Source organism: Hyphomonas sp. NPDC076881, assembly GCF_050269995.1.
In the GTDB taxonomy this organism is placed as follows: Bacteria; Pseudomonadota; Alphaproteobacteria; order Caulobacterales; family Hyphomonadaceae; genus Hyphomonas.
This window is the reverse complement of sequence record NZ_JBNNJJ010000001.1, coordinates 112822-225547: the sequence shown is the minus strand read 5'-3', so window position 1 is coordinate 225547 and position 112726 is coordinate 112822. Positions and strand designations below refer to the sequence as shown.

Below are 112726 nucleotides of genomic sequence, written 5' to 3'. Positions count from 1 at the left end.
GATGGAAAAGAGCGCCGGGCTCCATTCGGGAAATTTCAGAGCGGTATCGCCCATGAAAATCGTCAGTGCGGCGAGCAGTTCGGTCATGCGGCGTCTTTTCCCTGTCTGGCCGGCACCTTATCTGATAGGCCACCAGCACACCCGGCGCGAAGGAGTAGCCGCATGGCCAGCACAAATCCACTGCTTGATGACATCGCAGGCCTGATGACCGGCGCCCTCGGCGCGGCGCGTGCTGCGGGCGAGGAAGCCAAGACGGCGGCGCAGGCGCGTGTGCGGGCCCTGATCGCGGATATGGACCTTGCCGGGCGCGATGAAGTGGAAGCGCTGAAGGCTATCGCCACGGCGGCGCTGGAGCGTGTGGAAGCCCTGGAAGCGCGGATTGCGGCGCTTGAGGCGGGAAAATCCACTGAAAGCTGACCGTTAACTGCTTATGAACTTTGACATCGCCGGTGTGCCCGGCGTTGAGTGCTGTTGGATTTCGGGAGCGAATCCGGCAGCGTGTATAAATCTCAACGCGGAGGCCCCAAGATGAGCCTGGAACTTAGCCGCAGCGATCTTGTAGCGATCGACCCCCTGGATGTTGTTGAAGATGTGCTTGAAGCCGCCGGCTGGCCTGCCGAGCGCGACGATGAGGGCACCTTGCAGGTCGTCGCCGAGACACGTTGGGGCGATATGGGCGCGCTGTTCGCCTACCGGCCTGAGCCGGCTGCCGTTCACTACTCCATGACGCTCGACGTGAAGCCCCAGGAGAGCAAGCGCGCCGCCATCAACGAGCTGGTGATGCTGGCCAATGAGCGCCTGTGGCTCGGCCATTTTGATTTCTGGGCGGATGATGGCGTGATCGTCTTCCGCTACACTTTCCCGATGGAGGGGCGCGAGGAGCTTTCCGATGGCGAAGTGCGCGCTGTGATGGCCGCTTCGGTCAGCGCCGCAGACCGGTTCATCCCGGCTTTCAATTTCCTTGTCTGGGCTGGCAAGTCTCCGCGTGACGCCATTGATGCGGTGATGTTTGAAACCCACGGCGAAGCCTGAGCCGAGGCGGTGGGCAAGGCAGCGTCTCTGACTCTTGTGGGCGCGGGCCGTATGGGCTCCGCCTTGCTGCATGGCTGGCTGAAAGGCCCGGCGCGGGAGATTTCCGTGGTCGAGCCTTCCCCCAGAGACGAGATCAGGGCGCTGGCCGGTCAGGGGCGCATCCAGCTCAATCCCGCACCCTCTGAAAGCAGCATCATCGTGCTGGCGGTAAAGCCGCAGCAGTTTGCGGCCGTATCCGAACAGGCGAAGGCATTTGTGGGCCCTGGTTCGGTGGCGATCTCCATCATGGCGGGCGTGCGTCTGGCGCAGCTGTCCCGCCGGCTGGGTACGGAGCGGGTGATCCGCTCGATGCCCAACACGCCGGGCGCCATCGGGCGCGGCGTGACGGTGTTCACTGCCCCGGAAGCGGCCGGGCCGTCAGACCTTGCGGCCGCACGTGAGCTGCTCGCCCCGCTCGGCGAAGTTCACGGGCCGGTGGCGGAAGACATGATGTCTGCGGTCACGGCGCTCTCGGGCTCCGGGCCAGCCTACATCTTCCTTCTGGCCGAGGTGATGGCGCAGGCGGGGGTGGCGCAGGGGTTGCCGGAAGACCTTGCCGCGAGCCTTGCGCGGCGCACGGTGGAAGGCGCAGCCGCCCTGATGGCGGAAAGCGGTGACAGCCCGGCAGCGCTTCGCAAAGCCGTCACCTCACCCGGCGGAACCACCCAGGCGGCTCTTGACATCCTTATGGACACAGGTGGGATGCCCGCCTTGTTCAAGGACGCCCTGAACGCCGCTGCCAACCGCGACCGGCAGCTGTCACAAGAGGCGGACTGACCTCAACAGGAGGAGTTCCGGTGCCCGCCGCCCATTCAGTCATCGAGACCGGACTGCTGGCCGCTCTGGAGCTGGCTGCAGAGAAACCGTGGTCACAGATCACGCTGGCAGAGATCGCCGCGAAGGCTGGTCTCACGCTGCAGGATTTCCACGGCGCTGGCGGGCGCGAGGAAATCGTCGAGGCGCTGGACGGCTATTTTGACCGGGCCATGTCTGCCGATGGGGTGCCGGAGGATGTATCCGGCCGGGAGCGTCTTTTTGACGTGATCATGAAACGCTTCGAGGCGATGGAGCCCTACCGGCCCGGCCTCCGTGAGCTGATGAAATTCCGCGAGGCATCGCTCAGCCATGTCGTGCGCCTGCCGGGGCATCGCCATGCCAGCGCGGCCTGGGCGCTGGCGTCAGCAGGCCTTGACGATGACAGTGGCGCGCCGGCCAGCCTGAAGCGTATCGTGATCGCCTTCGTGATCGCCAGCACCGAACGCGCCTGGCGGCGGGAGAAAAGTGCAGACTTTGCCCTCACCATGGCCGCGCTGGACAAGGGCCTGCGCCATGCTGAAGGCCGTCTCGGCCAGCTGCGCCGGTTCACCGGAAAATCAGAGACTACAGAAACAACAGAAAAACCTGACAAGGGGGAAGAATGAGCCGTCCCGGACTGGACACGAATCCGCTGGAGCTTGGGCCCGAATGGTTCAACACGCTGTTTGCGGAGATCGGCATTGATGCCGAAGTGAAGTCGCTGACTTCCAAATCGATCGGTACAGGCCAGATCGGCGAGAATGTGCGCTTCGTCTTCGAATACGCCAAAGCCGGGCCCGGCGCGCCCAAGACGCTCGTAGGTAAGTTTCCCTCGGCCAGCGAAGCGAGCCTCGCCACGGCAAAGGTTCTCAATCACTACAAACGCGAAGTGTTCTTCTACCGCACCTTCCCGAAGGTTGCCGGGCGCATCACGCCAAACGCGCTGTATACGGATTATGACGAGGCAACCAACCGCTTTGCCCTGATCATGGAAGACATGTCTCCCTCCGTGCAGGGCGATCAGCTGAAGGGCTGTCATCCGGTGGAGGCGAAGCTTGCCCTGTCTGCGGCTGCCGTGCTGCATGCGGCCCATTGGGAAGATCCCACGCTGGACGATTATGACTGGCTTCAGGGCTCCGCCAAGGCGCCGCCGCCGGGCCTTGGGCCGGAACAGGTTGCCGCGCTCTGGGGCGGTTTCAAGCAGCGTTACGCCGCCCATATCAACGAAGACATCATCGAGATCGGCGACGCCTATGCCGGCAGCCTCACCAAATGGGGCGATGTCTATACCGGCCCCTTCGCGCTGACGCATTCCGACTTCCGGCTGGACAACATGCTGTTCGGTCCGCCCGGCGCCACCAAGCCGCTGGCCGTGGTCGATTGGCAGACAGCCGGCAAGGGCGCGCCCGCCAACGATGTGGCCTATTTCATCGGCGCGGGCCTGACGCGCGAAGATCGCCCGAAACATGAGATGGAGCTGCTGCGCTATTATCATGACTGCCTCAAGGCCGAGGGCGTCACCAATTACAGCTTTGAAGATCTGCATCAGCATTATCGCTGGTTTGCCTTCTACGGCATTTCGGTTGCCTTCGCGGCGGCGATGCTGGTGAAGCAGACCGAGCGGGGCGATGAGATGTTCCTCACCATGCTGCGCCGCCACTGCGCCCAGGTGCGCGATAACAACTCGCTGGAGCTGCTGCGAACGCTGGTTTGAGCCGAAGCGTTCATTTCCTGATCTCCGCCGTTAACACCGCCCCTTCACGGGGCGGTTTTTCTTTCCGGGATGTCATCTTCAGGGCAGCAAAAAGGCAGGAATCCCGCCTTCGTCCCGCGCTGAAACAGCTTTCCAAACACTGTCCTAACAGAGCCTGCCAAACTGACTTTCGAGGTTAGGGCAGGGCTTAAGGCCGTGTGTGTATGGTGCATCCTACGGACCCCCGGAGAAGCCGGGAGTCGTGCCATCGCCAGGAATAGGTAATGCACATGGACATGCAGAACGCTCGCCCCATCAGCGTTAAGGGGCCGGACGGCCAGAAGATGACTCTGGCCGATCTGCCTTCGCCGAACATTTCCCGCTGGGTGACCCGCCGCAAGGCTGAGGTCGTCGCTGCCGTCACCGGTGGCCTGCTCACGCGGGAAGCTGCCTGCGAACGCTACAACCTCACCGATGAGGAATATGAAGCGTGGGAACGCCTTTACGCCCGTCACGGGTCCAAGGGGCTGCGCACCACTCGTCTTCAGCAATACCGGCGTTAATCCGGTATTAGCCACGTTAACCCGGCCTTAGGGCCAGGATTCTAGCCTCTCCGGATGTGCCATGCGTCTATGGCCGTTTGGAGGGGCTGATGGCGTTCAGGCAGGCAGGCAGCGGGTTGGAAGCAGGGCGTTTCGTCCGGCTTGCCGCGCTTGCGGCCCTGTTTCTGGCGCTCTGCCTGTGTGTCTGGCGGGCCTCCAACCTGCTGACAGGCGCCCCTGCAGAAGCGCGCAGCCCGGCCGAAGCCTCTCTCACCGCCCTGGTTGACCCCCTTGTGGGCCCGGGCAATTCCCGGATTTCCATAGCTTTCAACGCCGAGGGTGGCCGGACCGTCTTCGTGCTGCTGGACGCGCCTGCCGCCCCCCTTGCCGGCGATCTGCAGCGCATCCTGCCCGAAGCAGCAGGGCTGGACTTCAAGCGCGGCGACAAGCTGATCCTCGAACAGGCCGCGTTCGCGCCCGGCCTGCCCGGACGGCCGGACACTGCTGCCTGGCTGGAGCTTGGCGCGCTCGGTCTCATTTCCCTGATCTCTGCGGGTATCGCGCTGGCGACCCTCTACCGGGCGGCCGCGCCCCTCGCCGCCGCGCAGGCCCGCGAACCTGAGCGCGGCGCAGCCGATCTGCGCGCAGAGCCGCTTCGCCCCCTCAAACCGCTGACGGCTGTTCCGGTTCCGGAGGCGAGCGACCTCGCCCGCCGTGATCCCGCGCGGGCGGCGGCGGTGCTGCGTGGCTGGATGAACGACCGGGAGGAAGCCTCCTGATGCTGCCGGCCGCGCTCTCCCGCGATATCGACACCGGAACCCTCCGCGCCGCGCGCCTGATGCGTGCCCTTGGGCCGGAAGCCGCCGGCATCTGGGGCGAGCTATCCCCCGCCGAGACACGCGCGCTGACCGCCGCCATGGACAGCCTTGCCGATGACCCGGCCGCCGAGGCCGATGCGGCCCGCCTGTTCGCAGACGCCACCCGCCGCTTCGGCCAGGCGGAACAGTTTCCCGCAAGCAGCCTGCGCCGGCACAAGGATGTCTGGTCGGCACTCTCCGCGCTCCCTCTCGATACGCTGGTGGCTCTGGTGCGGCCAGAGCGGGCGGCAAATGTTGCCCTGATCCTGTCGCGCCTTTCCAGCGAGACATCGGCGCGCATCCTGCGGGCTCTGCCGCCTTCGCTGGCGGTGGAGACCATGCAGCGCCTGCTGCATCTCGGCGCGCCCAGCCCCGCCGCCGTAAAAAGCCTGGAAGACTATCTCACCCGCCGCCTGCCAACGCTCGCCTGTGAAGGCACGCGCGGCGGGCATGAGCGCGTCGCCCGCATCTTCGATCAGATGGATACGCGGGCTGAGTCCGTTTTCCTCGCTGCGCTGGAAAGCGCTGAGCCGGGCGCGGGGAAGAAAGTCCGTGCCCTGATGTTTACCTTTGATGATCTTGCCGCGCTCGATGCCGGCGGCATGCAGACGCTGCTGTCGGCCGCAGACCGGGGCGCGCTGATCGTGGCACTGAAAGGCGCGCGCGAGGCCACAGCCGCTGCTTTCTTCGCCAACATGACCCAGCGCGCGGGCGAATTGCTGCGTGAAGAGATTGCCAGCCTCGGCCCCCTCCGCCGCAGCGAGATCGACGCGGCGCGGCATGAGATTGTCACGCTTGCCCGCCAGCTGATCCAGCGCGGCGATATTCGTGGCAGCGGCGCCAAAGCCGTGATCGAGGACGAGCTTGTCGACTGATGCCAGACGCCGCACGCCTCCTGTCCCCTTTCGATTTCCGCAGTGATTTCACCGCGCCGCCCGCGGATGCCGGCGAAGTGCGCCTGTCAGCAGAGGATGTCGTGGCGCTGATTGCCAGGGTGCGCGCCGATACGCTGGCCGAAATCTCCCGCCAGGAGGCGCAGGAAACGCTCGACCGGCTGGACCGGGTTACCGCCACAATGCGCGAGGTCCTGTCAGACCTGCTGAAGGTGATGCAGCTACTGGATTCTGCCGCCTTTGATGAGGTCACCAGCGCGCATCTGCGCGGCACGGTCACCAATCTTGCCCAAAGACTCCTCGACGGGCAGGGCGACCTGTTCGGCCTCACAAGAGACCTCAGCGAAACGCTGGACAATGCCCCCAAAGCCGGGCGAAGGATGGGGCAATGACCGATCCGAAGAATCCCGCGCTTGAGAAGATGCTTCTGGATGTGCCCGTCCGCGTGGATGTCGTGCTCGGAGAGGCGCGCATTCCGATGGAGGAGCTGCTGGCCCTCTCGCCTGGTGAAATCGTCGCTCTGGAGCGCCACACCAACGAACCTGTGGATATCTACGTCTCCGGCCGCCTCGTGGCGCGGGGCAAACTGGTCGTGTCTGACGGGCAATTGGGCGTCACGCTCTCGGAAATCATCGATTCCCGCCCTGAAGCAGCCTGAAATTAGTTACATCTGGAACTAATTTTCGTTCAGGCGTATACTCGCGTCCATGGACACTGCTTTTGCAAAGAATCGCTATCACGGCGCTCCGCGCGCGGCTGACTTCACGATCGATCAGGCGTGGGAGACCTATTCGCCCGCCGAGCATGACCGGTGGGACCGTCTCTTCCGCCGCCAGAAAGAGATCACCAAGGGCCGCGCCTCTCAGGCGGCGCTGGATGCGATGCACCAGCTGGAACTTTCCCCCTCGGGCATTCCGCATATGGGCCGGCTGTCAGACAAGCTGGAAGTACTGACCGGCTGGCGCGTCGTGCCGGTAGCCGAACTAGTGCCGGACGAGATTTTCTTCGACCATCTCGCCAACCGCCGCTTTCCGGCAGGCGCCTTCATCCGCCCCGAGGAAGAGTTCGACTATCTTCAGGAGCCGGACATTTTCCACGATATCTTCGGTCATGTGCCGATGCTGGCAAATCCGGTGTTCGCAGATTTCATGGAAGCCTATGGCAAAGGCGGCCAGCGGGCCATGCGCCTCGGCCAGCTGCACAACCTCGCCCGGCTTTACTGGTATACGGTCGAGTTCGGTCTGATCCAGGAAGAAGATGGCCTGCGCATCTATGGCGCGGGCATCCTCTCCAGCCCGCAGGAAACCGTTTTTGCCCTGGAAGACGCCAGCCCCAACCGCATAGGGTTTGACCTGAAACGCCTTATGCGGACGAAATACATCATCGATGATTTCCAGCAGACCTATTTCGTCATCCCCAGTTTCGAAGCCTTGCTCGAAACCTGCTACAAAGATTTCGGCGGCGTCTATGCCGAAGTGAAGGGCCTGCCGGACTATGAGGCGCATGAACTCGCGCCGGATGATGAGGTGATCACACGCGGCACGCTGGATTATTTCCGCAAGGGCGGCCGCAAGGGTCGCTAGCTCCACACGCTCCTGCTTCTTTCGTCACACTCGATGCGCGTAGCGCATCTGAGTGCCCATCTCCTGACTTTTCCTTGAGTACGTGCGGAGAAGACAGGAGATAGGCTCTCAGATGGCCTGCGGCCATCGAGAGTGACGAGAATTGAAAGAGCAGGGAAAACTAACCCTCGCCCTTCTTCGCGATCTGCTTGGGATCATGCTTGGGGGCAGGCGCCAGGCGCATCACTTCAGTCTGGAAACGCTCATCATCGCCCGCCAGCAGGAAGGGCAGGGCCTTGCAGATGGCGTCCGTCATCGGATTGAACCATTCCAGGTCCACCTTGTGGAAATCCGACAGCACATGCGGCATCACCATCGCCTTGTCGCCCGGATGGCCCACGCCAATCCGTATACGGCGAAAGTTCTCGCCGATATGCGCCATCATCGAGCGCGCGCCGTTATTGCCCGAATGCCCCCCGCCGCGCTTCACGCGCAGGCGGCCCGGCGCCAGATCGATCTCGTCATGGAACACGGTCACGTCTTCAGGCTGCAGCTTGTAGAAGGTCAGCGCTTTCGACGCTGCGCGCCCGGTTTCATTGTAGAAGGTCTGTGGCTTCATCAGCAGCACCTTCTTGCCATCGATGGTGCCCTCGGAAATCTCTGAGTCGAACTTCGTGCGCCACGGGCCAAAGCCATAGGCGTCGTGGATACGGTCGATCACCATGAAACCGGCATTGTGCCGGTTCTTGGCGTATTTGGCGCCGGGATTTCCCTGGCCTGAGAGGATCAGCATGGCGGGTCGCTCCTGACAGGTCGCCTCAGAATCAAAGAGGCCGCCAGCTTGTGACTGGCGGCCCCTGAATTGTCCAGAAAGAGATCAGTCTTTCTTCGGAGCAGCGGCCTTTGCGGCGGGCACAGCATCTGCTGCCGGCGCAGCTTCTTCAGTGTCCTGCTTGCCGCCGCGCCCAGCGATGGTCGCGATGGTGAAGTCGCGGTCGGTGATCGTCGGCTCAGCGCCTTCCGGCAGGGTGATGGAGGAGATTTTCACGTTGTCGCCGATTTCCAGGGCCGACACGTCGGCTTCCAGGGCTTCGGGGATCTTGCCAGCCGGAACGTTGAGTTCGACCGAGTGGCGCACGACGTTGAGCGTGCCGCCCTTCTTGAGGCCCGGCGAAACTTCGAGGCCCTTGAAGTGAACCGGAACCTCGACCTTGATGATCTGGTCAAGTTTCACGCGGCGCAGGTCGACGTGCATCGGCTGGTCGGAAACCGGGTGCATCTGGATGCCCTGCGGGATCACCAGTTGGCGCTCGCCCTTGTGGATCAGGGTTGCGGTGGAGTTCAGGAATTGTCCCGTCTCGATCGCCTTGATCACTTCGTTTTTCTTGAGGCTGATAGCCACCGGGTCGATGTCGCCGCCATAGAGGACGCCGGGAACGAGGCCGTTGTTGCGGGCTTCACGGGCGCCGCCGGTGCCAACGCGCTCGCGCACTTCGACATTGAATACGATCTGAGTTTTGGACATGTTTTTTCCTTTCGCCCTGGACCGTGCCTTCCCTTAGGTAAGGTCGGAACCTGACAGGCACGGCCTGGCGCCGCCCTTTCTGAACGGGGGCGTATAGGGGATGGGCGCCGGATTGGCAAGCGGAGGCGGCAGGGGGGTAAAGCCCCTCTCCCCGGAGGGAGAGGGGAGTCAAGGCCGGAAGCACCCCGCCACCGCTCCCAGCCAGTCCATCACCTCTTCCTTCTGCTCAATCGGCGTTTTCCCATTGCGCACGAGGATCAGGTCCAGATCCGGCACCAGAACAGTGTATTGCCCCTCATAGCCATTGGCCGAAAAGCTGCCCGGCCCCGCCATGCCCAGCCACCAATGCGCGCCATAGCCCAGCCGCTCTGTCTCCGGCACAGGCGTCGGCGTGCGCGCATAGTCCACCCAGCCTTTAGGCAGGATGCGCCGCCCGTCCCAGACGCCATCGCGCAGGTAAAGCAGCCCAAAGCGGGCAAAGTCCCGCGCCGTGCAGTAGCAGAAGGACGAGCCGATGAAGGTACCGGCCTTGTCGAATTTCGGGCTGGCAGAGGTCATGCCGGTTGGCCCGAAGAGTTCGCGGAACATGAAGTCCCGAAACGCCTCTCCGGAAGCCCCATAAGCCAGCGCGGCGGCGCGGGCCACTAGATTGCTCGTGCCGCTGGAATAACTCCACGCCGTTCCCGGCGGGTGGATCAGCGGAGACCTGGCAGCATACCCCGCCACATCCTCCTTGCCCGCGCCAAACAGCATCTCGATGACATCGGAAACACCCGCATCCACATAGTCCTCGGCAAACTTCACCCCACTAGACATGCGCAGGAGCTGGTCCAGCGTGATCGCGCGGCGCGGGTCATCCGCCTGCTGCCATTCGGGTACGTTAGTGGGGGCGTGGATGTCGATCTTCCCGTCGCGCACCAGAATACCCACCAGCGCTTGCGTGATACTCTTGGCCTGCGACCAGGAATGATGCGTGCTCTCCCGGTTAAAGCCAGTCCAGTAGCGCTCAGCCAGGATCTGCCCACCCTGCACGGCGAGGAAGGCATGGGTTTCGCCCATCGCCGCAGGCGCGGGATCGCTGAAGGCCATGTCGAGAAGGGGCTGGAGTTTTTCGGCAACGCCTGGGTCCAGCGGGGCTTGGGGCCAGTCTTCCGTCGGCCAGGGTGTGCCGGGCGGCTGGGCGGGCAGGGGCGGAAGCTGCGTGGTCTTGTGGGTCAAATCGAAGTCCTCCCCGGTTGGCGGGGCCGTCTTTGCCCTCTTTTCCGATTTCACGCCGAACCCGCGGCGATGGCAACAGCCTTCAGGCTTTCCCCTACGGCGTTAGACCAAGGTCCACCTGTACGCGCCGCTCCGCCTGGCGCAGCGTGTAACCAGCGGAATACCGCATGAGGCACATGGCCAGGGAGGAATGCGACATGTCAGAAAACCAGTCTGAAACTACGCCCGAAATCGACGGGAAAGCCTATTGGAAGGAGGTCATCCGGCTGACGCTGACGCTCCTGGCGGTATGGTTCCTGGTCTCTTTCGGCGCAGGCATCCTGTTCCGCGAGGTTCTGGACGCGGTGAAGCTCGGCGGCGCGCCGCTCGGCTTCTGGTTTGCCCAGAACGGCTCGATCTACGTCTTCGTGGCGCTGATCTTCTACTACTGCTTCGCCATGAACCGCATCGAGCGGAAATTCCGGATCGAAGGCTGAGGGGGCTGATATGGACTGGACACTCTTCTGGGTCGGCGCAACCTTTGCGACCTATATCGGCATCGCCGTCTGGGCGCGGGCGGGCTCGACCAACGACTTTTACGTAGCCGGCCACGGGGTTCACCCCGTCATCAACGGCATGGCCACCGCCGCAGACTGGATGAGCGCCGCCTCGTTCCTCTCCATGGCGGGGCTGATCGCCGTCCTCGGCTATGGCGGTTCGGTTTACTTGATGGGCTGGACCGGCGGCTATGTGCTGCTGGCGTTGCTCCTCGCCCCTTTCCTGCGCGAGTTCGGAAAGTTCACCGTGCCCGATTTTGTCGGCGACCGGTATTACAGCGACACCGCGCGCCTCGTGGCCGTCATCTGCGCGCTGTTTGTCTCCTTCACCTATATTGCCGGGCAAATGTCGGGCGTCGGTATCGCCTTCTCGCGTTTCCTGGGCGTTGATTTCAACACCGGCATTTTCATCGGTATGGGGATCGTTTTCATCTATGCCGTGCTCGGCGGCATGAAGGGCGTCACCTACACGCAGGTCGCTCAATATGTCGTGCTGATCTTCGCCTACACGGTTCCGGCGATCTTCATCTCGCTGATGCTCACCGGTAATCCGATCCCCCAGCTTGGATTCATCTCCAATGTGAAGGGTGAGGATGTCTCGATGATCCAGAAGCTGAGTGACACCCTCACCAGCCTCGGTTTCTCTGAATACACCACCACCAACAAGACTGTGTTTGATGTGTTCTGCATCACCGCCGCGCTGATGTTTGGCACAGCCGGCCTGCCGCACGTCATCATCCGCTTCTTCACCGTCCCGCGGCCCAGCGATGCACGCCTGTCGGCCGGCTGGGCGCTGGTCTTCATCGCGCTGCTGTATACGGTGGCCCCGGCGGTCGGCGCCTTCTCGCGCCTCAATGTCATCAATACGGTGAACGAAACCACCTATGTTGCGCCCGGTGAGGATTATGCGGCTCAGGCGGCCGCTCTTGAAGCCCAGGGCGTCACGCCGTCCCCCGCCTGGTTCACCCGCTGGGAGGTCACCAAGCTTGTCGGATTTGAAGACAAGAATGGCGACGGTATCATGCAGATCCGCGGGCCCAACGCGCCGGATGGTCTGGCCAATGAAGTCACCATCAACAACGACATCGCCGTCCTCGCGAGCCCTGAGATCGCGCAGCTGCCCGATTGGGTGGTGGGCCTGATGGTGGCGGGCGGACTTGCGGCGGCCCTGTCAACAGCGGCCGGTCTCCTGATGGTGATCTCATCCGCCGTCAGCCACGATCTTTGCCGGCGCACCTTTTTCAAGGGCATGTCGGATAAGAGCGAACTCCGGGTGGCGCGGCTGGCTGCGGCAGGCGCCGTGATGGCGGCCGGCTTCATGGGCATCTATTCGTCCCAGCTAGCCTTCGTGGCCCAGGTCGTGGCGTTTGCCTTCGGTCTGGCGGCGGCATCGCTGTTCCCGGTGATCCTGCTCGGCATCTTCTGGAAACGGATGAACCGGGAAGGGGCCATCGCTTCAATGCTCACCGGCCTTGTCCCGACCTTCATCTACATCTGGCACTTCAAGCTGGGCGCAGGCAAGGATGCTGGTCCCGATGAATGGTTCCTGGGTGTGTCGCCGGAAGGTATCGGCTTCGTGGTCATGATCCTGTCGATCATTGTGGGGGTTGTCGTGTCGCTCGCGACCAAAGCTCCGCCGCAGGATATTCAGGATCTTGTCGAAGATATCCGTGTGCCGGGTCAGCGCAGGCCCCATGGCATCGCCGATGCAGGGATGTCTCCGGCCGAATAGGCGTATCCCTCCTGCGTCTGTCCGGTGAAGGGCGGCCTCCGTTACGAGGCCGCCCGTTCCCGTTGTCAGCCAGGCGCCTTGCGCAGAGGTCTCTGTCCGAGCAAAGCTCCCGAAGGGAGGTTCCTGATCTGAAATGCCCGCCTGGCTGATCCTGCTTGCAACGGTCCTCTATATGGCCGGTCTGTTTGCCATCGCGGCGCGTGGCGACCGGGATGAAGAGCGCCCAGGCTTCCGGCCAAACCGTTTCATCTTTCCCCTGGCGCTGGCGGTCTACTGTACATCCTGGACCTATTTCGGCGCGGTCGGCACGGCAGCGGAAAGCGGGTGGGACTATCTGCCGATCTATCTTGGCCCGGCCCTCGTCTTTCTGCTGATGCCCGGCCTCCTGCGGCGCGTTGGCGAGGTCGTCAAACGCGAGAGCGTGTCATCCCTGTCGGATTTTCTTTCAGCCCGCTATGGCAAGAGCCGGGCGGTGGGCGCCTTCGCGACCCTGGCGGCGGTCATGGGCGGGCTGCCCTATATTGCGCTTCAATTGAAATCTATCGGCATGAGTTTCGAAGCCTTTGCCGGGGCGGCCGGGCCGGGCTTTGCGCCGGGGGATGAGACGGTGCTCGTCACCGCGCTTGCGCTTGCGGCCTTTTCGGTTCTCTACGGTACGCGCTTTCCCGATGCCACCCGGTCCAATACGGGGTTGATGCGTGTCCTTGCCATCGAGGCGCTGGTGAAGCTGGGCGCGCTAGCCGGAGTGGCTGTGCTGTCGCTGTTCCTGCTCAGTTCGGGCGGCATACCGGACGCACCGCCCCTGGCCAGCGTTTTCCCGCTGGAGGCGCCTTCTGGCCGCTTTATCGCGATCATCTTTCTGTCCATAGCGGCAATTGTCTGTCTGCCGCATGAATTCCACGTTGCCATGGTCGAGCGGCGCAATGAGGGAGAGATGACGCTCGCCCGCTGGCTCTTCCCGCTCTATCTCTTCATCACCTCTATCGTCGTTGTGCCGATCACGCTGGCAGGGCTTGGCCTGTTTGCCGGCGCCTATCCGGCAGACTTGTTCGTGCTGCAGTTGCCGCTCGCGCGGGGCAATGGCCTGCTCGCCACCCTGGTGTTCCTCGGTGGTTTTTCGGCGGCCACAGGCATGGTGATTGTGTCCACCATTGCACTCTCGAACATGGTGACGAATGATCTCATCGTGCCTGCTCTGATGCGCTCGGGCAGCCTGTCGAGCTTCAGCGCCAATGCCGGCGCGCGCCTTGTCGCCACACGCCGCATCGTCATCGTGATGCTGCTCCTGCTGGCGTACTGCTATTATCTCGTGGCCGGGCCGGGGGACGCGCTCGCGCAGATTGGCCTGCTGGCCTTTGTGGCGGCGGCGCAGTTTGCCCCGGCAATCGTTGCGGCGGTTTACTGGCGCGGGGCGCGGCGTGCGGGCGTCCTGGCCGGGATGATCGCTGGCATGGTGATCTGGCTTTACACGTTGTTCCTGCCCTCGATTCTCGGCTGGGATGCCGTCAGTTCACAGATGCCCGGCTGGCTCAACCCGCACGCGCTCTTCGGGCTCAGCTTTGGCGATCCGCTCACTCATGGTGCGGTCTGGAGCATTGGTCTCAACCTTGCCCTGATGATCCTCGTCTCGCTTCAGACGCGGGAGCGCCTGCGGGACCGGGTACAGGCAGCCGCCTTTGTCGGCGCCAGTGAGGGCGGCCAGAATGAGGAAGGGTATGCCACGGCCCTGCGCGGCGCCTCCCCCAATGGCCTCAAGACGCTGGCCGCACGGTTTCTGTCCGCCGAAGCCGTCGATCATGCATTTGAAGAGTTTGCCCGCGCGACAGGGATTGTGGCAACGGGGGACGAGCCGGCCGACTGGCGGCTTGTTCAGCGAACGGAGCGTCTTCTGGCCAGCGCGCTTGGCGCTTCATCGGCGCGCATCGTGCTGGCATCAGCCCTCGGCGGGAAGAATATTGCCTTGCCGGACGTGCTGTCCATGCTCGATTCCCGCACGCAGGCAGAGCGCTTCGAACGGCATATGTTGCAGTCGATGCTCGAAAATATCGCGCAGGGCATCAGCGTGGTAGACGCGGACCAGAAACTCGTCGCGTGGAACTCAGCCTATGTGGATCTGTTCCAATATCCGCCTGAACTTTGCCGGGTCGGCACGCCGGTTGAAAAACTGATTGCGCACAACATTGCCGGGGGATGGATCGGCGGCAATGCCGAGCAGGAGATCGGCCGCCGCATCCATCACATGAAAGCGGGCGGGCCGCACACGCGCGAGCGCCAGATCCCGGACGGCCGCTGGCTGCGCATTACCGGTGCGCCGATGCCCGGCGGGGGCTATGTCACCACCTTCACCGACATAACGGCAGACAAGCTGCGCGAGCGCGCCCTGATCGAGGCGAACGAAACCCTCGAAGAGCGGGTGCGTGAGCGGACACACGATCTCGAACGTCTCACGGCAGACCTGCTCGCTGCGCGGCAGGCGGCAGAAGGTGCTAATGCGTCCAAGACACGGTTTCTGGCGGCGGCGAGTCATGATCTGCTCCAGCCCCTGAATGCGGCGCGGCTGTTGCTCGGCGCGGCGAATGCGGGGCGCAGCATGCCGGAGGTGATCGATAAGGCGGACCGCGCCATCCAGTCGGCTGATGAGCTGTTGCGGGGGCTTCTCGATGTCTCCCGTCTTGACCATGCGATGGTGGAGCCTGTCCCGGTCGTCCTGCCCGTTGGGCCGCTGCTGGAAGATCTTGTCGATGAAAACCTTCCGATGGCAGAGGAAGTCGGCATCAAGATACGTCTCGTTCCCACGCGCCTCGCGGTGGAGGCAGATCCGGACTTTCTGAAAAGCATCCTGCGGAACTTTATTTCCAATGCTCGTCGCTACACCCGTTCGGGGGCTGTGCTGGTTGGCGCCCGCCGCCGGGGCGACAGGGTGCAGATCGAGGTCTGGGATACTGGCCCGGGCATCGCAGAAGACCTGCTGCCACATGTGTTTGAAGAGTTCCGCCGGTTTTCGGATGTGGACAATACCGGCAAGCGCGGCGCCGGGCTCGGCCTGGCGATCGCCCGCCGGCTGGCAGCCATCATGAAGTGCGGTATCGGGGTGCGCAGTTGGGTGGGAAAAGGCAGCGTGTTCTGGGTTTCGGTTCCGGCTGCGCAGCTTGCGCCGGTCAAACGGGCCCGCCTTGCCGACGCCGCCCCCGAGCCGGAGAAGAAGATAGCCGGGCTCAATGTCCTGTTCGTCGATGACGAGACCTCGATCACCGAAGCCATGCGCCTGTTGCTGGAGGGCTGGGGCTGCCACATTCGTGTCTGCCGGACGCCTGGGGAGGCCTTGTCGCTTTTCGCCAGCGCCCCGCCAGATGTGATGATTGCCGATTATGATCTGCGCGCCGATCTCACCGGCTTTGATGTGATTTCAGCCGCGCAGGCGTCCCTTTCGGAGCCGCGCAACACGCTCCTCATCACGGCCGCAGCGGAGGACGCTCTGGCCGACCTGGCCACGGCGGCTGGCATCACGCTGATGCGCAAGCCTGCAAGCCCGGCCAACCTCAGGCGCTTCCTGGGAGAGTGCGCCCGGCGTCTGCAGTTTCAGGGGGCCAAGTGATCACCTGCCGAGACGGCTTCCTGATAGATCAGCAGGGCCTGCGTGCGGTTGAGAACACCCAGCTTGCGGAAGATTGCCGTCATGTGGGCTTTCACAGTGGCCACCGAGATGCCCATTTCATGGGCGATCTGTTTGTTGAGCAGGCCCTCGGCAAGGCCTGAGAGCACCCGGCGCTGCGCGGGCGTCAGGCTCGCCATGCGGTTGGCGGCTGAAGCGTCGGCGAGCGCGGCGCCCGGCATTTCGGGAAACCATTCGCCGCCATCCAGCGTTGTCGCCAGCGCTGCAGACAGATCTTCCAGCGACAGGCTTTTGGGCAGATATCCGGCCGCGCCGAGCGTGCGCGCTGTCTGGAAGGCCTGCGGCGCTTCGGTTGCGGAGACAACCACGACCGGCAGGGAGGGATGCTTCGTCTTGATGCGCGTCAGCCCTTCAAAATCATGTGTGTCGCCAAGGTTGAGGTCCAGCAGCACAAGATCGCAGGCGCCGGCATCGAGCTGGCTCATGGCGTCTGCGAGGGAGCCGGCAAACATCGCCGCCGCGTCCGACGGGTAGGCCCCGCGCAGGGCAACCGCCAGTGCGTCCCTGAACAGGGGATGATCGTCCACGATGAGGACCCTTGGTCCCTCGCTCATCCTGTCCTCCCTGTGCGCGTGATCGGCTTTGCAATTTTCTACCTGCGCGGCACGAGGCCAAACCTGACGCAATGCAGGGCGCAAGTCGAGTCCCGGCTTCTACCTTGGTCGTAGAACTTTGGTCTTAGCACCTATTGCTAATAGCGCGCCTGCCTCCGGCTGACGATAGTTGCCTCAAACACAAAAGAAATTCCCGGAGGAAACGCCATGAATTGCTTGAAGAAACTGCTCTTCCTGTCAGCGGCGGGTTTGGCGTTGTCGGGAGCGGCGCACGCCCAATCCCCGCTGGAAGACCGTCTGGCCGCGCTGGAAGAAATGGTCGCCGAACTTAAGGCTGAACTGGCTTCGGAACGCGCGAAGGGTGACGCCGATATCGTCCGTATAGAAACCCAGATAGCGGCAACGTCTGCGCCGGCCGCGCCGCCGCCCCAGGCTGATGGCTTCCGGGTGGGCGACGCGACCGTGAAGATCGGCGGCATTATCGATCTGGATGCGCATGTGACCCATCTCGACGGCGGCGCGATTGCCTCCAACAGCATCGCCCGGGATTTCTATATTCCCGGCTCAACCCCCATTGGCGGCGAGAGCACGACCTTCACCGACTTCACCGCCGAATCCACGCGCTTTTTCATCAGCGCCTCCCAGCCTGCGGGGGAGGGCAGTGTCACCGGCTATCTGGAATTGGATTTCCTGGGCTCCGCGCAGGGCAATGAGCTGGTGACAAACTCCTATTCGCCGCGCCTGCGCCGGGCCTTCGTCACCTATGGCAACTGGCTGGCCGGGCAGGAATGGTCCACCTTCCAGAACACCTCCGCCATTCCCGAAAGCGCGAGCTTTCTCATCCTCTCGGATGGCATGATATTCGTGCGCCAGCCGCAGATCCGCTACACTCATGGCAACTGGCAGGTCGCCATCGAAAACCCCAACACGCCGACAATCACGTCAGGCAACCAGGACGCCAATACGCTGCCGGATGCCGTGGTGCGCTACAATTGGAAAGGGGATTACGGCAACGTGTCTCTGGCCGGCCTGGCGCGGCAACTGCGCGTGGATGAGGCTGGCATTACGGAAGAAGCCTTCGGCTATGGCCTCTCCGTTTCGGGTCTCCTGAAGGTGGGCGCGCGGGATGACATCCGCTTCAACCTGGTCGGCGGCGAAGGCGTCGGGCGCTATGTGGGCCTTGCTGCCGGGCGGGAGGCTGTTCTCAGCCCCGCTGGCGAGCTGGAAGCCATCCCGGCCTTTGGCGGCCTGATCGCCTGGCGCCACCCGTTTGGCGAGACCGCCCGCCTCAATATCGGCTATTCCGGCCTGTTCCTTGACAGCCCGTCCTATGTGCCCGCAGCAACAACCGCCTCAGTCCAGTCGGCGTACGCGGCGGTCCTCTGGGATGTGGCGCCAAAAGTCACTCTCGGGGTTGAAGCCATGCACGGTATCCGCGAGGAAGAGAGCGGCGCAGATGGGTCGATTAGCCGTTTCACCTTCTCGACAAAGTATGCATTCTGATAGAAAGGCTCATAAAAATGGCGGAGGGAATGTCGGCAATGAGCGACCATTCAAAGACCTATCCAGTTCCCGAGGCGTTTGCGAAACAGGCAAACCTCACTCCGGAAAAGTACCGGGAGATGTACGCTGCCTCGATCGCAGACCCGGTCGCCTTCTGGGGCGAGCACGGCAAGCGCCTGGACTGGATCAAGCCCTATTCGGTCGTGAAGGATGTTTCCTGGGAAACGGGAGACCTGCATGTCCGCTGGTATTCTGATGGCGTGCTCAACGTTACCGCCAACTGTATCGACCGCCATCTTGAAACGCGCGGCGACAAGGCCGCCTTCATCTGGGAAGGCGATGCCCCCGGCGAGAGCCACACCGTAACCTATCGCGAGCTGCACACCGCCGTCAGCAAGTTTGCCAATGTCCTGAAGGAACTCGGCGTCAAGAAGGGCGACCGCGTTACCATCTACATGCCGATGATCCTTGAGGCGGCCTATGCCATGCTCGCCTGCGCGCGCATCGGCGCGGTCCACTCGGTCGTGTTTGGCGGCTTCTCTCCTGAGGCGCTCGCCGGGCGTATCGCCGATTGCGGCTCCGAAGTGGTCATCACCGCCGATGAGGGCCTGCGCGGTGGCAAGAGGGTTCCGCTGAAAGTGAATGCCGACAAGGCTGCTACCATCGCTGGCGGCGTCGTGAAGAAAATCCTGGTCGTCCGCCGCACCGGCGCCAATGTCGCCATGACCGAAGGCCGCGATGTCTGGCTGCACGAGATCGGCGCCGCCGTCTCTGCCGATTGCCCGCCCGAGCCGATGAGTGCCGAAGACCCGCTGTTCATTCTGTATACGTCCGGTTCCACCGGCAAACCCAAGGGCGTGCTGCACACCACTGGCGGCTATCTCCTCTGGGCCTCGATGACACATGAATATGTGTTTGACCTCAAGGAAAACGACATCTTCTGGTGCTCGGCCGATGTCGGCTGGGTCACCGGCCACACCTACATCATCTACGGCCCCCTCGCGAATGGCGCCACCAGCGTGATGTTCGAAGGCGTGCCCACCTATCCAGACGCCAGCCGCTTCTGGCAGGTCTGCGACAAGCATCAGGTGACGATCTTCTATACTGCGCCCACCGCCATCCGCGCCCTGATGCGCGAAGGCGAAGGCCCGGTGAACAAGACCTCGCGCAAATCCATCCGCCTTCTGGGCACCGTGGGCGAGCCGATCAATCCGGAAGCCTGGGAATGGTATTTCCATGTCGTTGGCGAGGCGCGCTGCCCCATCGTTGATACCTGGTGGCAGACCGAAACCGGCGGCACGCTGATCGTCCCGCTGCCGGGCACGACAGACATGAAGCCCGGCGCAGGATCCCACCCTTTCTTCGGCGTTCAGCCCATCCTGGTAGACGCTGACGGCAAGGAACTGCACGGCGCCGCCGATGGAAACCTGCTGATCACCGCCAGTTGGCCCGGCCAGATGCGCACCGTGTACGGAGATCATCAGCGCTTCGTGGAAACCTATTTCACCGCCTATCCCGGCAAGTATTTCACCGGCGATGGCTGCCGCCGTGATGAAGACGGATTCTACTGGATCACCGGCCGCGTCGATGACGTGATCAACGTTTCCGGCCACCGGATGGGGACGGCCGAAGTCGAAAGCGCGCTCGTCAGCCATGATGCCGTCGCCGAGGCCGCCGTGGTTGGCTATCCGCACGACATCAAGGGGCAGGGCATCTATGCCTATGTCACCCTGCGGGCCGGCTGCGAGGCGGATGACGCTCTGCGGAAAAACCTCGTCCAGCATGTGCGCGGCGAGATCGGCCCGATCGCCTCGCCCGATCTCATCCAGTTCGCGCCCGGCCTGCCGAAAACGCGCTCTGGCAAGATCATGCGCCGCATCCTGCGCAAGATCGCCGAGAACGAGTTCTCCAATCTGGGCGACACATCCACGCTGGCAGAGCCTGAAGTGGTGAACGACCTGATCGAGAACCGCCAGAACCGCTAGAATTCGCGCGCGGCCATAAAAGCTTTATTATCCCTGTTATGGGCATAAGCTCAGCGTTTCCGTCCGCTGAGGGGGCTTATGGCCGCGCCGAAAGTTTCCGTTGTGATGCCCGCCTACAAGGCCGCCGCCTTCATCGGCCTGGCCATCGCCAGCGTGCGCGCGCAAACCCTGCAGGACTGGGAACTGATCATCGTCGATGATTGCTCGCCCGATGACACCGCCGCTGTGGCCATGGCCGCCGCCGGAGGAGACCCGCGCATCAAACTCGTCCGGGCAGAGCAGAATGGCGGCGTTGCCCGTGCCCGCAATCTCGGTAACAGCCAGGCGGCGGGAGACTGGATCGCCGTCCTCGATTCAGACGATGCGTTTGAACCCACGCGCCTGGAAACGCTCGTCGCGGCTGCGGAGAAGACAGGGCTGGATATGATCGCGGACGATATGCTGCTGGTGCAGTTTGAAGCGCTGATGGGCGAGGGCAAACCATATCTTGGCCAGCCTGGGGCTGATCTCAAACCCGTTGACCTGCCGGTCTGGCTGGAAGGCAATCGCGCCGGCACCAAGACACCGATGCTCGGCTATCTCAAGCCGATGGTGCGCCGCGAATTTCTTCTGCGCCACAACATCTCCTATATTCCCGAACTGCGCGTGGCCGAAGACTGCTGGTTCGTGGCGGACCTTCTGGCCTCCGGCGCGCGCTTCGCCCTCCATCCCGCGCCGCTCTATCGCTATGCCGTGCGCCCCGCTTCCCTCTCGCGTACGCGGGGGGGCAATGTCTACACGCTTCAGCGATCCGTATACGCGCCATTCCTGAAGCGTCATGCCGGGAGGCTCTCGGCAACCAGCGTGCGCGCCGTGCGCCGGCATGAAGCCGCGCTGAAGACTGCTGAAGCCTTCGAAGGCTTTGCCATGGCCATGAGAGCAAGGAACCTGCCAAAGGCGGCTGGCTGGCTCGCCTCGCGGCCTCAGGCAGCGGTCTATCTCACGCGGCCTGTAGCTGCGCGGTTTGAGCGTCTTGCCGGGCGTTTTGGTTATCGCCCGCGCTTGCGCGTCGGCTGAGGCTCAGATCGCCGGAAGGTCCACGGTAAACCGGGCGCCGCCGCTGGGCTTGTTGCTGGCCCAGACCTCGCCGCGATGGGTCTCCACGATCTGTTTCACAATGGAGAGGCCAAGCCCCGAATTGTTGCCGAAGGCTGTGCCTTTCGGGCGGTCTGTGTAGAAACGGTTGAAGATCGTTTCCAGCTTGTCCTCGGGAATGCCAGGCCCGGAATCTTCCACCAGAATGCGCGCCACCGTGCGCGGCCCGTAATTGGTCTGCTCCAGCGTCACTTCCACTTTTGAGCCCGGCGGAGAGAAAGAGCGGGCGTTGTCGATCAGGTTGCGCAGCACCTGTCCCAGCGGCCCCTCGCGCCCGCGCACCAGCAGGCGCGCGCCCAGCGTTGCGTCCGTAAAGGCTACATGCACCGCCTCTGCGCTGTCGGAAAGCCCCTCATAGGTATGCACCACATCGCGCACGAAACGGGCAATATCGATGGTTTCGCTCGGCAGGCGGGTCATCTCCGCTTCCAGGCGGGACGCATTGGAAATATCCGTAATCAGACGGTCCAGCCGCTTCACATCCGAGGCAATCACAGCCCGCAGGCGCGCCGCTGCATCCGGGTCCTGCACCCGCTCCAGCGTCTCCACCGCTGAGCGGATGGAAGTCAGCGGGTTTTTCAGCTCATGCGCCACATCGGCGGCAAACTGCTCGTTCGCCTCGATCCGCTCGATCAGCGCTTCGGTCATCGCCTGCAGGGAGGCCGCCAGATCGCCGATCTCGTCGGTCCGCCGGGTCAGCTGCGGAATGTCCATCCGCGCCGAGGAGCCTGCGCGGATACGGTCGGCCGCAATCGCCAGCCGCCGCATGGGCCGGGCGATTCCGATCGTCAGCAGGATAGAGGTCACAAACGCCATCAGAACGGCCACGCCCACAAACGGTACCAGCGCCACGCGCTCGGCCCGGATGATCTCGTCAATGTCGCTGCCTTCCACCACCAGCACGCCGACCACCGCAGACACCCGCTGGATCGGCATGGAGACGGAAATCACCCGCTGCCCCCTGTCGGAGAAACGCTGGCTGGCCGCCTGCTCGCCGAGAGCCGCAGTGCGGAATTCTTCCTCGAAGGTTTGCGTGCGGAGCGCTTCAGAGCTGCGGCGCGGCGAGAACACGCCGAAGACCTCGCCCGCCCATTCGGACAGATCCCGCCCCGTCCGCGCAATCCATCCCGGCTCCCGCAGCGGCGGCAGCGCCGCCACATCCACCATATCGGAGAGGAAATAACTATCGGCGACCATCTCGCCGGTCGGCGTATAGATGCGCGCGCGGATGCGTTCGGGCAGGTTGAGGCGCGCAATGGCCAGGCGCGCGGCCTCCGGGTTCAGCGCCGGTTCCGGCGTGGTCGCGTCATCAGACAGAAGCCCGGAGAAAACCTGCGCCTGCGCGATCAGGTCCTGTTTCTTCGAAACGACGAAGCCCGCCCGCATCTCGTTCAGCACCATGGCGCCGACGATGAGGATGGCGAGCCCCGCCAGGTTCGATGCAAAGATCAGCCGCGCAATGCGCGAGCCGAGGAGGGTGGGGCCACGCCTCTGGTTCTTGCGGCTGGGGGCGTTCTTGTCCCCCGCCTTCCTCCCTTGGCGTCCCCCGTCCGGCATCAGGCGTCGGCAGCCACCCGCATCTTCACGATACGGTCCGGATTGCGCGGCGGCTCGCCCTTGGCCAGCTGGTCGATGATGTCCATGCCTTCGGTCACCTTGCCCCACACCGTATATTGGCGGTCCAGGAAGCGGGCGTCGTCAAAGCAGATAAAGAACTGGCTGTTGGCCGAATGGGGCGCCGAGGTGCGCGCCATCGAGCAGGTGCCGCGCACATGCGGCTCGGCGTTGAACTCGGCTTTCAGGTCCGGCTTCTTGGAGCCGCCCGTGCCATTGCCTTTCGGGCAGCCAACCTGCGCCATGAAACCGGCGATCACGCGATGGAAGACGATACCGTCATAAAACCCTTCACGGGCGAGTTCCTTGATCCGCGCCACATGGCCCGGCGCCAGATCAGGGCGAAGTTCAATGGTAACATTGCCCTTGGAAGTTTCGAGAAGGAGAGTGTTTTCGGGGTCGGACATCTTTTTCTTTCCTGGCTGGGCCGTAGCAGGCAATCTGGCTATTCAATCGCAGCACTGGCGGCAAGCGCTACCTGCATGTATTATTAAGCCATTCTGCCTGCGCTGACGAGGAGAACCGTGGCCGCTTTGCTAGGCACCCTGCTGGCACTTGTGCTCGGCTGTCTTGGCGCGCTCCATTTGATATGGGCGGCAGGCGCGTCATTTCCATTCCCCAATCAGCAGTCGCTGGCCCGCTCAGTGGTTGGCCGCAGGGGTATAACCCGCCTGCCATCACGCGCCTCAGTTGCGCTGCTGGGTGTGCTGCTGCTCTGCGGCGCGGCGGCGGCCCTCATCATGGGGCATTATGCGGCCACCTTCACGGCTCTGAAACTCCTGCTTGTGCCCGTTGGCTTGCTCCTGTCGGCCATCTTCCTGCTGCGCGGGGTTGTCGGCATCCTGCCCGCCTTCGAGCGCGCCGCGCCGGAGCAGCCTTATCTGACGCTCAACCGCCGCCTTTATTCGCCCCTCTGCGCACTGATCGGCTTCGGCTTCCTCGCGCTCACCTTTTCGCTGCCCAACTGGGCCTGGCATTTCTCCCGCCTTCTGGGCAGCTAAGCGGCTATCAGGCTCGCCAGCCAGTCTTCGGCAGAGCGTCCATCAGCGCCCTTCGCCGCCATCATTCCGGCAAAGTTCCAATGGTTCAGCCGTGTGGGAATGGTGTGGTCGGCCTCCCGCCAGGCCCGGTGGACTCCGCCTCCAGCAAGATGCCCCATCGCCTTCACATGGTCCGACCGGTCGCGCGCCTCGGCCACAGCATTGACATGCACCAGGATCCGCGCCGCTGCCGGCCGCCCCTGCCACAGCGCCAGGGGTAGGGCAGGCTTGGCCACCGGGTCAGCCCCGATCAGCAGCACGCCGGTCTCCAGCCGCCGGGCCAGCCGCAACGCGCTATCGGCGCCCCAGCTATGCCCGATCAGCCCCAGCGGCCGGCCTTCGCCCGCCATGGCGCGCGCAAAGGCCAGCGCCGCCCGGATGCGGTAATGCGGAAAATACCGGACCTGCCAGCCCTTCGGCTCCAGCACCCGGCGGCGCGCCTCAGAATAGCCCAGCACAAGGCGCGAGGCTTCGTCCGCTGCGCCGCCGATATAAAGCTCCGCAGGCGGCCTATTCGGTATAGCGGTAGCCGACACCATACAGCGTCTCGATCGCATCGAACTCGTCCGTCACTTCGCGGAACTTCTTGCGAAGGCGCTTGATGTGGCTGTCGATGGTGCGGTCGTCGACATAAATCTGATCGTCATAGGCAGCGTCCATCAGCTGGTCGCGGCTTTTGACATAGCCGGGGCGCGCAGCCAGCGCCTGCAGGATCAGGAATTCGGTTACCGTCAGGCGCACCGGCTTGCCATCCCAGGTGCAGGCATGGCGGTTGGGGTCCAGCACCAGCTTGCCGCGCACAATGGCTTTCACATCGCCTTCTTCGGGCACCGCCGAGGCGCCGCGCGCCCGGCGCAGAACGGCTTTCACGCGCTCGGCCAAGAGGCGGTTGGAGCAGGGTTTGCGCACGAAATCATCTGCGCCGATATTGAAGCCGATCACCTCATCGATCTCCTCATCCTTGGAGGTGAGGAAGATCACCGGCAGCTCGGAAGTTTGGCGCAGGCGGCGCAGCAGCTCCATCCCGTCCATCTTCGGCATCTTGATGTCGAGGATGGCGATGTCGGGCGGCGAGTCGGTCAGCGCGGGCAGGGCGGCCTCGCCATCATGATAGGCGCGCACCTGATAGCCTTCTGCCTCGAAGAACATCTTGAGCGAAGCCACGATGTTCTCGTCGTCATCTACCAGCGCCAGTGTCGTCATCGCCTTATCCTTTTCCATGAGCCGGGAAGCATGTTGGGGCTCGGCCCGTCCAGTTACAGGTTCAAACACAGCTCGCGTCATAGAAAAAGCCCTCCTTGTTGCTGAGGCCAAGGAAAACAAAGGACTGGGGCGCCCGATTGCCAACATTACGGCAGTTTCACGATTCATTGCGGCCACGGGTGCCGCATTTGTGAAGGATGCGCCGTCTCGGGCCACCCCCCTTACCCCTCTCCCTCTGGGAGAGGAGGGGCCCATCGCAAAGCGATGGGAGGTGAGGGCCTTCCGCCCTATCCAACAATTCTCACACCCATCCCGCCCAAAAACCGCAATCCTATCAAGCCTCTAAAAATAATCCCCGCAATCCTTGTCCACCCCCTCCCGTTCCGGGCGTATCCTTGGGGGATGTTCAGTCTTGCCCGCCTCAGAAAGGAACCTGCGCTCGCGCGATATTTCGCGTTCGTGCATCCCTTCTTCTGGCCGGTGCTGATCTGGCAACTCGCGCGCGCCGTGGACGAAGTGCGCGCCGCCGGGCGCTGCGGCGCCATGCTCCGCGTGATGTGGTGGGGCGGGGTACGCATCGAATATCTCGGCGACCCCCAGCCCAACCCCTCCGCCTACAGACCAGTCGAGCCCACACGAAAGCCGTGGAGCGATCCCTGCTGGTCGTCAGACCTCCCGGCAATCTTCACCGCCGAGGCCGCGCACCCCTTTTTCTTCCCCCGCACTCGCGGGGGAAGTGGCAGGCCGCGCAGCGGACTGACGAAGGGGGCATCTGCCCTCGCCGCGCATCCCGACACGTCCTAGCTTTCCCGCAACCGCCGAACCCAGCCCAAATCCCCCGGCCAGCCCCCGCTGCGTCCGGCCCTTCGTGCTGCGTGAAACCAAAGCGCCCGCCCGGCCGCCGCTTTCAGCAGTTATCAGGGATCGAGCCTCACAGCCCCCTGAGCCGCATTCCCCACATGCGCCGCATAGACCTTCAGCGCGCGGCTGACCTTGCGGGGGCGCTCTTCCACCGGCTTCCAGGCCTGGGCGCCTTTGGCCTCCATCGCCGCGCGGCGCCGCGCAAACTCTTCGGCGGAGACCTTCGCATGGATCGTCCGGTTGGGGATGTCGATCTCGATGAGGTCGCCTTCCTCGATCAGGCCGATGGCGCCGCCTTCGGCTGCTTCCGGGCTGACATGGCCGATGGAGAGGCCGGAGGTGCCGCCCGAGAAACGCCCGTCCGTGATCAGAGCGCAGGCTTTGCCCAGCCGCATCGATTTCAGATACGAGGTCGGATAGAGCATTTCCTGCATGCCGGGGCCGCCGCGCGGGCCTTCATAGCGCACGATGACAACATCGCCGGCCTTCACCTGCTTGCCGAGGATGCGCTTACAGGCTTCTTCCTGGCTTTCGCAGACGATGGCCGGGCCGGAGAATTTCAGGATACTGTCATCCACGCCCGCCGTTTTCACCACGCAGCCCTGTTCGGCAATATTGCCGAACAGAACGGCCAGCCCGCCATCTTTCGAGAAGGCATGTTCCGCCGAGCGGATGACGCCCTTTTCACGGTCCGTATCCAGAGCTTTGTAGCGCCGCGACTGGCTGAACGCCTGCGTTGTGCGCACGCCGCCCGGCGCGGCCAGGAACATCTCCTGCACTTCAGGATCATTGGTGACGGCAATGTCCCATTTGTTCAGCGCTTCGGCCATCGTGGCCGCGTGGATGGTGCGCACGGACGTGTCGAGCTTTCCGGCGCGGGCGAGTTCGCCCAGGATGCCGAAGATGCCGCCGGCGCGGTGAACGTCTTCCATATGCACATTATGCACCGCCGGGGCGACCTTGCAGAGGCAGGGGGTCACGCGGCTGAGGCGGTCGATATCGTCGAGGGTGAAGTCCACCTCGCCCTCGCGGGCCATGGCCAGCAGGTGGAGGATGGTGTTGGTCGACCCCCCCATGGCAATGTCGAGCGTGATGGCATTCTCGAACGCCGCCTTCGTGGCGATGCCGCGCGCGGAGACGCCCGTGTCGCCCTGCTCGTAATACATCTTCGTCAGCTCAACGATGCGGCGCCCGGCGCAGCGGAAGAGCGCTTCGCGGTCGGCATGCGTCGCCAGCGTCGAGCCATTGCCCGGCAAAGCAAGGCCGAGCGCTTCGGCGAGGCAGTTCATCGAGTTCGCCGTGAACATGCCCGAGCACGAGCCGCAGGTCGGGCAGGCATTCTTCTCGAACTCGTCAACTTCGGCGTCGGAGCGTTCCGGGTTTGCCGCCTCGATCATCGCGTCGATCAGGTCCACCGCGCGCAGCTCGCCATCGATGTTCACCTTGCCCGCTTCCATCGGCCCGCCGGAAACGAACACGACCGGAATGTCGAGGCGCAGCGCGGCCATCATCATGCCCGGCGTGATCTTGTCGCAATTGGAGATGCAGACCATCGCATCGGCGCAATGGGCGTTGACCATGTATTCCACGCTGTCGGCGATCACTTCGCGCGAGGGCAGGGAATAGAGCATCCCGTCATGGCCCATGGCGATGCCGTCATCGACCGCAATCGTGTTGAATTCCTTGGCCACGCCGCCCGCCGCGACGATCTCCCCGGCCACCAACTGGCCCAGATCCTTCAGGTGCACATGCCCCGGCACGAACTGGGTGAACGAGTTTACCACCGCAATGATCGGCTTTCCGAAATCGCTGTCCGTCATGCCCGTTGCGCGCCAGAGGCCGCGGGCACCGGCCATGTTGCGGCCGTGGGTGGAGGTGCGGGAACGGTAGGGGATCATTGGCTCAGGTCTCGATACTTACGCAAAATTTTGCCTTCCGGGGCGGAAATGAAGCCGGAAAGCGGTGAATTCACCCGCTCTTTAGCATTCATGGGGGAGAATGGAATGGGCCAGATGGCGGATTGCCTGTAGTTGCCTAATGCGCCGCCGCCCAGTTGCTCGCCGCCTTGGCTTCCACCACCAGCGGAACGGAAAGCTTGAGCGCCGGGCCGTCGGCCGCTGCCATCGTCTTCTGCACCAGGGCGATCAGCTTCCCGGCCTCTTTCTCCGGGCACTCGAACACCAGTTCGTCATGCACCTGCAGCAGCATCTTCGCTTTAAGGCCAGCCTCGCCCAGCGCCTCCGGCATCCGGATCATCGCGCGCTTGATGATGTCGGCGGCTGAGCCCTGGATCGGCGCGTTGATCGCCTGGCGCTCGGCGAAGGACCGGGCCGGGCCCTTGGCTTTCATATCCGGCAGGTTGATCTTGCGGCCAAAGGCGGTGCGCACAAAGCCGGTCTCGCGGGCGAACTCCTTGGTTTCGTCCATATACTGACGGATGCCGGGGAAGCGCTCGAAATACGTCTTGATATACTGGTTCGCCTCGCCCGCAGGAATGCCGAGCTGGCGGCCAAGGCCGAAGCCGGAGATGCCATAGATGATGCCGAAATTGATCGCCTTGGCCTGGCGGCGCACCATCGGGTCCATGCCCTCGATGGGTACGCCGAACATCTCGCTCGCCGTCATCGCGTGAATGTCTAGCCCCTGCCGGAACGCATCCTTCAGCGCCGGAATGTCGGCCATATGCGCCAGGATGCGCAGCTCGATCTGCGAATAGTCGGCGGAGACAATCACATTGCCATCTTCGGCGATGAAGGCTTCGCGGATCTTGCGGCCTTCTTCGGTCCGCACAGGGATGTTCTGTAGGTTGGGGTCGGTTGAGGAAAGCCGCCCTGTCTGCGCGCCGGCCATCATGAAGCTGGTATGCACGCGGCCGGTCTTCTTGTTGATCGCCGCCTGCAGGGCTTCGGTATAGGTCGAGCGCAGCTTCGACAGCATCCGCCAGTCCACAATCGTGCGGGGCAGGGCGTGGCCTTCGGCGGCGAGCCCTTCGAGCACATCGCCATCGGTCACCCAGGCACCGGTCTTGGTCTTCTTCCCGCCGGGCAAATTCATCTCGTCGAACAGGATTTCGCCAAGCTGCTTGGGAGAGCCGATGTTGAAGCTGCGGCCGGCCTGCTCATGCGCCTGCGCTTCCAGCCCCGCCATGCGCTGGTTGAAGTCTGCCGACAGGCGCGACAGTATCTGCCGGTCCACCTTGATGCCCGCCCGCTCCATCTCCGCCAGCACCGGCACCAGAGGCCGCTCCAGCGTTTCGTAAACCGCCGTCATATGCTCCGTACGCAGACGCGGCTTCAGCGCCAGCCAGAGGCGCAGGGTCACATCGGCGTCTTCGGCGGCATATTCCGTGGCCTTGCCGAGGGCGACCTGCGCAAAGGTTTTCTGGCTTTTGCCGCTGCCGGCCACATCCTTGAAGGTGATCGGTGTGTGGCCCAGATAGCGCTCGGACAGCTCATCCATCCCATGCCCGTGAATGCCGGCATTCAGCGCGAAGGAGATCAGCATCGTGTCGTCGATCGGCGCGACATGGATATTGTGCTGCGCAAATACGCTGAGATCATATTTGATGTTCTGGCCGATCTTCAGCGTGGCCGGGTCTTCCAGCATCGGCTTCAGCGCTTTCAGCGCCTCGCTCATCCGGATCTGCCGCGGTGGATCGGCGCCAAACATGTCGCCATCGTCTTTCGCCTCAGGGTCCACATGCGCCAGCGGAATATAGCAGGCTTCGCCGGGGCTGAGCGCCAGCGACACGCCCACCAGCCCGCCGGAAACCGAGTCCAGACTGTCCGTCTCCGTATCAACGGCGACATGGCCCTGCGTCATCGCGCGGGCCACCCAGTCTTCCAGGGTCTTCAGATCACGGATGCAGGTATAGGCGGAGACATCAAATGGCTGGCCTTCGGGCGTGGGTGCTTCGAGGGCGCCTTCCATCTCCATCTGCTCGCGCACGCGGCGGGTGATGGTGCGGAACTCCATCTCCTCCAGGAAGCCGATCAGCTCCTTCGGGTCCGGATCCTGCACGGCCAGGTCTTCCAGCGGCACCTTCACCGGCACATTCTCTTCCAGCTGCACCAGCCGTTTGGAAATGCGGATCTGGTCGGCAAAGCCGATCAGCGTTTCCCGGCGCTTGGGCTGCTTGATTTCCTCGGCCCGTGCCAGAAGCGTTTCCAGATCGCCAAATTCAGTGATCAGCTGCGCGGCAGTCTTCACGCCGATGCCAGGCGCGCCGGGCACATTGTCCACGCTGTCGCCGGCGAGGGACTGCACATCCACCACGCCTTCGGGGCCGACGCCGAATTTCTCGATCACATCCTCGCGGCCGAGCAGCTTGTTCTTCATCGGGTCCATCATCAGCACCTTGTCGGAGATAAGCTGCATCAGGTCCTTGTCCGACGAGACGATGGTAACGCGCGCGCCCTTGGCTTCGGCCTGTCTGGCATAGGTGGCGATCAGGTCGTCGGCCTCGAACCCGCCCTGTTCGATGGCATGGGCGGCAAAGGCCACGGCCGCGCGGCGCACGAGGGGAAATTGCGGCACCAGCTCCTCTGGCGGGTCGGAACGGTTTGCCTTGTAGAGCGGATAGATCTCGTTCCGGAACGTCACTTCGGAGGCATCAAAGATGCAGGCAAAGTGCGTCGGCCGCTGCCCACCCTTCAACTCCTCCAGCAGCTTGAACAGCATGTTGCAGAAGCCGGCAACGGCGCCCACCGGCAGGCCATCGGATGAGCGTGTCAGCGGGGGCAGGGCATGAAAGGCGCGGAACACATAGGCGCTCGCATCGATGAGGTAGAGGTGGCTGTCCTGGGTGATGGGCGCCGTGGCCATGAGCGATTCCTTTGATGTGTTCCCGGTTTAGCCCGCAAGGACGGCGGCGTCACCCGCTGGCACGGAAATGAGGCAGATCGCCCGCGCCTTCGGCACCTTTCGTCTAAGTAATGCGCCGGGGCCGATTTTGTCTTTTCCGTGGCAGGCGGGGTGTGCTAATTATGCAACATGGACCGTGATCTGGACTTCGAAGAAGCGACGGCCCTTATCCCGGCTGTGCAGAAGCATGTGCCGAAGGCGCCGTGGCATCTCCCCGTAATCGGGGCCATCGCCGTGTTGTGGAGCCTTCTGGGCGTCTTCGACCTTCTGGCGATGATCACCCGCTTTGCGCCCTATATGAACCAGATGCCGGAGCTGACGCGGGAGTTCATCTACGAGCTTCCACCGGCAGTGATCATCCTGCGCGCGGTGGCTGTGTTCGCCACGCTTGCCGGCGCGGTCTACCTCATCCGCAAGCGGCTGATCGCGGTCCGGATCCTCGCCCTCGGCGCCACGGCGACCATTCTGGGCATCGGCTTCACCTTCGCCAATGGCGCGCCCGATGACGGCACGATTCACGCCGTCTCCATGTTCACCATCGTGGTCTCCGTCCTGCTGCTCTATTACGCGCAGACTTGGGCGAAGTTCGGCGTCCTGAAATAGGCCTCCGGCCCCCCAGATTGTGCTCCCCTGAAATCGGCGTACACTTCCCTTACGTCAGGGAGGGCGCGCATATGACCGAAGATACATCCGTAATCGCACCGAAAGCCGGCTGGCATATCTGGCTCGTTGGCATTCTCGCGCTCATCTGGAACGCTTTTGGCTGTTTCGATTTCGTCATGACGGCCACGCGCAACGAAGCCTATCTGAAGCCCTACCCGCAGGAGATGCTGGACTACTGGTTTGCCATGCCCTGGTGGGTCTGGGCGGTCTGGGCGCTTGGCGTGTTTGGCGGATTCTTCGGAGCTGTTGCGCTTCTGCTGCGGAGCACATGGGCAGAACATCTGTTTGCGGTCTCGCTGCTGGGCGCAATCATCAGCGCAATCGAAGGCATGATGGACACGGATGCGCCTAGAATGGAAGGGGCGGAGGTCTTTCCCTATGTCATCATCGCCATCGCGCTGGCACAGCTCGTCTATGCCCGGTGGCAGATGAAGCGCGGCGTCTTGCGCTGAGCGCGTTTCACTCTAGCCTCCCGGCGAGAAGTTCAGGGAGGAACACATGGTCAATGAAAAGAACCAGACTTGGGTGCTGCGCAATCGTCCGGTGGGCGATCTGAAAGAGGGGGATCTGGAGCTGGTCGAGACGCCGCTCGCCCCGCTCGAAGACGGCCAGGTGTGCGCCAAGACGATCTATCTCTCGCTTGATCCGACCAACCGTATCTGGATGAGCGATATGGACGCCTATCTGCCGCCCGTGCAGATCGGTGACCCGATGCGCGGCGGCGGGCTCAGCGTGATCACCGAAAGCCGGTTTGAAGGCCTCGCGCCCGGCGACATCGTCAACACGGGCCTCGCCGGCTGGGCGATCTACAACACCCTGCCCGGCGCGGCGCTCACCAAGCTGCCAAAGCTGCCGGGTGTGCCGCTGACGGCTTTCATGGGGCCACTCGGCGCCACGGGCATGACGGCCTATTTCGGCCTGATGGACATCGGCAAGCCCAAGGCGGGCGAGACGGTGGTTGTGTCCGCGGCCGCTGGCGCTGTCGGCTCCATGGTCGGCCAGATCGCCAAGATCCAGGGCTGCCGCGTGGTCGGCATCGCGGGCGGGGCCGGCAAATGCCGCTGGCTCACAGAAGTCGCCGGTTTTGACGCCGCCATCGACTACAAGAATGAAGATGTCGGCAAGGCGCTGGACAAGCACTGCCCGAAGGGCATCGACATCAATTTCGAGAATGTCGGCGGCAAGATCATGGACGAGGTGATCGCGCGCCTGAACGATTTCTCGCGGATGCCGCTCTGCGGCCTCATCTCCACCTACAACGCCACCACGCCCGTGCCCGGCCCCTACAATTTCGCCAACCTGCTGATGCGGCGCACCCTGGTGAAAGGCTTCATCGTTATCGACTATTTCCCCCGCTTCCCGGAGGGTATGCAGCAGATGGCGCAGTGGCTGATGGAGGGGAAACTCAAATTCGAGACCGATATTGTCGAGGGCTTCGAAAAGGCCCCAGCAAGCCTCTCACGCCTGTTTGAAGGCAAAAATCTCGGAAAACTCGTGGTTCAGGTCAGTCCGGAGCCGGTTTGAGGCTCAGGTTCAGCTTGCGTTCATGCACTCCATTACCAGAATGTCATTCATGAAGTCTGGGAGTGGGAAATGGGACGGCATGCGGGACTGGGGACACGGGGATGGATGGCAGCCGCAGCGCTGATCGGCGTTGCCGGCTGCAGCCACTCTGACTGGGAGGCGGTTGCCATGGGCCTTAACATGGCGGCTGACGAAATGGCCGTAACGCTGACCCAGACCCCTCGCTATGGATGCGATTACAATGCTCAGGGCTATGCCGTGTGCGACGACACCGGCGACGGCTTCGCAGACCGCTACGCAGACCCGGCCTGGGATTACGTGCCCGGCTACTATGTAACCCCCGCCACCCGCATCAACGATTATGGCGAAGCCTTCCAGTATAATGCCAGCTGCGACTGCTGGCACCGCGAGCCATCGCTCGACACCTATCCCAAATAGCCGCCGCAATTCCGGGCACATAAGAGGGAAGGAAAAGGCATTCGGTCTCCGCGCTTGCGCTCTGCCCTCTGCGCTGATCATATGGCTGGAGAACACACTCACCGTGGGGAGAACGCGGTTGCAGTTGCGCCGTCTGTTTGCTGTGGCTCTGTTCCTGGCTGCCTGCTGGGCGGGGCCTGCTTTTGCCAAACCCGGCGTCGAAGATGCTCCGCTCAAGGACTGGGCCGTCGGTATCCTGGCGGCTGACTGGCGCGACAGTGAAGGCGCCCCCATCGACGCCTTCGAGAATGCGCGGCGCGATCTTGCCCGGGGCTTTGCCGATGTGGGGTTCAACCCGGATAACATCACCCACATGTCGCTGCGCCCAAGAGAGCTGGGCGGCTTTTCGCTGCGTTCGGAGGAGGTGTTCTCTGCCTTCGGAGAGCTGGCGGCCAAGGCGCCGGCGGGGTGCCTCTTCTATTTCACCTCGCATGGTGTTCCCGAAGGCATGGTGCTGGGCACCGAAGGGCTGATCAGTCCCAAGAAACTCAACGGCCTGATCAGCCAGTGGTGCGGGCAGCGCCCAACCGTTGTGGTCGTTTCGGCCTGCTTCTCCGGCGTCTTCGTGCCGGAACTGGCCGCTCCGAACCGGTTGGTGATGACGGCGGCCCGGCCGGACCGCTCGTCCTTCGGCTGCGGGGCAGGGATGATCTATCCGGTGTTCGATCAGTGCGTTCTGGATTCCCTGCCGGGCGCGGATGATTTCGTCCACCTCTCGAACATGACGCGCCGCTGTGTTGCGATGGAGGAGCGCCAGCAGCGCCTCTGGCCCCCGTCCGAGCCGCAGTCTGATCTGGGCGCCGATGTGGAAGATTTGCTCGTCTTCCTGGATTTCGAACGGCCCGCACCCTAGGCGGCGGTCAGCGCCGCAAAGCCAGCCTCAAGATCTGCCTTAAGATCGCTTACCGCTTCCAGCCCCACATGCACCCGCATCAGCTGGCCGGGTTTCTCCTTCGTCCAGCAACCTGCGCTGCGGGTGAGCTGATCATCACACGGAATGATCAGGCTTTCGAATCCGCCCCAGGAAAAGCCCATGCCGAACAGCTGCAGCGCCTCGAAGAAACGTTCCAGCGCGGCAGGCGGATAATCCTTGAGCACGAAGGAGAAGAGGCCGTTGGCGCCCGTGAAATCCCGTTTCCACAGCGCGTGATCGGGGTGAGAGGGCAGGGCCGGATGGATGACGCTGGCCACCTCCGGCCGCGCTTCCAGCCATCCGGCCAGCTCCAGTCCGGCGGCCTCATGCGCCTTCAGTCTTGTCTTCAGGCTGCGAATGCCGCGAATGGCCAGATAGGCATCATCCGGGGCAAGGCCGATGCCCCAGTCTTCCGAACAATTGGCCACCTTGTTGGCAAGGCTGAGCTCATTCGTCATCACGGCGCCGCCGAATGCATCCGAATGCCCCACCACATATTTGGTCAGCGCCTGCACGGAAATATCGGCGCCCAGTGCCAGCGGCTGATAGTGCAGGCCCGCGCCCCAGGTATTGTCACAGACGATCCGTATGCCGCGTTTCTTCGCCACCTCGGCAATGGCCGGCAGATCGGAAATTTCGAAGGTCAGGGAGCCGGGGGATTCCAGCAGGATCGCCTGCGTATTCTCTCGGAAGAGGCGCTCAATGCCCGCGCCGATGCGCGGATTGAAGCGCTCTGCCTCAACGCCCATCGTTTTCAGGCGCTTTTCGCAGAAGCGCGCCGTCGGCCCATAGGCGCTGTCGGTAAACAGAAGATGCCCGCCGGCCTCTACCACGCTGGCAATGCCCAGCGCGCAGGCCTGCAGACCATTGGAGGCCAGCCGCGTGTGCCGGGCGCCCTCCAGAATGCACATGGCCGCTTCCAGTTCGCGGTGAACCGTCAGCCCCATCCGGCCATAGGTCGGCTTGGGCCCATAGAGCGCTGCCTCGGTGCGGAACAGAACGGTGGACGCCCGTTCCACCGGCGGGTTCACCGTCACGCGGCCAAGACGCTCGGCGCGGGTATGGATCAGGCGTGTTTCGGGGGCTGCATCGTCGCTCGCGCTCATGCCGCGCCCCGCACGATCGGCCGGGAGGGATCAGATGCCCATTCCGTCCACGAACCATCATAGACGGCCACATCCCAGTTTCCGAGGCGGGCGAGTGCCAGCGCCGTGATCGCCGCCGTTACGCCGGAGCCACAGGTGGCCACGGTCGGCGCGCCCGGATCGGGCATCAGGCGGTGCAACTCTTCGGCCGGTTTCATGCGGCCATCTTCGGTGACGAGCAGGCTGCCGGGCAGATTTATGCTGCCGGGAATATGGCCGGAGGGCAGCCCGGCGCGCGGCTCAGGGTCTCGCCCGAAAAAGCGTCCATCCGGGCGGGCATCGATGATCTTGACGCGGGCAGAGCCGACGAGCTGCTCCATATCCCGCGCGTCCATGATCAGGTCGCTGCGCACGCGGGGGGTGAAGTGGCGCTCGCCCGGCGGGGTGGGCAGGTCGTCCAGCGCGCCGCCTTCGGACACCCAGGCGTGCAACCCGCCATCAAGCACATGCACATCCTTGTGCCCCATCACGCGCAGCATCCACCAGGCGCGGGCGGAGGCAAAGAACCGGTTCTGATCGTAAACCACGATGCGGCTGCCATCGCCGAGGCCCAGCTTGCGCACCCGCGAGGAAAATTTAACCGCATCGGGCATCATATGAGGGTAGGGGGAGGCGGTATCTGCGATCTCGTCAATGTCGAAATAGACCGCCTTCGGAATATGTCCCCGCTTCCAGGCTTCGCGCCCGGTTTCCACCGGACTGGTCCAGGAGGCAAACCAGGTTGCGTCCACGATGCGCACATCCGGCGCCGTGATGTTGGCCATCAGCCAGTCTGCGCTGACCAGCGGGTCGCCTTGCTCGCTCATCATTTCGTCTCCATCCATGGCGGAACTGGCAGGCCCTTGGAGCGCAGGAATTCCGGATTGTAGAGCTTGGTCTGGTAACGGTTGCCATAGTCACAGAGGATGGTGACGATGGTGTGCCCCGGCCCCAGCTCCCTTGCCAGGCGGGCTGCGCCGGCTACGTTGACCCCGCTTGAGCCGCCAAGGCACAGCCCTTCATATTCTACCAGATCGAACAGATAGCGCAGCGCTTCATCGTCATGGATGCGCCAGGCTTTGTCGACAGGGATGCCCTCAAGGTTTGCGGTGATGCGCCCCTGGCCGATGCCCTCGGTGATGGAGGTGCCCTCGGCTTTGAGTTCGCCGGTGGTGTAATAGGCATAGAGCGCTGCGCCGCCGGGATCGGCTAGGCCGATGGTGATCTTCGGATTGCGCTCCTTCAGGCCAAGGGCAATGCCGCCCAGGGTTCCGCCCGAGCCGACCGCGCAGATGAAGCCGTTCACCTGGCCCTGCGTCTGATCCCAGATTTCCCGCGCGGTGGTGTTGTAATGGGCGCGGCGGTTGGCCTGGTTGTCGAACTGGTTGGCCCAGATGGCGCCGTTCGGCTCGCTGGCGGCGAGTTCCTCGGCAAGGCGCCCGGAATAGCGCACATAATTGTTCGGATTGGCATAGGGCACCGCGTCCACCTCGATCAGCTCGGCGCCGAGCAGGCGGATGGCGTCCTTCTTCTCCTGGCTCTGCGTGCGCGGCATCACGATCACCACCCGGTAGCCGAGCGCTTTGCCCACCAGGGCGAGCCCGATGCCGGTATTGCCGGCGGTGCCTTCCACGATCGTCCCGCCGGGCTTCAGCGCGCCGGAAGCTTCCGCTTCCCGGATGATCCCCAGCGCCGGGCGATCTTTCACGGATTGGCCGGGATTGAGGAATTCGCACTTGCCGAGAATTTCGCAGCCCGTCTCATCCGATACACGGTTGAGCCGGAGCAGCGGTGTGTTGCCTATGAGGTCGATGACAGACCGGTGGATGGTCATGGGGGCGTTACTCGATTCTGACACTGGGTTGCTTGAACGCAGGCTACGCGCCGCCGCCAGCGCGTTCAATCCGCAAGGGCTGCGAAACTGCCGCGGCGTGTGCCCGGTTTGCGGGTGAAAAAGGGTTGGTGGCACCCGCCGTCAACTCACATGACCCTTAAGCGGGCGTGGAACCATCTCGCCGCAGCGGGGTTAACTCCGTGAAGGCGGCTGAAAGTTGGCCGCCCCTGCATTCCGGTCAGACAGCTCAGATTGATCTATTTTGCCTGGCTGGCCGTACAGAGGTCATACAAGCGAAAGGATAATTCACATGCTCGTCAGGCGACTGGTTTTGTCCGCATCTGTCCTGATTTTTCCGTTCAGCGGCGCGGCGATGGCCGATAACGCCCCCGTTCCGCAGCCTGCAGGTATCCCGCAGGCCTGGCAGCCCGCGCCGGGTGACGTGATCCGCTTTGATGTTCTGCGCAAGGGTAGCCCGTTTGGCTCTCACCTCGTCACCTTCGATGAGGGCCCTGATGGCGCCCTTGTGGCTAGGACGAAGATCAATCTGAAAGCCGGCCTCGGCCCGATCACGGTGTTCCGCTACGACCACACCGCCAGCGAGGTCTGGCGCGAAGGCCAACTCGTCGAGGTGGCCGGTGAAGTCAATGATGACGGCAAGAAGGCCTCCATGGAAGCTGTCCGCAACGGCAACGCATTGGCCGTGCAAGGCACGCTGTTTTCCGGCGAGGTGCCTGTCGATGTGATCCCGGCCAGCCACTGGAATTATGCCCAGACGCAGACCCGGAACCTGCTCTCGACCGAAGACGGCGAAATCTATGACATCAAGGTAACGCCGAAAGGCCGGGAGAAGATCACCGCTGCGGGCCGCGAGATCGAAGCCAACCGCTACCTTCTGGAATCCGATCTGGACGTTGATCTCTGGTATGATGATCAGGGCCGGTGGGTGAAGCTCGCCTTCGAAGCCCGCGGCCAGCAGATCGAGTATGTTCTCAATCAGATGTACTGATACGCTGGGAGTTTGGGGGTGGGGACATTGAGGCTCGTACTCGGCGACCAGCTGTCGCCAGACCTTTCGTCCCTGAGGGACGCCGACAAATCATGTGACGTTATCCTCATCGCGGAAGTGATGGAGGAGGCGACGTATGTACGCCATCACAAGAAAAAGATCGCCTTCCTCTTCGCGGCAATGCGCCATTTTGCAGAGGAATTGACGGTCTCCGGCTACAGGGTGCGGTATATCCGCCTTGATGATCCCGCCAATCAGGGCTCGCTCAGGGCTGAAGCCGCCCGCGCGCTGGAAGAGGTGCCTGGCCTCGACAGACTGGTGGTCACCAAGCCCGGCGAATGGCGCCTGCTGCAGGATATGGAGCAATGGCGCGCGCTGTTGCCCGTGCCTGTGGAGCTGCGGGACGATACCCGCTTCATCGTGTCCCTGAAGGAGTTCAATGCCTGGGCAAAGGGGCGCAAACAGCTGCGGATGGAGTATTTCTACCGCGAGGTTCGCCGCAAGACCGGCCTGCTGATGGATGGAGACCAGCCCCAAGACGGCCAGTGGAATTACGATAGCGAAAACCGCAAGCGCCTTCCCAGATCCATGGCGACGCCCCCGCGTTTCTTGCCTGAGGCCGATGCGCTGACGCGCGACGTGATGGCGCTGGTCGCTGAGCGCTTTCCGGACCATTTCGGGGATCTTGAGCCCTGGGTGTTCGCGACGACGCGCGCCGGAGCCGAGGCGGCGCGGGATCATTTCATCGCCGAAATCCTGCCAGGCTTTGGCGACTGGCAGGACGCCATGGCGCGCGGCGAGCCCTGGATGTGGCACTCTCTGCTTTCGGTCTACATCAATTGCGGCCTGCTGGACCCGCTGGACGTGTGCCGCCGCGTGGAAGCCGAGTGGCAAGCGGGCAGGGCGCCGCTCAACGCAGTGGAGGGTTTCATCCGGCAGATTATCGGCTGGCGGGAATATGTGCGCGGTATCTACTGGCTGAAGATGCCGGGCTATGCAGAGATGAACGCTCTGGACGCTCATCATCCGCTGCCGGAATTCTACTGGACTGGGCAGACCCCTATGCGCTGCATGGCCGAAGCGATTGGTCAGACCAAGCGCTATGCCTATGCCCATCATATCCAGCGGCTGATGATTACCGGCAATTTCGCCCTGCTTGCCGGGCTGTCGCCGGCGCAGGTCAATGAATGGTATCTGCTGGTCTATGCGGATGCCTATGAATGGGTGGAACTGCCCAACACGCATGGCATGGCGCTGCATGCCGATGGCGGCCTGATGGCGTCCAAGCCCTATGCGGCCAGCGGCAACTATATCTCGAAGATGTCGGACTATTGCGAAGGGTGCTCCTACGATGTGAAGCGCCGGACGGGTGGAAAAGCGTGCCCTTTTAATTTTCTCTACTGGGATTTTATCGGCCGCCATGAAGCGCGCTTCAAAAGCAACCCACGGATGGCCGTGATCTGTAAATCCTTAAACAGGATGAGCGTTTCGGAACGCGCCGAGATACGCGCCGAAGCGGATACTTTCCTTCGTGAGATCGGCCTGAATTCCCCGTAACAATCGCATTTCCACAGGGAGATAGATCAAATTTCATCGATCCCGGTCGGTAGTGGCTAACCCGCTTGCGGTAACAATGTTCAGTAGAAGGCGGGACACTTAGAGCGTGCGGGAGATGGGGTAATGCCACATGGCCAGGACGGCTCGGCGACGCTTTGGTCGCTGAGGAAACTCTTGCAGGGCGTGGAGGTGCCGGAAAAGCACGTACCCGCGCTGCGTGCCCAGCAGATGAATTCGATGAGCCGGATCACCAATGTGATCATCCTGTCGAATGTGCTGAACATCATCGCCATCCTCGGCATCTTTCTCAGCTATGGCCAGATCCACTTCCTGGTGGCATGGTCCGTCTGCGGACTGATTATAAATATCGGCTCCTGGTTCAAGTATCGCCAGTTCCTCCGGATCGATCCGAAAAGGCGCAGCAATCGCCGCGCCGTGATGGACTTCAGGCGTGTGTCCATCTGCAATGGCGTGCTGTGGGGGCTTGCGCCGATCGTGGTGCTCGGCACAGCTGATGTTCAGGGCCAGATGGTGATGGGCATCATCACCGCTGGCATGATGTTCGCCGGCGGTTTCCTGCTGTCTCGCATTCCTGTGGCAGCTGTCTACTACATTGTTCCTACTGGCCTCGGCCTGGCAACGGCGCTGATGCTGCAGACCGGGCCGAAATATGCCATCCTTTCCATTTTGATGGTGTACTATCTGATTGTTCTGCTGGTCGCCGTGGCATGGACCCACCGGCAGTTCGTGGAACAGTTTCTCGGCCGCGCAGCCATTCAGGATCAGTCACAGCTGATTGGCCTTCTCCTGCGCGATTTTGAGGAAAGCACGTCCGATACGCTCTGGCAGACGGATGCGAATGGTGTGCTGCAGGAAATCCCGATTGTCAGCGAGGCGGGCGATGCAGCCTGGAGCAAGAGCGACATGTTGCGCCGTGGCGCGGTGTTCACGGAAGTCTTTCATCCGGGTGACGCCCGCAGGGCGCTGGAGAAGGCAGTCAATGCCTGCCAGCCGTTCCGCGATATGGTTGTTCCGATCAAAGGTGCGGACGGAGACCTGCGCTGGTGGTCTGTGACCGGAAAGCCTGTCATCGAGCACGGACAATTTCTTGGCTATCGCGGCGTTGCGGCAGACGTGACCCAATCCAAGAAGATCGAAGACCGCATTGCGCATATGGCGCATTTCGATAGCCTTACCGGGCTGCCCAATCGCATCACGATGCAGGATCAGCTGGAAAACCTGCTGCGCCGCCCACCTGTTGCGCCGGCCTGCCGGGCACTGATGATGATGGACCTCGACAGCTTCAAATGGGTAAACGACACGCTCGGCCACCCGGCCGGGGACGAGTTGCTGCGTCAGGTCGCTTCGCGTATCCGTTCGCTGTCGGAGCCAGGAGATCTGGTTGCGCGGCTGGGCGGCGATGAATTTGCGATGATCGTGGAGCGGCCCGGCATTGACGAACTCCGCAGCTTCCTTGACCAGTTCGCTTCCGAAATGAGCGCGCTTTACGATGTCTGGGGATCAACCGCGAATTCCTCTGCCTCTATTGGCGTTCGGTTGTTTGATCCGTCGATCCGCGACAGCCGGGCCATGTTTCGCCAGGCAGACCTTGCGCTCTATCAGGCCAAGCATATGGGTAAGGCCAAATGGTGCATGTTCGAGGAAGAGCTCGAGCAGCGGGCTCAGGCCAGGCTGGATATTCAGGAAGAGTTGCAGCGCGCCATGGAGCGCAACGAGCTGCGGATTCACTTCCAGCCCATCGTTGACGCGCAGACGCACGAAACAGTTGCCTGCGAAACGCTTCTCCGTTGGGAGCATCCTGAACGCGGGCTCGTTTATCCCGGCGAGTTCATCGAGCATGCAGAAGAAAACGGCCTGATTACCCGTATGGGCGAATGGGTGATCCGGGCTGCGCTGACCGAGGCCGCGCGCCTGCCGGAGCATGTCCGCATCTGCGTGAATATCTCACCCCTGCAGGTTCACTCCGCTTCGCTCACCGCCACAATTGTCAGCGCAATCGCCGCCAGCAAGCTGGACCCAAACCGGCTGGAACTCGAGATCACCGAGACGGCCCTGATGAGCAATACCGAGTTCACGCTGCGCCGTCTGCACCAGCTTCGCTCGCTGGGCGTGCGCATTGCCCTGGACGATTTCGGGACCGGGTTCTCTTCCTTGAGCTATCTGCGGTCGTTCCCTTTTGACCGGATCAAGATTGACCGGACATTCGTCAGCGACATCGAAACCCGTTCCGACAGCCAGGCAATTACCCAGTCTATGGTAAGCCTTGCCAGGTCGCTGGGTATGCAGTGTACGGCAGAAGGGGTGGAGACCACGCTTCAGGCGGAATATCTGCGCGAACTCGGTTGTGAGGAATTGCAGGGTTTCTTCTTCAGCCGTGCCCACCCGCTGGAACAGCTCGCTCATATCGTGCCGCTGCGACAGGGGGCCGAAGTCACTTCGCCGCCGCAGGCGCTGCAAGCGGCCTTGCAGAGCCGGGCCAGCTGAGCGTCCAACCGGGCGGCAGGCTCAGCCAACACGAACCCTATTCTTCGCCTTCATCCTGCTTGGGTTCTTCAGCGGGTTTGGGCGCGGTGCGGCGGCCGAAGAGGTTGCCGATCGCGTCACGCGCCGCTTTCTCCGCTGCGTCTTCCAGCTGTTGCTCAACGGTAGGGGCAGGGGCCTGGGCCGCAGGCGTTTCGTCCTCTGCCCGGCCGGCAGGAGGTGTTGTCTGCGGCGTTGCGGCCGGCTGTTTTCCGCCAATGATGTTGCCGATGATCGATCCGGCAACATCGCCGGCCCGGTCGTTCACTTCCTGTTGCAAGCGCCCGGTCAATTCCGCTTGTAGCGCCGATTGAACGCCTGAGAAGTCCGGTGTTACCTTCAGCGCGTCCCAGCTGCCAGACAGGCGCACCGGCACCGGAATGCCGTTCAGCTGCACCACGGATCCCTGACCCTGACCGCTCTTGTCAATGGCGGTTGCCAGGCGCACGTCAAGGGACTGCCCGCCAATGTCGATCTTGCCGCTGCCGTCGATGCCGAGCACCGGGCTCAGCAATTTGAGGACGTCCACGGTTGCCACACCATTCTGCACACTGAGCACTGTGTTGAATGTGGTGAACTCGGTTTCGGCGGCGGGCGAAAGAACGCCGCGGAAGTCCAGATTGTTCAGGCTGCCGGTGGTGAAGGCCTGCTGCAGCGATTGCGCGCTGCGCACGATCTGGGTGACGTTCAGGCCCTTGAGCGCGCCTTCATTCAGATTTGTCGACAGCTCTCCGTTCAGCCCGCGCATGATCTCGTCGATCGAGGTGCCGCGTGCAGAAGCATTGACCTTGAACGCGCCCGTGCCGGTCAAATTGTCAAACCCTGCCAGCGTTCCGAGCAGGCTGGAAATGGCGACGCTGTTGCCTTCCATTGCAAGGTCCACCGCCGGGATCTGGCCAGCCGCGTCTACCACCATCTGACCTTTCCAGTTTCCGCCAAAGGCTTTGAACTGGGAGAGATCGGTCGTCAGCTTGCCGGCGTTCAGATTGGCGGCCAGCGCCGCATCAGTCAGCACGACACTGCCCAGGGTCAGCTTGCTCGTCTTGATGTTCAGATCCGCATCGGCCGCTTGCAATCCGGCAAGGTCGAGCTTGTCCTTGCTCCAGGCTTCCAGCGGCTGTTGTTGCTGTGGTTTCTGGTCAGCCGGCGCCAGGAAGGGTGACAGGTCAAGCGGGCCCATGTCGAGATTGCCGGTCAGGCGCGGGCGTTCGCCTGTGAGGTCGATGCCGGCGGTGCCCTTGGCGGTCAGGTCATCGAGTTTGAGGTCGAGGCCGGTCAGCGCAATTTTCGTGAAGGTTCCGCTCGCCTGTCCCTTGGCGCTGAAGCTGCGAAGGGTAGAGCCCGGCGCCATCTCCACCTCGGCGGCTGCCAGCAGATCTCGCAAGCGCTCGCTTTCCGCCGAAAGCTGGCCTTTCAGGTTGCCCTCGCCGCCCAGGCCCACATCCCCCTTATAGGAGGCGGTCAGGATTTCGCTCTGCTGGGTGAGTTCCAGCCCGGTCAGAACAAGCCCGTCCACGGGACCGCTGATCGCCGAGGAAAGCTCCACTTTGCCAAGCGCGGTGGAGGCCGGCAGATCAAACTCAAGCTGGCGCGCCAGTTCGCCCGCATTGGGAGCGCGCAGTTCCAGCCGGCCATTCAGCGACGGCACTTCGCCTAGCTGGATAGTGCCGGCATAGTTGGCGTTGATGAGGGCGCCCTTGATGCCCAGCTTCTCGAAGCTGAGATCAGGTTGCAGCAGGGACCCGCTGACCTTGCCCTTGATATCGGCTCCGCCCAGCGGGGCGAGGTTGAGGGGCATCTCGACAGCAGCAAATCGGGCAAGCTCCGCCAGGCTCGGCGCGTCGAGGCTCAACTCGCCGGAGATGGTCGGCGCTTCAGATAGATTGAGCTGTCCGGAGAAGCTCGTCTTGGCGAGGTTTGATGTCTGGGTGAGTTTGTCGATGTCGATCACCAGGGCGTCGGCCGGGCCTTTCAGGCGGCCTTCCAGATTGATCTTGCCCAGCTTGGAAAGGTCGAACGGAACTTCTGCCCCGGTAAGAGCGGCGAGGGCCGGAAGCGCGTCCGACGACGCCCGGAATTGTCCCTCGATGTCCGGAATTGTCCCGAGTTTGACCGATCCGGTATAGTGAACCTTCCCGAATGGGGTATCCAGGTCGGCCTTGATATCTGCCGGTTTCTCCTTGGTCAGGGCGTCGATGGTATCAATCGTCGAATTGATCTCGAACGGGTGCGCCTGAAAGAAACCCTTCGCTTTCAGCCGGAAAGGCTCGTCTGTCGATGCCATCGAGGCCAGCAGGTCAAGGTCGCGCAACTCGTAATATTCGCCCGTGCCCGCGTCCCGGTAAGTCAGCGATGCATTCTGCAGCCGGGCCTGCTCCACCCCGCCATTGAATCCCTTTTGCTCTGCCGGCGGCCGCGTGGGCGCAGGTTGGGGCTGCTCAGCCGGCGTGAAGACCCAGTTGGTCTGCCCATCTGCGAGTTTCTGCAGGGAAACCTTTGCATCGACGAAGGCCAGCTCCTTCACCTCAACCCGGCGGGAGAGAAGCGGCATCAAGCGCACGGAGCCGCGAAGTTCACCGGCTTCGACCATATAGGGGCCGTCAAACCCAGGCGGATTAGCCACCGTAACTCCGCCCACGCTGGCGGCAATCGCCGGTAATATCGAGATTTTTACATCACCGGTCAGTGTGATCTGCCGTTGCAGCGCCTGCGTGGCTGCGCGCTCGATCTGGGCCCGGTAAACCTCCTTGGGAACAAGGAAAGGCACCGTCACGAGAGCGATCAGGAGCAGGGCGATAACGCCGCCAACAATCAGGCCGATGCGTTTGATATTCATGGGGCGAATCCCGACGTTTATGTAATTCAGTATCACATGGGTTCGGAATGTGTCGTGTGAATGGCAAAGCAGGCATAAAAGGGGGGAAAGACGCCTGCGCAGGGGCACAACACATGCTTGTGAATTGCGTGAAGAAGTGTGCTTGACCCGTCCGCCATGCTTGATTAGAGAGGCGCTTCGCTTCCGAAAGGGGGCGCCAGAAAAATGCGCGGGTGTAGCTCAGTCGGTTAGAGTGCCGGCCTGTCACGCCGGAGGTCGCGGGTTCGAGCCCCGTCACTCGCGCCATTTCTTACGAAATGAACTCCAATAAAATCAAAGACTTAGGTCAGTTTTTAGGGTTTGATTTCCATTGTCCCCCAGAACTGGGATACAAATTGGGTACAAACTGGGATACAAAGGCGCTGTCTGACGTCTCGTGAATCACAATCCAAGTGTGTGCCAAGAACTTCCCGATCAGTAAGAATTCATAGGATTCACATGCGAAATCGGCGTGATCTTCCCGATCGGGAAGATTTAGTGTTGTCTTAAAGCGTCGCGCTTTCATGTGGACGCATAGCACGCAGCTTTGAAGAAGTTCCAGCACTCATTTGGAGTAAAGAGCTTGCAGATGTCGCCGATGGCGTCATTGAGGTCCTCGTAGGTTTGGGCGGCGACGGCGCGCAGGTGGGCTTTCAGCTTTGAGAAGGCCATCTCGATCGGGTTCAGGTCGGGTGAGTATTTCGGCAGGTAGAGGAACCAGGCGCCGCGTTCAGCGAGGGCGTCTTCGGCGCGCTGGCTGTAGTGGACGCTGAGATTGTCGAGGAGTGAGCCGGACAAGCAATCGCACTGCGATTGCCCGGCGAACACATCTCCGGGTGAGAGTGTCGGGGCAAGTTGGGTCTCGATGTACACTTCGAACGCAGTCCGGTTCATGGCGCCGTCGACGATCCAGGGCGCCGTGAGTTCACCGCAGCGCAAGCCCGCTATAAACGTCTGTGTACCCCATTTCCCGAACGTCGCAGTTGCCTTCAGACGCTTCCCGCACAGCGACCGGCCGCGAAGACGGCACATGTTGGTCTTCACTGAGGTTTCATCGATGAACACCAGACGGCCGGACTCAGCCTGCATGGCGGGCTGACGGTAATGCTTCCAGTCCGCCCGGGCAGCCTTCACGTCAGCGCGTTCTTGCTCCGACGCCAGCAGCGCTTTTTTATATGTGAACCCGGCCTGGCAGAGCACCCGCGAGAGCGATGCCGGTGCCGCCGTCACGCCATGCTCCGACGCCAGCCGGCGCGCCAGTTCCGGCATCGTCACGTCGGGCTGAGCCTCGACCTCCCGGATCAGGTAATCGAGATACGGCGCCAGCTTGGCGTGCCGCCGCCCACCAACTGGGCGAGGCGGGACATTTCCCGTCTCCTGCCACAGCTTCAGCAGTTTCACCGCAAAGCTTGGACTGACGCCAAAATGGCGGGCCGCAGCCTGCCGCGAGTTACCCCGCTCAACAAACGCCACCACCCGCCGCCGCAGATCCTTCGAATATGCCTCAGCCATGAGCCACCTCCTGAAAGAAGTGAATCACAACCCACGCAAACTGGGAATCTTTGATTCTGCGTGACCGCGCGGCGCTCTAGGACACCGACTCATAAGAGCGAAGCCAGATTCTGATGGCGGCGAGTTTGACGAGGGCGAGATAGTTTTCTGCGTGTTTTTCATATCGTGTGGCGATGGCTCGGAAGTGTTTGATCTTGCTGAAGAAACATTCGACCTTGTGTCTGTACCGGTAGAGGAAGGTGCTGAAGGCGGGGATATTTTTCCGGTTGGGCATCGGCTTGACGCAGGCCCAGGCTCCGCGTTCGGCAAGCTGAGTGCGCATGGCATCGGAATCATAAGCCCGGTCAGCGAGCAGGATTTGTCCGTTACTCAGCCCGTCCAGCATGTCTGCCGCGCTGCGTCCGTCATGTGCCTGCCCGGGCGTGATCTTCAGGACAACGGGCAGGCCATTGGCATCGACAAGGGCATGGATTTTGGTGGTCAGGCCGCCTCTTGAGCGCCCCACGCAACGGGCGTCAGCGGAACATCGCGCGGTGGCTTCGCTGCCCCCTTTTTCGCGTTTGCACCATGCTGGTGAACGCGGATCGAGGAGGAGTCTATCATCTGCAGGTCGCCGTCATAGGCCGCTGTTACCGCATCGAAAATCCGGTCCCACACGCCGAGCCTCCGCCAGCGGACGAACCGATTGTAGCAGGTCGTCGGTGGGCCATAGCGCTCAGGGATCTCCGACCATGGCGTGCCAGCGCGAAGCCGCCAGAAAATGCCGTTGAGCACTTTACGGTCATCTGCCCGCGCCACCCCGCGCGGCTTGTTCGGCAAAAGCGGCTCAATGATCGTCCATTCGAAATCAGTGAGCTCGTATCGGCGACGGGTCATGGAACATCCTCCTTTGTGCAAAGGAATCTGCGTTCGCCCGATTTGGAAATCCCGTTTATGAATTTATGACCTAACCCGATGAACTACCGCGCACTTCCAATCTCCCTAAGGGACCGTTCCGGCGTCTTCCGGTCATGCGTCATCCCTCCCATAACGGAGTTCGCGCACAGCATTGGAAGGCAGACCAATTGCGCGTTCCTTATAACAGTTGCGCTGAACCAGAATCTCGCGCGCAAGGCCGTGGCCGACAAGTGCGGTTCCCGTCATACCGATTGGCTAGAACTTGACCACTGCGCGGCCGACAATCTTGTCATCGCGCATCAGATCGAGGTATTCGTTGATCTGTTCGAAGCTGATGGTCTTGATCGTATGCTGAATCTTGCCGGCCGTCGCGAGAGCCATGACTTCGCTGAGATCCGTGTTGTTGCCCCAGAACGATCCGTAGAAGGTTTGTTCGCCCGATACGCGGGGAAACAGGGGAATGTCGATTCTATCGCCAATAAAGCCAACATCGGCGTAGTGCCCGCTTGTGGCCAGCAACTCGAAACCCATCTGCATCATCTGAGGCGCGCCTACGCAGTCGATGATAGCATCCAGCTTGCTTTCGCCAGTCGCGGCTTTTAGGTCTTTCCCAACGTCCGCCGCCGATTTGTTCCGGACCGCAATCACATGGTCTGCGCCATACTTTTTCGCGACTTCGAGTTTGTCCTCGCTACGCGCGAAAGCGACCACCGTTGCGCCGGCGCCAAGAATCTTCGCATATTGCACAGCATACGAACCAAGTCCGCCAACTCCAAAGACACCAATAATGCGGTCCGGACCAAGGCCGCCTGCATCGCGAATCTTCTTGATGGCACGATAGGGTGTCAGTCCGGCATCGGTCAGGGGAGCAATCTCTTCGAACAGCAAATGCTTTGCCACTTTGATCACATAGCGCGCCGGGACGGGGATAAACTCTGCAAATCCGCCATAGGTACCGAATCCCGGCCAGCGAACATTCGGACAGATGTGGGTATTGCCAACAAGACAGTGCCGGCACGTTCCGTCCCCCCAACCTGGCGCGACAACGACATGATCTCCGTCTCCAAGGCCAGACGCCTTGGGGACGAGGCTTCCAGTCCGGACGATCGTCCCCGTAATCTCGTGGCCCGGTATGACCGGCGGAGGAATATCCGCATAGCCCTGGAAGAAACCGTCGACCAGTAGGACATCGGACCTGCACATCCCGCACGCGCGGACCTGGATCAGAACCTCATCAGCCTGAATGTCGGGTACCGGAACATCATCTAGCACCAGAGGCTTATTGTATTCCAGAATTCGTGCGGCTTTCATGATCTTGTCCTATTCATTCTGCTAAAGCTCTCGAAGAGCGCGGCTGCGGTGCTTCGCTTTCTGACTTTGCAAGCGCGGCCGTTCCCGCACATCGCTAGGCGTGCAATCGGTTTGGCCTGATCATACAATCCAGCCTTGTCTTCCTTGGATGTCCAGGGGGCGGAGTTGCCTGCCCTGATGAGGCTACGTCAGCCGGACCCAGATTTCAGGTCGGCTTTTTCAGGGCAGCGACCAGTTCTTTCGCCAGGGGTCCGGCAGAAGCAGGGTTTTGTCCTGTGATCAGCCGGCCATCAACAACGACATGGGGCCGCCAATTTTCGACCGACGCATAGTTGGCGCCCTCGGCCGTCAGCGCGTCCTCAAGTTCGTAGGGCACGTCTTCACGCGCATAATCGTATTCTTCTTTCTTCGAGAAGGAGGTGAGTTTTTTGCCGCGTACGAACGGTATGCCGTCCCCGATATCCACGCCGAGCAAGGCGCATGGGCCGTGACAAACTGCGGTAACGAGCTTGCCCGTAATCCATGCTCTCACAACGGCGGCTTGAACATCCGCATTGCGCTGGATATCGACCATCGGGCCGAGACCGCCCGGCACCAGGATCGCGTCATAATCTGCCGCGTCCACTTCGGAAAGTTTGCGGCTGCGGTTGAGGCGGCGGAAGGCCTTGCTTTCGAAAAATGCCTTCTGTTCCGGGTCTTTCTCATCGTAGGCGTCATATGGCGTCCACCCGCCTGCGGGCGAGGCGAACTCCACGGCAATGCCCGCTTTGTCGAGGACCTCGAACGGGTGTGCGACCTCGGCAAAGAAGAAGCCGGTCTTGCGGTTGAGGGGGCCGATCACGGCGGCGTTGGTTACAATAAACAAAACGTGCTGGGTCATGATCTTCACCTCGATGGAATGTTGCTGGGTCCAGGGACTTGCGCTTTGGAAGGATCAACGGTCCGGGTAGCCATGTCCTCTGCATAAAAAGATTAAACCTGAACGCTGCGCCGTACCTGTTAAGCGTGGTAAAAACCGGTAAAGACGCAACCTTGACCCATGCCAAAAGAGCCCGTGAAATGGCTCACTGCGGGGGGGCAGCATCTGTGCGCGAGAGGGCGCTCAGCGACCAAAGCCAGACGCGGGACTTCCGGGTTCAGTCTCTGGGAAGCGGAGAACCAAAATCGGCCAAGCGCGGGATCCTGGCTGATCCGGCTTGGCTGGCTGGCACCAGGCATGACGGCGATGACAGCAGGATTTATCCGTGCAAACTGGAGGCCGGCGGATTTCAGGCGGACGCCGTGCCGGGCCGCGATCGATCAGAGCGTCCCATCGGCGGAATAGTCATTCACGATCTTGTTTGGCAGGCCGTAGCGGAACACATCGCCTTTTTCGCCAAGATCCCGGGCATCGACATTCTCCCTTTCGACCAGGATGAGGCGGCCGATCTTCGTGCGTGCCACATATTGGTCTCGTGGCTTTCCGGAGAAGGCTTCCCCCTAGGAGATTGCCCGGAACATGTTGCCAAAGGGGCGCTGCCGAAGCAGAGCTTTCCTGGCAGGATACCCCGCAATGACATGCCTAGACCCTTTTCTGTTCCCGCACACCTCAAGCGACATCGACCGGATTGAGCACAACAGCGGTGCGCTCCGCCAGTTCTCCAATACGTGATACGTAATTTTTGAAGTGCAGGGTATCACGGTGGGCGGCCACAGCCGGTTCGTCCTTGTAGAGTTCATCCAGTACGAAGCTGTCCGGAGCGGCCTGATCTTGCCAGAGATCGTAGCGAAGGTTGCCCGTCTCCGCACGAGACGGCGCTGTCATCCCTTCCAGAAGTCTGCGAAGCGCCTCGGTCTTGCCGGGTTTCGCAGTCAGCACAGCCACGACTTTCACATTAATAGGCATCACTCAATATCCTTTCAATTGGGGCAATTGTTTTTGGGAAAACTCGTATGCCTACGGATCGTCCAATCGCTGATGCCGCCCCTATGGATACGATTCATGGAGCGGGCGGAAGGGATGTTCCCGGTAAAGTTTTCAACCCTGTTATAGATGGTACGCATACGGTGCCCGGACGTTGGCGATCAGAAAACTCGCTATTGAACCAGGCTCCGTGCGGCCTGGTCGATCGCATCTGCGACCGCTTCCGGCTGCGACAGATAAATGGCGTGACTGCCCTCGATCTCTGTAATCGCGGCGTTCGCGCGGGCGGCCATACGTCGCTGCATGTCCGGCGGGATGATCCGGTCTTCTGTTGAGATGACGAACCAACTTGGCTTGTTCCGCCACGCGACACTGGAAACCGGCGATGCAAAGGCGGCCTGCGCCGTCGGAACCTGGGAGGCGGCCAGAAACACGCTAACGCCTGTGTCGATATCCTGCGCAAACGCTTGCGGAAATGCGGCGGGATCGAAAAACAGAAAGCCGTCGCTGGAAGTCTGGAAAGGCGGTGGCGGGTCGTCGCCCCGCAGGCTGGAAATCGACTCGCCCTGATCCGGTGCGTATGCTGCGACATACATCAGCCCTGCCACGACCGGCGAGCTGCCGATCTCTGTAATAACGACGCCGCCATAGGAATGTCCGACCAGCAGTGCGGGACCGTCCTGGCGGGCGAGGACACGGTCGACTGCCGCCACATCGTCCGCAAGCGATGTCAGGGGATTCTGGACTATGTTCACAGTATAACCGCGCGCCGTCAGGGAGCGATACACCCCTTGCCAGCCTGAGCCATCAACAAAGGCGCCGTGGACGAGCACGATGTTCCTTACCTCAGGCGGACGGGAATGTTCCGCGGAAACGCATCCGCCGACGCCAAGAGCGAAGGCGAACACGAGCATCCGGAGGGATTTGATGAGGGGCATTCTCGTCTCTCTTTTCTATTTTGTTGGTGAGTGGCAGATCAGGCGTTGGGGCGTTGACAGATATCATCGGACATGTGCGCTACGGGGCGCAGCGCTGCCGCGCGTCGTCGAACGAGCGCTTGACCGGGCCAAACGCCTGAACGAATGCAGTTTTCTCGACTTGCGGTCATTTGCAGCAGGTCAACGTCCACACATTGGAGCGGTGCACCCCCAGTCTGTTCTTCAGCCGTCAGGCTACTCGATCGGGGGCGCCCAGGCTTGTAAATCGTGGTAAAATCCTGACGTGAAGTCGGCCGGGGATCTTGCTGCGACGGCCGACTGCGGTCGGACGCAGATCAAACTTCCGCTCCCGCGTCGATGTGTAAGGCTTGGGACGTATCCGAAGCTGGCGCGGTTGAGTTACCCATTCGGGTAAATTTAAAGCGCCGACCGGGTGAGGCGGAACTGCGCAGAGACTGATACTGGTTCAGGCGCCCGGGGAAGTCCCGTCGCGGTGACGCCCGGCACGCTGATCGAGGAGGTCAGGAGATGCCAGCCCCTTCTACTGCGCCATATGCCTCGCAGCCGATCAGTCTTGCAAAGACCGCAGACACTCCCGACGAGGCCCATGCAACAGGCACGCGAACATTCCTGTTCGGCCCGTTCCTCTTCCAACCCGAACGTCAATTGCTTTTGAAAGTGCACAGGCCCGTCCGGATCGGCGGGCGTGCGCTGGACTTGCTCACACGACTTGTCGAAAGGCCAGGTGAAGTGGTCAGCAAGAAGGAACTGTTCGCCTGTGCCTGGCCTGAAACGTGTGTCGATGAAGCGAACCTGAAGGTCAACATCGCTGGCCTGCGCCGTGTGCTGGGCGAATCCGCAGATGCGCCCCGGTTCATCGCCACGGTCAACGGCAGGGGGTATCGGTTTGTAGCGCCAGTTGAGGCGCGGGTCCTGGATATGGTTCGGACCGAGCAGCAATCGGCATTTACGGTGACTCCCTGTGCGGAAGACGACTGGGCGCACCTGCGTCCGCTCGATGGGCCATGGTAAGGGCGAAGTTGCCGCCGGGAGACTGATTGTCAGATAAAGCCGCGCCGTGTAGCCACGGTGACGGCATGTGTCCGGTCGTTGACGCCGAGTTTGGCGAAAGCGGATTTCAAGTGCGCTTTTACGGTGTCCACGGACAGACTGAGGGTCCCGCCGATTTGCTTGTTTGACCGGCCATTGGCGACGAGGCGCAAAATCTCCAGTTCTCGGCCCGTAAGGGGGGTGTCCAGTGCATGGATGGCGAGTTCGTGAGCACTGTCGGCGCTCATGACGCGCCGGCCCATATGAACAGAGCGTATCGCCTCCACCAGTTCCTTGCGAAAGCAGTTCTTGAGCAGGTATCCCGCCGCCCCAGCCCGCATCGCCCGGATGATCTGCGCGTCCCCGGGGAAAGTGGTGAGGACGAGAACCTTGGCTTGCGGCGCGTGCTGGCGGATGAGCTTCATGGCTTCGATCCCGTCCATCCCCTCCATCTGGACGTCCATCAAGGTGACGTCCGGTGCCAACTCGCGAAATCTCGCAACTGCTTCAACGCCGTCTGAGGCTTCTCCGACCGCTTCCATGTCATCCTGGCGTTGCAGCAGTCCGGCGATGCCGTCGCGGACTACCGGATGATCATCGACAATCAGCACTCGGATCGGTTGTTTGGGGAGGGCGAGCTCGGTCAATTGAGGCTTCCTATCCTAGGGAAAATGCCGCGCTTTGCGGTCCGGTATGCGGCCCTCCCTGGCACAGTCAGGAAAACTTCGGTGCCGCGTTCCGGCAACCCACGTACTATCAGGTCTCCGCCCAGCCTCTTGGCCCTTTCGCCCATCCCTTTAAGCCCGAAATGACCGATTTTCTCACCATTTTTTGCGACAGACGCATCAATTCCGATGCCGTCATCAGCGATGCGCAGGCTTAGATTTGCACCATGGCAGATTTCAATCTTCACGCGCCGCGCCTGAGCATGTTTCCAGATATTGCATATTGCTTCGCTGGCGATGCGTGTGACTTCGTCCAGAATATGTGGATCGACTCCGCGCAATATGCCTGACGTTGAAATGGAAATTTTTACTGACGGCGCGAAGCTCTGGCGTTTCACGATGCCCGAGATGACTTGCTCCAGATTGCTGGATTGCGCCGAACGCAGGTCGAGTACCCTGTCGCGGCCTTCGGCGATAACTTCGTCGGCGCGGTCCAGCGCTTCCTCTAGCGCAGGCCGCGCGCCCGCCAACTGCGGAAGTTCATCCACGGCATATTGAAATCGCAGTGTCAGCGTCTGCACCGACTGAAGCAGCGTATCATGGATTTCCCGCGCGATCCGCTCGCGTTCCTGCAGCCGCTCGGCCATCCGCATACTGACCCCGTTCGCAACAGCGCGCACCCGGATAGAGTATAGCAACCATAGCAGCGCCACGAACGCGACGCCACAAAGCAGTCTGAAAATCCAGCTCTGAACGAAGGTCGGCGGGATATCGACCTCTATCGCCGCCCCCTCCGTACTCCAGACGCCGTCTTCATTCGCGGCCATGACCTCGAATCGATAACGCCCGGGCGCAAGATTGCTGTAGGCAGCCTGCCTTCCGCTGCCGGCGTCGATCCAGCCCGTGTCCAGACCCTTAAGCCGATACCTGAACTGCAGGCGCTCCGGCATGGTCAGGCTCGCCGCCGTATATGCAATCGAGAGGGTGGACGCACCCTTGGGCAAGGTCAGCCGCCCGCGCGCGGAATAGGTTGTTCCGTCGGCGATGACAGACAGGATCGTGACCGGCGGCGGCAAGCTATTACGGACCTCACCTGCCGGGTTGAAGGTCGCGACACCGGTATTGGCGATGAACCAGGTTTGCCCGTCGGCGGCGCTGACAATGGAGGGTGTATGCCATCCCTGCTGAGCCACTCCTGGAAGTCCGTTAGCCCTGTCGTAAAGGGTAAACGCCGGCGAATAACTGGGATCCTCAACCGCTTTGCGAGCCTCACTCGCTTTCATACGGACAACCCCCATCAAACCGTTGAACAGCATGTCTCCATTTTTTGCACGGCCTATGCCGGAAACGCCAGCCAAGGGCGCAACGCGGTCTTCGCTTACGGACACAAAATGGTCGTCGCGCAGCAGCGCGATCCCAAACTCGCCGCCGACCCACATGCCGGCCTCGCTGATATGGAAAGCTTCGACATTGCCGACAGCGAGTCCATCGCGTCCAGAGAATACCCGTATGCCGGTTTCGTCGACGCGCGCGACGCGACCCTCCGGATAGGCAAACCAAACCGGCCCGGACGGATCGGAATGCGCGGCCAAGGGAACTGGCGTTCCGCCAAGGTCGGCCCTTTCGGTCCAAATGCCATCGTTAAGGCAGTAAACACCGCCTTGCTCGAAGGCGACCCAGAGCGTCCCATCACCATCTTCGGCAAGTGCCCGGATCCCGGCGTCGGAAACACCAGGTGGCGATGAAACGAGCTCAAAGTGGCTATCTTCGAACCGGTAGAGACCCTGCAGGCTGCCATACCAGAGCGTCCCGTCTCCCGCCCGGAAGGGAATCATCCGTCCGGGCGAGGGGACCGGTACATGCCGCCGGACAGCTTCTCCGGGCAGCGCACGGTACAGCCATGTGCCATCGCTAATGAATGTCGCCTCGTCAGCGGCTGTGACGCTGTAGCCGAACGCTGTCGCCGACGGAACCGCAGCAACCGGAACCAGCGCCGCATCGCGGAAGCGATCAAGACCGGCGTTGGTGCCAACCCAGATATTTCCTTCGCGGTCCCGTAACATGGGTAGGCTCCGGTCAGAGGTAAGGCCGTTGGCCCGCCGGAAGACATCCGTGATATCAGAGGGCAGGATGCTATGCCGGGCGCCTTCCGACGTGCGCGGATCAAATCGGAAAACGCCGCCGTTCAGGCGGTCGGTGCCCCAGATCGTCCCTTGCCCGTCGATGGCATACCCACCGACGGCCAGCATATCGCCGGGCGTAGCGCCTTTCAGAGACCAGGGGCTTGCTTCTTGTCCCGCCGGGTAATCAGGCATGGGCCGGAGGCCGTGCAGCCCATCCGTCATCCACAGGCGTCCGTCCGGGGTCTGCGTAAAGTTTGCATGAGAAGTTTTCGCGCCGGTCGCCTCGAATTTTGTGGCGCCCGGTCTGAGGAAGAAGATGCTGTCCGCCGTACTCAGCCATATTGTTCCGTCCCGCGCCTGAAACAGGTCAACGGTGAACAGGTCTCCAAGGCCCCATTCAGGCCCCAGCTTCTTCCACTGGCCATTCTCGAATCGGGCGAGGCCGCGCATGCCGGCCCAGATTACACCGTTGGCATCCTTGAGGAGGCGGACAACCATTCCCGGCCATAGTCCGTCCTGCTCGGTATAGGTCGTCACGTTCCCATCCAGCAGCTGAGATATCCCGCCATCGGAGTATCCGATCCATATCTCGTTGGCGCTCACGACTCTGACGCTGGTGATGTCGATCGACGCAAGCTGCTGACCTGGCGCCGGTTTGAAACGCTCGAAGGTCAATCCGTCGAAACGGAAAAGGCCGACACCGGTGCCTAGCCAAAGAAAGCCGTCCGGGCCCTGATCCAGTGCCCAGATTTCAGCCGGTGCGCCATCGGCCTCAGTCCAGGCCGTATGGTGGTACTGCCGAAGCGTCCTTTCGAGGCTCTGGGAATGGCTTGGGAAATGCGCCAGGACAGACGCGAACCAAGCAAATAAGAACCACCCTATACCCTTGAGCAACATGTGTGCAGTCAACCGGCGCTGGACCATTTTCTTGGAGAGACTACAGGAAAACTAGCAGCAAGGCGCGCCTCAATTCGCCTGCCAACCCGATCAGGGCGTCACGCAGTTTCCCCGCCCCGGCGCCAGGCACGCCCCAGGCACGCCGTTGTGACGAAATCGCCGCGTGGCTGCATCGATCAAACCGGGGACCGGGGCTTGAAAGTCGCCGGCCTTACCAGAGGAATTCTGCAACAGCCGCAGCTGGCGCTCAGACAACAAACCGGCCGATGACCCGCAGTATCGTCCGGACCCGGGATCCTGTTTTACCTCATTTGACTTCGCTTAACGCGGGCCCCGCCGCGCTGGATGCTACCAAGGTTCGAGCTCAAAGTTTGAAGGCGGAACCCTCGTTTCGCGAGCAGGCTCAAATGGAGGACGATGTGAAGCGACTTCTCGCACTCGCTATGATTGGCGCGATGATGACGGGCCCCGCCCTGGCGGAACCCTGCGGCATCAACAGGAAGACTGAGTTGGCTGCGATGTCGGCGCCGGTCGTTCTGTACAAGACCGTGACGATCGACGGCGTGAAGGTCTTCTACCGGGAAGCCGGGCCTGCGGACGGGCCTGTCGTGCTGCTGCTTCATGGTTTTCCGACGTCGTCGCACATGTTCCGCAACCTCATTCCGCTGCTTGCAGACCGGTACCGTGTGATAGCACCTGACTATCCGGGATTTGGTCAAAGTGATGCACCTGATCACAAGACGTTCGCATACACATTCGCCAACTATGCTGATATCATTGATAAGTTCACGGTTGCGCTCGGCGCGGAACGCTACACCATGTATCTCATGGATTATGGCGCACCGGTCGGCTACCGCCTTGCGCTGAAGCATCCCGAGCGCGTGCAGGCGATGATCGTCCAGAACGGGAACGCCTATACCGAGGGGCTCGGCGCCTTTTGGGAACCGATCAAGGCTTACTGGGCCGAGCCCAAGTCGGACGCAAAACGCAACGCGCTGGCCTTCCTGGTCCAGCCGGAGACAACAATCTTCCAGTATACGGATGGTGTCACCGATGTTGCCCGCATCAGCCCAGACAACTGGGTATCTGACCAGGCCGGCCTCGACCGGCCGGGCAACCAGGACATCCAGCTTGACCTGTTCCGGGATTATGGCTCGAATGTCCCGCTCTATCCTGAATTCCAGGCGTTCTTTCGTGAACACCAGCCACCTACGCTGATCGTCTGGGGCAAGAACGACGTGATCTTCCCCGAGCCCGCCGCGCATCCCTATTTGCGAGACCTGCCAGACGCCGAGATGCATATTCTCGATACCGGACATTTTGCGCTTGAGGACAAGCTCGATGGAATGGCCCCGCTCATCCACGATTTCCTCGACCGCGAAGTGTGCAGATATCACCGGCGGTTTCCGTGAAATTTCCGCTGATATTAATTCGAAGGGTTTTCAAACATGCCAGATAGCAAACCAGAGGCCAGCGCGCAGTTGCCCGGAACGGGTATTTCGATTGTGCTGGTTCACGGCGCTTTCGTGGACGGGGCGGGATGGCGTGCGGTATACGGATTATTGTCGCGCTGCGGCTATGAGGTGCTTGTCGTGCAGAACCCGACAATCACGCTGGTAGGCGATGTTGAAGCCACGGAGCGCGTTATTGCCGCCGCAACGCACTCTGTTATCCTCGTAGGACATAGCTATGGCGGCGTAGTGGTGACGCAGGCCGGAGACCATCCCAAGGTCCGGGCGGTGGCTTACATCGCGGCATTTGCACCAGACAGGGGCGAGTCGGCCGCATCGCTGAACGAGGTGCCGGCCGAGCCCGGTGAATCCAAGGCCCCACTCCTGCCGCCGCAGAATGGCTACCTGATGGTGGATCCGAGTCAGTTTCCATCCGCCTTTGCCGCCGACGTAGACTCCGACATCACCCGGTTCATGGCCGCGGCGCAGGTTCCCTGGGGGCTCAGCGCGGTGATGGCGCCTGTGACCCGTGCCGCCTGGCGCTCCAAGCCGGCTCACTACATGGTTTTGTCCAGCGACCTGATGGTGCCGCCAAGCGCACAGAGGCGCATGGCGAAGCGGGCAGGGGCGCGGATCGTCGAGATCGACAGCAGCCATGCCGCGATGCTGTCGCATCCGCATGAAGTCGCGGCCTTCATCGAGGCTGCTGCCGGAAATGCCGACTAGAATGAGCGTGTCGAAAAGCCCCGCCATCACGCACCATCGGACCGCGATGGTCGAGGGGCTCAATATATTCTATCGCGAAGCCGGCTCGCAGGAGGCGCCGCTCGTTCTCCTTCTCCACGGTTTCCCGAGCTCTTCGCATATGTTCCGCAACCTCATCCCTGCGCTTGCAGGTCGCTACCATGTTATCTCGCCTGACTTGCCAGGATTTGGCCTGTCGGCAATGCCGTCTCCGAGAGAATTCGACTACTCCTTTGCAAGCTTCGCCGACATCTTGGACGGCCTTCTGGAACTGCTAGGGGATCGCCAGTATGCTCTGTATGTCATGGATTATGGCGCGCAGACGGGCCTTCGGTTGGCCTTGAAGCATCCCGAGCGGGTGGCTGCCCTTATCATCCAGAATGGCAATGCCTATGAAGACGGTATGAAAGAGTTCTGGGACACGACGCGGCGCCTGTGGGCCGACAACAGCGCTGCGATGCGGGCGTTCATGTCTCCGGAAGGCACGCGGTTTCAATACTGCGCTGGCGTCAAGGATACGACAAGATTGGACCCCGCCGCCTGGCATCTGGACCAGCATTTCCTGGATCGGCCCGGAAATATCGAGATCCAGTTTGAGATTATCTACGACTATCGCAACAATGTGGCGCTCTATCCGGAGTTCCACGCATACTTCCGCTCCTTCCAGCCGCCGGCGCTGATTCTGTGGGGCGCCAACGACCCAATATTTGATACGGACGGTGCACGCGCATTTCTGCGCGACTTGCCGGAAGCGGAGCTACACTTGCTCGATAGCGGGCACTTCGCGCTGGAGGACAAGGTGGAAGAGATGGTCCCACTGATCCACGACTTTCTTCTTCGGCATCGGCCGTGCCGCATGCGACTTCACGCAGTCGAGTCCTCATCAACTGACTAAGTGGATGCCGACCATAACTGGCCCGTCAATGATGGGACCCTGCGATTCACGTTGAGTAGGATCTCGCGCGGAAGCGTCGTTTCTGGGTTGGCCCAGGAAGATGGCGAGATCATGCAGGCGCCGGTAGCCATAGCGGACACGGGTCTCAGCCAGTTTCTTCAGACGCATCCGCATTTCTACTGCCGGATTACGGCAGGACTGGTATCTGAGGGCAGCCCGCCCGAAGTCCATCGCCCTGCAGGCGCAGCGCTCGGATACTGCGGAGACCTCCCACTAATGGCGGACGACCTCGCGGCACCGGGCGGGCTTCGTCACTTTTTCGCAAGGCATCCTGCAGCTTCATCTTGTCCAGCGTCAGGTCCACCACCAGCCGCTTCAGCTTCGCATTCTCTTCCTCAAGCTGCTTGAGATCACCGGATCTCGGATATCCCCATTCCGGCATAGACCTTCTTCCATCGGTAGAATGTCGTCTCAGCAACATCCGTCCTCCCGGAGTGACAAAGCCGATGAAGCCGCAAGCTTTGTCCAGCATTTCGGCAACAGATACACGCAAGACCCGGCGCATGGTGTCCGACACCGGTGTTCTCGATATCCGGGAAGTATCAGGGTTCGTGCCAGTGCCCGGCGTCGGTGTGCCTCATCATGTGGATTTCCGGGCACGGAGCGTAGACGCGGTGCGGTCCATACGGAAGTTCATGACCGGAAGTATTTCCTGTTCCTTTATGTCCGGGATCCTGCTGGCATACTCATGGAATATGCGACCGATGATCCTGGGATGACCATTGATGAAACGTCCAAAGAACTTGGCCAGAACCTCTTATTCCGCCACATGATGCGGATCGCACGCAGGATTTGAGGGCGATGCTGCCACAGTTTGCCATGCCCGTATGAATGAGCCTTTACCAGGCTTCCAGGGCGGCCAGCGCATCGCGATAGATATCCTGGGATTTCAAAAGAACACTCTGGCGCCATACTGTGTCAGACGGACAAAACAGCTGTTTCAGGCGCTCCTGTGCGTCGTGAACAAATTCTGGGCCGCTTCCTGAACTTCTGTGAGCCAGCCAGTTGTCGATGACCAATGCCTCCAGCATCCTGTCGACTTCATAGGTGCCCCATTCGACTGTCAAAGAGATCATGTGTGCAGGGCTGTGCCGAGCGAGTTCAGTTTTGAGCCCTTCTGACAGAAGGCCATGATACTTTATCGAGGTGCCAGCCACGACGTCGTCGCAATGGATCGTATGCGAGGGCCACCAGCTGGAAGCGAGTCTGTACGCTTCAGAAGATGGCGTATCATCCAGAATGAAGAACGGCTGAGAAAATGGACCTATGCCCGTGTGCCAGTCAATGTGTAGTATCTTCTGTGTAGATACCAAATACGTTCTGACAATTCTTTCCAGGATCTGACGTGACCAGCTTGGAGCGAGCCCGCCAAAGCTCAATCCATTTTGGTGCTGATACTGTCCCGATGTAATTCCATTCAGCGCGTAAGAATTTGATCTGTTGGCGCAGAATTCCTGAAAATCTTCGGAAAATTCAGCTAAGCTCAGTTGCGCGGCAGAGGTCTTCATTATCAGGGAATGTAATTCGGAATAGGCGGCATTATGAGGAAGGCTTGCCGAATGGTCGATAAAGTTCCGGTTCAGATCAATGCCATCTTCATTCCCCCGCCTGGCATATGCCCAGCCATAGGGGTTCACGGCATGGACAAAGAGGATTGCCGTACTTCTGCTCAGGCTGGCGGGACCCTGTGTCTCCAGCCATTGCACTATGGTTGCGGCACCAGCCGCCGCTTCAAGCCCGTGAGTGCCACAGCTTACGAACAATATGTTTCTGGCGTCAGGCCGGCCGACCCATGCACTGTCAATCGCAAGGGCTTCGCCTGCCGGGCCATATAAACTGGGATGGGTATGGGACTGGATCTCTGCGTCAGCAAGACGGCACGCTCTCAGGAACCGGCTGCGGCCTTCCGCATAGCTGTCCGGAAAGTGCGGGTGGGCTGGCGGTTCATGCAATCGCACCTTTGATCCTTTCCCCTTTTTGTGGCTTGTCTGAGTGTCTGCCCCGAAGCGATTGGCAGGCCGCTGATGCGGCACCAAAGCGATCCGGGGCGGGATTTTCGGGACCCGCGTTGCCACTGGCGCGATTGCGGGTCAGAATTTGGCGATCAACTCGACACCATAAGTGCGCCCGATATTGGGGTGATTGACAACCGTTCCGAAAAAGTCGCGGAAGTCATCCATTGTGGCGTCTTCGTCAGTAAGGTTACGCCCCCAGAGATAGGCTTCAAAGCGGTCGCCGTTGCCGATAAGGCCGATCCGCCCGTTGAGCTGGGTCATCTCATCCTTGTAACCGAAGGGGACGCTTGCGCCCAAGGGCAGCATGGTGGAGCGGATATTATCGGCCGTTGTAAACTGTCCGCCGGTGTGGGTAAGATCGAGTCTTGCCAGCAGCGAGCTACGCAATGCCGGAATTTCCCTGGTATAGGTGCCGCCAAGAGATGCTGTGAATTCAGGGGCGTTCACGAGCCGGTTGCCTGACACGTCTGTGCCCGCCGTTCCACCGCCGGGGAAGGAATCATACTCGGCGTTCAAAATTCCCACAGTACCCTGAATATAAATGTTGTCTGTGAGTTGGGCGCTGAAGTCGGCCTCAAGGCCCTGCGTAACCACCTTTGCCGCATTTGTTATGCGGATTGAGGTCCGGCCCCCGCCAATATCCACGAACTGGTTGACTTGGTAATCGTCATACTCAGCGCGGAATGCGGCCAGGTTCAACATCAGCCTGCCATTGAGGAGCAGGCTTTTCAGCCCCAGTTCATAACTGTCGACGGTTTCTTTTCCGAATTCGAGGCCGGAATTGGCGGCGAGTTCATCCGCATTGATGTAATCCAGATTGAAGCCGCCGCTTTTGTAGCCGGATGAATACTTGGTGTAGATATTCGTGTTTGCGTGGATCGCGTAACTCAGGCTGATGGCTGGAGAAAAGAACGTATCCTTGCGGCTGTTCACAAGTGGGGTGGGCGGAACGCCCGGCGTGGCCGGATCATAGTTTGTCGAGCCAATATTCAGGAGGCCGGACAGACGGCCGTCGAGGAGCCAGTTTACGTCTTTGTCCTCTACGCTGTAGCGGGCGCCAAAGCCGAGCGTCCAGCGATCCGACAGATCATAGCTCCCATTGAAATAGGCGGCAACGCTTTGTGTTTCCACAAGGCCTTGATTGTACACTTTTGAGCCCGCCGGGCCGAACCCCACGATTGCCGAAATCAGCGCCAGATCTGCATCCGAGAGGTTGGCCGGATCCAGGCCCAGCAAAGGCGCAACGGAAGGGGCAACGACCGGGCGGACAAAGGCGTCGTTGAAGCTTTCGCCGAAGATCACATCACGGAGCGTATTGGCATCCTGCTTGTAGAAGTAGAGCCCGGCCATATAGCTGAGCCTTTGATCAGCAGCAGAAATCAGCTGCAATTCCTGCGTAAACTGCTCGAACTTGTCGCCGTACTCCACATGTATGACCGGAACCGGTGAATAGTCCGTGGCATTTCGGTAAAAGGCGTCCGTATCACGATATCCAGTGATGGACTTGAAGGTGAAGCCATTGTCAAACCTGTATTCCGCATCCAGCAGCGCCCCTGAAACTGTCCGGTCTTCGCTTGGATCAAAGCTGAATGCAACGCGCCTGGCTTCCGGCGCCACCTGCACCGGCATCAAGCCAAGCATGTCTGTTACCGGCTCGCCAACAAGGATCAAATTGTCGGCTTTTAGGCCATCATAGGCAAAGTTGACTTCAAACTGATCATTGGGGCTGTAACGCAGCTGCGCCCGGTATGCCAGAACGTCTTTGGTGTTCAGATCGTTTCCTGTAACGATGTTCTCGACATAGCCATCACGATCTGTCTTAGAGATAGCAAATTTCGCAGCCAGAGTATCCGTTAGCGGAACATTCAGTATTCCCTGAATTTCCCGGTGATTGTAGTTTCCAACGCTGGCTGAAATCTTTCCCGAGAATTCGTCAGACGGCTTTTTTGTCACGAGGCTGATCGCGCCGGCAACAGTGTTCTTTCCGAACAGCATGCCCTGCGGTCCGCGCAACACCTCGACTCTTTCGAGGTCAAGCAGCTCCTGGTTCACCGCAGGCGACTGGCCCATGTATACGCCGTCGACATAAACGCCTACGCGGCTGTCAAACCCGATATTGCGCGAGTCTGAGCCGACCCCGCGAATGGTTATGACCGATCTGAAATCATTGTGCCCCGAAATGCTGACGTTAGGAATATATCCGCTCAGCTCGGAAAGCTCCCTGACGCTGGACTGCTCGATATCGCTTTCGCCGAATACAGACATCGAAATCGGCACTTCGGAAAGTCTCTCGGTGCGCCGTGTCGCTGTGACCAGCACGCCTTCAAGGACGCGAGCTGTCTCCGCGTCTTCACTTTCAGCCTGAGCCATGGCTGCGGGCTGGCACGCCATCAGCATCAGTACGGCGCAGCTGGCACTCATGAGTATTCTGTTCTTCATCGCTAATTCGCCCCTCAAAATAACAGACAATTCGGACCCCCGCATTATTCTGACCGGAGTGCGGCCTCGGGGCAGTTCTCGGGTGTTGACACCAAGTTAATTTTCTTAACATTGGAATGTCAATGGAGTGATTGACTGTCAGGGGGCGAATGCCGAAAAATGGTTCGCGGTGCCGCCCGGGTGGGCAGGAAGGCAGGATGTGATGTCAACTGAGAGCGCAATCCCGGAGCGGATTGTTCATAGGAAGTCCGGATATCATCACGGTGATCTGCGGAACTCTATTATTGAGGCGGTGGCGATTCTGATTGACGAGCGACGGTCTCTCGACTTCCAGCTGAAGGATGTCGCCCGGATGGTGGGCACTTCCCAGCCGGCAATTTACAAACATTTTGAGAACAAACAGGATCTCCTGATCGAGACCGCTGTGGCTGGCTATGGGTATCAGGCGGCCTTCAGAGACTGGGCAATGGAGCAGGCGGGCGAGGCGCTTCTCGCAAAACTGCTCGGCGTCGGTTACGCTTATGTCCATTTCGCACAATCGTGCCCTGGGTTCTATATCCTCATGAAAAATCTGGAGACTGATGAAATTTTGTCTTCAAGGCGATACCAGAAGCAGCGCTTGAAAGGCATAAGTGTCGCCCGGGCCCTGGTGAGGGGGTGTGTGGAAGATGGTACTTTCATCGCTGTTGATATTGATGATGCTATGGCGTCGCTGCAGGCCACGGTTGCTGGCCTGGCCCAGCTCTATCTCAGTAACAGTCTTCATTATGTCGCAAGGGCCAAGGAGAACGACACAGAACTCCTTGTGCGGCTGTTTTCCCTTCATGTCGGTAGCCTGTTGAGCGCCAAGGGAAGGCGGCAGATGGCGATTGCCAACAGAAATCCATTTTCTACACCCTTCAAGCTGGAGAACGCCTGATGCCTGACAATATTCCCGATGCGGCGGTTCCGCGTTCGCCTGTAACCATTGACGACGTACTGGCCGCTTCTTATACGAACGTGCAGGCGCCGCCTCCTATGACGGCACTCAATTCGGCCTTGTTGCTTATTGACATCCAACATCTGGCCGCGCCGGATTACTTGCATGATCTGGCTGTCAAATCAGGGCTTCCGTCAGATGAGGTGAGAAAAGCGCTCAGTGACTACGATGCGCGTTTCAATGCGGCAGTGGCGCAGGCGAGGCGCGTACTGGAAAAAGCCAGAGAAGTCGGTATCCCACCCATTCATGTGAAAATTCAGACACTTTCCCATCAGGGGCGCGATACCGGAGCTTTGCATCGCCGCATGGGATGGCTGTATCCTCCCAACAGTGCAGCCACGAAATTTCTGGATGCAACAAAGCCCGCGCCGGACGAGATCGTCATCACGAAAACTTCAAGCGGAGCATTTTCGGGAACATCTCTTGACGCGACCCTGCGGAACATGGGGATAGACTATTTGTTTGTCTGCGGTTTCGTAACCGATGAGTGTGTGGAGACTACCGTTCGTGTCGCGCTTGATCTGGGATACCTGACGATGGTGATCGAAGATGCAACCCAGACCTACAAGGCAGAAGCCCATCTGGCCACAATTCATCAGCTAAGTGCTTATGGAATAACACAGTCTGCTGACGACACTATCACTGCTTTCGGTCAGGTTGCAAGCGTTCAACAAGCCGGTGCCGGCTGATAATTGCAGCGTATATGGTTCAATCTGTCAAAGGCGGGTACTCTGAGATGGCGTATCTGCTGTCTGGTGTTGTATAATAGGATGAACGTGGCGTGGTCTGCCAAAGGAAAACTGATCCAATAATTGATTTGGAGTTGGCTTCATACGGAGCTGAGAATGGGCAAGAGAGGCAGGCCAGAAGAGATCATGGCGAAGCTGCGGGAAGTGGAGGTGCGGTTAGCCGGGGCGAGGCGACCGGATAGGCTGGGCGTGTGATCGGCGTGTGGGAGTGGGCCTGCTGCCGATGGCGATCTTCAGGTTCTATTTCCTGAGCTATCGCCCGCCCGCTCCCGAGGCCATCTTGCCCGCGGCGTTCATGCCGCCCTATTACGTGGAAGCGGCAACAGGAGCGCCACTTCAATACCAACCGCCAACTCCAACTTTTGAGTTAGACTAGCCGCATTGGGCAGGCCAGAGGCGGCATCTCCCATGTCCGTTATTTTCATTTAATCATTATACAGATATAATCCCAACTGAATCGTTCGAAACGAGCGCCGGGAAGGCGGCTGGCGCATTACTGGATCGTAAGAAACAGGGAATGCAGTATATGCTAATATGAATTTCCCTTCAGGTCAGTAATCGCGACCGGCAGCAGAAAGAGTCCGGCGATGACAAAATTCCGTCTACCTCATGAATACGTAATGCGGCTCAATGCGGAGCTGCGATCACGCCATGCGACGTGGATTGAAGGGGAGCGGGCGGAAAAGATCTCAAGGGCCTTCGTCGCGGCCGCGTCCATGGCGGATCTTTTTGAAATGAGGGTCGCGGAACTGGCGCTTGCGCAGGGCGGAGAAAAGGTCCGGCCCCTCGCGCAGTCGCTTCTTCAGGAGCGCCGCCAACAGGCGCAGCGCCTGCGGTCTACCCTGAAAATTGCTTCGCTCGGAGATGTTGATCATTTCGTGCCCTACCAGCTTGATCCGCGGCGTGAACATCTGTTTGGGAAGCTGAGCGGAACAAGCGATGAAGAAGACTTCGGTACCTTATTTATTCATCAGCAGAGAGCTTCGCACGAGGAGGCCATCAGCATCTTTTGTTATTATGCGGTGTATGGCGAGAATGAAGCCCTGAGAGCCTTTGCCCGTATTACCTTGCCTTTCCTTGAGCGGCGGCTTGACCAGGTGGCGCAGTTGACCTGACCCTGCATGACAGGCATTCGGGGCCGAGCGCCCATTCTGCGCGCTCATAGTAAAAGAAGTATACAGACGAAATCGGCGTGGAATATTGCTACGGTGTCTCGATATGCAGCACCGGGACTTTTTACATTCTTCACGCTTTCGCTTTGGGGTTGACCTCGCGGAAAGAAGAGCGCCTCATGCAAGCATGTTAGTCAGCTTTTTATCCGGTTCGCCGGCGCTAGCCGTCAGCGCCATTAACAGATCTCTTGCGGAGGCAGTGAAACTCCCGCGCGGCGTGGGCGTGCCTTCGGACACCCCCGTAGGGATTGATGAAGATGCTCTCGTTATCCGCAAGGGAGCAGAAGGAACCGGGATGGAGCCCATGCGGTGGGGCTTTCCTCCGCGCAGCCTGACCAACCGGAATGGCTGGAACCCTCCGATCTCGCAGGTGCACGACCTGGAGGACCGGTGGTGGCGAGAGTTGAACCGGCCTTATTTGATTGAGGCGCGCCATCGCTGTCTGGTTCCGGTTTCTGCATTCGCCATCACGCAGGGCGGGCGCCAGAAGCGGTTTTTTTCGGAGCGTGGCCTGGGGTTTCTGGCGGCGTTCTGGCGTCCCTGGGATGGCGACACGCGGCTTGTATCCTCCCCCGGCGAGACGGAGCGGCGCAGAGTGTGCAGCCGGTTGAAGTTGTTCGCCATTCTCGCTGCCCAGCCAGTGGAGGGAGGGCGCCTTCGCTCAGACGCCTTACCCTCTGTTCTGACCCATCCGGCCGATATAGCTGAATGGATGGCAGGGGGCGAAGAAAGCCTGTTAAATAATCCGGACAGTGAAGGAAAAAATATCGTCAGGGCGGGGGACCTAGTTTAGCGACGCAGGCATACCTTTGCCGCCCGCAACTGTCCTTTGGTAGTAGTTCAGGATTTACCCGGCCCGGTCACGTACCTGCTCGGCGCCCATTGCGGCCGCACAATGAGCGCAGCAATAGATATTGCCATCCTCTTCGACCCCATGGCCGATGATACGGCAATCGCAGTGTGGGCATACCGGTGCCAGCTTCTGGATCGCGCATTCGAAACTGTCGAAAACATGAGTTTCGCCCTCTAACCTGATCTCGAAGCTCTTGTCATATTGGTTGCCGCATTGCTCGCATGGTCTCATGGGTATCACTCCTGTCTGCTCAAGGGCCAAGGGGAACTTTCGCCACCTGGTGTGAATTCCGGCCCCGGATGGATTTCTTTGTCCGCGAGGTTGTGTTCGTTTGTCTTTTTGTTTGCAGGCGTAACGTTTTGAGCGCGCCGTCGGCCATACCTTTGAATTTGGGATCATCTGCAAGCGGCGCCATGAGAAGTCTGCCGGGATGGTGGGCCGCCTTAAGCGAATGATAAAGCCCGCGAGTGGGTGAGGGCGGTGTAGTAGACATAAAGCCTCCCACCGAGCGGAACGCACTGCTCCGCAGGGGTCGATAAATCTGGATCAGGGTCCAGGAACACGAGATATTTCCCTGCGCCGTGTTCAGCCATTCTGACCGCTCACGATCAGGCCAGTCACCACCGCGAGTGTCAGAAGAAATGCCAGGACGACGATCTTTGCTGACCTCTCTCCGAGGTTTTCCTGGATCCAGTTCCGCTGGTTGCCGGGTAACGTGGCTTGAGCTGCGTCCGCATCCCTTCCAGTCAGCGCAGGTGTGGTTCCGGCAGCTTCATCATCTGTTCCGAGAGGTGCTGCGGCCGGATCAGGATAATTGACCTTTTCTCCGGTGTTTCCGGAGTCGATGGCATGCTTCAAGCGCGTTGCTGCCGACGTAGGGCTGGGAGGGGGCTGTGTGTCTGGCAATGCAGGTGCTCCTGTTGAATGTTTTGACCTACGCCTGCGGCCCCCCAGGGTTGCATTAAACATAGGCAACAGGAGACGGCGGGGTTCGCGGCATGGAACTCTTGGGCGTCACGCGCGTCGATGAATGACCTTGTCTTGTAGGACAGGAGGAAGATGCGCGCATGATATCTGGTAAAAAGCGGCGGCTATGGCGCATGTCATGGCCGGTTTTGTTGGCATTGTCCGGCGCCGGGCTGATAGGTTTGTCGACTCTGGTTCCTGATACGGCTCCACGCGCTGCCGATCTTCATCGCTGGGTAGAGTATGCGAGCCGTATACTGATGGTGTGTGCTGCGGGATGGGCGGTTGCCCTTCTGACAGATTGGAGACTTGCAGCAGCAATTGACCGCGCGGATATCAGTGTGGCCGACAATCTGTCCGCCCGAAAATTCCGCACACGTATGCTCGTCCTCAGGCGGGTCGCGGGCGTTCTCCTGGGGGTGATCACGCTTTCTGTGGCGCTGATGTCAATCCCGGTCGCTCGGGAAGTGGGGTTGTCCCTGTTTGCCTCCGCCGGGGTGGCGGGGATTGTCGTCGGGATTGCGGCTCAGCCCGTTCTCGCAAATCTTATTGCCGGGTTACAGATTGCCATCACCCAACCCATCCGCATTGATGATGCTGTGGTGGTGGAGGGCGAGTGGGGCTGGATTGAGGAAATTGGGTTGTTCCACGTCATCATCAGGCTCTGGGACGATCGCCGCCTAGTCACTCCTCTGACCTATTTCAATCAGAATCCCTTTCAGAACTGGACCAAGCAAAACGCTTCCATCATCGGGTCGATCTTCTGGTCTCTCGATTACAGAGCCCCTTTGGAAGAGATGCGGGCGCACCTGAAGCAGTGCTGTGAAGACCATCCGCTCTGGGACGGTAGAGTTTGTGTACTGCAGGTCACCGAAGCCCGGGAGGACCGGATTGAGCTGCGGGCGCTGGCGAGCGCCCGCTCGTCGCCCGACGCCTGGGATCTGCGCTGTGACCTTCGGGAAAAGATGATCGTATGGCTGCGGGCGCAGGCCCCCTATGCGTTGCCGGTTCAGCGGCTGGAAGCCCGTTTCCACACGGAACCGCAGGGAAGCTCCAATCGGGACGATCACGAGGAGATCCATGAGATGACCGAGACCACGGACCAGGGCGATGCCTCCCCGCGTTCAGCTAGCTGACCTGCCTGTAGGGCATACCGCTCACGCGCAGCGGCGATATTTTCTCCGGGGGAGCGGCAAAGATGCCGGAGTATATGATGGCTGATGAGTTGACAGAGCTGTTCGCAACCCGGACCCCAGCCTGGAGCATTCTCCTCAGGCTGGGATGTGCCTGTGTCCTCGGATTTCTCATAGGGATCGATCGCGAAATACGCGGGAGGCCGGCCGGCCTCCGGACGCATATGCTGGTTTCCCTGGCCGCCGCCACCTTCACCCTGACGGCGATAGAAATCACGGCTCTATTCGGGAAACTGGAAGGCGTCCAGATCGATCCGCTGCGGGTTGTGGAGGCCATCACTTCCGGTGTCGCTTTCCTTGCTGCGGGCATGATCATCCAGGCACGCGGGAAGGTGATTGGACTGACAACAGGGGCCGGTATGTGGCTTGCGGGCGCTATCGGCCTGGCCTGCGGCGCTGGCATGCTCACCCTCGCATTGGCGGCAACCTTCCTGGTACTGCTTATTCTCAGGCCGATGCGCCGCGTCGAACGGATGCTTGATCTGGCTGATAAAAATCAGTCTGGCCACCAAGACCAGAAACCATCCGTCCCGCCAGGCGTTGAAGAGGGAAAGGAGAGTATGTGATGAAAAAGACCCCACTCGACCGGTTGGCCATGCCGCGCACTTCTCTCAGCTTTGCGCTCCAGTCACTTGCTTCAGCCCAGCGGCGCTGGCGGCAAATGATCCCTGGATCTGAGCCGGTCGCGCCTCCTGGCGAAGAGGTCAGCCATTACAGCGGCCGCCAGGAAGACGCGGTTCCAGGGGGCGCACCGGAGAGCCCGATTGGAAAGATGCCGGACAAAAGTACTTCAAAAAAAAATGAAGACGTATCGGAGCCCCGTCCGAAAGATCGGCGTTAGGGCGGAGGCTCGATTTTAGCAGAGAGTTGGTTGTGCGCCGGCGTGGAACCGGTGAAAGACAGACGCATTGTGAGAGGCATTAATATGAAATCTGAAGCGCAATTATGATCTTGCAACTTTCTCGGTCGCTCCCCCAATGAAGGAATTTCTCGGATATGCCGCCATGCTGACAGGAACGGTCGCCGCGATCATGGTGTCTGCCAATGTTGGGCGGCGACTGACAGGTTATGGCTTCGTGATCTTCACTGTCTCTTCGATAACATGGATCACATATGCTTTTCAGGATGGCGAAACCCCGCTGATTCTTCAGAACGCAGTGCTGACATTCATCAATGTCGCTGGTATTTATCGGTGGCTCATTGCGAGGAAGAAACCCTCTCAATAGCCGCCCGGCGGATCGCTGGCCGGAAAGGATTCGTCCACCGCCTCATCAATTTCATCCCATTCGGCGGGCGGATCTTTCATGGTTTCGGGACCAGCATCCCGCACAGGCTGAAGTCCTTCGTTCTTGTTACCGGCCCCGCTTTTCTGCCAGAAGGCAGACAAAGTGGCGTGTAGACGCATGAACATGGCGTTATTCTCCAGAATCTGATTATCAGTAGTCTGCATGCCCCGGCAGAACATACCGGATCACCACGAACGCTATGATCAAACCAAGGCCGACCAGGAATGCCAGAAGCGTAAGCATCGGGGGTGGACGCACGGGTTCACGCTCTGTTGTCTCGGCCGGGCTTTCCCGCCGGTCTGGCGGGGAGGTGGAAGGAGAAGGCGGGCGCGGGTCTCTTCGGGGAGGTGTATCGGACATGGCGTGCTCCTGAGCTGCGTTCCTGGGAACGGCTGCGCCGCTGCTTTGTTGCGTTAAATATCTGTAGGAAGGCGGAATGGCTGGCCATTAGACCTATACTCCGTAGACTGTGAAGAACGCATCCTAAGAAAAGAAATCGTATTCCTGAGGGAACAAGGCGCTGATTTCATCGTTGGTTCGCGCGATCTGGTGACTGGATTTACCCACTGAGGGTCGTTCATCTTCGCCGGAAGGACCAGGAAGATGGCGCGGATACTGAAATGGGACATAACCTATGAGTATCGTGCGTGGCCGGCTCGGGATGACATTCTGCCTGCGGCCGTCCGGCGGGATTTTCAATCAAGGCAGATGGAAAACAGAACGGACGATTATCTGTTGCCGGTGGGAAGCTCTGCTCTGAGCTTTCTCCCAAAAATCCGGGCCGGGAAGAAATTCGAGATCAAGCAGAAGATCCGAACCGACGCCGCCGTGGAAATCTGGCGACGTATCCTCAACGAAAAGTTCCCGCTTGACCCGAATGTTCAGCCTGTTCTTGAAACAGTTTATCCGGGGGCCAATCCGGCGTCCGGACCGGTAGGGCGCGGCGCGGCGTTTGGAGACAATACCTTCCAGGTCAATGCGGCACGCGGCGCGGGCAACCTGGGCGCCGTCGCCCCGCAGGTCTTCGCTGAAGCGGATCGTGGCACCGTCAGACGGCAGGATCGCGCGAAGTTTTTTCTTTCGAATGTGAAGCGGCTTTTCCCTCAGGGAGTCGCCATCAAACTCGAGCAGGTCAAAAACGAAATAGGCCAGGCGGGCTGCGCCGCCGTTCGAGAGCTGTGGGAAATCGCTGCGCCCTGCATCGTTCAGGGCGACCAGTTCGCCATCCAGAACCGCGGAGGGAAGTCCGAGCGCGCTCAGGGCGCGGGCAACCGGCGGGTAGCGCTGGGTCCAGTTGTGGCCATTGCGGGTCATCAAGCGTACGGTTTTGCCTTTGATGAGCGCCAGGATCCGGTATCCGTCATGTTTGATTTCATGGATCCAGTCAGGACCGTCCGGGGGCGTATCGACAGCAACAGCCAGATGCGGCGGGATGAACTCTGGCAGCGCTAGGGATTTTCCCTGCGCAATTCCTTCAAGGTCGAGGCCGCTGACAACACTCTCTGACCAGATGGCCACCGGATCTTTGTCGGTGCTGGCTTCAGCATCATTTTCCTTGATCAACAGCCAGTTCTCACGGTCGGATCGGCGCTTGGGTTTCATCCGCACCAGAGCCCATCCGCCACGAAGGCGCTGGCCTCGAAGCAGAAATTTCAGGACACCCTTTTTTATGGCTTCATCGACATCGCCATCTGGGCTCCAGCTTCCTTCATCCCAGAGCAGAACGGTTCCCGCGCCGTACCCGGAAGGAATTACGCCTTCAAAAGTGCCGTAGGGCACCGGGTGGTCTTCGGTTCGCACCGCCAAGCGTTTCTGTGCAGGATCAAGGCTCGGCCCTCGGGTGACAGCCCAACTCAGGAGCACACCTTCATGCTCCAGCCTGAAGTCGAAATGCAGCCTCCGCGCCGCATGTTTCTGCACGACATATCGCCGGCCCGGAGCCGGTGGCCGCTCTGCGCCTGCAGGTTCGGGGGTCTCGGAAAAATTCCGCTTGCTGATATATTTTTCAAGAGATCGCTGCCCCGCCATATCAGGCTGCCTTTTTGCTCCGGCGCGGTTTTTTCTTGCCAGATTTCTGCTTTTCGGCGTCGAGACTGCGCCGCAGCGTTTCCATCAGGTCAACGATCTTGGCGCCGGAATCCCGATCATCATCGGATGGCGCAGATATGGTGCCCTTCGATTGCTTTTCCTTGATGAGTTCGAGCAGGGCGGTGCGGTATCCGGACTTGAAATCTTCCGGCCGGAATGGCTCTGATCGCCGCTCTATCAGTTCTCCTGCCAATGCTGCCATGTCCGGGTCTATCTTGATTTTTTCGATTACATCGAAAACGTCTTCGGACGCGCGCACTTCGTCAGCATAGCGCAGCGTCTCCCCCAAAAGACCGCGGCCACAGGGCCGTATGGCAATGATGTGATCACGGCCACGGACGGACAATTGTCCCAGCGCGGTTTTTCCTGTCTTGCGCAGAGCGTCTGCGATAACCGCATAGCCTTCCTGAGCGATCTCGTTACCGGCCGGCTCGATATAATAGGGCTTCTCAAAGTATCGGGGATCTATTTTTCCCTGATCGACAAACTGGATCAGGTTGATCGTCCGCCTGCTGGCCAGCTTTATCTGATCCAGCTCTTCATCGGAGAGGAGAACATATTCATTGTTGTCGATCTCATACCCCTTCACGATATCATCCGTGTCCACCGGCCCCACGCCTTCGGCCACTTTCTGGTACCGGATACGCTTTCCTGAAGGTTGGTGGATCATGTTCAGGCGGATGTGGTGGCCCGATGCTGTCGCGGAGTAGAGTTCAACAGCGATGTTAACGAGTGAAAGCTTGAGATAGCCCTTCCAATAAGGTCGTCTGGCTGCCATGGGAGTTCTGTCCTTCCGTCTTCCAAAAGCCAGTATCGAGCGGGAGGTTCCTTGATGACGAAAACTTCACTTCATGGCGCGCAACCCTCACGGGCCGCACGCATTGGCACCCTAGTTGGTTTCAGCACTGAAGGAGGTCCCGATGACACTGCAACATGAAAAGATGAAAGAAGGAAAGCTTCCCGGAAATGAGCATTCGCTGGATCCGAAGCCGGACTGGGAACCCCGGTATCACGGATCTGACCGCCTGCGGAACAAGGTGGCCCTGATAACGGGCGCCGACAGCGGAATTGGCCGGGCTGTGGCCGTACTCTTCGCGCGGGAGGGCGCAGATATTGCGGTCGCCTATCTTTGTGAGACAGAAGACGCGGAGAAGACAAAGCAGCTTGTTGAAGCAGAGGGGCGCCGCTGCCGGCTTTTCGAAGGGGATATGGGCGACCCGGAATTCTGCAAGGATATTGTGTCAGATGTGATTTCCGAGTTTGGGCAGCTCGATATTCTTGTGAACAATGCTGGCGAACAACATCCCGATACGGATATAACCGATATTTCGGATCACCAGTTGCACCGCACCTTTCAGACAAACATCTATTCCATGTTTTATCTGACGCGCGCGGCACGGCCGCATCTGGGAGAAGGAGCGTGCATCATCAATTGCACTTCCGTTACCGGCTATGCAGGCAGCAGCGATCTCCTGGATTACTCCGCCACCAAGGGCGCTATCACGGCATTTACCCGCTCCTTGTCTGAGAGCCTTGTGGGCGACGGTATTCGGGTAAATGCGGTTGCGCCGGGCCCGATCTGGACCCCGCTCAATCCCTGCGGAGGAGCTTTGCCTGAAAAGCTCAAGGATTTCGGGGAGAGTACGCCTATGGGCCGCCCCGGCCAGCCCAACGAGGTGGCGCCCTGCTTCCTGTTCCTGGCCTGCAGCGATTCAAGCTATATGAGTGGCCAGGTCCTTCACCCCAATGGGGGCATCATCGTCGCGTCGTAACAGCTGGCCGGGAGCAGTGGGGGGACTCCATGGCCGCGGCTGGGCCTCAGTTCCGGTGTGCGCTCAGCGCTTGCCTGGAAAGGCGGCGAGGGGACTGTTCACCGGTCCGGGGCCAGCTTGGCCAAGTGAAGCCAGGTTGCTGATCCGGATAGCTGCAGCTGCCTCCAGCGCGCGGAGATAGCTGTCTGCCCACCAGTCTCCGTTGCTCTGACGGAGGATACCATACATCTCCTCATGCCGTTGCCGCCGTTCCTCGACGGGCATTCTGGCGGCCTTTCGGATACCGTCTGCCACCGATGCCGGATCGTGAGGATTGATCAACACCGCGCCGCTCTCTAACTGCTCTGCGGCTCCTGCGAACTTCGACAATAGGAGCACGCCGGGATCCTCTGGGTCCTGGGCAGCGACAAATTCCTTGGCCACCAGGTTCATCCCGTCATTGAGCGGAGTAATCAGGGCGATGTCCGCCCGCCGGAGAAGTCCGGATATCGCCGAGCGGGCCACCGCCCGGTGGATATATTGAACCGGCACATAGCCGATATCCGAAAACTCTCCATTTACCTCGCCAGAAAGTTGCTCGAGCTCTCGGCGCACATCCATATAGGCGCCGACATCTTCCCGTGTTGGCGGAGCGATCTGGACAAATGCTATCCGATCCTCTTCCGCCGGGTGCTCCCGAAGATAGGTCTGAAACCCGCGAAGACGGTTAGGTATGCCTTTGGTGTAGTCAAGCCGGTCCACACCGATCATCAGCCGATGCGGAGACAGCGGAGGGGTTTGCGTGCGAATGGCATCCTCTGCCATGTCGCGGAAGCTTTCTGCATCAATACCTATTGGAAAGCTTCCGACACGGATGATCTCATCCTGCCACCTTATACAGCGCCCGGAGATCAGCTGCGCCGCGCCAGCGCTGCGGAAAGCGTCCAGGAAACGGGCAACGTCGCGCAAGGTCTGCAGGCCGACCAAATCATAAGCCGCAAACCACCGGAGAAATGAATCGCTATGGGAAAGAGCCTGAACGTTCCCCGCGTCCGGAAAGGGCGTATGGAGGAAAAATCCGATGGGGTTGGTAACGCCGAGTTCGCGGAAGGCCGCAGCAAGAGGTATCAAATGATAGTCGTGAATCCATAGAATATCAGTATCCCGCAAATGTGGGCGGGCGAGTCTGGCCAGCCTTCTGTTGACGGCTTCATAGGCTGCCCGCTGACCGGAGGTGACATCGAGAAGGTCAACGCGGCCGTGCAGCATGGGCCATAGGACTGAATTTGCGTAACCGAGATAATAATCCTCATGTTCGGCCCGGCTGAGGGGCATCGTCAATCTGTCGAACGTCTCTCCGGGTCTCGGAATCAGCGTATCGGGGGGCTCTTCATCTCCCGGCTCCGTGCCGATCCATAGCCCACCGCGATTATCCATGGTGGATTGGAGAGCGACGACAAGGCCCCCGCTCGGAGGACCATCTGCCGGAACGCGGTTCGAAAATATTACAAGTCGGGACATGTGGTTCTCCAACGGACCAGCCTGTCAGATCCGTTATTTTTACGGATGAGGACTGGCGGGGTTGCGTGATCGCATGTTTAATTTTTGGAAAATATTTCAGTGTGCTGAAAAATGAAGCACATTCTCGAAAGAATGGGCTTTAGCATGGCAGCGAACGTTGGCGCGCTCCTGAGGCTGCATTGTGATTTTCTTTTGGAACTTCTGGGCGCGTGAAACGCTTTATTTCCCTTTAACAAAGCGCTTATGTGAAACCGTCCCTATGACCTACCCGCCCCATTCGCCCGCCGCGTTGTAATGGGTGGGCGGCTAGAAGTAGACGTGCTCAGGAATTGACAGGAACGAATGCCCTTTCCACGCTTATCGCCCGACATGGCGCTTTTTCTGGATTTTGATGGCACACTAGCCCCCATTCGTGCGGAGCCAGATTGCGTTTATCTACCGGCGGAGGGAGCCGAGATCCTTCTGGCGGTTTCTGCCCGGCTGGATGGACGGCTTGTCATTCTCAGCGGAAGGGATGTGCGCGATCTGACGCGCCGTATTCCTCAGGAGCTTTGGAGAGCGGGTGGGCATGGCGCGCAGATATGCGCGCCGGGCACTACCCCGTCCGATGGTCTTAAGGCGGCGCCTCCAGAACTGGTGCAGCGGCTTCAGAAAATCGCCACTCCATACCCGGGCGTGGTTGTGGAGAGAAAAGGCGAAGTTCTGGCCCTGCATTATCGAGGCGCGGCCGAAGCCGGCCCGCAACTGGAGGCACAGATGTCGGCCGTTGTTGCCGGTTTCAGGGGATACTCCCTGCAAACCGGGAAGATGGTCATCGAAGCGCGCCCGGACCATGCCGACAAGGGCAAATCTGTCACTGCCTTCATGCGGCGCAAGGAGTTTTCAGGGCGAGCACCCCTCATGATCGGCGACGATGCCACTGACGAAGCGGCGATGCAGGCCTGCCTTCAAGCGGGCGGGGCGGCGATCAAGGTGGGCGCAGGCGCTTCGGTTGCGCCCTTCCGGCTCGATGGCCCGGAAGACGTTTGGAATTGGCTCCGGGAGGGACTGAATTGAACAATCTCGAACTGGGAATCATCGGCAACGGCACAATTGCCGCCCTGATCAATGCCGCGGGCGAAATAGGGTGGTTTTGTCTTCCCCGGCTGGATGGCGAGCCCGTCTTCAACAGCCTTCTGGGCGGGCGCGGCCGGTTTTTAGTCGATCTGGCAGGAAAAAAATCGTGCCGGCAGACCTACCAGCGAAACACCGCGATCCTGGAAACGATCATCGAGGCGGAAGATGGATCGGCCATAAAGATAACCGACTTTGCGCCAAGGTTTACCGACCGGAGCCGGATGTTCCGGCCAGCTTCAATTGTGCGCCGCATCGAGCCTTTGCGCGGTCAGCCGCGCATCTGTATAAGGATCGACGCAGAGACGGGGCGCGGCAAATCTCCGATGCCGACGCGCCGCGGCGTGTCCCACATTTCATTCCTGGACGACGCAGCCGCATTCCGCATTACGACCGACGCGCCGCTTGCCTATGTCGCTCAGCAGACGGAGTTTGTACTGGATCGTACGGTCAGCCTCGTCCTCGGGCCGGACGATCCGGTATCTGAATCGCCGGGAAATCTTGCGCTCGACTGGCTCGCCCGGACAAGGGAACAATGGCAAGACTGGTCACGCCGTCTCGCCACGCCGCCCAAATGGCAGGCGGCGGTAATCAGAGCGGCCATAACCTTGAAACTCTGCGTCTATGAGGAAACCGGGGGCATCGTCGCGGCTCTGACGACGAGTATCCCGGAACATGCGGGATCATCAAGGAACTGGGATTACCGGTATTGCTGGCTGAGGGATGCCTATTTCACCGTCACTGCGCTCAACCGCCTGTCGGCGATGGGCACGCTTGAGCGCTACCTTGCCTATATGAGGAACATCGTTGCCCGGACGCGCGGGGGACATATCCAGCCCGTATATGGCATTGCACTCGAAGAAGCATTGACGGAGGAAATTCCCGGCCATCTGCCAGGTTATCGCGGTATGGGCCCGGTGCGGTTTGGAAACCAGGCGGCAGAGCATATTCAACATGACGTCTACGGACATGTAATTCTGGGCGCGGCGCAGGCCTTCCTCGACGAGCGCCTCCTGACAAAGGCGGGGTTGATAGAGTTCGAGCATTTTGAAGCCGTGGGGCAGCGCGCATATGAAGTCTATAACACGCCAGACGCCGGTATCTGGGAATATAGGGGGCGTGAGGCGGTCCACACTTCTTCTGCAATAATGTGCTGGGCAGCCTGTGACAGGCTGGCCCGTATTGCTCGGGCGCTCGGCCTGATGGATCGCAGTGCATACTGGAAGGACCGCGCAAACGAAATACATGCGGCCGTCATGCAGCAAGCCTGGAATGAGCGGCGCCAGGCATTCACCGGCGCATTCGGGGGAGAGGCGCTGGATGCTTCGGTCCTGCTCATGGCCGAGATCGGATTTCTGCCGCCCATGGATCCGAAGTTCCGGGCTACGGTTGCCAGGATCGATGAGGAACTTCGCGTCGGAACACATGTCTTCCGATACAGGGTTGCCGACGATTTCGGTCTTCCGCAGACGGCGTTCACCGCATGCACCTTCTGGCATATCGACGCGCTGGCCAGAAGCGGGGAACTTGAGAAGGCGCAGGAAATATTTGAGGCGGTTCTTGCCCACCGCACGCAGTTGGGGCTCCTGTCAGAGGATGTAGATCCTTTGACAGGAGAGCTGTGGGGGAACTTTCCTCAGACCTATTCCATGGTCGGGATCATCAACGCCGCCGCCCGGCTCAGTCCTGAATGGGATGATGTGATCTGAGCGGTTTGCACCGCTGGCCGAGTGCTGAGTTGGAGTGGGAGCGAGAAGGGCAAGCCCGGTCTGAGAGCTGTCATGCTTTCAGATATTTCGCCTGCATCCGGAACCTAAGCGCGATTGGGCCGTTAAGATCGAAGCATGAGACGCAGGCACTCCTCGCGGAGTAACCTGATCTGCACGTCTCGGCCAATGTCCGGCGGCAAGAGGGGACTTTGTGATGAGCTTGGTTCAATCGGTAAGGACACAGGCATCTATCAAAGACACATTACATGGTCATTGGAATGGATGAGTTCATTCCATATTGCGGCCCGCCGCCGGGCGCGAACACGCTGCTGGCCAACTGGAATCTTGATCCGCTCGCGGTAGGTCTCGTAGTGCTGGTTATGGCCGGGGGGCTCTATGCCCGTGGCTCCCTCCGCATAACCGGTCACCAGCCGGCCTATGCGGCAATCGCTTCGCTTGGTCTGGCGATCGCGTTCATTTCCCCCCTTTGCGCGCTCACTGTGGCTCTTTTTTCCGCGCGCAGCCTGCATCATCTTGTGTTGCTTTGTATCGTTGCCCCAGCGCTCGCTCTGGCCTTCCGGCAGGTTCGCTTTCCCGATGGCGCCGGCGTTGCCGCTTTTGCAGCGGTGTCACTCATTCTCTGGAGTTGGCACGTCCCAGCGATCTATTCAGCCGCCTGGAACAGCCACTTCATCTACTGGATCATGCAGTTTCTCCTGATCGCCAGTGGCTTTGCATTCTGGGCGTCGATTTTCAGGTCGGAAGGCAGCGCCGGCCAGGTTCGCGCGGCGCTTCTGCTCGCCGCGTTGGCCGGTCAGATGGGCCTGATTGGCGCGATCCTAACCTTCTCCGGAAATATTCTTTACTCTGAGCATATGCTTCTGACCGATGCATTTGGTCTCTCCGCCCTCGGGGATCAGCAACTCGCCGGACTGGTTATGTGGGTGCCAGGGATGATCCCGCTGGCGTGGATCGCCGCCCTGATACTGCGCCGGGGCTGGCGGGAGGTCTCGGCCGCATGATTGCGCTCTTGAAAGCCGGGCATATCGCCTCCTTATCGGTCTGGTGCGCGGGTCTTCTGGCTTTGCCGATTATCCTCCAGATCTACGGTCGCCGCCGGGAAATCAGCACCCAGGCCGGATTTACGGAGTTCCGTATCCTGCTGCACGCTGGTTACACGCGCGTGGCAACCCCCGCAGCGGTTCTTACCATCACCTTCGGCACGGTTCTGATCGTTTTGTTGGAACTGCGTGATGCCTGGCTGATGGCAAAGCTCGTTGTCGTCGCGCTCATGGTTCTGCTGCATGTGTGGCTTGGGCACCTGATCCTCAAAACCGCCGAGGGCAGGGGCAGCTACAAGATGCCCTCGCCGGTGCTGGCCGTGCCGCTCGGACTGGTGCTCATCGCGGGCGTTCTGCTGCTGGTGCTTGCCAAGCCCAACCTGACACCCCTGCTTCATCAGTTGCCGGAGTTTCTGCAGAATCCTCAGGATCGCGAATTGCCCCCTGGCCTTGTTCCAATATGATAGTCGAAGACGAGTTTGCCGCCATGCCACCCCGTCACCGCTGTCATTCCCGCAGCTACAATGGATACCAGAAGCCCGGCTGGCAGCACCGCGCTTTCGGGCGCGCCAATGCGGATGATCCAATTGGCGCTGAGAATGGCGAGCAGCATCACTGCCAGAATGAAATGGCTCCAGCTTGCGGTGCGATTGCGGATGCCGCGCACCATCAGCAACTCAGCCGTGCCGGTTATACCCGCCGCCACACCCATGAAGAACGCGCCGAACGCGGCATATCCTGCGGCCCGGGCCCAGAAATCGTCGCCCGTCCAGAGGAACAGAATGTCGGCCGCAAGAACACACATTGTCAGGGCAATCGGAAAGGCCACCAGCATGGCGTGCAAGGGGTGGCCCGAAACGGCAATGCGCGTTTCTGTCTCGTGCAGTCCGCGATGCTCCTCGATTGGATCGCTAAGCCTGTTTTCAAGATCGTCCATGGCGCGCCCCTGTCTGATAGGATGATGTCGATACTCAAGCGCATGGGGGCGCTATCGGTTCCCCTCTTCGCGGCGCAGGCGTGCACAGCGCCTCTTTCGACGCTGGATCCTGCCGGGCCATCGGCAGAGGCGATCTCCTGGCTGTGGTGGGTGTTTCTTGCCGGCGGGGCTGGTCTGACAGTCTTCGTCATGGCGCTGTTGGCGCTTTCATTCGGACACCCCCGCGCCGTTTCAGAGCGTGGCTGGACATGGGGCCTTGGCATCTGGTTCTCCCTTGCCATCCTCAGCGGCATGCTGGCGGCGGGCATCGCCGTTGGAGAGCGGCTTGTGCCGAGGGACGCAGCCATTGAAGTGCGCGCCCACGCCCAGCAATGGAGTTGGACCTTCACGCATCCTGGCCCGGACGGGGCTATGGTGGAGGCCGGGCGTGATCTTCATATCCCTGCGGGCCAACCTGTTGACGTGCGGATAACCTCCGCAGACGTTATTCATTCCTTCTGGGTTCCGCGTCTTGCGGGAAAGATGGACGCCATTCCTGGCCGCGAGAATGTCTTGCGCATCCAGGCGGCAAGCCCCGGCATCTATGAAGGCCGGTGCGCGGAGTTCTGCGGGATCGGCTACGCGACGCATCGCTTCCGCGTCATCGCGCACGACCCGGACGAATGGCCAGCGGGCGTGCCAGCCCAGGCGGGGGAGGCTTCGGAATGATCGAAAACCCAACGCCTTCCGCAGAACGTCTGGAAAACCCTCCGCAGCCGGCCCTCCGCCTGCACCGCGAGCTTACCCGCGTGTGGAGCAATGCGCCGGGGATGCGCGGCGTGTTCACAGCAGTGAACCATTCCACCATCGGCCTACGCTTCATGTGTACGGCGCTGGTCTTTTTCGGTATCGGCGGCATTCTCGCTATGCTCATCCGTACACAGCTTGCCACCCGCAAGGGCGCGTTCCTGGATACCGAAATCTACAACCAGATATTCACGATGCATGGCAGCATCATGATGTTCCTGTTCGCCATCCCCATGCTGGAGGGGCTGGCGATGTATCTCCTGCCCAAGATGCTCGGAACGCGCGATATGGCTTTCCCGCGCCTGTCTGCTTTCGGTTACTGGTGTTACCTGTTTGGCGGGATGATTCTCATCGGGGCGCTGCTGGTTGGTGTCGCGCCGCGCGATGGATGGTTCATGTACACTCCGCTCTCGGGCAGCACCTATTCTCCCGGCATCAATGCCGATGTCTGGCTGTTGGGCGTCACCTTCGTTGAGATTTCCGCCCTCGCGGCCGCCGTTGAAATCACGGTGACCATCCTGCGCATGCGGGCGCCTGGCATGAAGCTGACTCAGATGCCGTTGTTTGCCTGGTACATTCTGGGCGCGGCCGTCATGATGCTGGCCGGTTTTCCGCCGCTGATCCTCGGCTCGGTCCTGCTGGAGATAGAGCGGGCATTCGGCTGGCCATTTTTCGACCCCGAACGCGGGGGTGATCCCTTGCTCTGGCAGCACCTGTTCTGGCTGTTCGGGCACCCAGAAGTCTACATCATTTTCCTGCCCGCCGCCGGCGTCCTGTCCACCGTTATTCCGGTCCTCAGCCGTACACGGATACTCGGATATGGCGCCATCGTCGCATCTATCCTGGGCCTCGTATTCCTCAGCTTCGGCCTCTGGGTCCACCATATGTTTGCCGTCGGGATTCCGCATATGGCGCTTGCCTTCTTCTCGGCCGCCTCATTGCTGGTGGCCGTGCCGACAGCTGTTCAGGTCTTCGCCTGGATCGGCACCATGTGGAAAGGCAGGCCTCAGCTCAAGCTGCCGATGCTTTACATTCTCGGTTTCTTCTTCACCTTCGTCATGGGCGGGCTGACGGGGGTGATGCTCGCCATTGTGCCTTTCAACTGGCAGGCCCACGATACGGCGTTTGTCACGGCGCATCTCCACTATGTTCTGATTGGCGGATTTGTTTTCCCGATGATGGCGGGGCTTGCCTATTGGCTTCCCATGATCACAGGTCGCCGCCGCATCAAGGGCCTCGGCGAACTGGCATTCTGGACCATTCTGGTCGGCTTTCACGGCACCTTCTTCATAATGCACCTGACAGGTTTGGTCGGTATGCCGCGCCGGATTGATGTCTATCCGGACAATCCGGAATGGGAGGTGCTGAATCTCATCTCTTCGATATTCAGCTTCATCATGACGTTCGGTTTTGCGCTTTTCGCGCTGGATTGCATTTTTCAGGCATGGCTCGGAAAGCGCTCACGCAGGGATCCCTGGAAGGCGCCGACACTTGATTGGGCGATGGCCTTGCCGCCGCCGGTCTACAATTTTGCTTCCCTTCCGCGCCCGGATATGATGGGCAATGAATATGCGGGCGGTCCGGCGGTTGCCCTGGCGCTCGCGCGGGGGGAAGGCGTACTGCCGGGGGCCCCGCGCGGACAGCGGGAAGTTCTGGTGACAGGCATAGGCCACGCGACCCCGCAGCATGTTGCCATCCTTCCCACCAATACCGCGTTGCCTCTCAAGCTTGCGGCCTCCATTGGCGTTTTTGTGCTGATGATGTTGTTCAGCCTCTACTATGTGGCGCTGGCGGCCTTGCTTCCCGTACTCTGGTTTGTTTGGCGCTGGGGGCGCGCGCTTGTGCCCGCCGGGAATGCTCCTGCAGTGGAAGTCGCGCCGGGTATGCACTTGCCAACGCATTACGACAGCCCCGCTACCCTGACTGCCAGCGGCGTGGCGTGTTTTCTGTTCGCCAACGGAACATTTTTTGCTTCACTGATATTCGGTCTCGCCTTCATCACGCTGGTGTCGCCGGGCCCGGCGGCGCCGCCCCTGGAGGGGGAGGTGGCTGTATCCGCTATGCTGATCGCAGGTGGTCTGCTTGCCGCGGCGCTAGCATCCCTTGTTCCGGCGCGCGCTCTGAAAGAGGTATCGCAGGCGGGAAGCCCATTGCGGCTCATCGCTTTTGGGGTCGGCGCTAATCTGGTTGCTTTGGCGGCGCTCGCCTGTCTCGCCATCTGGCATCTTGGGGATCCAAGGGCTCACGCCCAGAATGCAGTTCGCGCGGCCCTGCTTGGCTATGTGGCGCTCCAGTTCTTCATCGCCGCCATCTTTGCCGCGTTCGCCCTCGATCAGGCCCGGCGGAGTGAACTCGCCGCAGGCTCTCTCGGCGCTCTCCGCCACTGGGGCCTCTGGCAAAGCTATTCGCTCGCCGTCGGGGCAATCTCAGCAGCCGCGATCTGGGCGCAGGGGCTGAGCCAATGAAGGGCAGAGGGCTTGGCTGGCTTGGTCTCCTCGCGCTCGGCCCCGCAATCTGGGCCGTGACCTTCACCCTTGTATACGCTCTGCATGGCGCTGGTTGCGCCTCAGGGGGGAGCGGCATCCAGGCAGGCCCCGTCAGCCTTCACCGCCTCCTGATGCTACTGGGCTGGCTGGCTGGCATCGCGGCGGGAGGCTGGCTTCTGTTACGTCTGCCCGCTGGCAGCGATCGCGAGAGGTGGTTGCCTCGTACCGGAGCGCTGATTGGCCTCTTCGCAACCTTCTTTACCCTGGTTCCGCTCCTGTTCGCCAGCAGCTGCTGAGTATTTCGGTGTAAAGCGTCCTTTGGCGGCACACGCTGTCTATGTGGAAGCTCTGTTTTGACAGGGCATTGTCCGGCTTTGTCCGAAATTGTCCGGATTTGTCCATCGTCTGACCATACCTGAAGCCAAAAAGAAATCCCGCCAGCGGGGGCTGGCGGGATAGGTGTCCGTCCGCGTGGGTCTGCCTCCGATTTCAGGAAGGCAGACCCATTTGCGGCTGGTTATTCGGAAAGAACCCGCAGCCGCACGCCCAGCGTGCGCGGCGTTGGGCCGGAACCGGACAGGGGGCCATTGGTGCCCAGGAATGTCGGGCCACGTTCATCCCCAAGGTTGTTTCCAACAATCGCAAATTCATACCGTTCAAACCGCAGACCCAGGGTCATGTTGACGATGTCATAGGGATTTGCGGTCAATCCGTTCGCCTGCAGGCGATCGCCCGAATGGCTGAACCCGATATTGCCAAAGCCGGTAATATCGTTGCCGAGGTCGCGGTTGTAGTTGATGTCGAAGCGGTAGTTCTGATCCAGCGTGTTCACGAGACGCGAACCAGGCCGGAACATTGGCAGGGCTGCCTGCACCACCGGGTCTACCGTATCGTATTTGCTGTCGTTGAAATTGCCCACAGCGCCAAGGCTCAGCCCCTCAATGGGCGTATCCCAACGGATCTCCAGGTCGATACCCTTCGTGGTGGCGTCGCCGAAATTGGTGAAGCCGTTCACATCGGCAATTGCGCCGGGTGTGTTCGTCTGGAGATTGGTGTACTCCAGCTGATACAGGTTCAGACCAAAATTGAGACCGAGTTCACGGTTGCGCCATTTGAGGCCGAACTCGTAGTTCTTGGAAGATTCCGGGTCCAGAGCCACATCGGTCGGGATGCCCGCATCCTCAAGCGATTGTACCTGTACGCGCGATTGCACGATGCCGGGACGGAAGCCTGTTGCTGCCGATACGAACATCGTCAGATCGTCATTAGGAAGATAGGAAATATTGACCCGCCAGGTGGTCACTTCCTCTTCGGTCGGAAGCGATGCGGTGGCGTCTTCAAATGTACGGGTGTCGTAGTATTGCCGCAGGCCCACCAGAGGCACAACTTTGCCCCCAAACAGTTCATAGCTGACCTCACCGAACACAGCGAAATTCTCGGTAATTGTATTGTTGTCTGCATTGATCACGACAACCGGCAGCGTCAGCGTGTTGAACTGCGGGCCTTCGCCATCCTGATAGGCAGCGCCAACAAGCCAGTGCAGCGGGCCGCCACCGTTGGAGTTTGCGCGAACTTCCTGCGAGAACAGCTTCGGGCCGAACTGGCTGGAGAATGATCCGGCCGGAGAAAGCGGGATGTTGATCCCGAAATCGCCTTCCAGATGGCTGGTCGCGCTGGTGACAGAGAATTTGTCGAAATCCACCGTGCCGGTAAGGCTCATTAGGGTGAAGTCCCCGTTGCTGAAGCCTTTTTGCCCGGCAGTATTCTGGAAGTAGGGCGGGTTCACTGACGCCGTAAAGCCAGTGAAGTCCTGTCTCGGCTGGAAGTTCCAGTATTGCGCGCGAAGCGTGACGTTGTCGGCAGGCTTGTACATCGCGACGATGCGATAATCGTCGTTCTTCGCGCCATTCACATCTTCTTCGTCCGGGGTGCCATCATACGGGCCGTAATAGGCGTCTGCCCAGCTCGGATTGCGTGAATGGCCGCCGCTGACGCGGATGGCGAGCTTGTCCTTGATGATCGGCACGGAGAGCGCGCCGGCCAGGCCATAATTGTAATCTTCAGCGCCTCTCGTCCGCGAGGTTTCTGCTTCGGCAGAATACTCAACCTTCTCGAGGTTGGGATCGCGGGTGTGGAAAATGAAGACGCCGCCGGAAGACCCCTGGCCGTAAAGCGTGCCTTGCGGGCCACGCAGAACTTCAACGCGTTCCATGTCCAGGAAGCGCACCGGCGGGGCAATACCGAAATTCGGCACCACAAAAGGAACGTCGTCGAGATAATAGCCGATCGGCGAATCACCGTTGCTGCTCACGGCACCGCGGAGATTGTAGATTCGGGAACTGACCGACTGGCGGAAACCTTCAGAGGCACCCGGAACCGTCGATACCAGATCATCGACCGTGGTGATGTTGCGGACCTTCATCTCCTCCCCGGAGAACGCCTGGATGGCCAGGGGGACGGATTGCAGCTCCTGCGCCCCGGTTTTGGAGGCCGTGACGGTAACTGTGCCGAGTTCGTATTCTTGGTCTGTTGATGTGGACTCGTCCGTTTGGGCGTTGGCAGTGCCGGCGGCGACGGAAAGAGCGAGAATCAGCGAGATCGCTGAAGCGTTGCGGAAACGATGCATTACTTCCTCCCAGAAGTCATTTTCTCAGAACTATACAAACGTTTGCATAGCGCGCTCGTCAAGCTATTCCAAGATGGAACAGCAAATAAACTGACCCGAGTGGTGCATTTGCAACTGATGTCCGGTGGCTGGCCGCTCTTTTATGTTTCGACGTACCGGAAGAATGCGTGTACCAAGCCATAGCCGCGGATATTATGGCGCAGTGCAGCATTGGGCGGAGTGCCGGGCACAGGATCAGGGAACGGATTATCCGGAGCAAGAGCCCAAAACGGTCCGCAGCGCCGTCTCTGACTTGCGTTGTCGTTGTAACGCCCTTAGGCGTTTTGCAAACGGTTGTAATAATTCCGCTCAGGGAGGCCCTTTTGACCAAAATATCTTCACGCGTTTTTGCGCTGCGCAGCGCAGTTGCCGCGATGGCTATCGCCGCAGGAGTTTCGCCGCTACCGGCGGCGCTCGCACAGGACGCCGTATTAAAAGCCGGTGCGTCGAAGGTCGATATCACGCCAGCCGGTGACAAGCTTCCCGGGATATTCACAGGCGTTCTGGATCCCATTCATGTCCGGGCGATTGTACTTGAGAACGGCGCGCAACGAGCGGCGCTGGTGACTGTAGACGCCGGCGCCATACCGAACGAGATCTGGCAGAGGCTTACCACCAAGGCTGAAGCAGAATTGGGTATTCCGGCAAACCAGGTCATTCTGACGGCGACTCATACGCATAGCGTTCCTTTCGGCTGGAGCGTGGGCTATGAGGAGCAACTGTATCAGGCCGTCGAAGAGGCTGTAGCCGCGCTTCGGCCCGCAAAAATGGCTTCGGGCACGGGCGTCTCCTACATCAATGTAAATAGAAACATCATCGATCCGGAGACGGGGCGTTGGTGGGAAGGGCCAAACTATCAGGGCCCGTCTGACAAGACTGTCGCTGTGCTGAGCTTTCAATCCCTCGATGGGGCCCCCATCGCGGTGTACTACAATTATGCGGTGCATCCGGTGATCACGGGCAACCTTGATCTGATCAGTGGTGATATTCCAGGCGCCGCATCCGGTTACATTGAGGAGTCCCTGGGGGAAGACGCCGTTGCGGTATTTTCCTATGGCGCTGCAGGCGACCAGAACCCAATCTTTTTCCAGCAGACTTATGATCTCAGGGAAATCCGAATCGCAGATTTCGCCGCGCGCGGAGAGGATATCAGCAACGCCATGCCTCCCGGTGGGCAAGGGATGGACAGGTCAAATCCCAAAGTAGCGATGCTGATGGAGCAACAAAAGCAGATGAACGCCACACTGGGCCAGATGCTCGGCGAAGAGGTGCTCCATGTTCTGCGTTCCGGGCTGGTGCGGCCGGTGACCCAGGCTGCGATTTCCGGGGCGCAGATGACGGTCAGTTGCCCTGGGCGTAACCGGCTTGATAAAGGACGCGCTGGCTATGCGGGTGTTTACGAGGACGCCGACCCGGTAGTGATGAAACTCAGCCTCCTGAGAATCGGTGACACTGTGATCGGGGGAATCGATGCGGAAATCTTCACCATGATTGCCCAACGGTTCAAAGCGGAGTCCCCTATCAAGAACTCAATCGTTGCGACATTGACCAATGGCATGTCCCGCTCAGGGTACATCCCCAATGATGCGGCATTCGCTCAGAACACCTTTGAGGTTGTTTCTTCCCGGGTAAAGCCAGGGTGTGCGGAAACGGCAATCGTCAATGGATTCCTCGACCTGATCGAGGACACTGGGACGTCGGCCGACTGAGCGATGTCGCGCTGTCCCGGAAGCCGGATGGGGGCAGTGTCTGATCCTGTCCGGCAGTTCTGAAAACTTGCAATAAGCGGCGGATCGCTGGCGCTCTGCTTCATATACCAAGTGCGGAATGAGCCAGCGCAACTGCGCCCAGAGGTCCCGCCAGGCTGCCAAGTCCCGCGGGCCGGACGATTGAAAACAAATCTTCCGTTTGCGGAATAGGAAGATATCCTGCCAGGAGCTCATGGGCGCGTTTCTGCGCCAGGGGAAGCAGAAAGGGCCGGGAGGTACTGACGCCGCCACCAAACAATACGCGCTCTGCCGATGTGGTCAGCAGGAGCAGGGAGACCAGTTCCGCGATATCGTTGGCAACAAGCATCCAGAGCGGATCTGCGTCGTCCACTTCGCTCATCGGCCGGCCAAAACGCGCCGCCAGGGCAGGACCGGAAATAAGCCCTTCGATACAATCCCCATGGAAAGGGCAGGCGCCCGCGAACGAGTCATTGGGAGACCGGCGTGTGCGAACATGCCCGATTTCTGGATGCATGAAGCCATGGACCGGCTGACCATTGATAACCAGCCCGCCGCCGACGCCAGTACCAATCGTGATGTAACAGATGCTGGTGCAGCCTTGTCCCGCGCCCCAGCGATACTCGGCGAGCGCCGCACCGTTTACGTCAGTGTCGATAGCCCAGGGACAATCGAACGGGCCCGTGAGTTGACCAACGACATCGGCATTTGTCCAGAATGGTTTGGGGGTTTTCAGTATGCTGCCGAAATTATCCGCTTGTCGCTGTAGCTGGACCGGACCAAAGGATGCAATCCCGATTGCCGAGAAGGGCTTTTCGGCATGCCAGCTTTTCAGTTGGTCGCGCAGGCAGGGCAGCGTTTCCTCCGGAGTAGTGGTGGGAAACGATACCTGGCTGATCACGGTGTTTCCGTCCGCCAAAATCGCAATAGATTTTGTTCCGCCAAGTTCAATTGCGGCCAGGCGTGTTTCTGCGACCATGCTGTATCATCCCGTCCAAGGTGGAGAGCTCGTGCTGTATGTCATAGAGCGATGTCTGAGCAGAGCCCGCCAAGTCCATAAAACCGGCGGAACTCTGTCAAACTCGGCCCGGCAACTATTTTCCGAGGTGCTCGTCGAAGAAGTCGACCATCACCTTGTAGGCGTCCTGGGACTCGGGAACGTCCGGATTGCTGTAAAAGCCGTGAAACATGCCTTCCCAGACATGCAGATCTGCCTTTACCCCCAGCTTCACCAGCCTGCTGTGGGTGTAGACAGCTGAGCTGAGTTCAAATCCCCGGGTGCCGGTAATGATCTGTGTCGGGGGGAATGCCGCCAGAATCTCATCGTAGTGAGCAGGGGCAACGAGCGGGTCGTATGGGTCAACCTCCGAAAGATAGGGCATCATTGAACGCTTTGGAGCATCGGAAGCGCTGGCGGTTGGGCGCGGCGGGGCTATGAAGCGTGCCTCCCCAATGGCCGTGGCGGTATAGTTTGCGTCGCCGCCAAAGCCGTTGACCGGCGCGGCCGATCCGGCGCAGTAGATACCGGCCGCGCCGGGCGTCGGCAAGTTATGCTTCTGAAACCAGGCCAGCGACATGCCGGTCAGCATTCCGCCCGCCGAGCAGCCAAAGATGCCAATGTTTTCTGCCGGATAGGTTTTCAGCAGCTCTGTGTAGACGGCGGCCACATCTTCACTGGCGGCAGGGAACTTGTGCTCCGGTGCCTGACGATAGTTGACAGCTACAACCCTGTAGCCTCCCAGCGCGGAGACGGGCATTGATTCCACCTCGGCGCAGGCGGGCCAGCAGGTTATGAACCCGCCGCCATGCAAATTGATCAGCACACGATTTTGGTTTTCCGGCTTGATGCCCTCTGAGGGTGTGTAATCATAAACTTGAACACCGCCGATTTCGGTTTCGGACTTCTGGACGGCAAAGAGCTCTCTCTGCCGGTCAATATATCCCTTGAGGAATGCCGGCCCACCAATGCCCTCGACTTCCTTCAGCAGTTCCGGGTTCTTCATCGTGAGCAGGTGGTCAATGAGATATGCCTTGCCCTCCGGGCTGAGATATTCGGACACCGGAACCGACATCGCCGGGACATGCACCAGCCCGTCTGGATCCACACTTACCTGAGTGGTGGTTTCCGGGGGCGCCGGGAGAGGTTGGTGCGTACACGCTGCGAGCAGGCCAGCGCACGAGGCCAAAAGCGGGCGCAGAAGGCGCCACGCTGGCATGTTACGTTCCTGGAACAGGACTTTCATTCGATCCTCCGATGTTATCTTTGAGCGGATGGAAAACAGGCTCAGTTCATATCTCTTGCGGTTGGCCAAATGCCCGGCGCAAAGCGTTTACCTTCGCCTTGGTGAAGCGTTTGGCGATGGTCGTGTCTGCGGCAATCCTGTCAAAGCCATGGAAAGCGCCGGGAACGATGACCAGTTCAACGGGTACGCCAGACTCAATCAGCCTGTGCCCATACTCGATGTCTTCGCTGACAAACAGATCAATCCCGCCCACACCGATGAAGGCTGGCGGTAGTCCCGTCAGGTTTTCAATGCGGGCCGGGACACCCCCAACCGGCACACTTCCACCGCCGGGGGGATGACCCAGGAACGCCTCCCAGCCGAACCGGTTGGACGGAGCATCCCAGCCGAAGGCGCCGATAAAGGGGGGCGGCATGCGCGTGCTGCCAGTGCGATCATCCAGCATGGGATAGACGAGCGCCTGGAAGGCAACGGGAACTTCTCCCCGGTCGCGCGCGGTGATCGCCAGCAGGGCTGAATGGCCTCCCCCAGCGCTTTCGCCAAGCAGCGCGATGCGGGTGGGATCGGCGCCGATTGGTTCCGCGTTTTTGCAGAGCCACAGGAGGCCGGCATAGTTATCCTCGATCGAGCCCTGATAGCGTGTTTCCGGTGCAAGCCTGTATTCGACACTGACAATCACGCAGTCGAGGTCGCGTGCGAGTGCCTGCAGATGCCCCACCTCCCATGCGGCCTTTCCAAGTATGTACCCGCCGCCATGTGAGTGCAAAATAGCGGGGCGAGAGACCCCCGGCTTGGCATTGACAACGAAGAGCTTCACATCCGGCTCGTCGCCCGGGAGGGGAGCAAATACCTCAGATACAGAAATGTCCGGCAGGCGAGGAGGCGCGAATGCCGCTCCGAAATTGCGCGCCGATTTGAGACTTTCAGCCGAGTAGCTTGGCGGCGGCCCATTCTCCATCATGCGCGCAGCAATGCCGCGTAATTCTGGATCCACATGACTGAGAGGATCTCGCGCCAGCAGCGGGGAAGGGACGGCAGGTTTTGGGTCGAGGGCTGCGCAGGACGCTGGCCCCAAAGTGAGGGCACCAGCGGCGCCAATACCTGCGATTCCAAACTGCCTTCTTGTTAAACGTGCGGCCATGTTTCCTCCCTCCCAGCCGGTTTGCCAGCCTATGTTGTTTTATCTCTGTTTGCGGCGCGTCCGATTGATCCCCGCCAAGCCTGCCGGGGGCGCCCATTCGAATGCTGGTAAAAACTACAATCAGAATTTCATTTGTGCAAACGTTTGTATTCATGATTTCATATTGTTCGCCCCTGCTTTTTGGGCCCCGCCGGGAGTGTTCTTGATCCTATCGACCCTTGGCCATTCAGCGGGATCGTGTCTAAATTCGGATCTGGACTGAGCGGGATATCCTATGCTGACGGCGGGCGTCAGGGTTTAACGCTAATGGCATCAGCCAATTATGCATCTGTTGCGGATGCAGGGAGGCCTGACGCCATGGCAGATGGCAGGTTCATTGCATATCTTGGTTTTCAGGGACCCGAAATGAACAAAAAGATCACAATGGTAGAGCTGGCGAAGATTGCGCGCGTCGATATTTCGACCGTTTCGCGCGCATTGAGCGACAGTCCGGTGGTCAAGGAAAGTACTCGCAAGAGGATCCAGAGGATTGCCAGCGAAGTCGGGTATGCTGTCAACGCGCCGGCAAGCAGCCTGCGGCGCAAGTCGGCCCGCGCCCTGGGAATGGTTATACCGCTAAACCCGGAAACGGATCAGACGATGTCCGATCCCTTCTTTCTGGAAATGGTGGGCGGTGTCTCGCAGGCCGCTGCAGAGCTTGGTTATGATTTGGTGGTGAGTGTTCCGCGCGAAGCGAGCCACGCCGCCGAACAGCGCCTGCTCAATACTGGCCGGGCCGACGGGATTATCGTTATTGGCCAGGCAGCAAGAGCCGCCCACCTCAACGATCTCGCCGCGCGAAATGCCAACTTCGTTGTCTGGGGCGCGCGGATGAAGGGCGCCAAGTACACCACGGTCGGCAGTGACAACGCCAAAGGCGGGTATATCGCAGCGTCCCATCTTTTCAGCCGGGGGGCCAGAAACATCCTCTTTCTCGGCGATCCCGGGCTGCCAGAAGTGAAGCTTCGCTATGATGGGTTCAAGAAGGCGCACCAGGAGGCGGGAGTTGCTCATGACCGGTCATATCTGCTGCGCATGAACTTCGGTGGGCGCACAACGTATGATCAGGTTCTGGAGTTTCTGCGCGCGGGCAACCGGATAGATGGCATTTTTGCCAGTTCGGACATTCTTGCAAATTCTGCCATGCATGCCCTGGTGGCTGAGGGGCTCAACATTCCCGAGGATGTGAAAGTCGTGGGCTATGACAATATCGGGCAGTCATCCATGATGACACCGCCTCTTACGACCGTTTCCCAGAACATTGCCGAGGGCGGGCGTATGTTGGTGGAACTCCTGCTGGCAAAGCTGGAGGGCGGAACGGCCCATTCCTGCTTCACCAAAACAGAACTGATCATTCGTCATTCCACCTGATCGCGCCGATCAATGAGAACCTTGCTCCGTGGCTTCCCGGGGTGTCACACTGGCGCCGCCGATCCTGACCGACACTGGGGGGGCAAAGGTCAGCTGCCTGTCCGGTGAGGCATATTCCGTATAGGGCGCAATCAGGGTGATGCTGTTGCTGGAACAAGCGCTGGTCAGGAAGCTGGCGCCAAAGAGATGCTCTGTTCCCGGGACGAGGGAGCCTTCACGTTCAAACGCGCTGACCCATGGGCCTCTCATCGAACTGGACTTGTACAGGCGTAGAACTTTTGTCACTTCTTCTGCGGGCTGGCTCTCATTGATCCGATCGCATGCGGAGATCACCATGAACCAGGTTGAGCTCGTCTGATCGTAGTGAAGTTTGGGCACTTCGGCCTGCGTGAAAGAGTCTGCATCGGGCAGGAGGATTGGGGGGTGAAGCGCCTCAATCTGAAAGCTGCCGCCTTTCTGCCTCACGGTCGCGTGAGCTACCGCGCCTTGGGCTGATGATGCCTTTGCAGACCAGAAAACCTCCAGGGTGCCGGCGGGACCAGCAACAATGAAGGGATCGCGCCAGGCGAGAATGGGGCCGCCCTCTTCGCCGTCCTTATGGCCCAGCCTATCCTTCGTAGACAGATAATATCCTGCAGACCGGATGCTGTCATAGTCGCGCACGGGGCAGGATAGGGCTGTTTCCGGCGGTGTATCGAGCCGGAACCCGCTATGTGAGTAACCAAGGCAAATCGTTTGCAGGAAGGGTCTGTCCTTCCCCGCTTCCCGCAATCCGGTGAAGCCGCACACCCAATTATCTTCTCCGCGTGCAAGCATTCCGCCGCTCCAGACGTTGCGGGCGAATGCGCCATCTCCAATCGTCTGTGGGGATAGATAGGCGCCGTGATCCTGCCAGACGCGCCCCGCATCATTGGATGAAAAATGCCGTATATGGAAGGGATAGTCATTGCGGTCTTCGGGAAGAACCGGCCTGCCTTGCGTATCTTTGCGGCTCAGGGCGAGGCAATACAGATGAGTTACCCCGCCTGCTTCCGCTGTCCACGAGTCCCACAGCCAGAGGTCTGGATGCGAAATACCGTTTTCAAAGAGAAGGGAGGACGGCGGAGGAACCGGAACCGGTTTTTGAAGAGTCATTCTGATACTCAGTAGTCGCTGGAGTCAGCATTGGCCAAAGCGCCGCCAGCTGGATCTGCGATCAAATTGTAGAGTGCCAAGGCAAAGAGAAGCGCCGCGAACACGGTAGCCAGGTGGAAGCCAACCGCCATGTCGCCATTTCCGGCAACGTCGCTCACATATCCCATGAGAAGAGGGGCGAAGGCGGCAGAGACGGCGGTGAAGAAAAGGATGAGGCCCGCGGCCGCGCCGTGTTTGGCCTTGGGCAGGCAGCTGATACCTTTCGAATTGAAGGTGGGGTAGATCATCGACATGAAAAGCCCCGAGAGCGGCAAAGCGAAAACAGCCACATCTCTTCCAAACAGTGTGCTGAGCAGGAAGCAGATGAAGATGGCGCCTGTGAATGCCGCCATGACGACCTTCCAGTCAAAAATCTGAAGAATCCACAGCGCGAGAAAGCGGCCCACAGCCCGTAGAACAAAGAAAATCATGACCGCATAGGCTGCGACCGCCATCGCCAACGGCGTTCCCGTGTAACCGGAAAACAATGTCGGTGCCCAAACGAAGATGGCGACCTCGCACGCGACATACAAAGCGATAGCCAGGGAGAAGCCCATGGCGTGGCGGTTACCCATCAATCGAACCGCGCTCAGCATATCCGCCTTTGGGGTTTCCACTTGGCGGACGGGGGCGGGAAAGCGGGTTCGCAGGGAGGCGAGGATCATGACCCCGCACATGGCGGCAGCCAGCAGATAGAGCCACCGCCAGGACAGCCCTGCAGAATCAAGTGTAACGACGGTCAGTGGGCCAACAATCGCGCCGATGGCGAAAAAACCTTCGCACGCATTCATGCGGCGGGTGTGGTCGCTTGTGGAGGCGGAGATGTCGCCGATGAGCGCGAGGATGGCTGTTTTGAAGATGCCGATCGCCAGGCCACCTGCAAACAGCAGCGCCAAATAGAACGAGAAGGAACTGGAACTGAAAAATACGGCAGACGAAATTCCGTAGACGGCCAGGCCCAGAACAATCGCGTTCTTCCGGCCGAGAAAATCTGCGAGGAACCCAAGCAGAATTCCGCTGAGCGCAATGCCCACCATCGTGGCCCAATGGAACAGGCTGGCCTGAGTGTTCGACAGGCTTAGCTCGACTTTAGCTATGCTGATGATTTCGCCGACTGCATCGGTTGTCATCGCGAACATGAAGAACATGGCGTAGGTCAGGCCAGTGACCAATCCGTAGCGGCTTGCCGGCCGGTCTATGGCTGCTGCAGAGCTGTTGGAGACAGTCATTCTTGGATCCTCGCCTTCATCTGATGGTAGATGCAGTACAATCGATTGCAAATATTTTCCGGACTTGGCTGTCCATATTCTGCAGCCATTCTTCAAAATAACGCTTTTTTGCTGCCGGCGTGTGGAGGAGCTTTGGTCCTTTAAGCCCAAGGCTCTAGCGAAAGAGATCAAGGTCTATCGCGGCCGCCATGGCTTTGTAGCCGGCATCCGAGGGGTGAATGCGGTCTCCCGCGTCATAGGCTTCCGACAGATAAGCGGGGTTCTCAGGATCACGCACCGCAGCGTCGAAATCGATGACAGCGTCAAAGGCGCCGCTATTGCGGATCCATTCATTGATCTCATTGCGGATCACATCCTTTTCCTCTGTAGCGTAGCCGGGAAACGGCGACCCGAGGTCCGGCGTCAGGGTTGCCCCGATTACTCGGACACCTCTGGCGTGGGCGCGCTGTATGATCTGCGTATAAGACGCAATAATATCGTTCGCGCTCAGAGGAGGGAAGGGCTCGCTCATTCCCGGCAGGGTGAGGCCGCTCAGTCCAAGATCGTTGATGCCCTCCAGAAGGATCAGGTCCGTGACGCCCGGCATCGCCAGCACATCGCGATCAAGTCTTGCAAGCGCGCTCTGGCCGACGCTGTCTTGGAGAAGGCGGTTTCCACCGATGCCGTGGTTGATGATGGCGACGTTATCCATACCCTCAGCCCGCATCCGCTCGGCCAGGTAATCCGGCCAGCCGCGCATCAGAGGATCCCGGCTTCCGGTTCCATCGGTGATTGAGTCGCCGAAAGCGACAATGACGCGGTCTATCTCAGGATTGTCCACATGGATCGTTGTCAACAACGGCCGGGCCACCACACGTCTGCTGTCTGTCAGTTCCGCAGCAGCCGTCTGGTCGCCGCCGGGCGCCACCTCGACAATCAGTTGTGGGTCCGCCTGAGGAACCTGAACCGGCTCTGGAAGATACAAACTGACCGAGACAACGCCGCCATCCGGAATGGAGAACGCTACCGGATCGCTCCAGAGCGGGGCGCCTGCGGCGAGGACAAGCCCGTCCGGTGCCCCGGAGAAGGTAAGGTGTTGCAGGCTTGCAGTGTCTATCCGGCCGTCTTTGACCAGGGCAATGGTCGCGGCGCCAATGGATACCCGGGAGACACTCAATCCAGCATCCAGAACGATGCGGACACGCTCTCCGCCAGCGCTAACCCTCATTTCCTGGCGAACGGTTCCCTCCAAAAGGACAGGGCGCATTCCGGGCGGTGCAGCTTCAGCAGCGAGAGGAAGCGAGGGGCTGCTGGCCCAGGTCGCCACCCAGTTTTGCCCTGAGCGCTGGTTCTCGGTGGGCGTTTGCGGGGGTGGCGCGGTCTGGCAGGCGGCCAGCAAAAGCGCCGCGCCTCCCAGCAAGCCCGACAACCAATGAGGAGCACTGCCGGGACGTATAACAAGGGCGGACATTTGCTTCTCCCAGATGAGACGTGAACGGATGAGTAGGTCAGCTTTACGGAGAGCGGCAGAGTTTACTTCCGCGCTTTGGCAATTGCCTGCAGGGCAGCTTCGTGCATGCGGGCATATCCCTCCCGATGCGGGTGAACCCCGTCATGCGTGAGGTCTGCGGACATTTTTGCGCCGTCGTCCGTCAGCAGGCTATGGTAATCCACAAAAACTAGGCCTTTTTGTACAGCGTACTCTTTAATCCATTGATTCAGAGATGAAATTCTTTCGGGTGGATTGACGTCCGGGCGCCAGCCGAAGGATCCTGCGGGCGGTATGCTTGCCAGGATCACACCAATTCCATGGCTGTGCGCCAGAGTGACCATTGCCTCGATATTACCCTTGAAATCCTCATCGCTGACATATCCAGTGTTCTCTGCCAGATCGTTGGTGCCGGCCATGATGTGGACCACTTCCGGTTTCAACCGGATGACATCCTGCCAGAACCGGACCAGCATCTGCGAAGAAGTCTGGCCGCTGATGCCGCGGTTGATGAGACCTTGTTCAAACAGATCCGGATCGCCAATGCTCCAGAATTCAGTAATAGAATCTCCAAGAAAGACGACCTTTGGCGCTGGCCCCGCCATGAGGGTCAGATTATCATTTTTGTACTGACAGAGATTGCCCCAGTCATTTTTCCGGCGATCCATATCGAGAGACTGAATCTCCTTCATTTCGGGTTCGCCCAGATAATGAAGGTGGCTGAAGTCACTTTCGGGATCGAGCATGTCAAGGATCAGCTCGTCCAGGAACGCGCGAGCGTCAGGGTTCAGCTGTGCGCATATCTGCTGGTCCTCTGCGGGCTGCGCGTTCGGCGCACTTTCGCAGATGCCTGCCAGCCCCGCAAGGGCGGCGAATGTGGCGAGTAGGGCGAGGCTGCGGGCAGCATTCGGATTGCGCAACGCCGAAAGGTGTTTGTGCATGGCAACCAATTCCAGTTCCTCCCGGCATGCGCTGCGTTGCGCAGCTTATTTTATCCAGAGTGCTCGGAGGATGGGTGCGCCGAACAGAAACGCACCAAACCGCCTGACCTCATTATTACGCAAACGTTTGTATTCTGGTCGTGGCGAAGATTCAATACCCCCATACGCCAACGGTGTGCTTGGCTTGATGAGGTGTGATTCAGTGGCGGGGTGCCGTTGGGGCAATCTCTTGGGATTGAAGTGGAGGACCTTTGTTCGCGATGACGGCGAACCCGTCAGGGAACCAATGCCCAACGCCCCAGAAATTCGTATCGCGAATGACCGACATGGCTATGGATAAGCGCGATTTCCGTGACTGGTATCGTAATGGGATCAATCGCCTGCGGGGGGACAATCACCCTGTCCCATGCCAGCGTAATATGAGGACTGATCCTGCGGGCAGCGCGTGGAGGCGTTCCTGAAAGGACGATAAAAGCTTCGCCCATGAGCCTGGCAAGACGATCCATATGCGTCGATGGCTGATGTGTGCATACAACGAAGGGCTTCTTTCTTCTGTGGTTCTGATAACTCATGACCCTGCCGAGTTTGAGTTCGAATTGTTCGAACCGCAATGCTTTGCCTATGATCGTTGATGACTCGATCACCTTGGGGGGGAGGAGCGGTCCCCTGAAAATATGGTGCAGCGAGATGTGCCAGCGGTCAGGCGTGATCGGCGCGCCTCGCATTGCATACCGGCCCCGGAATTGGGCGCTTTTTTCTGCCAGGAACGGATGTGCGCATGGCGGCGCCATGACGGCGAAGAAAAGATTGTGCTCCCGGACTGCGACATCCGGCGGTGGATGAAAGTTAGAGGCGCCTGACATGCTGCTTCTCCATTGGGCAGGCTGAATTTCAGGCAGGCCTTTCAACATCAGTGAAAGTCCCGGCTGCGCGGGATCACACGGACATCGCGCGGATGAACGCCTGCTGTTCTTTGGGGCGGCCCTTTGCGTTCCACGATTGGGCGGGCCACTTCATCCGGCCGCGCGAGCACACCCTTCAGCGGATCGCGCAAGGTATCTTCTGAGAGGAGGGTCAGTTCACCTGTGCAATCGATCAACTGCTCGGCAACAATATGGGTTACATTGTCAGCTGTCTGAACCCGTCCTTTCACATGGATAATCCGTGAACGCATGACCACTGCACGAAACCGTTCCATCACCCGTGGCCAAACAACCAGATTGGCAATTCCGGTTTCGTCCTCCAGGGTGACAAACACAACGCCGCTTGCAGTGCCTGGCCGTTGACGCACCAGCACGATACCGGATGTTTCCACCCGGCGCCCACTGGGAAGAGAGGTTGCGGCCTTTGTGCTGAGGATGCCCCGCTGCTGATGCAAGGGGCGCAGGAAGTGCATCGGATGGTTTTTTAGAGACAGCCGGGTGGTCTGATAATCTTGAATAACATGCTCTGAAGGCGGCATCCGGGGTAGCTCTACCGCCACTTCGGGGCCTTGTTCGGCAAGATGCGCGGCGGTGAAGAGGGGAAGGCCATGCTGGGAAGGCTCACCCCGCACTTTCCATAAGGCTGCGCGGCGGGAAAGCCCCATCGAGCCAAAAGCATCAGCCGCCGCCAGCCGTTCTGCAACTGATCTGGGCAGGCGGGCGCGCAGCATCAGTTCCTCAGGCGTTGCGTAGCCTGCCCCCCGGCACATCATCAGACGCTCCATATCAGCCTGGCTGAGCCCGTCCACCTGACGGAAACCAAGGCGCACGGCAAAAACGCCGCTGCAGTTTTCCGTGGGCTCAAGGGTGTTGTCCCAATCGGAGTAATTCACATCTACAGGGCGTACCTCAACCCCATGTTCCTGCGCGTCTCGAACGATCTGCGCCGGTGCGTAGAATCCCATTGGCTGACTGTTGAGCAGGGCCACGCAGAAAACGTCCGGGTGGTGACATTTTATCCAGGAGGAAACATAGACCAGCAAGGCGAAGGAGGCCGCATGACTTTCCGGGAATCCATATTCCCCAAACCCCTTGATCTGCTCGAAGCATGATTTTGCAAAAACCGGGTCATATCCCCGGTCAATGAGCTTGGAGACAAGCTTTTCCTCGTACTGATGTATGGTTCCAACATTCCGGAAAGTTGCCATCGCCCGCCGCAACCCATTGGCTTCATCTGGTGTGAACTTTGCCGCATCAATGGCGATTTGCATCGCCTGCTCCTGGAACAGGGGGACCCCCAATGTCCGGCTGAGGATCGACTGAAGTTCATCCGCCGGTCCCTTGTCTGGAGCGGGGCTTGGATAGGTGACGGTTTCAACTCCCTTGCGGCGGCGCAGATAAGGATGCACCATGTTGCCCTGTATGGGCCCCGGCCGCACGATGGCGACCTCAATTACCAGATCATAGTAAGTGCGCGGTTTCAGCCGCGGAAGCATCGCCATCTGGGCGCGGCTTTCCACCTGGAATACGCCTATACTGTCTCCCTTGCACAGCATGTCATAAGTCGCTTCGTCACCCTGTTCGATACTGGCGAGCGAGTGCGTGATGCCCTTGTGCGTTTCCAGAAGGCCGAATGCCTTGCGGATACAGGTCAACATGCCGAGGGCGAGCACATCCACCTTCATGATCCCGAGAGCGTCGATATCGTCCTTGTTCCATTCGATGAATGTACGGTCTTTCATGGCCGCATTGCCGATCGGGACGGTCTCGATCAAAGGGCCGCGTGTCAGAACAAATCCGCCAACATGCTGTGAAAGGTGCCGGGGAAAACCGAGCAGCTGACGCGCCAATTGAACCGCGCGCCGGATCAGAGGGTTGCCTGGATCCAGTCCGGCTTCAGCAATGCGCGTGTCGGGCAGAGTATCACTCCAACTGCCCCAGACTCCATTTGCAAGGGCAGATGAAATATCATCGCTAAGTCCCAGCGCTTTGCAGACTTCCCGGATGGCGGATCGCGAACGATAGGAAATGACGGTGGCCGTCAGTGCCGCGCGATGACGGCCATATCGTTCGTAGACATACTGAATGACTTCCTCCCTGCGTTCATGCTCGAAATCCACATCAATGTCCGGTGGTTCCTTCCTTTCGGGAGAAAGAAAGCGCTCGAAGAGGAGCTTGGTCATTGTCGGATCGACGCTGGTAATGCCCAGGCAATAACAGACCGCGGAATTGGCTGCCGAGCCACGTCCCTGGCAGAGAATTCCCTGATTACGCGCCCAGCGGACGATATCGTTTACTGTCAGGAAATATGGCGCATAGGAAAGCTGGCTGATGATATCCAGCTCACTGCGGATCTGGCTCGCAACCTTTTCCGGAACACCCTCGGGATAGCGCCCCTTCGCGCCTTCCCGGGTGAGACGTTCCAGGTGTTCCTGCGGTGAGGAGCCGGGCGGAACTGGCTCATCAGGATATTCATAGGAAAGCTCGTCCAGGCTAAACCGGCAGCGCTCAAGAACTTCGATTGAGCGCGCAATTGCATGCTCAAACCCCTTGAACAGACGAACCATCTCCGCAGGATCCTTGATATGCCGCTCTCCGTTCGCCTCAAGCAAAAAGCCCGCCGTTTCGACCGTGTGGTGTTCGCGAATGCAGGTCAGGACATCCTGCAGGGGGCGTCTTTCCGGCACATGATAAAGCACATCATTTGTGGCAAGCATCCGTGCGCCAGTCTGGTTTGCAATTTGTGCCAAACGAGAGAGGCGCTCATAATTGCGGCCGGTATAGGTATAGCGCGCTGCCAGATATGTTCGTCCCGGTGCGGACCCGGCAATTTTCTCGAGCATAAGCAGAAAATCTGTAGAGGGAATATCTGGCGGCATGACAATCAGGATCATCCCTTCGCTGGCCTTCAGGATATCCGCGACCGTGATGTGACAATCGCCCTTCGGCGCCCGGAATTTGCCCTCCGACAGCAGGCGCGAAAGGCGGCCATAGGCTGCTCGGTCCATTGGGTATGCAAGGATTTCAGGGCCATCTTCCAGCACCAGGCGCGCCCCTACCAAGAGCCGCAGCCCGACTTCCTGCGCCGCCACATGGGCGCGCACAACGCCGGCCAAGGTATTCCTGTCGGCCACGCCAACTGCGGCAAGGTTCAGTTCGGCTGCGCGCGCAATCAACTCATGCGCATGGCTGGCGCCCCGCAGAAAGGAGAAGTTCGTTGTTACGGCCAGTTCGGCATATTCGCTCATGCAAATAGTCCCTGAACGAACCAGTCTGGCGTTTCACCGCGGCCATCACCATAAAGCCCATCCCGGTAGACCCAGTATCGCCGGCCGTCTTCATCCTCCACACGGTAATAGTCCCGGGTTCGCGGCAGGGCGGAAGCGGTGCCGGCCTGTGCCGGTAAATAGGCCCACCATTCCGGCGCAATACGTTCTGGCCCATCGGCGCGGACAACCCGCCGGACCTTGCGCCGCCAGACAAAGCGAAGAGGCGGCCCATCCGGAACTTCCGCAATCACCTCTACCCGTTCAGGCTGCGCAAACAGGCGTGCCGGGCGCAGGCCGGGCAGGTTATCAGGCGGTGAAACCCCCTCCATATCCTGTCCTGCAAAGGGCACGGTCTTTTCCGCCATCAGAACAGGATACCGTGCTTCTGGCAGCGTAATGGTGACAGTGCCTTCGCCAATACGGGCGTTGATGCGATCAGCAAGCGCCGAGAGCGCTTCCTCGTCGAGGTCGGTTCCGGAAAGATCGCCCGAGAGGGGACGGCTACCTGCCGTCATGGGGCTGGTTCTGGAAGCCTCCAGAAGCAGAAGATCGATTCCAAATCCGGGATCAATCCGGCATGTTTTTTCGCCGAAAAGCCGCAGGATATGTTCCGCCGAGCGTACGGGGCGGGCTGCATTGACCCGTATGGAGCTCATTTCTCCGTCAGAGCGGAATGCCTGAAACAGAAAGGATTGTGCGCCAAGACCATCAGCGGACAAGTAGCTGCAAAGCTCTTCGGTAAGCTTTGTCAGACCGGCATCTATCCCCGCTGCATTTGTCAGCGGCTCGGGGCAGGCAAGTCTTGAGAAATGATCCGGTGCCGGACGAAATGGAATAAAAGGTTCTGAGCGGAGACCAAGCGCCTGATCCAGACGGAGCGTAAGGGCATCTGCCGCCTGCCGCGAATTGAAACGGCGCGTGAGTGCCTTGCGGTCGATATCATAGAGCTGCCCGATGCGCGTCAGACCAAACCGGCGCAGCAGCGTAATCGCAGCGCCAGAAATGCGCAGGGCACTTGTGGGGAGGGGGGCCAGCCCTTCACGTTCCGCGCCGCTGGAAAGAAGGGCCGGTTGCCCCTCTTCGGCTGCGGCGTGCGCCAGGGCCCAGGCCCCGCCGAGGGTTCCGGCGATCCCGATCCGGTGACTATATCCTGTCCGCGTGAGCCGGACGGAAAGCACGTCTGCCATTTTCCTCTCACCCCCGAACAGATGGTCGCAACCGGTGATCTCCAGGATCAGCCCGTCTTCCCCCTCAATCGCGACCAAGGGAGAGAAACGAACCATCCAGGCGGCCAGCGCGGCGAGGGCTTTTCCGTCGCCCTCCCGGTCAATCTCTTCGGCAGCAATATCGGGCAGGGTGGCGCGGGCATCTGTAAAACGCAGGCCAGGATGAATACCACTTGCAAGTGCCGCGTGATTGGCGGCGGCCACAACAAGTCCGTGAGGAGATTTCTCATGCAGGATGAATGGACGCAGCCTAGCCGGCTCTCCGGTTTGGGAAGACGTGATGGGGCGTCGCCTCATCCGGCGCAGGCGATCCAGTGACCATTCCGGGAACCATATGGAGAGATAGCGTCTCATCATTCCATTCCAGATCAAATGCCTGTCCCACCAAGGCGGGAGCGGCGCGGCAGCGTTCGAGATGGACACGCCAGCGGGCATGCCCGGGTGCGCGCGGGTCGTAGCGGTTGGGGGCTGAGGGTTGAGGGCAGACACGCCAGCGAGTGGCGGCGGCTGTCGCCCCTTCGCAGGTGTGCGGCAGAAGCAGTGTAACCGGTACACCGTGGCGTTCGGAGGCAAGGGTCAGGCGCCGGGTTGCGGTGAAGTCTGCGCTGTCCACTTCCGCGATCACATGGCTTACGACACCGGACACAATCGCCTCCTCGATCGCCCAGAGTGCATCGCTGGTATGGCGGGTTACAATGCCAAGCCGCCGGGCCTTGCCGCCGGTGGCTTCCCGCAGAGCCGCCTCGGGAACTCGGCCCATGTCACGCGCGCTGCTGGCCTGGGTCACCCATAGCAGGATAGTCCTGCGCGAGGGGCGGGGGGCTGCGGCCAGCAGAAAGCCGGTTGTGGCGGCGCGGTCTCCATAGGCGGCCTCGGCTATTTCATGCAGCCCGTGTCTGCCCAGCCCAAAAGGAAACTCCGCCTCCCGCGCCGGCGGGGCAGTAAGAGGGCCAACCAGGCCTTTGGATATGAGCGTGGCAAGATCCATATGTTCTTATTTTGTTCTTTTGGGTGTGAGTCAATATCCTTGCCCACTAAAAGCTGGAGGGGTCCGTCTGAACTATGGCTATGGGGCTCGCAGGCCCCCCGCCAAACAGTGGGTCAGGCCCGGTCCAGAAAGTCCCGGATCAACGCAGCCGCCCGCGCAGACGCAGAGGCAGGCCCGGCATTGATGGCGGCGGCAAAGCCAGCCGCCTGCTGCGCCAGAAACCCGAGATGCGCATCCTTCGCCGAGCGGATCAGGAGCAGAGCTTCCTCCGCAGAACTGGCAACCTCGCCAAAAGCCCAGTGGCGATAGAAGGGATTATCCCGCCAGTGGGCGTCATGTGCATTCAGGAAGACGCAGGGCTTCAGCGTTTGCAGAAACTCGTAAACCTGGCTGCTGACATCCCCGACATAAATGTCGGCTGTGCGCGTGTAGTCCATATTGAGGGAATGAATGCTGCCGCCATCAAACCTCAGATTTGGTGCTTGCGGCCATTGGGAGAGTTTATCAAACAGCCGCCTGCCTTTGCCGCGCAGCCTCAGATGGGGCGCGACGATGAAATTGAAGTCCGGCATCTTCGCAAATGCTTCGACCAAGGAGGGGCCAAACTTCATCCATGAACTGAGGTCAGTATCAAAATGCGGATTATAGAGCACGACTGGCCGGTCATTCCCAAAGAAACGCGGTGGGGCCGGCGGCAATACGTCAAACTTGGAATAGCCGATGACATGGCAGTTCTCCGCGGTCGCCAATCCATAGTGCAGGAAGGCATCATAATCCTTCTGGCCTGCAACAAAAACCAGATCAAAGAGCCGTATACGGTCTTCATATCCTTTTTCCCGGTCGCCCGCTCCGTGAAGAATATGGATGAGCTTCGGGCACTGCTTTCCGAGCACTTTCTTCAGCGCCGTCGATGTGCGCTCAGGTGTCAGAATGGCATCGTATCGGGAAATACGCGCGAGGCTCAGCAGAAGGTTGGGCAGGCGAAGGGGGCACTGATAGAGGGGGCGCCCCTGATAGAACAGGGGGGGTCGCAAGACGCTGCGGGAAAGTTCTGGCGCATGGGCCGCAATCAGCTGCTCATGCCAATCTGTTGGGACAAGGATATCCGTACTCACCCCGGTGCGAGCCAATTCTCTGGCGGCGCCGAGAACGTGTAACAGCTGGTGCGCCTCGCCAATCGCCAGCACAAGGATGCGAGGCGAAAAAGCAGGTTGCCCGGGAGAGGGGGGGCGGGGCATGGCCGGGTCAGAATCCGCTTTTCTTCAGGCCCTCGAAATCCGCCACCGTGTCCACCTCAGCCCAACGATGCCCCTTTATCAGAACCGTTTCGACGCCGCCTTCAGTGCTGGCAATGGCGTTGATGGCCTTTAGAAACCAGGCCTGAACGCCGTCTTGTGTGCGCATCATCTGTTCCAGCTTGCTCCGGAAAACCTTTGGCCCGTTTCCCTTGAAGCGCAGGATCCCAATGGATTCTGCGTCAGTTTCGCTCGGCAAAAGCGTCTTGCCGATGGCTGTGAGAGACGTGCCGGAAAGCGTTACCTTCATGTCGTCCAGATCATAGCTTTCCTTCTGATCGATCGTCACCAGGATTGGCGCCGGCGGGGCGGCAATCACTTTCTCGATCAGGTCCAGCTTGAACAATGTGTCTCCGTTTATCAGGAGGAAGTCATCACCCATCCGCTCCCGAACCATCCAGCAGCTCGCAAGATTGTCGGCCACCTGAAAAAACGGGTTGAAGAACGGGCTCGCCTTCAAGGGTCCGCTGCGGCCTGCAAGCTCTGCTTCCACCAGATCAGGAAGAAACCCAGTCACCACTGTCACGTCCCGGATGCCGGCCGCCTCAAGTGTATCCAGCTGATACCCCAGCAGCGTGGTTTCCTGCACCGGCAAAAGACATTTCGGGCGGGATTCCGTGAGAGGCAGAAGGCGCGATCCACGACCGGCACTCAGGAGAATGGCTTTCATTTGGAGGTACTCACTTTTTCCGAGAGGAAACCGATTTCAGGCAAGTTCAGGTCTGCGATTGTCAGGCTCATTTCGCGCGCTGCCTTCCGCAATCCGGAAGACGGGTTGACCGCAATTCCATGATCGGAATTCAGCAACATATCGAGATCGGAAACGTGATCGCTATAGGCAAAGGACACGCGCTCGATCCCGTGTGCCTCGATGCGCTTGAGCTTTTCTGCGCCATAGCAATTGGCGCCCGAGAGCCGTGGAGCAGGTGCCTCGCCCTCCGCCGACCAGTCCAGCCGCGTCGCGATGACCTCATGAAAACCCAGCGCGCGAGCAAGTTCCTCGGCGACAAGATCAACCGAAGCTGTCGCTATGATCAGCCGGTCGCCCCGCGCGGCATGCCAGCGGATCGCCTCAACCGCGCCTGGACGGAGCCCGGAGTGGACCTCTCGCGCAATGAAAGCTGCCGCTGCGGCTTCCAGTTCGTCTCGGGTGAGATGGGAAAGCGATCTGAGGCTCACCACCTTCACTGAATCCCGGCTCGCCAACCCAAGTTTGTAGCCCGCCGCCTGCACAAGGATGCGAACAAGATGGAGCAGGAATACCGGCCGTTTCCGGTTCACAAAAATCAGAAAACGGGTCCAGGTCGGGGCCCGTGTGATCGTCTTGTCGAGATCGAAGATGGCGATCGCTGGCATGAGTTTCAGGCCTCCAGCCAGGATGTGGGTTTCGATTTCTGGGCCATTGCCTGCAGCAGCCGTCCCCCGTGGAAGAGCAGGCAGATAAGCGTCCAGCCACCAATGGCGATGAAGCCCCATCCAGGCTGGCCGAGAATGACCGCTGCCATGAAGATCAGCATGTTGGGATTCCGGCGCGCGGTGATCTCCCGCATGAAACTGTCGATGGGTTGCCAGACATGAATGTGAAATCCGAAGCGCCGGATGAATTCCCCTTCCTCAAGCCGGTTTAGGAGATACCCCGCAAGGATCATCGCCAGCGATGCAGCCAGCAGCGTTTGCGAAGGTCCATCGTCCGTACCCTGCAGACCGATAAAGATGGCCCAATACCAGAAGGGGGGGTGGATCAGGTCGATCCCGTGATCATAGATGTTGCCCCAGTTTGAATAGGTCATCGTCGTGCGCGCGAGTTTGCCGTCCACCGTGTCCAGGAATGTCATGATCCAGGCGGCCGCCAGCCCGGCCACCCACGCACCATTCCAGAACAGCCAGAAGGCCAGTATGACGAAAGCCAGGCTCGCCGTGGTCACGGTATTGGGCGAAATGCGCAGGAAGGCGCAAAGGCGCGTGACGTGAAACGCCGGCACAGGCCAGGCATATTTGGTCACTAGATCGGTTACCCCCTTGTAGGAGCCTTTGAACAGTACCCGCTCGATGTCGATGGTTTTCTCGGTGCGCATCGACAGAACGTAAGGCACCTCCCGTTTGCGCAGGCTCTTGTTATAGGCATCGGCAAAGTCGCGCATGTCGCCTGGAGTGAGGCCGGCTGCTTTCAGCGTCTCGCGGTCTGCTATCGAGTGTTCGAACAGCGCCAGAAATGTGCTGGCGTCAGCCCCTTCAGGCAAGTGGAGGGCAACCAGCTGCTCGCCCTTGTTATCCGCTGCTGGCACCAGCAGCGCCGCGCCGGGCCGGGCCAGCAGGTTTCGCTGGAGCGATGGCGACAGCACCCATTCAAGGCCTGCCAGCAGCCGGCTTTCCGCTTGGTCCACGCCTGCAGCCCCCGCCTTCGTCCAGGCGCGGCGTTGCCATTCCCGGAGATCCAGCCCCCAGAGTTTTGACGGCAATTCCCCAAGCAGGCGAACCGAGACGGCGTTTGGTGTCATAGGGCGAATAACTCTAAGATGTTTAATTGAAAGTGGGCCCAAGCCCGGAGCCGGCAGAAGGAGAAAGAGCGTCATGCATCGCAATGCAACCTTTGAAACATTTGGTGGCAGCCGCACCTTGATCCGCGATTACACGCACTGGAGCGTTCAGGTACGTCCAAAGCAAGTCACGCTCGGCGCCCTCATCATTCTCTCTCATAGCGATGCCACGGCATTCTCTGCGCTGCCTGCGGAGGCCTTTGCCGAACTCGCCACCGTTGTCAAAGATGCCGAAGCAGTGTGCGCGCAAGCGTTTGCCAACCCGAAGATCAACTACCTGATGTTGATGATGGTGGATCCCCATGTCCATTTCCATGTTCTTCCGCGCTATGCCGCTCCAGTGATGTTTGAAGGAACCGCCTATACTGATCCGGGCTGGCCGGGACAGCCAGTCCTCACAGTGTCGGAGGGGCTGCCGGATGCTGAGCGCGTCGCCGGCCAGTTGCGGGCAGTGTGGCCCAATTCTCGGGCATGACGGTCGGTCTGCGCCTGCATTTTCAGCCCTGCCGCCTGTCAGCAATAATGCTCCGAACCAGATCAAGATCGGCTTGGGAGTCGACATCGATCGCGGCTTCGGCAAACGGCATCACAACAACGCCGGCGCGCGCGCCCAGCCTCGCAGAAATCATCTTGAAGGCCCTGTGGACATCCGGCCTGCCAATCAGTAGCCGGAGCGCCGTCACCGGGCCAAAGCGCCAGGCTATCTTCCAGGGCTTCTTGCGGTCCTGTTCCGCCTGTTGCCAGAACCGGATAATCTTGAGAGCGTCGGGTGAACGGATGAAAAACAGATTGCAGCCAGACATGGGATCCCCCCCGAAGGGAATATAGGTTCGCCGTGTTTGGGGATAGATCGCCTGTATTGTTTTCTTCGATGCCAACCCTACGGTCAGATCCGCGCCGCTCCGAATGGCCTCTCCAACGAAGTGATCAACCATTTCTGATGTGAGCAGCGCATGATCGCAGGTCGTGACAAGCAGGGGCAGTTGAATTCCGCCCTCTATCGCGCCCAGAAGGCTGGAGGCCGGGCCGCCGGATACCGATTGAGCGCGCTGCGCGGGTATGCCGCCGCTGGCTTCTTCAAGCACCTCCGGCTCAAGCCCTGAAACATAAGGCGCCGTACACAGACGGCCGCTTTGCGCCAGGGAGCGAAGTACTCTCGACAGCATCGGCGCGCCGCCAATATTGATCAGCGCTTTGCTGTGAACGCCGTGGGCCGTGGCGAGCGCATCCCCGCTCGCCCGCGCGCCAGCCAGCACAAGCGCATATGCCGTGTCACGCCCGGAGTGCTGGCTCAAAGGGGTTTTCCGTAGATTCGATAGGTCTTGTATTTCGGCGCGTCGAACAGCGAGATGATGTTGATCAGATTGGTGTTTGTTTCCAGAATCCAGGAGGCTTCGATGTTGCGCACGCCTCGGGCATGCTGCGCCGCCAGCGTCATGCTGCAGGTGGCTGCCATGGTCTGCACGCCGCGGCGTGTCTTGTGAAACTTCCGCCGCATCCCGGCCAGCGGTATCCGGGCGGTTGTCGTGCCAGCGACCTTCAATCGGTGAAGGAACTGTACCCAGCCAAAGGGCAGCAGCCTGCCATTCAGCCCTTCGGCAGCCTCGAAAATGTCGGGCAGTACAAGCGCAAAACAGGCGGGTTCCTCGTCGATCAGCCCTATCCAGACGTGATCTGGGCTGATGAGGGGCTTCAACTCCTTGGCCATATGCGTGATTTCGGCTTTGCCAAAGGGCACAAAGCCCCAATTGTCCGACCACGCATCATCGAAGATGTCGAGGATCTGATTGATCTCGCTCTCATAGTTGCGGCTGTCCAGATTTCGGATCCTCAGCCGCCGATCCCTTTCAAAGCCTTCGATCAGTCTGCTGGCAATACCGGGTGGCGCATATGTCTCTCCCATCCGGATCATGTAGGCGAACATGTCCATGGCCTTGGAATATCCGGCGCGCTCCAGAGAGGGGGCATAATCCGGCCGGCCATGCAACATCATCATTACCGGCGGCGTATCAAACCCGTCGACCAGAAGGCCGCATTCTTCGTTCACGGAGAAGTTGAATGGCCCTGCAATCCGCAGCATTCCTCTCTGGCGCAACCACGCTTCGGCAGCCCCCATCAGCGCAGAGATGGTTTCCTCGTCTTCCTGCAGCGTGTCCAGAAATCCGAAATGACCGGTCTGATCATTATGCCGCGCCAGGTGAGCGGGATTAATGAATACGGCAATCCGGCCGACGGCCTGTGTGCCCCGCCAGGCCAGCAGCAATTCATGTGGCATCTGCGCAAGCGCAGGATTGCGGCGAGGATCGATTTGCGCCGCGCGCTCAAATCTCAGGGGCGCACGCCAGGCCGGCAGGTTGCCATAAGCGCGGAAAGGGATGTCCAGAAACGCGCGCCGGTCGGCGGCGCTTTCCACCCGCCGCACTGTAACGGGTGCATTGCCAAAAGAGAGATTCTGAATTGGCGCATGGATATTCATTTGCGCAGCTCAAGCAGGACAGTTGTTGTCTCATCACCCGCCTTGAAGGCGGCTTCGTCAAACTTGGGCATGCGCAATTTGAGCTTCTGATTGTTGGAAAGGGCAAAGGGCTCGGCTGGCAGCATGTTCCATTGCCGGGCAAGTTCCCGGTCACCGTTCACGTCATGATAGGCGGCCACTGCATAGGTTCCCGATGACGGCAGATCGAAACAGACCCGCTGAACCCCGTTCTCGGCGGGCACCCGCACACGTTTCAGGCGAGAAGCTTTTTTCAGGAAGTCCCGTTCGCTCGGTTTGTACAGCTCGACGGTCAAGATCCCCTCGGCGTAAATGCCGGTTACGAGGACTTCAATCTGCGGTCCCCCGTTGCCACAGACAGCACCGGCCTCGTCGGCGCGAATATTCAGGACATTGAGGGTTTGCGCCGCAGCTGTCTGGCAAAAGATCGCCAGCATCAGCATCAGAACCTTGCCAAGGTGCATCAACACAGTCCTATTGTGACACATATGCTTCAGATTGTTAGTAGCGCTAAGCCGGTGCGGGGATCAATGGACTGTCACACGCGATGCTATAACAAAGTCAGCCGAGTGCGATTGGCCGGGGGAATGGGTAATGATTGCCAGGCTTGATCGCTACCTGATCCGTAGCTTTCTTGGCATGTTTGCAGGCCTCACCGTCCTGGCCATGGCGCTTTTGCTGTTGGAACGGCTTATCCGCATCACCGAACTGGTTTCCGGCTCGGGGAGCGCTCTGCTTTCGGGCTCTCTTCTGATCGCCAACCTGATTCCACATTACCTGAATCTGGCATTGCCGGGCGCGTTCCTGATCTCGATGATCCTGACAATTGATCGGCTCAGCCGCTCGGGGGAAATCGTCGCGCTCATGGCGGCTGGGGTATCGCTTTACCGGATTGTCCGGCCCTTCATGGCGGTTGCGCTTGTTCTGGCAGCAGCCTCCCTCCTGATCTCCGGCTTCCTCCAGCCCCTGTCGCGCTATGCCTATCGCGAGATCGTCTACAATCTTCAGCACCAATCCGTGCTGTCCGTGTTTCAGGAACAGAAGTTCGTCCAGTACAAAGACCGGATCATCTGGACAGACACCGTCCAGCCATCCAG

General features: G+C 60.2%; 102 protein-coding genes, 1 tRNA gene and 2 pseudogenes (2 of these 105 running past the window's edge). 51 read left to right on the top strand and 54 right to left on the bottom strand.

The window, feature by feature from the left end; genetic code table 11:
• Positions 1-87, bottom strand: partial view of a prolipoprotein diacylglyceryl transferase gene (gene lgt, locus ACQKI2_RS01045; protein WP_427377884.1) — the 5' end (the start) only. The gene continues 861 nt to the left of window position 1, outside the view; only the first 87 of its 948 coding nucleotides appear in the window; its start codon is at positions 85-87; the stop codon falls past the left edge of the window.
• A 75-nt stretch (positions 88-162) separates the two neighbouring features.
• Here lgt and ACQKI2_RS01040 point away from each other — a divergent pair, with 75 nt between their 5' ends.
• From ACQKI2_RS01040 to phhA, 11 genes are all read left to right on the top strand, one after another.
• Complete coding sequence (locus tag ACQKI2_RS01040) at positions 163-417, top strand: accessory factor UbiK family protein (RefSeq protein WP_162544969.1); 255 nt, start codon at positions 163-165, stop codon at positions 415-417.
• 111 nt (positions 418-528) lie between these two features.
• A complete protein-coding gene (locus tag ACQKI2_RS01035; protein WP_427377883.1) occupies positions 529-1032 on the top strand; it encodes a YbjN domain-containing protein in 504 nt (167 codons plus the stop codon).
• A 9-nt stretch (positions 1033-1041) separates the two neighbouring features.
• On the top strand, positions 1042-1848 hold the full coding sequence (proC, locus tag ACQKI2_RS01030; RefSeq protein WP_427377882.1) for a pyrroline-5-carboxylate reductase: 807 nt from the start codon (positions 1042-1044) through the stop codon (positions 1846-1848).
• Positions 1849-1868: 20 nt separating this feature from the next.
• Positions 1869-2492, top strand: coding sequence for a hypothetical protein (locus ACQKI2_RS01025; protein WP_427377881.1), 624 nt, complete (start codon positions 1869-1871; stop codon positions 2490-2492).
• On the top strand, positions 2489-3580 hold the full coding sequence (locus ACQKI2_RS01020) for an oxidoreductase family protein (RefSeq protein ID WP_427377880.1): 1092 nt from the start codon (positions 2489-2491) through the stop codon (positions 3578-3580). Before ACQKI2_RS01025 ends, ACQKI2_RS01020 begins: the two co-directional genes overlap by 4 nt.
• A gap of 269 nt (positions 3581-3849) precedes the next feature.
• Positions 3850-4122 (top strand): DUF1153 domain-containing protein, encoded by a 273-nt coding sequence (locus ACQKI2_RS01015; protein ID WP_427378037.1) that lies wholly within the window; start codon positions 3850-3852, stop codon positions 4120-4122.
• Positions 4123-4211: 89 nt separating this feature from the next.
• Positions 4212-4880, top strand: coding sequence for a hypothetical protein (locus tag ACQKI2_RS01010; RefSeq protein WP_427377879.1), 669 nt, complete (start codon positions 4212-4214; stop codon positions 4878-4880).
• Positions 4880-5833 (top strand): FliG C-terminal domain-containing protein, encoded by a 954-nt coding sequence (locus tag ACQKI2_RS01005; RefSeq protein ID WP_427377878.1) that lies wholly within the window; start codon positions 4880-4882, stop codon positions 5831-5833. Before ACQKI2_RS01010 ends, ACQKI2_RS01005 begins: the two co-directional genes overlap by 1 nt.
• A complete protein-coding gene (locus ACQKI2_RS01000; RefSeq protein ID WP_427377877.1) occupies positions 5833-6243 on the top strand; it encodes a hypothetical protein in 411 nt (136 codons plus the stop codon). The genes ACQKI2_RS01005 and ACQKI2_RS01000 overlap by 1 nt, the downstream gene beginning before the upstream one ends.
• Positions 6240-6509: a flagellar motor switch protein FliN gene (gene fliN / locus ACQKI2_RS00995; protein WP_427377876.1), complete on the top strand. Its 270-nt coding sequence runs from the start codon at positions 6240-6242 to the stop codon at positions 6507-6509. The genes ACQKI2_RS01000 and fliN overlap by 4 nt, the downstream gene beginning before the upstream one ends.
• 49 nt (positions 6510-6558) lie before the next feature.
• A complete protein-coding gene (gene phhA / locus ACQKI2_RS00990; RefSeq protein ID WP_427377875.1) occupies positions 6559-7434 on the top strand; it encodes a phenylalanine 4-monooxygenase in 876 nt (291 codons plus the stop codon).
• Between the two features lie 160 nt (positions 7435-7594).
• On the opposite strand, the gene pth is transcribed toward phhA, so the two are convergent.
• The 3 genes from pth to ACQKI2_RS00975 all read right to left on the bottom strand — a co-directional run bounded on the left by pth (position 7595) and on the right by ACQKI2_RS00975 (position 10156).
• Entirely contained in the window at positions 7595-8206 is a 612-nt protein-coding gene (gene pth / locus ACQKI2_RS00985) for an aminoacyl-tRNA hydrolase (protein WP_427377874.1), read from the bottom strand.
• An 84-nt stretch (positions 8207-8290) separates the two neighbouring features.
• Positions 8291-8938: a 50S ribosomal protein L25/general stress protein Ctc gene (locus ACQKI2_RS00980; RefSeq protein WP_427377873.1), complete on the bottom strand. Its 648-nt coding sequence runs from the start codon at positions 8936-8938 to the stop codon at positions 8291-8293.
• A 168-nt stretch (positions 8939-9106) separates the two neighbouring features.
• Positions 9107-10156 (bottom strand): serine hydrolase domain-containing protein, encoded by a 1050-nt coding sequence (locus ACQKI2_RS00975; RefSeq protein WP_427377872.1) that lies wholly within the window; start codon positions 10154-10156, stop codon positions 9107-9109.
• Between the two features lie 197 nt (positions 10157-10353).
• Here ACQKI2_RS00975 and ACQKI2_RS00970 point away from each other — a divergent pair, with 197 nt between their 5' ends.
• From ACQKI2_RS00970 to ACQKI2_RS00960, 3 genes are all read left to right on the top strand, one after another.
• Positions 10354-10632, top strand: coding sequence for a DUF4212 domain-containing protein (locus ACQKI2_RS00970; protein WP_427377871.1), 279 nt, complete (start codon positions 10354-10356; stop codon positions 10630-10632).
• 10 nt (positions 10633-10642) lie between these two features.
• On the top strand, positions 10643-12424 hold the full coding sequence (locus tag ACQKI2_RS00965) for a sodium:solute symporter family protein (protein WP_427377870.1): 1782 nt from the start codon (positions 10643-10645) through the stop codon (positions 12422-12424).
• Positions 12425-12557: 133 nt separating this feature from the next.
• Positions 12558-16019: a PAS domain-containing hybrid sensor histidine kinase/response regulator gene (locus tag ACQKI2_RS00960; protein WP_427377869.1), complete on the top strand. Its 3462-nt coding sequence runs from the start codon at positions 12558-12560 to the stop codon at positions 16017-16019.
• Here the strand turns inward: ACQKI2_RS00960 and ACQKI2_RS00955 are convergent.
• Positions 16004-16651: a response regulator gene (locus ACQKI2_RS00955; protein WP_427377868.1), complete on the bottom strand. Its 648-nt coding sequence runs from the start codon at positions 16649-16651 to the stop codon at positions 16004-16006. The two genes, ACQKI2_RS00960 and ACQKI2_RS00955, sit on opposite strands and share 16 nt — an antisense overlap.
• Positions 16652-16867: 216 nt before the next feature.
• On the opposite strand from ACQKI2_RS00955, the gene ACQKI2_RS00950 reads away from it, so the two are divergent.
• The 3 genes from ACQKI2_RS00950 to ACQKI2_RS00940 all read left to right on the top strand — a co-directional run bounded on the left by ACQKI2_RS00950 (position 16868) and on the right by ACQKI2_RS00940 (position 21195).
• Positions 16868-18154, top strand: a complete 1287-nt coding sequence (locus tag ACQKI2_RS00950) for a DcaP family trimeric outer membrane transporter (RefSeq protein ID WP_427377867.1) — start codon at positions 16868-16870, stop codon at positions 18152-18154.
• 38 nt (positions 18155-18192) lie between these two features.
• Positions 18193-20139, top strand: coding sequence for an acetate--CoA ligase (gene acs / locus ACQKI2_RS00945; protein WP_427377866.1), 1947 nt, complete (start codon positions 18193-18195; stop codon positions 20137-20139).
• Positions 20140-20217: 78 nt separating this feature from the next.
• A complete protein-coding gene (locus ACQKI2_RS00940; RefSeq protein ID WP_427377865.1) occupies positions 20218-21195 on the top strand; it encodes a glycosyltransferase family 2 protein in 978 nt (325 codons plus the stop codon).
• A 3-nt stretch (positions 21196-21198) separates the two neighbouring features.
• On the opposite strand, the gene ACQKI2_RS00935 is transcribed toward ACQKI2_RS00940, so the two are convergent.
• Both ACQKI2_RS00935 and ACQKI2_RS00930 read right to left on the bottom strand, forming a co-directional pair.
• A complete protein-coding gene (locus ACQKI2_RS00935; protein WP_427377864.1) occupies positions 21199-22830 on the bottom strand; it encodes a stimulus-sensing domain-containing protein in 1632 nt (543 codons plus the stop codon).
• Positions 22830-23294, bottom strand: coding sequence for a peptidylprolyl isomerase (locus tag ACQKI2_RS00930; RefSeq protein WP_291047389.1), 465 nt, complete (start codon positions 23292-23294; stop codon positions 22830-22832). Before ACQKI2_RS00930 ends, ACQKI2_RS00935 begins: the two co-directional genes overlap by 1 nt.
• 117 nt (positions 23295-23411) lie before the next feature.
• On the opposite strand from ACQKI2_RS00930, the gene ACQKI2_RS00925 reads away from it, so the two are divergent.
• A complete protein-coding gene (locus tag ACQKI2_RS00925; protein ID WP_427377863.1) occupies positions 23412-23888 on the top strand; it encodes a DUF3995 domain-containing protein in 477 nt (158 codons plus the stop codon).
• On the opposite strand, the gene ACQKI2_RS00920 is transcribed toward ACQKI2_RS00925, so the two are convergent.
• Together ACQKI2_RS00920 and ACQKI2_RS00915 are read right to left on the bottom strand one after the other, a co-directional pair.
• The gene (locus ACQKI2_RS00920; RefSeq protein ID WP_427377862.1) at positions 23885-24463 is read right to left on the bottom strand and encodes a hypothetical protein; all 579 of its coding nucleotides are present in this window, start codon (positions 24461-24463) and stop codon (positions 23885-23887) included. The genes ACQKI2_RS00925 and ACQKI2_RS00920 overlap by 4 nt on opposite strands.
• Complete coding sequence (locus tag ACQKI2_RS00915; RefSeq protein ID WP_035602642.1) at positions 24438-25130, bottom strand: response regulator transcription factor; 693 nt, start codon at positions 25128-25130, stop codon at positions 24438-24440. Before ACQKI2_RS00915 ends, ACQKI2_RS00920 begins: the two co-directional genes overlap by 26 nt.
• 402 nt (positions 25131-25532) lie before the next feature.
• Between ACQKI2_RS00915 and ACQKI2_RS00910 the strand changes: the two genes are divergently transcribed.
• On the top strand, positions 25533-25934 hold the full coding sequence (locus tag ACQKI2_RS00910; RefSeq protein ID WP_427377861.1) for a hypothetical protein: 402 nt from the start codon (positions 25533-25535) through the stop codon (positions 25932-25934).
• Positions 25935-26047: 113 nt separating this feature from the next.
• Here the strand turns inward: ACQKI2_RS00910 and ilvD are convergent, their stop codons facing one another.
• Positions 26048-27889: a dihydroxy-acid dehydratase gene (gene ilvD / locus ACQKI2_RS00905; RefSeq protein WP_427377860.1), complete on the bottom strand. Its 1842-nt coding sequence runs from the start codon at positions 27887-27889 to the stop codon at positions 26048-26050.
• A gap of 136 nt (positions 27890-28025) precedes the next feature.
• Positions 28026-30815: a DNA polymerase I gene (gene polA, locus ACQKI2_RS00900; RefSeq protein WP_427377859.1), complete on the bottom strand. Its 2790-nt coding sequence runs from the start codon at positions 30813-30815 to the stop codon at positions 28026-28028.
• Positions 30816-30983: 168 nt separating this feature from the next.
• Between polA and ACQKI2_RS00895 the strand changes: the two genes are divergently transcribed.
• The 5 genes from ACQKI2_RS00895 to ACQKI2_RS00875 all read left to right on the top strand — a co-directional run bounded on the left by ACQKI2_RS00895 (position 30984) and on the right by ACQKI2_RS00875 (position 34371).
• Positions 30984-31457 carry a hypothetical protein gene (locus tag ACQKI2_RS00895; RefSeq protein ID WP_427377858.1) on the top strand — a complete coding sequence of 158 codons (474 nt, stop codon included), beginning with the start codon at positions 30984-30986 and terminating at the stop codon, positions 31455-31457.
• A 71-nt stretch (positions 31458-31528) separates the two neighbouring features.
• Positions 31529-31969, top strand: a complete 441-nt coding sequence (locus ACQKI2_RS00890) for a hypothetical protein (RefSeq protein ID WP_427377857.1) — start codon at positions 31529-31531, stop codon at positions 31967-31969.
• A gap of 46 nt (positions 31970-32015) precedes the next feature.
• The gene (locus tag ACQKI2_RS00885) at positions 32016-33041 is read left to right on the top strand and encodes an NADP-dependent oxidoreductase (protein ID WP_427377856.1); all 1026 of its coding nucleotides are present in this window, start codon (positions 32016-32018) and stop codon (positions 33039-33041) included.
• Between the two features lie 105 nt (positions 33042-33146).
• Entirely contained in the window at positions 33147-33479 is a 333-nt protein-coding gene (locus tag ACQKI2_RS00880) for a hypothetical protein (RefSeq protein ID WP_427377855.1), read from the top strand.
• A gap of 118 nt (positions 33480-33597) precedes the next feature.
• Positions 33598-34371: a C13 family peptidase gene (locus ACQKI2_RS00875; protein ID WP_427377854.1), complete on the top strand. Its 774-nt coding sequence runs from the start codon at positions 33598-33600 to the stop codon at positions 34369-34371.
• On the opposite strand, the gene metC is transcribed toward ACQKI2_RS00875, so the two are convergent.
• Genes metC through ACQKI2_RS00860 form a run of 3 tightly spaced genes read right to left on the bottom strand, consistent with a single transcriptional unit; the run spans position 34368 to position 37389 of the window.
• Positions 34368-35537 (bottom strand): cystathionine beta-lyase, encoded by a 1170-nt coding sequence (gene metC / locus ACQKI2_RS00870; protein ID WP_427377853.1) that lies wholly within the window; start codon positions 35535-35537, stop codon positions 34368-34370. The genes ACQKI2_RS00875 and metC overlap by 4 nt on opposite strands.
• Positions 35534-36382 (bottom strand): sulfurtransferase, encoded by an 849-nt coding sequence (locus tag ACQKI2_RS00865; protein ID WP_427377852.1) that lies wholly within the window; start codon positions 36380-36382, stop codon positions 35534-35536. Before ACQKI2_RS00865 ends, metC begins: the two co-directional genes overlap by 4 nt.
• Complete coding sequence (locus tag ACQKI2_RS00860) at positions 36382-37389, bottom strand: cysteine synthase A (protein WP_427377851.1); 1008 nt, start codon at positions 37387-37389, stop codon at positions 36382-36384. Before ACQKI2_RS00860 ends, ACQKI2_RS00865 begins: the two co-directional genes overlap by 1 nt.
• A 310-nt stretch (positions 37390-37699) precedes the next feature.
• On the opposite strand from ACQKI2_RS00860, the gene ACQKI2_RS00855 reads away from it, so the two are divergent.
• The 3 genes from ACQKI2_RS00855 (at position 37700) to ACQKI2_RS00845 (ending at position 42460) form a co-directional block, all read left to right on the top strand.
• On the top strand, positions 37700-38398 hold the full coding sequence (locus ACQKI2_RS00855; RefSeq protein WP_427377850.1) for a DUF6134 family protein: 699 nt from the start codon (positions 37700-37702) through the stop codon (positions 38396-38398).
• An 18-nt stretch (positions 38399-38416) separates the two neighbouring features.
• A complete protein-coding gene (locus ACQKI2_RS00850) occupies positions 38417-39955 on the top strand; it encodes a cryptochrome/photolyase family protein (RefSeq protein ID WP_427377849.1) in 1539 nt (512 codons plus the stop codon).
• A gap of 123 nt (positions 39956-40078) precedes the next feature.
• Positions 40079-42460, top strand: coding sequence for a putative bifunctional diguanylate cyclase/phosphodiesterase (locus ACQKI2_RS00845; protein ID WP_427377848.1), 2382 nt, complete (start codon positions 40079-40081; stop codon positions 42458-42460).
• Positions 42461-42497: 37 nt separating this feature from the next.
• Here ACQKI2_RS00845 and ACQKI2_RS00840 read toward each other — a convergent pair whose 3' ends face one another.
• Positions 42498-45332, bottom strand: coding sequence for an AsmA family protein (locus ACQKI2_RS00840; RefSeq protein WP_427377847.1), 2835 nt, complete (start codon positions 45330-45332; stop codon positions 42498-42500).
• Between the two features lie 208 nt (positions 45333-45540).
• Between ACQKI2_RS00840 and ACQKI2_RS00835 the strand changes: the two genes are divergently transcribed.
• Positions 45541-45617 (top strand) — tRNA-Asp (locus tag ACQKI2_RS00835).
• 255 nt (positions 45618-45872) lie between these two features.
• On the opposite strand, the gene ACQKI2_RS00830 is transcribed toward ACQKI2_RS00835, so the two are convergent.
• The 7 genes and pseudogenes from ACQKI2_RS00830 to ACQKI2_RS00800 form a co-directional block, all read right to left on the bottom strand.
• Positions 45873-46862, bottom strand: coding sequence for an IS630 family transposase (locus tag ACQKI2_RS00830; protein ID WP_427377846.1), 990 nt, complete (start codon positions 46860-46862; stop codon positions 45873-45875).
• A 76-nt stretch (positions 46863-46938) separates the two neighbouring features.
• A protein-coding gene (locus tag ACQKI2_RS00825; protein WP_427377845.1) for an IS5 family transposase occupies positions 46939-47738 on the bottom strand; the annotation gives its coding sequence in 2 pieces (ribosomal slippage) (positions 46939-47409 and positions 47412-47738; 798 coding nt in all).
• 276 nt (positions 47739-48014) lie between these two features.
• Positions 48015-49070 (bottom strand): NAD(P)-dependent alcohol dehydrogenase, encoded by a 1056-nt coding sequence (locus ACQKI2_RS00820; protein WP_427377844.1) that lies wholly within the window; start codon positions 49068-49070, stop codon positions 48015-48017.
• Between the two features lie 205 nt (positions 49071-49275).
• A complete protein-coding gene (locus tag ACQKI2_RS00815; RefSeq protein WP_427377843.1) occupies positions 49276-49950 on the bottom strand; it encodes a type 1 glutamine amidotransferase domain-containing protein in 675 nt (224 codons plus the stop codon).
• Positions 49951-50372: 422 nt separating this feature from the next.
• A pseudogene (locus tag ACQKI2_RS00810) lies at positions 50373-50549 on the bottom strand (aldo/keto reductase); the annotation flags it as partial.
• 109 nt (positions 50550-50658) lie between these two features.
• Positions 50659-50955 carry a putative quinol monooxygenase gene (locus ACQKI2_RS00805; RefSeq protein WP_427378036.1) on the bottom strand — a complete coding sequence of 99 codons (297 nt, stop codon included), beginning with the start codon at positions 50953-50955 and terminating at the stop codon, positions 50659-50661.
• A 191-nt stretch (positions 50956-51146) separates the two neighbouring features.
• Complete coding sequence (locus ACQKI2_RS00800; RefSeq protein ID WP_427377842.1) at positions 51147-51911, bottom strand: alpha/beta hydrolase; 765 nt, start codon at positions 51909-51911, stop codon at positions 51147-51149.
• Between the two features lie 528 nt (positions 51912-52439).
• Here ACQKI2_RS00800 and ACQKI2_RS00795 point away from each other — a divergent pair.
• On the top strand, positions 52440-52943 hold the full coding sequence (locus tag ACQKI2_RS00795) for a winged helix-turn-helix domain-containing protein (RefSeq protein WP_427377841.1): 504 nt from the start codon (positions 52440-52442) through the stop codon (positions 52941-52943).
• A 29-nt stretch (positions 52944-52972) separates the two neighbouring features.
• On the opposite strand, the gene ACQKI2_RS00790 is transcribed toward ACQKI2_RS00795, so the two are convergent.
• Complete coding sequence (locus ACQKI2_RS00790; protein WP_427377840.1) at positions 52973-53608, bottom strand: response regulator transcription factor; 636 nt, start codon at positions 53606-53608, stop codon at positions 52973-52975.
• The gene (locus ACQKI2_RS00785) at positions 53605-56646 is read right to left on the bottom strand and encodes a sensor histidine kinase (protein ID WP_427377839.1); all 3042 of its coding nucleotides are present in this window, start codon (positions 56644-56646) and stop codon (positions 53605-53607) included. Before ACQKI2_RS00785 ends, ACQKI2_RS00790 begins: the two co-directional genes overlap by 4 nt.
• A 266-nt stretch (positions 56647-56912) precedes the next feature.
• On the opposite strand from ACQKI2_RS00785, the gene ACQKI2_RS00780 reads away from it, so the two are divergent.
• The 3 genes from ACQKI2_RS00780 to ACQKI2_RS00770 are packed head-to-tail and all read left to right on the top strand — an operon-like array spanning position 56913 to position 59736.
• Positions 56913-58058 carry an alpha/beta fold hydrolase gene (locus ACQKI2_RS00780; RefSeq protein WP_427377838.1) on the top strand — a complete coding sequence of 382 codons (1146 nt, stop codon included), beginning with the start codon at positions 56913-56915 and terminating at the stop codon, positions 58056-58058.
• A gap of 36 nt (positions 58059-58094) precedes the next feature.
• Entirely contained in the window at positions 58095-58823 is a 729-nt protein-coding gene (locus ACQKI2_RS00775; protein WP_427377837.1) for an alpha/beta hydrolase, read from the top strand.
• A 1-nt stretch (position 58824) separates the two neighbouring features.
• Complete coding sequence (locus tag ACQKI2_RS00770) at positions 58825-59736, top strand: alpha/beta fold hydrolase (protein WP_427377836.1); 912 nt, start codon at positions 58825-58827, stop codon at positions 59734-59736.
• 315 nt (positions 59737-60051) lie between these two features.
• Here the strand turns inward: ACQKI2_RS00770 and ACQKI2_RS00765 are convergent.
• From ACQKI2_RS00765 to ACQKI2_RS00755, 3 genes and pseudogenes are all read right to left on the bottom strand, one after another.
• Positions 60052-60209: pseudogene (locus ACQKI2_RS00765) on the bottom strand (transposase); the annotation flags it as partial.
• Positions 60210-60635: 426 nt separating this feature from the next.
• On the bottom strand, positions 60636-61748 hold the full coding sequence (locus tag ACQKI2_RS00760) for a DUF2817 domain-containing protein (RefSeq protein WP_427377835.1): 1113 nt from the start codon (positions 61746-61748) through the stop codon (positions 60636-60638).
• 138 nt (positions 61749-61886) lie between these two features.
• A complete protein-coding gene (locus tag ACQKI2_RS00755; RefSeq protein ID WP_427377834.1) occupies positions 61887-64250 on the bottom strand; it encodes a TonB-dependent receptor in 2364 nt (787 codons plus the stop codon).
• A gap of 202 nt (positions 64251-64452) precedes the next feature.
• Here ACQKI2_RS00755 and ACQKI2_RS00750 point away from each other — a divergent pair, with 202 nt between their 5' ends.
• The 4 genes from ACQKI2_RS00750 to ACQKI2_RS00735 all read left to right on the top strand — a co-directional run bounded on the left by ACQKI2_RS00750 (position 64453) and on the right by ACQKI2_RS00735 (position 67943).
• Positions 64453-65169, top strand: a complete 717-nt coding sequence (locus ACQKI2_RS00750) for a TetR/AcrR family transcriptional regulator (RefSeq protein WP_427377833.1) — start codon at positions 64453-64455, stop codon at positions 65167-65169.
• Positions 65169-65918: a cysteine hydrolase family protein gene (locus tag ACQKI2_RS00745; RefSeq protein ID WP_427377832.1), complete on the top strand. Its 750-nt coding sequence runs from the start codon at positions 65169-65171 to the stop codon at positions 65916-65918. The genes ACQKI2_RS00750 and ACQKI2_RS00745 overlap by 1 nt, the downstream gene beginning before the upstream one ends.
• Before the next feature lie 647 nt (positions 65919-66565).
• Positions 66566-67093 (top strand): DUF4142 domain-containing protein, encoded by a 528-nt coding sequence (locus ACQKI2_RS00740; protein ID WP_427377831.1) that lies wholly within the window; start codon positions 66566-66568, stop codon positions 67091-67093.
• A gap of 184 nt (positions 67094-67277) precedes the next feature.
• Positions 67278-67943 carry a hypothetical protein gene (locus ACQKI2_RS00735; RefSeq protein ID WP_427377830.1) on the top strand — a complete coding sequence of 222 codons (666 nt, stop codon included), beginning with the start codon at positions 67278-67280 and terminating at the stop codon, positions 67941-67943.
• Between the two features lie 54 nt (positions 67944-67997).
• On the opposite strand, the gene ACQKI2_RS00730 is transcribed toward ACQKI2_RS00735, so the two are convergent.
• Positions 67998-68234 (bottom strand): hypothetical protein, encoded by a 237-nt coding sequence (locus tag ACQKI2_RS00730; protein ID WP_427377829.1) that lies wholly within the window; start codon positions 68232-68234, stop codon positions 67998-68000.
• 354 nt (positions 68235-68588) lie between these two features.
• The gene (locus ACQKI2_RS00725) at positions 68589-68861 is read right to left on the bottom strand and encodes a hypothetical protein (protein WP_427377828.1); all 273 of its coding nucleotides are present in this window, start codon (positions 68859-68861) and stop codon (positions 68589-68591) included.
• Positions 68862-69070: 209 nt separating this feature from the next.
• On the opposite strand from ACQKI2_RS00725, the gene ACQKI2_RS00720 reads away from it, so the two are divergent.
• The 4 genes from ACQKI2_RS00720 to ACQKI2_RS00705 all read left to right on the top strand — a co-directional run bounded on the left by ACQKI2_RS00720 (position 69071) and on the right by ACQKI2_RS00705 (position 71388).
• Positions 69071-70105 carry a mechanosensitive ion channel family protein gene (locus ACQKI2_RS00720; RefSeq protein WP_427377827.1) on the top strand — a complete coding sequence of 345 codons (1035 nt, stop codon included), beginning with the start codon at positions 69071-69073 and terminating at the stop codon, positions 70103-70105.
• Between the two features lie 62 nt (positions 70106-70167).
• Positions 70168-70728, top strand: coding sequence for an MgtC/SapB family protein (locus ACQKI2_RS00715; protein ID WP_427377826.1), 561 nt, complete (start codon positions 70168-70170; stop codon positions 70726-70728).
• Positions 70728-71003, top strand: a complete 276-nt coding sequence (locus tag ACQKI2_RS00710) for a hypothetical protein (protein ID WP_427377825.1) — start codon at positions 70728-70730, stop codon at positions 71001-71003. The genes ACQKI2_RS00715 and ACQKI2_RS00710 overlap by 1 nt, the downstream gene beginning before the upstream one ends.
• A 136-nt stretch (positions 71004-71139) precedes the next feature.
• Positions 71140-71388, top strand: a complete 249-nt coding sequence (locus ACQKI2_RS00705; protein ID WP_427377824.1) for a hypothetical protein — start codon at positions 71140-71142, stop codon at positions 71386-71388.
• Here ACQKI2_RS00705 and ACQKI2_RS00700 read toward each other — a convergent pair.
• From ACQKI2_RS00700 to ACQKI2_RS00685, 4 genes are all read right to left on the bottom strand, one after another.
• Positions 71382-71573, bottom strand: a complete 192-nt coding sequence (locus ACQKI2_RS00700; RefSeq protein ID WP_427377823.1) for a hypothetical protein — start codon at positions 71571-71573, stop codon at positions 71382-71384. The two genes, ACQKI2_RS00705 and ACQKI2_RS00700, sit on opposite strands and share 7 nt — an antisense overlap.
• 25 nt (positions 71574-71598) lie before the next feature.
• Positions 71599-71808 (bottom strand): hypothetical protein, encoded by a 210-nt coding sequence (locus ACQKI2_RS00695; RefSeq protein WP_427377822.1) that lies wholly within the window; start codon positions 71806-71808, stop codon positions 71599-71601.
• Between the two features lie 339 nt (positions 71809-72147).
• Positions 72148-73476 (bottom strand): DNA polymerase ligase N-terminal domain-containing protein, encoded by a 1329-nt coding sequence (locus ACQKI2_RS00690; RefSeq protein WP_427377821.1) that lies wholly within the window; start codon positions 73474-73476, stop codon positions 72148-72150.
• 1 nt (position 73477) lies between these two features.
• Positions 73478-74314 (bottom strand): Ku protein, encoded by an 837-nt coding sequence (locus tag ACQKI2_RS00685; RefSeq protein WP_427377820.1) that lies wholly within the window; start codon positions 74312-74314, stop codon positions 73478-73480.
• 142 nt (positions 74315-74456) lie between these two features.
• Here ACQKI2_RS00685 and ACQKI2_RS00680 point away from each other — a divergent pair, with 142 nt between their 5' ends.
• Complete coding sequence (locus tag ACQKI2_RS00680) at positions 74457-75308, top strand: SDR family oxidoreductase (RefSeq protein ID WP_427377819.1); 852 nt, start codon at positions 74457-74459, stop codon at positions 75306-75308.
• A gap of 63 nt (positions 75309-75371) precedes the next feature.
• Here the strand turns inward: ACQKI2_RS00680 and ACQKI2_RS00675 are convergent, their stop codons facing one another.
• Positions 75372-76808, bottom strand: a complete 1437-nt coding sequence (locus ACQKI2_RS00675; protein ID WP_427377818.1) for an alpha,alpha-trehalose-phosphate synthase (UDP-forming) — start codon at positions 76806-76808, stop codon at positions 75372-75374.
• Between the two features lie 369 nt (positions 76809-77177).
• Here ACQKI2_RS00675 and otsB point away from each other — a divergent pair, with 369 nt between their 5' ends.
• The 4 genes from otsB (at position 77178) to ACQKI2_RS00655 (ending at position 81155) form a co-directional block, all read left to right on the top strand.
• Positions 77178-77864, top strand: a complete 687-nt coding sequence (gene otsB, locus ACQKI2_RS00670; protein WP_427377817.1) for a trehalose-phosphatase — start codon at positions 77178-77180, stop codon at positions 77862-77864.
• Positions 77861-79630: a glycoside hydrolase family 15 protein gene (locus ACQKI2_RS00665; RefSeq protein WP_427377816.1), complete on the top strand. Its 1770-nt coding sequence runs from the start codon at positions 77861-77863 to the stop codon at positions 79628-79630. Before otsB ends, ACQKI2_RS00665 begins: the two co-directional genes overlap by 4 nt.
• Before the next feature lie 266 nt (positions 79631-79896).
• Complete coding sequence (locus ACQKI2_RS00660; RefSeq protein WP_427377815.1) at positions 79897-80652, top strand: cytochrome c oxidase assembly protein; 756 nt, start codon at positions 79897-79899, stop codon at positions 80650-80652.
• A complete protein-coding gene (locus ACQKI2_RS00655) occupies positions 80649-81155 on the top strand; it encodes a CopD family protein (RefSeq protein WP_427377814.1) in 507 nt (168 codons plus the stop codon). Before ACQKI2_RS00660 ends, ACQKI2_RS00655 begins: the two co-directional genes overlap by 4 nt.
• Here the strand turns inward: ACQKI2_RS00655 and ACQKI2_RS00650 are convergent.
• Positions 81116-81628, bottom strand: coding sequence for a DUF2231 domain-containing protein (locus ACQKI2_RS00650; protein WP_427377813.1), 513 nt, complete (start codon positions 81626-81628; stop codon positions 81116-81118). The genes ACQKI2_RS00655 and ACQKI2_RS00650 overlap by 40 nt on opposite strands.
• A gap of 24 nt (positions 81629-81652) precedes the next feature.
• Here ACQKI2_RS00650 and ACQKI2_RS00645 point away from each other — a divergent pair, with 24 nt between their 5' ends.
• Both ACQKI2_RS00645 and ctaD read left to right on the top strand, forming a co-directional pair.
• Entirely contained in the window at positions 81653-82336 is a 684-nt protein-coding gene (locus tag ACQKI2_RS00645; protein WP_427377812.1) for a cytochrome c oxidase subunit II, read from the top strand.
• The gene (gene ctaD / locus ACQKI2_RS00640; RefSeq protein WP_427377811.1) at positions 82333-84879 is read left to right on the top strand and encodes a cytochrome c oxidase subunit I; all 2547 of its coding nucleotides are present in this window, start codon (positions 82333-82335) and stop codon (positions 84877-84879) included. Before ACQKI2_RS00645 ends, ctaD begins: the two co-directional genes overlap by 4 nt.
• Before the next feature lie 538 nt (positions 84880-85417).
• On the opposite strand, the gene ACQKI2_RS00635 is transcribed toward ctaD, so the two are convergent.
• Positions 85418-87526 (bottom strand): TonB-dependent receptor, encoded by a 2109-nt coding sequence (locus ACQKI2_RS00635; RefSeq protein ID WP_427377810.1) that lies wholly within the window; start codon positions 87524-87526, stop codon positions 85418-85420.
• A gap of 362 nt (positions 87527-87888) precedes the next feature.
• Here ACQKI2_RS00635 and ACQKI2_RS00630 point away from each other — a divergent pair, with 362 nt between their 5' ends.
• Positions 87889-89274 carry a neutral/alkaline non-lysosomal ceramidase N-terminal domain-containing protein gene (locus ACQKI2_RS00630; RefSeq protein ID WP_427377809.1) on the top strand — a complete coding sequence of 462 codons (1386 nt, stop codon included), beginning with the start codon at positions 87889-87891 and terminating at the stop codon, positions 89272-89274.
• Positions 89275-89374: 100 nt separating this feature from the next.
• Here ACQKI2_RS00630 and ACQKI2_RS00625 read toward each other — a convergent pair whose 3' ends face one another.
• The 3 genes from ACQKI2_RS00625 to ACQKI2_RS00615 form a co-directional block, all read right to left on the bottom strand.
• The gene (locus ACQKI2_RS00625; RefSeq protein ID WP_427377808.1) at positions 89375-90271 is read right to left on the bottom strand and encodes an ROK family protein; all 897 of its coding nucleotides are present in this window, start codon (positions 90269-90271) and stop codon (positions 89375-89377) included.
• Between the two features lie 115 nt (positions 90272-90386).
• Entirely contained in the window at positions 90387-91535 is a 1149-nt protein-coding gene (locus tag ACQKI2_RS00620; protein ID WP_427377807.1) for an alpha/beta hydrolase fold domain-containing protein, read from the bottom strand.
• A gap of 46 nt (positions 91536-91581) precedes the next feature.
• The gene (locus ACQKI2_RS00615) at positions 91582-92676 is read right to left on the bottom strand and encodes an alpha/beta hydrolase (RefSeq protein WP_427377806.1); all 1095 of its coding nucleotides are present in this window, start codon (positions 92674-92676) and stop codon (positions 91582-91584) included.
• 405 nt (positions 92677-93081) lie between these two features.
• On the opposite strand from ACQKI2_RS00615, the gene ACQKI2_RS00610 reads away from it, so the two are divergent.
• Entirely contained in the window at positions 93082-94086 is a 1005-nt protein-coding gene (locus ACQKI2_RS00610) for a LacI family DNA-binding transcriptional regulator (RefSeq protein ID WP_427377805.1), read from the top strand.
• A gap of 9 nt (positions 94087-94095) precedes the next feature.
• On the opposite strand, the gene ACQKI2_RS00605 is transcribed toward ACQKI2_RS00610, so the two are convergent.
• From ACQKI2_RS00605 to ACQKI2_RS00550, 12 genes are all read right to left on the bottom strand, one after another.
• Positions 94096-95220 carry a hypothetical protein gene (locus tag ACQKI2_RS00605; protein WP_427377804.1) on the bottom strand — a complete coding sequence of 375 codons (1125 nt, stop codon included), beginning with the start codon at positions 95218-95220 and terminating at the stop codon, positions 94096-94098.
• A gap of 8 nt (positions 95221-95228) precedes the next feature.
• A complete protein-coding gene (locus ACQKI2_RS00600; protein WP_427378035.1) occupies positions 95229-96407 on the bottom strand; it encodes an MFS transporter in 1179 nt (392 codons plus the stop codon).
• A 235-nt stretch (positions 96408-96642) separates the two neighbouring features.
• A complete protein-coding gene (locus tag ACQKI2_RS00595) occupies positions 96643-97695 on the bottom strand; it encodes an SGNH/GDSL hydrolase family protein (protein ID WP_427377803.1) in 1053 nt (350 codons plus the stop codon).
• A gap of 305 nt (positions 97696-98000) precedes the next feature.
• A complete protein-coding gene (locus ACQKI2_RS00590; RefSeq protein WP_427377802.1) occupies positions 98001-98897 on the bottom strand; it encodes an SGNH/GDSL hydrolase family protein in 897 nt (298 codons plus the stop codon).
• A gap of 275 nt (positions 98898-99172) precedes the next feature.
• On the bottom strand, positions 99173-99808 hold the full coding sequence (locus tag ACQKI2_RS00585) for a 2'-5' RNA ligase family protein (protein ID WP_427377801.1): 636 nt from the start codon (positions 99806-99808) through the stop codon (positions 99173-99175).
• On the bottom strand, positions 99808-103068 hold the full coding sequence (locus ACQKI2_RS00580) for an error-prone DNA polymerase (RefSeq protein ID WP_427377800.1): 3261 nt from the start codon (positions 103066-103068) through the stop codon (positions 99808-99810). The genes ACQKI2_RS00585 and ACQKI2_RS00580 overlap by 1 nt, the downstream gene beginning before the upstream one ends.
• A complete protein-coding gene (locus ACQKI2_RS00575; protein ID WP_427377799.1) occupies positions 103065-104612 on the bottom strand; it encodes a Y-family DNA polymerase in 1548 nt (515 codons plus the stop codon). The genes ACQKI2_RS00580 and ACQKI2_RS00575 overlap by 4 nt, the downstream gene beginning before the upstream one ends.
• Positions 104566-105303, bottom strand: coding sequence for an ImuA family protein (locus tag ACQKI2_RS00570; protein WP_427377798.1), 738 nt, complete (start codon positions 105301-105303; stop codon positions 104566-104568). Before ACQKI2_RS00570 ends, ACQKI2_RS00575 begins: the two co-directional genes overlap by 47 nt.
• A gap of 113 nt (positions 105304-105416) precedes the next feature.
• Positions 105417-106337: a glycosyl transferase gene (locus ACQKI2_RS00565; RefSeq protein ID WP_427377797.1), complete on the bottom strand. Its 921-nt coding sequence runs from the start codon at positions 106335-106337 to the stop codon at positions 105417-105419.
• Between the two features lie 211 nt (positions 106338-106548).
• Entirely contained in the window at positions 106549-107268 is a 720-nt protein-coding gene (locus ACQKI2_RS00560) for a sugar phosphate nucleotidyltransferase (RefSeq protein WP_427377796.1), read from the bottom strand.
• Positions 107265-107954: an HAD family hydrolase gene (locus ACQKI2_RS00555; protein ID WP_427377795.1), complete on the bottom strand. Its 690-nt coding sequence runs from the start codon at positions 107952-107954 to the stop codon at positions 107265-107267. The genes ACQKI2_RS00560 and ACQKI2_RS00555 overlap by 4 nt, the downstream gene beginning before the upstream one ends.
• Positions 107955-107959: 5 nt before the next feature.
• Complete coding sequence (locus ACQKI2_RS00550; protein ID WP_427377794.1) at positions 107960-109096, bottom strand: CDP-alcohol phosphatidyltransferase family protein; 1137 nt, start codon at positions 109094-109096, stop codon at positions 107960-107962.
• Between the two features lie 73 nt (positions 109097-109169).
• Between ACQKI2_RS00550 and ACQKI2_RS00545 the strand changes: the two genes are divergently transcribed.
• The gene (locus ACQKI2_RS00545) at positions 109170-109610 is read left to right on the top strand and encodes an HIT family protein (protein ID WP_427377793.1); all 441 of its coding nucleotides are present in this window, start codon (positions 109170-109172) and stop codon (positions 109608-109610) included.
• 22 nt (positions 109611-109632) lie between these two features.
• Here ACQKI2_RS00545 and ACQKI2_RS00540 read toward each other — a convergent pair whose 3' ends face one another.
• The 3 genes from ACQKI2_RS00540 to ACQKI2_RS00530 all read right to left on the bottom strand — a co-directional run bounded on the left by ACQKI2_RS00540 (position 109633) and on the right by ACQKI2_RS00530 (position 112093).
• Positions 109633-110391, bottom strand: a complete 759-nt coding sequence (locus ACQKI2_RS00540) for a nucleotidyltransferase family protein (RefSeq protein ID WP_427378034.1) — start codon at positions 110389-110391, stop codon at positions 109633-109635.
• Between the two features lie 35 nt (positions 110392-110426).
• Positions 110427-111410, bottom strand: coding sequence for a hypothetical protein (locus tag ACQKI2_RS00535; protein ID WP_427377792.1), 984 nt, complete (start codon positions 111408-111410; stop codon positions 110427-110429).
• A 197-nt stretch (positions 111411-111607) separates the two neighbouring features.
• Positions 111608-112093 (bottom strand): DUF2141 domain-containing protein, encoded by a 486-nt coding sequence (locus tag ACQKI2_RS00530; RefSeq protein ID WP_427377791.1) that lies wholly within the window; start codon positions 112091-112093, stop codon positions 111608-111610.
• 130 nt (positions 112094-112223) lie between these two features.
• Between ACQKI2_RS00530 and ACQKI2_RS00525 the strand changes: the two genes are divergently transcribed.
• Positions 112224-112726: the 5' portion of an LptF/LptG family permease gene (locus ACQKI2_RS00525; RefSeq protein WP_427377790.1), read on the top strand. It continues 676 nt past the right edge of the window; only the first 503 of its 1179 coding nucleotides appear in the window; its start codon is at positions 112224-112226; the stop codon falls past the right edge of the window.

Bases quoted from the DNA above. Each gene is read 5' to 3' on its own strand.
- ACQKI2_RS00755 (WP_427377834.1), bottom strand. From the start codon at position 64,250: ATGAAGAACAGAATACTCATGAGTGCCAGCTGCGCCGTACTGATGCTG.
- ACQKI2_RS00720 (WP_427377827.1), top strand. From the start codon at position 69,071: ATGATATCTGGTAAAAAGCGGCGGCTATGGCGCATGTCATGGCCGGTT.
- ACQKI2_RS00695 (WP_427377822.1), bottom strand. From the start codon at position 71,808: ATGTCCGATACACCTCCCCGAAGAGACCCGCGCCCGCCTTCTCCTTCC.
- ACQKI2_RS00650 (WP_427377813.1), bottom strand. From the start codon at position 81,628: ATGGACGATCTTGAAAACAGGCTTAGCGATCCAATCGAGGAGCATCGC.
- ACQKI2_RS01000 (WP_427377877.1), top strand. From the start codon at position 5,833: ATGCCAGACGCCGCACGCCTCCTGTCCCCTTTCGATTTCCGCAGTGAT.
- ACQKI2_RS00865 (WP_427377852.1), bottom strand. From the start codon at position 36,382: ATGAGCGAGCAAGGCGACCCGCTGGTCAGCGCAGACTGGCTGATGGCC.
- acs (WP_427377866.1), top strand. From the start codon at position 18,193: ATGAGCGACCATTCAAAGACCTATCCAGTTCCCGAGGCGTTTGCGAAA.
- ACQKI2_RS00805 (WP_427378036.1), bottom strand. From the start codon at position 50,955: ATGCCTATTAATGTGAAAGTCGTGGCTGTGCTGACTGCGAAACCCGGC.
- ACQKI2_RS00740 (WP_427377831.1), top strand. From the start codon at position 66,566: ATGACAAAATTCCGTCTACCTCATGAATACGTAATGCGGCTCAATGCG.
- ACQKI2_RS00885 (WP_427377856.1), top strand. From the start codon at position 32,016: ATGGTCAATGAAAAGAACCAGACTTGGGTGCTGCGCAATCGTCCGGTG.
- ACQKI2_RS00530 (WP_427377791.1), bottom strand. From the start codon at position 112,093: ATGCACCTTGGCAAGGTTCTGATGCTGATGCTGGCGATCTTTTGCCAG.
- ACQKI2_RS00735 (WP_427377830.1), top strand. From the start codon at position 67,278: ATGTTAGTCAGCTTTTTATCCGGTTCGCCGGCGCTAGCCGTCAGCGCC.
- ACQKI2_RS00930 (WP_291047389.1), bottom strand. From the start codon at position 23,294: ATGTCCGACCCCGAAAACACTCTCCTTCTCGAAACTTCCAAGGGCAAT.
- ACQKI2_RS00675 (WP_427377818.1), bottom strand. From the start codon at position 76,808: ATGTCCCGACTTGTAATATTTTCGAACCGCGTTCCGGCAGATGGTCCT.
- ACQKI2_RS00615 (WP_427377806.1), bottom strand. From the start codon at position 92,676: ATGGCCGCACGTTTAACAAGAAGGCAGTTTGGAATCGCAGGTATTGGC.
- ACQKI2_RS00820 (WP_427377844.1), bottom strand. From the start codon at position 49,070: ATGAAAGCCGCACGAATTCTGGAATACAATAAGCCTCTGGTGCTAGAT.
- ACQKI2_RS00845 (WP_427377848.1), top strand. From the start codon at position 40,079: ATGCCACATGGCCAGGACGGCTCGGCGACGCTTTGGTCGCTGAGGAAA.
- ACQKI2_RS01020 (WP_427377880.1), top strand. From the start codon at position 2,489: ATGAGCCGTCCCGGACTGGACACGAATCCGCTGGAGCTTGGGCCCGAA.
- ACQKI2_RS01005 (WP_427377878.1), top strand. From the start codon at position 4,880: ATGCTGCCGGCCGCGCTCTCCCGCGATATCGACACCGGAACCCTCCGC.
- ACQKI2_RS00635 (WP_427377810.1), bottom strand. From the start codon at position 87,526: ATGCATCGTTTCCGCAACGCTTCAGCGATCTCGCTGATTCTCGCTCTT.
- ACQKI2_RS00570 (WP_427377798.1), bottom strand. From the start codon at position 105,303: ATGGATCTTGCCACGCTCATATCCAAAGGCCTGGTTGGCCCTCTTACT.
- ACQKI2_RS00705 (WP_427377824.1), top strand. From the start codon at position 71,140: ATGAAGGAATTTCTCGGATATGCCGCCATGCTGACAGGAACGGTCGCC.
- ACQKI2_RS01010 (WP_427377879.1), top strand. From the start codon at position 4,212: ATGGCGTTCAGGCAGGCAGGCAGCGGGTTGGAAGCAGGGCGTTTCGTC.
- ACQKI2_RS00655 (WP_427377814.1), top strand. From the start codon at position 80,649: ATGATTGCGCTCTTGAAAGCCGGGCATATCGCCTCCTTATCGGTCTGG.
- fliN (WP_427377876.1), top strand. From the start codon at position 6,240: ATGACCGATCCGAAGAATCCCGCGCTTGAGAAGATGCTTCTGGATGTG.
- ctaD (WP_427377811.1), top strand. From the start codon at position 82,333: ATGATCGAAAACCCAACGCCTTCCGCAGAACGTCTGGAAAACCCTCCG.
- ACQKI2_RS00965 (WP_427377870.1), top strand. From the start codon at position 10,643: ATGGACTGGACACTCTTCTGGGTCGGCGCAACCTTTGCGACCTATATC.
- ACQKI2_RS00620 (WP_427377807.1), bottom strand. From the start codon at position 91,535: ATGAAAGTCCTGTTCCAGGAACGTAACATGCCAGCGTGGCGCCTTCTG.
- ACQKI2_RS00880 (WP_427377855.1), top strand. From the start codon at position 33,147: ATGGCAGCCGCAGCGCTGATCGGCGTTGCCGGCTGCAGCCACTCTGAC.
- metC (WP_427377853.1), bottom strand. From the start codon at position 35,537: ATGAGCGCGAGCGACGATGCAGCCCCCGAAACACGCCTGATCCATACC.
- ACQKI2_RS00785 (WP_427377839.1), bottom strand. From the start codon at position 56,646: ATGTTGCTCAAGGGTATAGGGTGGTTCTTATTTGCTTGGTTCGCGTCT.
- polA (WP_427377859.1), bottom strand. From the start codon at position 30,815: ATGGCCACGGCGCCCATCACCCAGGACAGCCACCTCTACCTCATCGAT.
- ACQKI2_RS00980 (WP_427377873.1), bottom strand. From the start codon at position 8,938: ATGTCCAAAACTCAGATCGTATTCAATGTCGAAGTGCGCGAGCGCGTT.
- ACQKI2_RS00800 (WP_427377842.1), bottom strand. From the start codon at position 51,911: ATGCCCCTCATCAAATCCCTCCGGATGCTCGTGTTCGCCTTCGCTCTT.
- ACQKI2_RS00590 (WP_427377802.1), bottom strand. From the start codon at position 98,897: ATGCACAAACACCTTTCGGCGTTGCGCAATCCGAATGCTGCCCGCAGC.
- ACQKI2_RS00560 (WP_427377796.1), bottom strand. From the start codon at position 107,268: ATGAAAGCCATTCTCCTGAGTGCCGGTCGTGGATCGCGCCTTCTGCCT.
- ACQKI2_RS00770 (WP_427377836.1), top strand. From the start codon at position 58,825: ATGAGCGTGTCGAAAAGCCCCGCCATCACGCACCATCGGACCGCGATG.
- ilvD (WP_427377860.1), bottom strand. From the start codon at position 27,889: ATGATCCCCTACCGTTCCCGCACCTCCACCCACGGCCGCAACATGGCC.
- ACQKI2_RS00645 (WP_427377812.1), top strand. From the start codon at position 81,653: ATGTCGATACTCAAGCGCATGGGGGCGCTATCGGTTCCCCTCTTCGCG.
- ACQKI2_RS00690 (WP_427377821.1), bottom strand. From the start codon at position 73,476: ATGGCGGGGCAGCGATCTCTTGAAAAATATATCAGCAAGCGGAATTTT.
- ACQKI2_RS00955 (WP_427377868.1), bottom strand. From the start codon at position 16,651: ATGAGCGAGGGACCAAGGGTCCTCATCGTGGACGATCATCCCCTGTTC.
- ACQKI2_RS00545 (WP_427377793.1), top strand. From the start codon at position 109,170: ATGCATCGCAATGCAACCTTTGAAACATTTGGTGGCAGCCGCACCTTG.
- ACQKI2_RS00830 (WP_427377846.1), bottom strand. From the start codon at position 46,862: ATGGCTGAGGCATATTCGAAGGATCTGCGGCGGCGGGTGGTGGCGTTT.
- ACQKI2_RS00535 (WP_427377792.1), bottom strand. From the start codon at position 111,410: ATGCCACATGAATTGCTGCTGGCCTGGCGGGGCACACAGGCCGTCGGC.
- ACQKI2_RS00585 (WP_427377801.1), bottom strand. From the start codon at position 99,808: ATGTTGAAAGGCCTGCCTGAAATTCAGCCTGCCCAATGGAGAAGCAGC.
- ACQKI2_RS00935 (WP_427377864.1), bottom strand. From the start codon at position 22,830: ATGCCGGACGGGGGACGCCAAGGGAGGAAGGCGGGGGACAAGAACGCC.
- ACQKI2_RS00915 (WP_035602642.1), bottom strand. From the start codon at position 25,130: ATGACGACACTGGCGCTGGTAGATGACGACGAGAACATCGTGGCTTCG.
- ACQKI2_RS01035 (WP_427377883.1), top strand. From the start codon at position 529: ATGAGCCTGGAACTTAGCCGCAGCGATCTTGTAGCGATCGACCCCCTG.
- ACQKI2_RS00780 (WP_427377838.1), top strand. From the start codon at position 56,913: ATGACCCGCAGTATCGTCCGGACCCGGGATCCTGTTTTACCTCATTTG.
- phhA (WP_427377875.1), top strand. From the start codon at position 6,559: ATGGACACTGCTTTTGCAAAGAATCGCTATCACGGCGCTCCGCGCGCG.
- ACQKI2_RS00575 (WP_427377799.1), bottom strand. From the start codon at position 104,612: ATGAGGCGACGCCCCATCACGTCTTCCCAAACCGGAGAGCCGGCTAGG.
- ACQKI2_RS00605 (WP_427377804.1), bottom strand. From the start codon at position 95,220: ATGACTCTTCAAAAACCGGTTCCGGTTCCTCCGCCGTCCTCCCTTCTC.
- ACQKI2_RS00625 (WP_427377808.1), bottom strand. From the start codon at position 90,271: ATGGTCGCAGAAACACGCCTGGCCGCAATTGAACTTGGCGGAACAAAA.
- otsB (WP_427377817.1), top strand. From the start codon at position 77,178: ATGGCGCTTTTTCTGGATTTTGATGGCACACTAGCCCCCATTCGTGCG.
- ACQKI2_RS00970 (WP_427377871.1), top strand. From the start codon at position 10,354: ATGTCAGAAAACCAGTCTGAAACTACGCCCGAAATCGACGGGAAAGCC.
- ACQKI2_RS00795 (WP_427377841.1), top strand. From the start codon at position 52,440: ATGCCAGCCCCTTCTACTGCGCCATATGCCTCGCAGCCGATCAGTCTT.
- ACQKI2_RS00610 (WP_427377805.1), top strand. From the start codon at position 93,082: ATGAACAAAAAGATCACAATGGTAGAGCTGGCGAAGATTGCGCGCGTC.
- ACQKI2_RS00855 (WP_427377850.1), top strand. From the start codon at position 37,700: ATGCTCGTCAGGCGACTGGTTTTGTCCGCATCTGTCCTGATTTTTCCG.
- ACQKI2_RS00895 (WP_427377858.1), top strand. From the start codon at position 30,984: ATGGACCGTGATCTGGACTTCGAAGAAGCGACGGCCCTTATCCCGGCT.
- ACQKI2_RS00555 (WP_427377795.1), bottom strand. From the start codon at position 107,954: ATGCCAGCGATCGCCATCTTCGATCTCGACAAGACGATCACACGGGCC.
- ACQKI2_RS00775 (WP_427377837.1), top strand. From the start codon at position 58,095: ATGCCAGATAGCAAACCAGAGGCCAGCGCGCAGTTGCCCGGAACGGGT.
- ACQKI2_RS00750 (WP_427377833.1), top strand. From the start codon at position 64,453: ATGTCAACTGAGAGCGCAATCCCGGAGCGGATTGTTCATAGGAAGTCC.
- ACQKI2_RS00715 (WP_427377826.1), top strand. From the start codon at position 70,168: ATGCCGGAGTATATGATGGCTGATGAGTTGACAGAGCTGTTCGCAACC.
- ACQKI2_RS00860 (WP_427377851.1), bottom strand. From the start codon at position 37,389: ATGACCATCCACCGGTCTGTCATCGACCTCATAGGCAACACACCGCTG.
- ACQKI2_RS00910 (WP_427377861.1), top strand. From the start codon at position 25,533: ATGTTCAGTCTTGCCCGCCTCAGAAAGGAACCTGCGCTCGCGCGATAT.
- ACQKI2_RS00700 (WP_427377823.1), bottom strand. From the start codon at position 71,573: ATGTTCATGCGTCTACACGCCACTTTGTCTGCCTTCTGGCAGAAAAGC.
- ACQKI2_RS00840 (WP_427377847.1), bottom strand. From the start codon at position 45,332: ATGAATATCAAACGCATCGGCCTGATTGTTGGCGGCGTTATCGCCCTG.
- pth (WP_427377874.1), bottom strand. From the start codon at position 8,206: ATGCTGATCCTCTCAGGCCAGGGAAATCCCGGCGCCAAATACGCCAAG.
- ACQKI2_RS00600 (WP_427378035.1), bottom strand. From the start codon at position 96,407: ATGTTCTTCATGTTCGCGATGACAACCGATGCAGTCGGCGAAATCATC.
- ACQKI2_RS00745 (WP_427377832.1), top strand. From the start codon at position 65,169: ATGCCTGACAATATTCCCGATGCGGCGGTTCCGCGTTCGCCTGTAACC.
- ACQKI2_RS00685 (WP_427377820.1), bottom strand. From the start codon at position 74,314: ATGGCAGCCAGACGACCTTATTGGAAGGGCTATCTCAAGCTTTCACTC.
- ACQKI2_RS00940 (WP_427377865.1), top strand. From the start codon at position 20,218: ATGGCCGCGCCGAAAGTTTCCGTTGTGATGCCCGCCTACAAGGCCGCC.
- ACQKI2_RS00680 (WP_427377819.1), top strand. From the start codon at position 74,457: ATGACACTGCAACATGAAAAGATGAAAGAAGGAAAGCTTCCCGGAAAT.
- ACQKI2_RS00815 (WP_427377843.1), bottom strand. From the start codon at position 49,950: ATGACCCAGCACGTTTTGTTTATTGTAACCAACGCCGCCGTGATCGGC.
- ACQKI2_RS01015 (WP_427378037.1), top strand. From the start codon at position 3,850: ATGGACATGCAGAACGCTCGCCCCATCAGCGTTAAGGGGCCGGACGGC.
- ACQKI2_RS00660 (WP_427377815.1), top strand. From the start codon at position 79,897: ATGGTCATTGGAATGGATGAGTTCATTCCATATTGCGGCCCGCCGCCG.
- ACQKI2_RS00960 (WP_427377869.1), top strand. From the start codon at position 12,558: ATGCCCGCCTGGCTGATCCTGCTTGCAACGGTCCTCTATATGGCCGGT.
- ACQKI2_RS00890 (WP_427377857.1), top strand. From the start codon at position 31,529: ATGACCGAAGATACATCCGTAATCGCACCGAAAGCCGGCTGGCATATC.
- ACQKI2_RS00580 (WP_427377800.1), bottom strand. From the start codon at position 103,068: ATGAGCGAATATGCCGAACTGGCCGTAACAACGAACTTCTCCTTTCTG.
- ACQKI2_RS00710 (WP_427377825.1), top strand. From the start codon at position 70,728: ATGAAAAAGACCCCACTCGACCGGTTGGCCATGCCGCGCACTTCTCTC.
- ACQKI2_RS00550 (WP_427377794.1), bottom strand. From the start codon at position 109,096: ATGACACCAAACGCCGTCTCGGTTCGCCTGCTTGGGGAATTGCCGTCA.
- ACQKI2_RS00595 (WP_427377803.1), bottom strand. From the start codon at position 97,695: ATGAGGGTTAGCGCTGGCGGAGAGCGTGTCCGCATCGTTCTGGATGCT.
- ACQKI2_RS00730 (WP_427377829.1), bottom strand. From the start codon at position 68,234: ATGAGACCATGCGAGCAATGCGGCAACCAATATGACAAGAGCTTCGAG.
- ACQKI2_RS01040 (WP_162544969.1), top strand. From the start codon at position 163: ATGGCCAGCACAAATCCACTGCTTGATGACATCGCAGGCCTGATGACC.